Source organism: Streptomyces sp. NPDC051555, assembly GCF_044454405.1.
Classification (GTDB): Bacteria; Actinomycetota; Actinomycetes; order Streptomycetales; family Streptomycetaceae; genus Streptomyces.
The window spans coordinates 803,854-915,381 of sequence record NZ_JBITDP010000002.1 but is presented as its reverse complement, the minus strand read 5'-3'; the positions used below and the strand labels follow the sequence as shown (position 1 = coordinate 915,381).

At 73.4% G+C, this 111,528-nt stretch carries 88 protein-coding genes and 1 pseudogene; 33 read left to right on the top strand and 56 right to left on the bottom strand.

Annotation, left to right across the window (positions count from 1 at the left end):
* Nucleotides 1-181: 181 nt before the first annotated feature.
* From ACIBEA_RS08005 to ACIBEA_RS07990, 4 genes are all read right to left on the bottom strand, one after another.
* On the bottom strand, nucleotides 182-1,879 hold the full coding sequence (locus tag ACIBEA_RS08005) for a DUF885 domain-containing protein (RefSeq protein ID WP_399258956.1): 1,698 nt from the start codon (nucleotides 1,877-1,879) through the stop codon (nucleotides 182-184).
* A 250-nt stretch (nucleotides 1,880-2,129) separates the two neighbouring features.
* Nucleotides 2,130-3,623, bottom strand: a complete 1,494-nt coding sequence (locus ACIBEA_RS08000) for a GNAT family N-acetyltransferase (protein ID WP_399258955.1) — start codon at nucleotides 3,621-3,623, stop codon at nucleotides 2,130-2,132.
* 111 nt (nucleotides 3,624-3,734) lie between these two features.
* Nucleotides 3,735-5,297, bottom strand: a complete 1,563-nt coding sequence (locus ACIBEA_RS07995; protein WP_399258954.1) for an alkaline phosphatase D family protein — start codon at nucleotides 5,295-5,297, stop codon at nucleotides 3,735-3,737.
* A 105-nt stretch (nucleotides 5,298-5,402) separates the two neighbouring features.
* A complete protein-coding gene (locus ACIBEA_RS07990) occupies nucleotides 5,403-6,260 on the bottom strand; it encodes an alpha/beta fold hydrolase (RefSeq protein WP_399258953.1) in 858 nt (285 codons plus the stop codon).
* A 294-nt stretch (nucleotides 6,261-6,554) separates the two neighbouring features.
* Here ACIBEA_RS07990 and ACIBEA_RS07985 point away from each other — a divergent pair, with 294 nt between their 5' ends.
* A complete protein-coding gene (locus tag ACIBEA_RS07985; protein ID WP_399258951.1) occupies nucleotides 6,555-7,337 on the top strand; it encodes a GntR family transcriptional regulator in 783 nt (260 codons plus the stop codon).
* A gap of 94 nt (nucleotides 7,338-7,431) precedes the next feature.
* Here ACIBEA_RS07985 and ACIBEA_RS07980 read toward each other — a convergent pair whose 3' ends face one another.
* The 4 genes from ACIBEA_RS07980 to ACIBEA_RS07965 form a co-directional block, all read right to left on the bottom strand.
* Nucleotides 7,432-8,592 (bottom strand): ROK family transcriptional regulator, encoded by a 1,161-nt coding sequence (locus ACIBEA_RS07980; protein WP_399258950.1) that lies wholly within the window; start codon nucleotides 8,590-8,592, stop codon nucleotides 7,432-7,434.
* Between the two features lie 109 nt (nucleotides 8,593-8,701).
* Complete coding sequence (locus ACIBEA_RS07975; RefSeq protein WP_399258948.1) at nucleotides 8,702-9,352, bottom strand: response regulator; 651 nt, start codon at nucleotides 9,350-9,352, stop codon at nucleotides 8,702-8,704.
* Nucleotides 9,353-9,356: 4 nt separating this feature from the next.
* Nucleotides 9,357-10,529: a sensor histidine kinase gene (locus ACIBEA_RS07970; protein WP_399258947.1), complete on the bottom strand. Its 1,173-nt coding sequence runs from the start codon at nucleotides 10,527-10,529 to the stop codon at nucleotides 9,357-9,359.
* 128 nt (nucleotides 10,530-10,657) lie between these two features.
* Entirely contained in the window at nucleotides 10,658-10,882 is a 225-nt protein-coding gene (locus tag ACIBEA_RS07965) for a hypothetical protein (RefSeq protein WP_399258946.1), read from the bottom strand.
* Between the two features lie 98 nt (nucleotides 10,883-10,980).
* On the opposite strand from ACIBEA_RS07965, the pseudogene ACIBEA_RS07960 reads away from it, so the two are divergent.
* From ACIBEA_RS07960 to ACIBEA_RS07950, 3 genes and pseudogenes are all read left to right on the top strand, one after another.
* Nucleotides 10,981-11,890: pseudogene (locus ACIBEA_RS07960) on the top strand (ABC transporter ATP-binding protein).
* Nucleotides 11,891-12,265: 375 nt separating this feature from the next.
* Nucleotides 12,266-12,484, top strand: a complete 219-nt coding sequence (locus tag ACIBEA_RS07955; RefSeq protein ID WP_399258944.1) for a hypothetical protein — start codon at nucleotides 12,266-12,268, stop codon at nucleotides 12,482-12,484.
* A gap of 115 nt (nucleotides 12,485-12,599) precedes the next feature.
* Nucleotides 12,600-12,971, top strand: coding sequence for a hypothetical protein (locus ACIBEA_RS07950; protein ID WP_399258943.1), 372 nt, complete (start codon nucleotides 12,600-12,602; stop codon nucleotides 12,969-12,971).
* On the opposite strand, the gene ACIBEA_RS07945 is transcribed toward ACIBEA_RS07950, so the two are convergent.
* The 11 genes from ACIBEA_RS07945 to bioB all read right to left on the bottom strand — a co-directional run bounded on the left by ACIBEA_RS07945 (nucleotide 12,968) and on the right by bioB (nucleotide 23,804).
* A complete protein-coding gene (locus tag ACIBEA_RS07945; protein WP_399258942.1) occupies nucleotides 12,968-13,501 on the bottom strand; it encodes a hypothetical protein in 534 nt (177 codons plus the stop codon). The genes ACIBEA_RS07950 and ACIBEA_RS07945 overlap by 4 nt on opposite strands.
* 89 nt (nucleotides 13,502-13,590) lie before the next feature.
* Entirely contained in the window at nucleotides 13,591-14,133 is a 543-nt protein-coding gene (mug, locus tag ACIBEA_RS07940) for a G/U mismatch-specific DNA glycosylase (protein ID WP_399259071.1), read from the bottom strand.
* Nucleotides 14,130-15,563: an adenylosuccinate lyase gene (purB, locus tag ACIBEA_RS07935; RefSeq protein ID WP_399258941.1), complete on the bottom strand. Its 1,434-nt coding sequence runs from the start codon at nucleotides 15,561-15,563 to the stop codon at nucleotides 14,130-14,132. Before purB ends, mug begins: the two co-directional genes overlap by 4 nt.
* 71 nt (nucleotides 15,564-15,634) lie before the next feature.
* Nucleotides 15,635-16,426: an SGNH/GDSL hydrolase family protein gene (locus tag ACIBEA_RS07930; RefSeq protein WP_399258940.1), complete on the bottom strand. Its 792-nt coding sequence runs from the start codon at nucleotides 16,424-16,426 to the stop codon at nucleotides 15,635-15,637.
* 69 nt (nucleotides 16,427-16,495) lie between these two features.
* Complete coding sequence (locus ACIBEA_RS07925) at nucleotides 16,496-17,515, bottom strand: hemolysin family protein (RefSeq protein ID WP_399258939.1); 1,020 nt, start codon at nucleotides 17,513-17,515, stop codon at nucleotides 16,496-16,498.
* A complete protein-coding gene (locus ACIBEA_RS07920; protein ID WP_399258938.1) occupies nucleotides 17,512-18,900 on the bottom strand; it encodes a hemolysin family protein in 1,389 nt (462 codons plus the stop codon). Before ACIBEA_RS07920 ends, ACIBEA_RS07925 begins: the two co-directional genes overlap by 4 nt.
* Nucleotides 18,901-19,053: 153 nt before the next feature.
* Entirely contained in the window at nucleotides 19,054-19,482 is a 429-nt protein-coding gene (locus ACIBEA_RS07915) for a GNAT family N-acetyltransferase (RefSeq protein ID WP_399258937.1), read from the bottom strand.
* Between the two features lie 64 nt (nucleotides 19,483-19,546).
* Nucleotides 19,547-20,254 carry a methyltransferase domain-containing protein gene (locus ACIBEA_RS07910; RefSeq protein ID WP_399258936.1) on the bottom strand — a complete coding sequence of 236 codons (708 nt, stop codon included), beginning with the start codon at nucleotides 20,252-20,254 and terminating at the stop codon, nucleotides 19,547-19,549.
* A gap of 121 nt (nucleotides 20,255-20,375) precedes the next feature.
* A complete protein-coding gene (gene bioD / locus ACIBEA_RS07905) occupies nucleotides 20,376-21,107 on the bottom strand; it encodes a dethiobiotin synthase (RefSeq protein ID WP_399258935.1) in 732 nt (243 codons plus the stop codon).
* 74 nt (nucleotides 21,108-21,181) lie between these two features.
* Nucleotides 21,182-22,504: an adenosylmethionine--8-amino-7-oxononanoate transaminase gene (locus ACIBEA_RS07900; RefSeq protein WP_399258934.1), complete on the bottom strand. Its 1,323-nt coding sequence runs from the start codon at nucleotides 22,502-22,504 to the stop codon at nucleotides 21,182-21,184.
* Nucleotides 22,497-23,804: a biotin synthase BioB gene (gene bioB, locus ACIBEA_RS07895; RefSeq protein ID WP_399258933.1), complete on the bottom strand. Its 1,308-nt coding sequence runs from the start codon at nucleotides 23,802-23,804 to the stop codon at nucleotides 22,497-22,499. Before bioB ends, ACIBEA_RS07900 begins: the two co-directional genes overlap by 8 nt.
* Before the next feature lie 154 nt (nucleotides 23,805-23,958).
* Here bioB and ACIBEA_RS07890 point away from each other — a divergent pair, with 154 nt between their 5' ends.
* Complete coding sequence (locus tag ACIBEA_RS07890; protein ID WP_399258932.1) at nucleotides 23,959-25,128, top strand: 8-amino-7-oxononanoate synthase; 1,170 nt, start codon at nucleotides 23,959-23,961, stop codon at nucleotides 25,126-25,128.
* 19 nt (nucleotides 25,129-25,147) lie between these two features.
* Here the strand turns inward: ACIBEA_RS07890 and ACIBEA_RS07885 are convergent, their stop codons facing one another.
* Together ACIBEA_RS07885 and ACIBEA_RS07880 are read right to left on the bottom strand one after the other, a co-directional pair.
* Nucleotides 25,148-25,369 (bottom strand): DUF397 domain-containing protein, encoded by a 222-nt coding sequence (locus ACIBEA_RS07885; protein WP_385776993.1) that lies wholly within the window; start codon nucleotides 25,367-25,369, stop codon nucleotides 25,148-25,150.
* Nucleotides 25,370-25,381: 12 nt separating this feature from the next.
* Complete coding sequence (locus ACIBEA_RS07880) at nucleotides 25,382-26,257, bottom strand: helix-turn-helix domain-containing protein (protein WP_399258931.1); 876 nt, start codon at nucleotides 26,255-26,257, stop codon at nucleotides 25,382-25,384.
* Between the two features lie 195 nt (nucleotides 26,258-26,452).
* On the opposite strand from ACIBEA_RS07880, the gene ACIBEA_RS07875 reads away from it, so the two are divergent.
* Nucleotides 26,453-26,890, top strand: coding sequence for an ATP-binding protein (locus ACIBEA_RS07875; RefSeq protein ID WP_385776997.1), 438 nt, complete (start codon nucleotides 26,453-26,455; stop codon nucleotides 26,888-26,890).
* A gap of 24 nt (nucleotides 26,891-26,914) precedes the next feature.
* Here ACIBEA_RS07875 and ACIBEA_RS07870 read toward each other — a convergent pair whose 3' ends face one another.
* The gene (locus ACIBEA_RS07870) at nucleotides 26,915-27,304 is read right to left on the bottom strand and encodes a VOC family protein (protein ID WP_399258930.1); all 390 of its coding nucleotides are present in this window, start codon (nucleotides 27,302-27,304) and stop codon (nucleotides 26,915-26,917) included.
* 357 nt (nucleotides 27,305-27,661) lie between these two features.
* Here ACIBEA_RS07870 and ACIBEA_RS07865 point away from each other — a divergent pair, with 357 nt between their 5' ends.
* From ACIBEA_RS07865 to ACIBEA_RS07835, 7 genes are all read left to right on the top strand, one after another.
* Entirely contained in the window at nucleotides 27,662-27,964 is a 303-nt protein-coding gene (locus ACIBEA_RS07865; RefSeq protein WP_385777001.1) for an urease subunit gamma, read from the top strand.
* 12 nt (nucleotides 27,965-27,976) lie between these two features.
* Nucleotides 27,977-28,288: an urease subunit beta gene (locus tag ACIBEA_RS07860; RefSeq protein ID WP_399258929.1), complete on the top strand. Its 312-nt coding sequence runs from the start codon at nucleotides 27,977-27,979 to the stop codon at nucleotides 28,286-28,288.
* Entirely contained in the window at nucleotides 28,281-30,002 is a 1,722-nt protein-coding gene (locus tag ACIBEA_RS07855; protein WP_399258928.1) for an urease subunit alpha, read from the top strand. Before ACIBEA_RS07860 ends, ACIBEA_RS07855 begins: the two co-directional genes overlap by 8 nt.
* 28 nt (nucleotides 30,003-30,030) lie before the next feature.
* The gene (locus ACIBEA_RS07850; protein ID WP_399258927.1) at nucleotides 30,031-30,705 is read left to right on the top strand and encodes an urease accessory protein UreF; all 675 of its coding nucleotides are present in this window, start codon (nucleotides 30,031-30,033) and stop codon (nucleotides 30,703-30,705) included.
* Nucleotides 30,706-30,731: 26 nt separating this feature from the next.
* Nucleotides 30,732-31,418: an urease accessory protein UreG gene (ureG, locus tag ACIBEA_RS07845; protein WP_399258926.1), complete on the top strand. Its 687-nt coding sequence runs from the start codon at nucleotides 30,732-30,734 to the stop codon at nucleotides 31,416-31,418.
* Between the two features lie 74 nt (nucleotides 31,419-31,492).
* Nucleotides 31,493-32,242, top strand: coding sequence for an urease accessory protein UreD (locus ACIBEA_RS07840; RefSeq protein WP_399259070.1), 750 nt, complete (start codon nucleotides 31,493-31,495; stop codon nucleotides 32,240-32,242).
* Nucleotides 32,243-32,502: 260 nt separating this feature from the next.
* Nucleotides 32,503-34,095: an alpha/beta hydrolase gene (locus ACIBEA_RS07835; protein WP_399259069.1), complete on the top strand. Its 1,593-nt coding sequence runs from the start codon at nucleotides 32,503-32,505 to the stop codon at nucleotides 34,093-34,095.
* A 64-nt stretch (nucleotides 34,096-34,159) separates the two neighbouring features.
* Here the strand turns inward: ACIBEA_RS07835 and ACIBEA_RS07830 are convergent, their stop codons facing one another.
* From ACIBEA_RS07830 to ACIBEA_RS07805, 6 genes are all read right to left on the bottom strand, one after another.
* The gene (locus ACIBEA_RS07830) at nucleotides 34,160-34,870 is read right to left on the bottom strand and encodes a lysophospholipid acyltransferase family protein (protein ID WP_399258925.1); all 711 of its coding nucleotides are present in this window, start codon (nucleotides 34,868-34,870) and stop codon (nucleotides 34,160-34,162) included.
* A 100-nt stretch (nucleotides 34,871-34,970) separates the two neighbouring features.
* Entirely contained in the window at nucleotides 34,971-35,129 is a 159-nt protein-coding gene (locus ACIBEA_RS07825) for a hypothetical protein (RefSeq protein WP_385777015.1), read from the bottom strand.
* A gap of 32 nt (nucleotides 35,130-35,161) precedes the next feature.
* On the bottom strand, nucleotides 35,162-36,118 hold the full coding sequence (locus tag ACIBEA_RS07820) for a cytochrome c oxidase assembly protein (RefSeq protein WP_399258924.1): 957 nt from the start codon (nucleotides 36,116-36,118) through the stop codon (nucleotides 35,162-35,164).
* A 92-nt stretch (nucleotides 36,119-36,210) separates the two neighbouring features.
* Nucleotides 36,211-37,239 (bottom strand): 6-phosphofructokinase, encoded by a 1,029-nt coding sequence (locus ACIBEA_RS07815; protein WP_399258923.1) that lies wholly within the window; start codon nucleotides 37,237-37,239, stop codon nucleotides 36,211-36,213.
* A 201-nt stretch (nucleotides 37,240-37,440) separates the two neighbouring features.
* The gene (locus tag ACIBEA_RS07810) at nucleotides 37,441-38,169 is read right to left on the bottom strand and encodes a type 1 glutamine amidotransferase (protein ID WP_399258921.1); all 729 of its coding nucleotides are present in this window, start codon (nucleotides 38,167-38,169) and stop codon (nucleotides 37,441-37,443) included.
* A gap of 20 nt (nucleotides 38,170-38,189) precedes the next feature.
* A complete protein-coding gene (locus ACIBEA_RS07805; RefSeq protein ID WP_399258919.1) occupies nucleotides 38,190-39,428 on the bottom strand; it encodes a MurT ligase domain-containing protein in 1,239 nt (412 codons plus the stop codon).
* A 113-nt stretch (nucleotides 39,429-39,541) separates the two neighbouring features.
* Between ACIBEA_RS07805 and def the strand changes: the two genes are divergently transcribed.
* Nucleotides 39,542-40,090 (top strand): peptide deformylase, encoded by a 549-nt coding sequence (gene def / locus ACIBEA_RS07800; protein WP_399258917.1) that lies wholly within the window; start codon nucleotides 39,542-39,544, stop codon nucleotides 40,088-40,090.
* A gap of 47 nt (nucleotides 40,091-40,137) precedes the next feature.
* On the opposite strand, the gene ACIBEA_RS07795 is transcribed toward def, so the two are convergent.
* Nucleotides 40,138-40,794 (bottom strand): TetR family transcriptional regulator, encoded by a 657-nt coding sequence (locus ACIBEA_RS07795; protein ID WP_399258916.1) that lies wholly within the window; start codon nucleotides 40,792-40,794, stop codon nucleotides 40,138-40,140.
* 204 nt (nucleotides 40,795-40,998) lie between these two features.
* Here ACIBEA_RS07795 and ACIBEA_RS07790 point away from each other — a divergent pair, with 204 nt between their 5' ends.
* Complete coding sequence (locus tag ACIBEA_RS07790) at nucleotides 40,999-42,228, top strand: acyl-CoA dehydrogenase family protein (RefSeq protein ID WP_385777024.1); 1,230 nt, start codon at nucleotides 40,999-41,001, stop codon at nucleotides 42,226-42,228.
* On the opposite strand, the gene ACIBEA_RS07785 is transcribed toward ACIBEA_RS07790, so the two are convergent.
* Nucleotides 42,225-42,707: an SRPBCC family protein gene (locus ACIBEA_RS07785; RefSeq protein ID WP_399258915.1), complete on the bottom strand. Its 483-nt coding sequence runs from the start codon at nucleotides 42,705-42,707 to the stop codon at nucleotides 42,225-42,227. The two genes, ACIBEA_RS07790 and ACIBEA_RS07785, sit on opposite strands and share 4 nt — an antisense overlap.
* Before the next feature lie 155 nt (nucleotides 42,708-42,862).
* Here ACIBEA_RS07785 and ACIBEA_RS07780 point away from each other — a divergent pair, with 155 nt between their 5' ends.
* Entirely contained in the window at nucleotides 42,863-43,048 is a 186-nt protein-coding gene (locus ACIBEA_RS07780) for a DUF5999 family protein (protein WP_330329229.1), read from the top strand.
* Nucleotides 43,049-43,218: 170 nt separating this feature from the next.
* On the opposite strand, the gene ACIBEA_RS07775 is transcribed toward ACIBEA_RS07780, so the two are convergent.
* Both ACIBEA_RS07775 and ACIBEA_RS07770 read right to left on the bottom strand, forming a co-directional pair.
* A complete protein-coding gene (locus tag ACIBEA_RS07775) occupies nucleotides 43,219-45,243 on the bottom strand; it encodes an ATP-binding protein (RefSeq protein ID WP_399258914.1) in 2,025 nt (674 codons plus the stop codon).
* 172 nt (nucleotides 45,244-45,415) lie between these two features.
* Nucleotides 45,416-46,396, bottom strand: coding sequence for a fibronectin type III domain-containing protein (locus ACIBEA_RS07770; protein WP_399258913.1), 981 nt, complete (start codon nucleotides 46,394-46,396; stop codon nucleotides 45,416-45,418).
* A 288-nt stretch (nucleotides 46,397-46,684) separates the two neighbouring features.
* On the opposite strand from ACIBEA_RS07770, the gene ACIBEA_RS07765 reads away from it, so the two are divergent.
* Nucleotides 46,685-46,879, top strand: a complete 195-nt coding sequence (locus tag ACIBEA_RS07765) for a hypothetical protein (RefSeq protein ID WP_354381926.1) — start codon at nucleotides 46,685-46,687, stop codon at nucleotides 46,877-46,879.
* A 139-nt stretch (nucleotides 46,880-47,018) separates the two neighbouring features.
* Entirely contained in the window at nucleotides 47,019-48,587 is a 1,569-nt protein-coding gene (locus tag ACIBEA_RS07760) for a hypothetical protein (protein ID WP_399258912.1), read from the top strand.
* Between the two features lie 41 nt (nucleotides 48,588-48,628).
* On the opposite strand, the gene ACIBEA_RS07755 is transcribed toward ACIBEA_RS07760, so the two are convergent.
* Both ACIBEA_RS07755 and ACIBEA_RS07750 read right to left on the bottom strand, forming a co-directional pair.
* Entirely contained in the window at nucleotides 48,629-49,273 is a 645-nt protein-coding gene (locus ACIBEA_RS07755; RefSeq protein WP_399258911.1) for a cytochrome b/b6 domain-containing protein, read from the bottom strand.
* On the bottom strand, nucleotides 49,257-49,922 hold the full coding sequence (locus tag ACIBEA_RS07750) for a molybdopterin-dependent oxidoreductase (RefSeq protein ID WP_399259067.1): 666 nt from the start codon (nucleotides 49,920-49,922) through the stop codon (nucleotides 49,257-49,259). Before ACIBEA_RS07750 ends, ACIBEA_RS07755 begins: the two co-directional genes overlap by 17 nt.
* Before the next feature lie 534 nt (nucleotides 49,923-50,456).
* Here ACIBEA_RS07750 and ACIBEA_RS07745 point away from each other — a divergent pair.
* A complete protein-coding gene (locus ACIBEA_RS07745; RefSeq protein ID WP_399259066.1) occupies nucleotides 50,457-51,581 on the top strand; it encodes an MFS transporter in 1,125 nt (374 codons plus the stop codon).
* A 63-nt stretch (nucleotides 51,582-51,644) separates the two neighbouring features.
* On the opposite strand, the gene ACIBEA_RS07740 is transcribed toward ACIBEA_RS07745, so the two are convergent.
* Entirely contained in the window at nucleotides 51,645-52,250 is a 606-nt protein-coding gene (locus tag ACIBEA_RS07740; protein WP_399258910.1) for a disulfide bond formation protein DsbA, read from the bottom strand.
* 366 nt (nucleotides 52,251-52,616) lie between these two features.
* Between ACIBEA_RS07740 and ACIBEA_RS07735 the strand changes: the two genes are divergently transcribed.
* The 6 genes from ACIBEA_RS07735 to ACIBEA_RS07710 are packed head-to-tail and all read left to right on the top strand — an operon-like array spanning nucleotide 52,617 to nucleotide 58,085.
* Nucleotides 52,617-54,215 carry a sensor histidine kinase gene (locus ACIBEA_RS07735; protein WP_399258909.1) on the top strand — a complete coding sequence of 533 codons (1,599 nt, stop codon included), beginning with the start codon at nucleotides 52,617-52,619 and terminating at the stop codon, nucleotides 54,213-54,215.
* The gene (locus ACIBEA_RS07730) at nucleotides 54,212-54,613 is read left to right on the top strand and encodes a roadblock/LC7 domain-containing protein (protein WP_354381922.1); all 402 of its coding nucleotides are present in this window, start codon (nucleotides 54,212-54,214) and stop codon (nucleotides 54,611-54,613) included. The genes ACIBEA_RS07735 and ACIBEA_RS07730 overlap by 4 nt, the downstream gene beginning before the upstream one ends.
* Complete coding sequence (locus ACIBEA_RS07725; protein ID WP_399258908.1) at nucleotides 54,610-54,963, top strand: DUF742 domain-containing protein; 354 nt, start codon at nucleotides 54,610-54,612, stop codon at nucleotides 54,961-54,963. Before ACIBEA_RS07730 ends, ACIBEA_RS07725 begins: the two co-directional genes overlap by 4 nt.
* Complete coding sequence (locus tag ACIBEA_RS07720; RefSeq protein WP_399258907.1) at nucleotides 54,944-55,618, top strand: GTP-binding protein; 675 nt, start codon at nucleotides 54,944-54,946, stop codon at nucleotides 55,616-55,618. The genes ACIBEA_RS07725 and ACIBEA_RS07720 overlap by 20 nt, the downstream gene beginning before the upstream one ends.
* Nucleotides 55,615-56,844: a cytochrome P450 gene (locus ACIBEA_RS07715; protein ID WP_399258906.1), complete on the top strand. Its 1,230-nt coding sequence runs from the start codon at nucleotides 55,615-55,617 to the stop codon at nucleotides 56,842-56,844. Before ACIBEA_RS07720 ends, ACIBEA_RS07715 begins: the two co-directional genes overlap by 4 nt.
* On the top strand, nucleotides 56,841-58,085 hold the full coding sequence (locus ACIBEA_RS07710) for a cytochrome P450 (protein ID WP_399258905.1): 1,245 nt from the start codon (nucleotides 56,841-56,843) through the stop codon (nucleotides 58,083-58,085). The genes ACIBEA_RS07715 and ACIBEA_RS07710 overlap by 4 nt, the downstream gene beginning before the upstream one ends.
* 65 nt (nucleotides 58,086-58,150) lie before the next feature.
* Here the strand turns inward: ACIBEA_RS07710 and ACIBEA_RS07705 are convergent, their stop codons facing one another.
* Genes ACIBEA_RS07705 through ACIBEA_RS07695 form a run of 3 tightly spaced genes read right to left on the bottom strand, consistent with a single transcriptional unit; the run spans nucleotide 58,151 to nucleotide 61,916 of the window.
* On the bottom strand, nucleotides 58,151-59,347 hold the full coding sequence (locus ACIBEA_RS07705; protein ID WP_399258904.1) for an ATP-grasp domain-containing protein: 1,197 nt from the start codon (nucleotides 59,345-59,347) through the stop codon (nucleotides 58,151-58,153).
* Complete coding sequence (locus tag ACIBEA_RS07700) at nucleotides 59,344-60,627, bottom strand: MFS transporter (RefSeq protein WP_399258903.1); 1,284 nt, start codon at nucleotides 60,625-60,627, stop codon at nucleotides 59,344-59,346. The genes ACIBEA_RS07705 and ACIBEA_RS07700 overlap by 4 nt, the downstream gene beginning before the upstream one ends.
* A complete protein-coding gene (locus ACIBEA_RS07695; RefSeq protein WP_399258902.1) occupies nucleotides 60,627-61,916 on the bottom strand; it encodes an ATP-grasp domain-containing protein in 1,290 nt (429 codons plus the stop codon). Before ACIBEA_RS07695 ends, ACIBEA_RS07700 begins: the two co-directional genes overlap by 1 nt.
* Nucleotides 61,917-62,185: 269 nt before the next feature.
* Between ACIBEA_RS07695 and ACIBEA_RS07690 the strand changes: the two genes are divergently transcribed.
* Nucleotides 62,186-62,458 carry a GlsB/YeaQ/YmgE family stress response membrane protein gene (locus ACIBEA_RS07690; RefSeq protein ID WP_385777056.1) on the top strand — a complete coding sequence of 91 codons (273 nt, stop codon included), beginning with the start codon at nucleotides 62,186-62,188 and terminating at the stop codon, nucleotides 62,456-62,458.
* A 56-nt stretch (nucleotides 62,459-62,514) separates the two neighbouring features.
* Here ACIBEA_RS07690 and ACIBEA_RS07685 read toward each other — a convergent pair whose 3' ends face one another.
* The gene (locus tag ACIBEA_RS07685; protein WP_399258901.1) at nucleotides 62,515-62,922 is read right to left on the bottom strand and encodes a response regulator transcription factor; all 408 of its coding nucleotides are present in this window, start codon (nucleotides 62,920-62,922) and stop codon (nucleotides 62,515-62,517) included.
* The gene (locus tag ACIBEA_RS07680; RefSeq protein ID WP_399258900.1) at nucleotides 62,919-63,545 is read right to left on the bottom strand and encodes a LuxR C-terminal-related transcriptional regulator; all 627 of its coding nucleotides are present in this window, start codon (nucleotides 63,543-63,545) and stop codon (nucleotides 62,919-62,921) included. Before ACIBEA_RS07680 ends, ACIBEA_RS07685 begins: the two co-directional genes overlap by 4 nt.
* A gap of 353 nt (nucleotides 63,546-63,898) precedes the next feature.
* Between ACIBEA_RS07680 and ACIBEA_RS07675 the strand changes: the two genes are divergently transcribed.
* The 3 genes from ACIBEA_RS07675 (at nucleotide 63,899) to ACIBEA_RS07665 (ending at nucleotide 70,506) form a co-directional block, all read left to right on the top strand.
* Entirely contained in the window at nucleotides 63,899-67,168 is a 3,270-nt protein-coding gene (locus tag ACIBEA_RS07675; protein ID WP_399258899.1) for a type 2 lanthipeptide synthetase LanM family protein, read from the top strand.
* Nucleotides 67,169-67,288: 120 nt separating this feature from the next.
* Nucleotides 67,289-67,501: a hypothetical protein gene (locus ACIBEA_RS07670; protein WP_399258898.1), complete on the top strand. Its 213-nt coding sequence runs from the start codon at nucleotides 67,289-67,291 to the stop codon at nucleotides 67,499-67,501.
* A gap of 83 nt (nucleotides 67,502-67,584) precedes the next feature.
* On the top strand, nucleotides 67,585-70,506 hold the full coding sequence (locus ACIBEA_RS07665) for an AAA family ATPase (protein WP_399258897.1): 2,922 nt from the start codon (nucleotides 67,585-67,587) through the stop codon (nucleotides 70,504-70,506).
* On the opposite strand, the gene ACIBEA_RS07660 is transcribed toward ACIBEA_RS07665, so the two are convergent.
* From ACIBEA_RS07660 to ACIBEA_RS07615, 10 genes are all read right to left on the bottom strand, one after another.
* On the bottom strand, nucleotides 70,503-71,678 hold the full coding sequence (locus tag ACIBEA_RS07660; protein WP_399258896.1) for a hypothetical protein: 1,176 nt from the start codon (nucleotides 71,676-71,678) through the stop codon (nucleotides 70,503-70,505). The genes ACIBEA_RS07665 and ACIBEA_RS07660 overlap by 4 nt on opposite strands.
* A 131-nt stretch (nucleotides 71,679-71,809) precedes the next feature.
* Nucleotides 71,810-73,075, bottom strand: a complete 1,266-nt coding sequence (locus ACIBEA_RS07655) for an MFS transporter (protein ID WP_399258895.1) — start codon at nucleotides 73,073-73,075, stop codon at nucleotides 71,810-71,812.
* Nucleotides 73,076-73,178: 103 nt separating this feature from the next.
* Nucleotides 73,179-74,468: a cytochrome P450 gene (locus ACIBEA_RS07650; protein WP_399258894.1), complete on the bottom strand. Its 1,290-nt coding sequence runs from the start codon at nucleotides 74,466-74,468 to the stop codon at nucleotides 73,179-73,181.
* Nucleotides 74,465-81,808 carry an amino acid adenylation domain-containing protein gene (locus ACIBEA_RS07645; RefSeq protein WP_399258893.1) on the bottom strand — a complete coding sequence of 2,448 codons (7,344 nt, stop codon included), beginning with the start codon at nucleotides 81,806-81,808 and terminating at the stop codon, nucleotides 74,465-74,467. Before ACIBEA_RS07645 ends, ACIBEA_RS07650 begins: the two co-directional genes overlap by 4 nt.
* 22 nt (nucleotides 81,809-81,830) lie before the next feature.
* On the bottom strand, nucleotides 81,831-88,112 hold the full coding sequence (locus ACIBEA_RS07640; RefSeq protein WP_399258892.1) for an amino acid adenylation domain-containing protein: 6,282 nt from the start codon (nucleotides 88,110-88,112) through the stop codon (nucleotides 81,831-81,833).
* Nucleotides 88,113-88,318: 206 nt separating this feature from the next.
* Nucleotides 88,319-90,715, bottom strand: a complete 2,397-nt coding sequence (locus ACIBEA_RS07635) for a lantibiotic dehydratase (RefSeq protein WP_399258891.1) — start codon at nucleotides 90,713-90,715, stop codon at nucleotides 88,319-88,321.
* 10 nt (nucleotides 90,716-90,725) lie between these two features.
* Nucleotides 90,726-90,989: an acyl carrier protein gene (locus ACIBEA_RS07630; protein WP_399258890.1), complete on the bottom strand. Its 264-nt coding sequence runs from the start codon at nucleotides 90,987-90,989 to the stop codon at nucleotides 90,726-90,728.
* On the bottom strand, nucleotides 90,986-91,960 hold the full coding sequence (locus ACIBEA_RS07625) for a threonine/serine dehydratase (RefSeq protein WP_399258889.1): 975 nt from the start codon (nucleotides 91,958-91,960) through the stop codon (nucleotides 90,986-90,988). The genes ACIBEA_RS07630 and ACIBEA_RS07625 overlap by 4 nt, the downstream gene beginning before the upstream one ends.
* Nucleotides 91,957-93,462 (bottom strand): amino acid adenylation domain-containing protein, encoded by a 1,506-nt coding sequence (locus tag ACIBEA_RS07620; protein WP_399258888.1) that lies wholly within the window; start codon nucleotides 93,460-93,462, stop codon nucleotides 91,957-91,959. Before ACIBEA_RS07620 ends, ACIBEA_RS07625 begins: the two co-directional genes overlap by 4 nt.
* Nucleotides 93,462-95,804 carry a lantibiotic dehydratase gene (locus ACIBEA_RS07615; protein WP_399258887.1) on the bottom strand — a complete coding sequence of 781 codons (2,343 nt, stop codon included), beginning with the start codon at nucleotides 95,802-95,804 and terminating at the stop codon, nucleotides 93,462-93,464. Before ACIBEA_RS07615 ends, ACIBEA_RS07620 begins: the two co-directional genes overlap by 1 nt.
* Before the next feature lie 217 nt (nucleotides 95,805-96,021).
* On the opposite strand from ACIBEA_RS07615, the gene ACIBEA_RS07610 reads away from it, so the two are divergent.
* Nucleotides 96,022-96,240 (top strand): MbtH family protein, encoded by a 219-nt coding sequence (locus tag ACIBEA_RS07610; protein WP_399258886.1) that lies wholly within the window; start codon nucleotides 96,022-96,024, stop codon nucleotides 96,238-96,240.
* 134 nt (nucleotides 96,241-96,374) lie between these two features.
* Here the strand turns inward: ACIBEA_RS07610 and ACIBEA_RS07605 are convergent, their stop codons facing one another.
* Nucleotides 96,375-99,860, bottom strand: a complete 3,486-nt coding sequence (locus ACIBEA_RS07605; protein WP_399258885.1) for a M28 family peptidase — start codon at nucleotides 99,858-99,860, stop codon at nucleotides 96,375-96,377.
* Nucleotides 99,861-100,129: 269 nt separating this feature from the next.
* On the opposite strand from ACIBEA_RS07605, the gene ACIBEA_RS07600 reads away from it, so the two are divergent.
* Nucleotides 100,130-101,089 (top strand): LysR family transcriptional regulator, encoded by a 960-nt coding sequence (locus ACIBEA_RS07600; RefSeq protein ID WP_399258884.1) that lies wholly within the window; start codon nucleotides 100,130-100,132, stop codon nucleotides 101,087-101,089.
* Nucleotides 101,090-101,143: 54 nt separating this feature from the next.
* Here the strand turns inward: ACIBEA_RS07600 and ACIBEA_RS07595 are convergent, their stop codons facing one another.
* Both ACIBEA_RS07595 and ACIBEA_RS07590 read right to left on the bottom strand, forming a co-directional pair.
* Nucleotides 101,144-101,740, bottom strand: coding sequence for a TetR/AcrR family transcriptional regulator (locus tag ACIBEA_RS07595; protein WP_399258883.1), 597 nt, complete (start codon nucleotides 101,738-101,740; stop codon nucleotides 101,144-101,146).
* Between the two features lie 76 nt (nucleotides 101,741-101,816).
* Nucleotides 101,817-103,805: a discoidin domain-containing protein gene (locus ACIBEA_RS07590; RefSeq protein ID WP_399259065.1), complete on the bottom strand. Its 1,989-nt coding sequence runs from the start codon at nucleotides 103,803-103,805 to the stop codon at nucleotides 101,817-101,819.
* Nucleotides 103,806-104,244: 439 nt separating this feature from the next.
* Between ACIBEA_RS07590 and ACIBEA_RS07585 the strand changes: the two genes are divergently transcribed.
* On the top strand, nucleotides 104,245-105,378 hold the full coding sequence (locus ACIBEA_RS07585) for a mechanosensitive ion channel family protein (RefSeq protein WP_399258882.1): 1,134 nt from the start codon (nucleotides 104,245-104,247) through the stop codon (nucleotides 105,376-105,378).
* Nucleotides 105,379-105,422: 44 nt separating this feature from the next.
* On the opposite strand, the gene ACIBEA_RS07580 is transcribed toward ACIBEA_RS07585, so the two are convergent.
* The 3 genes from ACIBEA_RS07580 to dacB all read right to left on the bottom strand — a co-directional run bounded on the left by ACIBEA_RS07580 (nucleotide 105,423) and on the right by dacB (nucleotide 109,382).
* The gene (locus ACIBEA_RS07580) at nucleotides 105,423-106,475 is read right to left on the bottom strand and encodes a polyprenyl synthetase family protein (RefSeq protein WP_399258881.1); all 1,053 of its coding nucleotides are present in this window, start codon (nucleotides 106,473-106,475) and stop codon (nucleotides 105,423-105,425) included.
* 50 nt (nucleotides 106,476-106,525) lie between these two features.
* Nucleotides 106,526-107,593 (bottom strand): tetratricopeptide repeat protein, encoded by a 1,068-nt coding sequence (locus tag ACIBEA_RS07575; RefSeq protein WP_399258880.1) that lies wholly within the window; start codon nucleotides 107,591-107,593, stop codon nucleotides 106,526-106,528.
* A 202-nt stretch (nucleotides 107,594-107,795) separates the two neighbouring features.
* On the bottom strand, nucleotides 107,796-109,382 hold the full coding sequence (gene dacB / locus ACIBEA_RS07570) for a D-alanyl-D-alanine carboxypeptidase/D-alanyl-D-alanine-endopeptidase (RefSeq protein ID WP_399258879.1): 1,587 nt from the start codon (nucleotides 109,380-109,382) through the stop codon (nucleotides 107,796-107,798).
* 210 nt (nucleotides 109,383-109,592) lie between these two features.
* Between dacB and ACIBEA_RS07565 the strand changes: the two genes are divergently transcribed.
* Nucleotides 109,593-111,407 (top strand): ABC transporter ATP-binding protein, encoded by a 1,815-nt coding sequence (locus ACIBEA_RS07565; RefSeq protein WP_399258878.1) that lies wholly within the window; start codon nucleotides 109,593-109,595, stop codon nucleotides 111,405-111,407.
* The last annotated feature ends 121 nt before the right edge of the window (nucleotides 111,408-111,528 follow it).

Below are 111,528 nucleotides of genomic sequence, written 5' to 3'. Positions count from 1 at the left end.
CGGGCGCCGCGCCCGCCCCGCTCACCCCCCCCCCCCCCCCCCCCGCCGGCGGGCGCGCCCCCCCCCCCCGCGGCCCCCCCCCCCCGCGGGCCCGGCCCCCCCCCGCGGGGGCCCCCCGGCCCGTCGTCATAGGCCGACCGGAGTGCGGTCAGCGCGCGATCGACGTGCGATCGACGTGCGATCAGAGCTTCGACAGCTCGTCCACCAGGTCGTCCAGGCCCAGCGAACCCTGCGAGAGGGCCGCCATGTGCCAGGCCTTCAGGTCGAAGGACTCGCCGTGCGCGGCGCGGGCGTTGTCCCGGCCCAGCAGCCAGGCGCGCTCGCCCAGCTTGTAACCGATCGCCTGGCCCGGCATCGAGACGTAGCGGGTCAGCTCGCTCTCGATGAAGTCGGCCGGACGGCCGCTGTGCAGCCCGAAGAACTCCTGCGCCAGGTCCACGGTCCACGTCTCGCCCGGGTGGAACGGCGAGTCCGCCGGAATCTCCAGGCCCAGGTGCATGCCGATGTCCACGATGACCCGCGCGGCGCGCATCATCTGGCAGTCCAGGTAGCCCAGGCGCTGCTCGGCATCGGTGAGGTAGCCCAGCTCGTCCATCAGGCGCTCCGCGTACAGCGCCCAGCCCTCGGCGTTGGCGCTGACGATGCCCACGGTGGCCTGGTAGCGGGAGAGCTGGTCCGCCACGTGCGTCCACTGCGCGAGCTGGAGGTGGTGGCCCGGAACGCCTTCGTGGTACCAGGTCGAGACCAGGTCGTAGACGGGGAAGCGGGTCTGGCCCATGGTCGGCAGCCAGGTGCGGCCGGGGCGCGAGAAGTCCTCGGAGGGCGAGGTGTAGTACGGCGCCGCGGCGCCGCCCGCCGGGGCGATCCGGGACTCCACCTTGCGGACCCGCTCGGCGAGTTCGAAGTGGGTGCCGTCGAGGTTCTCGATCGCCTCGTCCATGATGCCCTGCAGCCATGCCTGGACCTCGTCGACGCCCTCGATGTGGGTGCCGTGCTCGTCGAGGTGGCGCAGCGCGTCCCAGGGACCGGCGCCGGGCAGGATCTTGGCCGCCTCGGTCTTCATCTCGGCGAGCAGCCGGTGGTACTCCGACCAGCCGTAGGCGTACGCCTCGTCCAGGTCGAGGTCCGTGCCGTTGAAGTAGCGCGACCAGCGGGCGTAGCGCTCGCGGCCCACCGGGTCCGGGGAGCCCTTGACCGCGGGGGCGTACACGTCGCGGATCCAGTCGCGCAGCGAGACGACGGCGGCGTTCGCACCCTCGACGGCCGTGTCGAGCTCGCTCCGCAGCGACGCGGGGCCGGCCGCGGCGAAGTCGGCGAAGAAGCCGGGGCCCTCGACGTCCTCGCCGACCCAGGTGCCGAGCTGGCCGATGAAGGTGGCGGTGGGGCGCGGGCTGCCGTACAGGCCGCGGTCGAGGCCGAGCTGGAGACACTCGCGGTATCCGGCGAAGGCGGCGGGAACTCCGCGCAGCCGCTCGGCGATCGCGGCCCAGTCCTCGTCCGTGTCGGCGGGGGTCAGCGTGAAGACCTCGCGGACGCTGTGCACCGGGGAGTGGATGTTGCTGACCGCGCGCAGGTCCTCGTCCGCTTCGTGCACGGCGAGTTCGGCGGTCAGGCGCTCGCGCAGCAGACGGGCGCAGCGGCGCTCGGCGTCGCTGTCGCCGCCGGGGAGCTGCTCGGCGGCGTCGAGCTTGGCGAGGGTGGTGCGGGCGAGTTCGGCGGAGGCCTCGCGACCGGCGGGGGAGAAGTCCGGGAGTTTGGCGGAACTCGCGGCGACACCGAGGTAGGTGCCGGTGATCGGGTCGAGTGCGATGAGGTCGTCGACGTACGCGTCCGCGACCTGGCGGGGCAGCTGGTTGCCGCTGTGGAGGGTGTCTGACATGCGGACATCTTCATACGGGAGACCCGTCCGCGTCACTACCGTTCGCTGTCAGCAGCCTGACGCGGGCCGGAACGGAGTGCCGCGTCCACCTCCATGAAAGGGCATCCGCGGCCGGCACGGGCGATTTCGCGCCACGGGGTGCGGTGTCGTGCCGGTGTCGTGCCGTGCCGCTCCGCACCGGTACGCCGCCGGCCCCGGGGGAGCGGATGCACCACCCGGGGCCGGGGGGGCCGGAAGTCCGGCGCGCGCGTCAGTTCTGGTGGCGCGGGCTCTCGTACGGCCGCTGCTCGGCCTGCTGCCGGTACGTCGACCCGGAGCCGACCGTGGCGGTGTCCAGGCGGGCCGTGATCACCAGGGTGCCCTCCTCGATCTGGTAGTCGAGCGGGAGCCCGAGACCGCGCATGGCCGCCACCATGCCGGTGTTCGAGGCCTGCGTGACGGCGTACACGCTGTCGCAGCGGGCCTCGACCGCCATCGAGACGAGCCTGCCGAGCAGCTCGGAGCCGATGCCGCGGCGCTGCCAGTCGTCCTCGATGAGCAGCGCCACCTCGGTCTCGTCCCCGTCCCACAGCAGGTGGCCGAGGGCGACCAGCTTGCCGGAGGCCGTGGTGGCGGCCAGGGTGCGGCCGAAGCGCGGGCTCAGCAGGTGGCCGAGGTAGCGGTCGGCGTCGGCGACCGGACCGTGGTAGCGCAGGCTCAGGGTCCGCTCGGAGCAGCGGTCGTGCATCGCGCGCGCGGCCGGCAGGTCGGAGCCGTCGGCGCGGCGCACGGTGATCTCGTTGCCCTCGGGCAGGGTCAGCACGTCCTGGCTGCGCGGGACGCGCGGGCCGAGCCGGGCGTCCAGCTCGACCAGGGCGCGGGCGCGGGCGAACTCGGTCGGGGTGAAGGGCAGGTGGGGGCGGTCGACGGTGATCGCTCCGCCCGAGGGGTCGCGCAGCCGCATCGTGGTGGACTCCAACACGCCCTCGACCGGGGCGTGGGCGGCCGCGTTGGGGCGGCCGGTGAGGGTGGTGGCCGGGATCGAGTGGATCGTGCAACGTCCGAGGAGCTGGCGCAGCGCGAGCGGCAGTTCGGCGGCGTCGAGGGCGGTCCGGGTGGCCAGCCCCAGTACCCGGGTCGGCGTGTCGACGAGGTCGTGGGCGTCCGCGCGCTCGATCCAGGTGCTGTGGCCGCCCGCCCGGGCGACGGCGCGGGTCAGCTCGGCGGAGGCCAGCTCCTGCGGGGCGCGCAGCAGGAATTCGTCGACCGTGCCGCCCTCGGGGAGCGGGTGCGTCTGGAGCGTCAGGATGTCGACGGCGTGGTGGGCCAGCGCGGTGCACAGCGCGGCGAGGCTGCCGGGTTCGTCCCGTACGGTCGTGCGCATCCGCCACAGCGCGGTGGAGCCGGCGGTCGTCGGGTCGGGCGCCGCGTCCGGCGCACCGGCGCCGGAACGCGCGGGCTCCGACGACGTGGCCCGGCCCCCGGTCGGGGCGCCGGTATCGGAGGGGGCCGCCTGGCCCGGGGGAGGCGCGTGGCTGTGGCGGCGGGCCCACCAGGTGTGGAACCCGGCGGTGACCAGGAGCGCGACCGCCGAGGCCACCAGCATCACGGGCCCGCTCGGACCGTGCACCACGAGATTGGCCAAGGCGTCGGCGACCGCCACGGCGCAGAACAGCGCGGCCAGCTCGACGAGGTCGTGGCGCCAGTGATGGGCGCGCTGGGGGCGGTGGGAAGTGTGGGCGGTGGCGGGGCTGCGGTCAGTCATGCACACCACTGTGACGCGGGGGTGTTGCGTGATCACGAACGGTTTGTGACCGACTGGTTAAGTGTCGATCCGATCGATTTCGCCCGGTTTTCCGGCTCGTCGCTCCCATGACTACTGGCCCACCGGACCCGGCTGGAGCGTTTTGGTGAAGAGTACGTCGCCGCCCTGGCGGCGCAGTCGAACGGTCAGCTCCCCGCTCGCCCCGTCGATCTCCACCTCTCCGTAGTACGGCGGGTTCTCGGCCGGCGACATGTTGGCCACCGGCGCCGACTGCACGAAGGCCGTCTCGGGGCCGAAGGTCGCGTCGAGCCGTCCGTGCGGGAAGCCGCCCGCGCCGACCGGTCCGGACACGAACTCCCAGAAGGGAGCGAAGTCGCGGAAGGCCGCCCGCTCGGGGGCGTAGTGGTTGGCCGCCGTGTAGTGGACGTCTGCGGTGAGCCACAGGGTGCCGGTGATGCGCTGGTGCTTGATGTGGCGCAGCAGTTCGGCGATCTGGAGTTCCCGGCCCAGCGGGGTAGCCGGATCACCCTGGGCGACCGCCTCGAAGTCGGTCGCGCCGTCGGCGACGACGATGCCGAGCGGCATGTCGGCTGCGATCACCTTCCAGGTGGCGCGGGACCGGGAGAGTTCCCGCTTCAGCCAGGCCAACTGCTCCGCGCCCAGGATGCCGACGGGGTCGGCGCCCTGTCGGTCCGGGGAGTTGGCGTTGCGGTAGGTGCGCATGTCGAGGACGAATACGTCGAGCAGCGGGCCCCGGCGCACGACCCGGTGCACCCGGCCCTCGGCGCGGGTGGAGGGGTCGATCGCGAGGCCCGGGAAGTACTCGCCGAAGGCCCGGCGGGCCCGCTCGGCCAGCACGTCGACCTGCTTGACCGTGTAGCGCGGGTCCTCCAGCAGCTGACCGGGGTACCAGTTGTTGCGCACCTCGTGGTCGTCCCACTGGGCGATCACCGGGACCCGGGCGTTGAAGGCGGTGAGGTGGCGATCGAGCAGGTTGTAGCGGAAGTTCCCGCGGAACTCCGCCAGGGTCTCGGCGACCTTCGACTTCTCCTCGGTGGTCACGTTGCGCCAGATCCGACCGTCCGGCAGCGTCACGCTCGGCTGGAGCGGGCCGTCCGCGTAGATGGTGTCCCCGCTGAAGAGGAAGAAGTCGGGGTCGCGCAGGCGCATCTCGTCGAAGACGCGGTAGCCGCCAAGGTCCGGATTGATGCCCCAGCCCTGGCCCGCGAGGTCACCGGACCACAGGAAGCGGACATCGGAGCGGCGCGAGAGGGGCGTCGTGCGCAGGCTGCCGTAGACGGGCTCGCCGCTGCGCCGCGGGTCGTCCGGATCGGCCACCACCACGCGGTAGTGGACCTCCGCGCCCGGCGGGAGGCCGCGCAGGGGGGTGGTGCCGGTGAAGTCCGTGGCCGGTCCGAGCAGCGGCCCCGGGTGCCGGCGCACCCCGCGGCGGAACGATTCGGTGGGCGAGGTCTCGACGTACATGCGCGCGGGGCGGTCGCTGCGGGTCCAGACGAGCGCGGACCCCTCCGTGACCTCACCGGACTGGGCGCCCCACGACGCGCTCGGTCGCCCGGACCGGGCGAAGGCCGGAGCCGCCGGGCCGAGCGGGAGGGCGAGCGCGGCGGAGGCCGCGAGCGAACCGGTGAGCAGGGTCCGGCGGGTGTGCGGCATCGGTGCGTCTCCAGGGTTCCGGTCGGGCTCGCACGGGCCGGACCAGTGTGCCGCCGGCACACCGGCCCGCCCGCGTCGCGCACGCGAACCGTGGATGAACAGCCGTCAGTCGACGGCCGGGACCGGGAGTCCGGCGCGGGCCGTGTCGAGGATGACCCGGGCGACGAGCGCGGGGTCGTCGTTCATCGGGACGTGACCGCAACCCGGCAGCCGGACCAGCCGTGCGCCGGGGATCGCGTGCTTGGCGCGTACGCCCTGACGACGCAGCAGCAGCCGGTCCCGGTCGCCCCAGGCGATGGTGACCGGCACCCCGGGCACGTCGTCGGTGAACCGTACGGACCCCCCGGCGGCCAGCGTGGAGTCGAAGCCGGTGGCTCCGCGCAGGGCGAGGGTCTCCGCGACCACGGCTTCGGGAGAGCGCCGGCCGGGGCGGGCGTAGATGGTACCGGTGAGCGCGGCGCGGCCCACGGCGCTGCGGGAGAGCCGCTCCACGGCGGGCAGCGGGAGGGCGTGGGCCCCGGCCCGCATCGCACGCAGCGCCCCGAAGGCGTATCGGCGCTCGGTGTCGCTCCAGAATCCGGCGGGGGAGAGGGCGGTCACGGAGCGGGCCAGTCCGACGCGCCCCATGGCCAGGGCGAGCAGTCCGCCGAGGGAGTTGCCCGCCACGTGCGGGCGCTCGATGCCGAGGGCCGAGCAGAGGGCGCCGAGGGCGGGGGCGACGGTGTCGAGGTCGTAGGGGACACCCTCCGGCAGCGGTGCGGAGGCGCCGAAGCCGGGCAGGTCGACCGCGATGACGTCGTGGTCGGCGGCCAGGATGTCGGTGACCGGGCGCCACGCCTGGAAGTGGTGGCCGATGCCGTGGAGCAGCAGGATCGGTTCGCCCGCTCCCTTGCGCTCGTAGGCGACGTTCGTCGTGCGGGGGCCGATCGGGGAATCGATGGTGAAGGAGGCGGTGCTGGTCATGCTGCTCCTCGGGTGCGGTGGTGGACCGGTGCGGCGGTGAGGGCTGTGAGACTCGCTGTCAGTAATGATTACCGCCCGGTAGCACCCGACTACAAGCCTCCGGGAGCGCCGAGAACATCCTGTGAACGGCTTGATACGAATACCCGTTATGCCCGGCATAGGGATGAGGATTGGTCTTGACCAAGTCCGGGAGCCGTCCTATCGTCGCAGGGATAGTGCAAGGACCTTTAATAAACAAAGGCGCGGAACTGCCGCTGGAACACGGCGATTGCAGCGATGGCAGGAGGAGTCAGGGTGGGGACCACGCAGCTCGAATCGGTGCCGGAGCCGAAGTACTGGCACCTCAAGACCGTGCTCAGCGAGGCGCTCGACCAGGACTTCGCCGTGGGCGAGGTGCTGCCGAACGAGCGTGACCTGGCCGCCCGCTTCGGCGTCGCCCGCGCGACCCTGCGCCAGGCCCTCGAACAGCTGGAACTCGAAGGCAGGCTCCAGCGTCGACGCGGTGTCGGCACCACCGTGGCCCCGCCCCGGGTGGGCGTCGCCGTCGGCACCACCCAGCACGCCTGGCCCGGCGAGGCCGTCGACGGGTGGCAGCTCGTGGACGCGGCCGAGACCCTGCCCAGCGCCGCCGTCGCCAAGCTCCTCGGCACGGCCTCCGCCGTCCCCTTCGGCACCGACCAGACCGTGCACACCGTGCGCCGGACCCGGTCCACCCAGGGCCAGGCCGTCGCGGCCGAGCTGCTGTACGTCCCCGGCTCCTCGGTGCCGGGTCTCTCCGGCATAGACGCTCCCGCCGGACCCGCCCGCGCCCGCGCCGTGCTGCGTGAGCTGCAGCGCCTGGCGCTGGAGGGTCAGGACCGGTCCGTGGAACTCGGCTCGGCCCGCGCCGACGACGCCAAGGAGCTCGACCGGCTGCCGGGGGCCCCGGTGCTGCTGGTCACCACCCACTACTTCACGGCCGAGGGCACTGCGGCCGTCTCCGTCGCGACCTACCGCGCGGACACCTGCCGGCTGACCTTCGGGGACTCGGGCGACGTCCGGATAAGCCACCACGCGGAGACGCTCGTCGCCTCCTGACCGGCGGGCACCCGCCCGCAGGTCCACCCCGCTCTCCGCACCACCCGAGGCGGTCCCTTCCGAGGGGCCGCCTCGCGGCGTACTCGGCGCGGTATCAGGCGCGGCCGCGCGGCGCGGCAGGCTTCTCCACCGCGAAGAGCTCTTCCTCCGCCTGGTCCAGCGCCAGCCGCAAGGCTCCGGTCGCCACCGCCGCCTCCCCGAGCAGGGACAGGGCCACGCGCGGCGGGCGCAGGCAGTACCGCTCCAGCTCCCGCCGCAGCGGATCCAGCACCCCGTCGAGCCCGGCGGCCCAGCCGCCGACCACGACCAGCTCCGGATCCATCGCCAGGACCAGCGCGGCGACGTCGTGCACCAACCGCTGGATGAACCGCTCCACCGCGGCCATCGCCCCCTCGTCACCCCGCTTGGCCATCGCGAACACGGCGGCGACGGCCTGCTCGTCCAGCGGGTGCAAAGGTTCCCCGTTGGTCGACAGCAACCTTTCCGGCGTCACGTCGCGGCCCAGCAGGTGCAGCGCGCCGATCTCGCCCGCCGCGCCGCCGAAGCCGCGGTGCAGCCGCCCGTTGATCAGCGAACCGGCACCCGGGCTGAGGCCCGCCATGACGAACACCAGGTCGTCCGTGTCCCGTCCCGTGCCCTTCCAGTGTTCGGCGACCGCCGCCGCATTGGCGTCGTTCTCCACCTGGACCGGGCAGCGGAAGGACCGCTGCAACCGCTCGCCGAGCGGGAGCCCGGTCCAGCCCGGAAGGGCGGTGCACAGACGGACCGTGCCGTCCGCCTCCACGATGCCCGGGCTACCGACACCGACCGCGCGCAAGGAGTCCCTCGGTACTCCGGCGCGCCGGAGCAGATCGGCGACCGTGGCCCGGACCCGGTCGAGCCGCTCGTCGGCCGAAGCCGACTCGTCGACCTCCTTGGTACCGGCCCCGATCACCCGTCCGTCCAGTCCGGAGAGCAGCGCCGCGACCCGGTGCGAGCCGATCTCGATCCCGAGCAGATGGCCGGCCTCCGCACGGAACCGGAACCGTCTGGCCGGCCGTCCTTGTCTGCGAGCGCCCTCCTCCGCCTCGGCCTCCATGACGAGCCCGGTGCCGATGAGTCCCTCGACGACTCCCTCGACCGTAGGTCGCGAGAGCCCCGTCAGTCGGGTGAGATCGGTGAGCGTCGGTGATTCGGCCGCGCGAAGCGCCCGCAGGACCACGGCGGAATTGATCCGCCGAAGCAGCGAGGGGTCCCCGCCGGTCAGCTGCCCCAACGTGTGTCCTCCCAGCTAGCGAGCTTGTCCAGCCGGATCGTACTGCGCACACTGGGTGACGGCGAGAAGCGGCCCCCCATCGGCCGGAATCGATTCCTCCTCTCCTCTCTCAGGCCGGGGCGACGAACCCCGATTCGTACGCCATGATCACTGCCTGGGTCCGGTCCCGCGCCCCCAGCTTCGCCAGCACCGCACTCACATGGGACTTCACGGTCTCCGTGCCGACGAACAGCTCCCCGGCGATCTCCGCGTTCGTCAGCCCCCGTGCCATCAGCCGCAACACGGACTCCTCCCGTTCGGTCAGCGCCGCCCGCTCCAGCGTGCTCCGAGCGGCCCGGTTCCCGTACTCGGCGGCCAGTGCGCGCACCGCCGCCGGGAAGAGCAGGGTCTCGCCCTCCGCCACGAGCCGCACCGCGTGGACGATCTCCGAGGGCCTGGCCCGCTTCAAGAGGAACCCGTCGGCCCCGGCGCGCAGGGCCCGGTAGACGTACTCGTCGTTCTCGAAGGTCGTGACCACAAGGATCTTCGGCGGGTCGTCGATGCTCTTGAGCACGGCCCGGGTGGCCTCGATCCCGTCGAGCAACGGCATCCTGACGTCCATCGCGACCACATCCGGCCGCAGCCGGCGGACCAGCGGGATCACGGCGGCCCCGTCGGCGGCCTCGCCGACGACCTCGATGTCGGGCTGGGCGTCCAGGACGGCGCGCAGTCCCGCACGCACCAGGGGTTCATCGTCGACGAGGAGCACGGTGACGGGCATCCCGTCAGCGTATTCGCTCCAGCGGGAGCCGGGCGCGCACCCTCCAAGTGCCCTCGTGCGGACCGGTTTCGGCCGCACCGCCCAGCAGCGCGGCCCGCTCCCGCATCCCGCGCAACCCGCTGCCGCTGCCCGACATCAGGGTCGGCCCCTTCGGGAGCGGGTTGGTCACCTCCAGGTCGAGCTGCCCGACAGCCACCTTCACCCGCACCCGGACCGGTACCGGCCCGCAGTGCCGCAGCACATTGGTCAGCGCTTCCTGCAGGATCCGGTACCCCTCACGAGTGACCGGCCCGGGCAGCTGGTCCAGAGGCCCGGTGACTTCGCTCTCCACCCTCGCCCCCGAGGCCCGGGCCGACTCCAGCAGCCGGTCCGCCTCCGCGAGCGTCGGCCGCTGCGAGGGCGGCTGCGCGGACTCCCGCAGCACCAACAGCACCCGCTCCAGATCTTCCAGCGCGGCCCGCCCGGTCTCCTCGATCGCGCACAAGGCCCGCTCCGTGAACTCCGGGCTGCCCGCCGCGCGAGCTGCCCCGGCCTGCATCACCGCGACGGTCAGCGCATGACCGATCGAGTCGTGCAGCTCGCGGGCCATCCGGTTGCGCTCCAGCAATCGCTCGGTCCGCTCCTCCAGCGCAGAGAGCCGCTCGGCGGCCGACGGCCCGAGCAGGCGGCCGGCGATCGATGTGATCATCTCGCCGAGGAGGACGACCGTCGAGGCGAGCAGGACCAGCGGCACCGGGGCGAGGACGGCTGACACCCAGCGCGGCACCTCCAGCGGCACCCACGGATCCGCCGAAGGGTGGCCGAAGGCGGCGCATCCCAGCTCGACCGAGGCCGACAGCAGGAACACGGTCGAGAACAGCGCCGCCGACGAGACCACCAGCCGTATTTCGAGCCACAGCACCGTCCGCCAGCGATCGCCCCAATGAGCCGAAGGGGACGCGCTGATCGTGCTGGCGAGACCTCCTTCGTCATGCGGAGCGAGCAAGAACCGTGCCTGGAGGCCCTCGGACAGGCGGACCCAGGGCACCAGGCCGAACGGCGCCACCAGGAGCAGGGGCATCAGCGGCGCGGCAGGGTAGATGAACATCCACGCGGCCACGACGAGAGTGGGCACGCACAGATGTAACCAGCGGGTATAGGTCACCGCCTTCAACGGTGCACGGAGCATTCGGTACATGCCGTCATCGTGGCAGCCGCCCGATCATGCCCGGCACCCCCGCACGGGGGAGACGGGCACCCCTGCACGGGGGAGACGGGGAGATGGGGGAGATGGGGGGAGAGATGGAGCGCCCCCCCCTGCGGGGTTCAGACGCGGTTGCGTGCGAACAGCTCGAGGTGGCCGCACTGCGGACACCGGAACGCGTCGATCTGCCACCGCTGCCGGCCCAGCCGCTTCGCCCCGCCGAAGACCCCGCGCTCCAACGCCCCGGCTATCCAGCGGGCGTACCCCCGTGAGCCCTCTCCGGAGTCCTCGACGAAGCCCTGCTCGAGCCCTACGACACCGCACTGGGTGCACTTGATGGTGTTCACGCGGTGAGTGTAGGCAGCGGGTCATCTCCCCCGCACGGGGGAGGGGTTCCCCCCTGACGGGGGAGGATCGGCCAGGGCCCGACGCCGAATCTTGAGACATGAAGAACATCGAGATCCGCGAACTGACCAAGGAGTACGGCGCTACTCGGGCCGTGGACCACCTCAGCTTCGAGGTGCGGCCCGGACGAGTCACCGGCTTCCTCGGACCCAACGGAGCAGGCAAGTCGACCACGATGCGGCTCCTGCTGGGCCTGGACCGGGCCACCTCCGGCACCGCCACCATCGGCGGCCGGCGTTTCACCGAATTCCACGACCCGTTGCACCACGTCGGGGTGCTTCTGGATCCTCAGGCGGCCCACGGCGGGCGGACGGCCCGTGACCATCTGCTCGCCCTTGCGGTCAGCAACGGCATCCCTGCCCGTCGGGTCGACGACGTCCTCGACGAGGTCGGGGTGGCCGCCGCGGCAGGGCGGCGGATCAAGGCCTTCTCCTTGGGGATGCGCCAGCGCCTGGGCATAGCCGCGGCGCTGTGGGGTGACCCCGGGGTGGTGCTCCTGGACGAGCCGACGAACGGGCTCGACCCCGAAGGCATCATCTGGATCTGGGAACTGCTCCGACAGCTCGCGGCGGAGGGGCGGACGGTCCTGCTCTCCAGCCATCTGATGTCGGAGAGCGAGACGTTCGTGGACCACTTGGTCGTCCTGGGCCAGGGCAGGCTGCTCGCCGACATGTCGATGAAGGCGTTCATCGACGCGCGGAGCGCCCCGAGAGTACGGCTGCGCACCTCGGAGCCTCGACGCATGCGAGAGGTCCTCGCCGCCGACGGACTCTCCATGGAGGAGGCCGAGGGGGGTCGATGGCGCGCAGGCCGAGCGGATCGGCGCTCTCGCGGCCCGCGAAGGCATACCCGTCCTGGAGCTGGCCGACGAGCGTGCCTCGTTGGAGCAGGCCTACCTCGATCTCACGGCGAACGCGACCCCTTTCGCCTCCCGCTCCGGTGGGCGCTGACCTGGAGCAACACCGCTGGCTCCAACTGCTTCAACTGCTCGAACTGCTCGAACTGCAGCAATGGCACCACCGGCACTGCCGCCGCCACCACTACTGCCCTGACTCCCCGAACCGCCGGACACGCGAATGCACCCGAACGACCGACTGGAGAACCGGCCATGACCGCCAGCGCCTTGCCCACCGTCCCCGTCCTGCACTCGGAATGGATCAAGATACGGTCGCTGCGCGGCACCCTCGGGGCGCTCGTCGCGATACTCGCCGCAACCGTCGGCATCCAAGTGCTCATGGCTGCGATGATCGGCCCGTCCGAGGTGGCGAGACCCGGGAGCGATCCGCTCCGGTTTGACCGCGGTACTGCGCAGCGGGACGGCTGTGTTGAGCCTGCTCATACCCTTCGTCCTGCTGGTCCCGTTCGTCGTCGGTGACCACGTGGGTGGCCTGGGGCAGTACCTGCCGGACCGTGCGGGGCAGCTCGTGCTGAGCACCCACCCGCAAGGAGACCTCGGCCCGTGGGTCGGGCTGGGCGTCACGGCCTTGTGGGCGGTGGCCGCCTTGGTGGCCGGTGGGATCGCCGTAAGCCGACGGGACGCGTGACGCCGGGCCACTTGTCAGTGGTCGTGGGGATACTGACGACATGACGACGGCAGCGCACCTCGAGGCAATCGACCGGCTCCGGACGCGCGGGTTCCCCGCGGCGCGGAGCAGATCGGTGACCGAGCGGAGCGGCCCGGGCTACCACCTCGTGGAGCTGGGGGAGAGCCGCTGGTACGGCGATGAGGACGCGGCCGACCGGATAGCCGGGGTCGAGCAGATCTCGGCCGAGTACGGAGCGCTCACCATGAGGTTGACGGAGCGCTGGGGGGAGGAGCAGGTGTTCCACCTGGGAAGCCTGCTGGCGAGGGTGGTCTCGGGAGAGGGAGAGGGGGAGGTCCCGGAGCCCTGGGGGGAGATGTGCGGTACGACCGATCACGTGCACGCGTGGCGGGTCGAGGAGCACTGGGTGGTCGTGTACGTCGCCGAGTGGGGAGCCGATCACTCACCACAGCTGATGGCCGCCGTCACGGTGATCGATCCTCCCTAGTGCTGTGGCCGGAAAGGTTTGCCGGGTCGCGAGGGGGTGGCGAGCCAGTCGGTCAGGGCGGCGTGGTCCGCGTCGGTCAGGCCGCGGCGGGGGTCTACCCGGTGGAGCAGGGCGGGGCCCGGGTGGTGCGCGGACACCCAGGTTCGGTCCGTGTCCGTGATCTCGTCATCGACCCAGATGAACGGCCCACCCGCTGCCCGGGACACCAGCCCGCGGGTCTTCCAGTGGAGGCCGAAGCGCTCGGCCCGCTCGTCCTGCTCGGTCGGTCCGTCCGTGGCGGACGGCTCCGGCCAGTGCATCACTTCCAGGGGCGGTAGGCCGAGCCGTGGTGCGATGTGGGTGTTGGCGTCGGTCATCCAGGTCGTGGCCCAGACCAGGGTGCACGGGAGGGCCGACAACCGGGGGCCGTGGCGCGGGTCGAGCCGGTGCAGGAGCGGGTGGGTGACGACCTCTCCCGAGGCTCCGGGCCATGCCGGGTGGGTCGGGTACGCGTGCGACGGTCCGCCGAACGGGATGAGCGGGCCGTCCACGTCGAGGAAGAGCAGCGGAGGGGCCGGGGCGGAGGCCGGGGTGGCCGCGGGGCTGGAGGCGGCCGTGTGGCTCGGGGCGTCGGGCGCGGTCAGTGGTCCGCCTCGGCGGCCAGGCGGAGGCGGGCGTACTCCTCTGCCATGGTGTCGGCGGTCCAGTGGGCGTTGAGACCGCTCGGGTTGGGCAGGGCCCAGATCCGGGTGGCGCCGATGGTCCGCTCCTGGGGTCCGATCCGGGCCCTTCGCTCCCCGAAGGCCGTGCGGTAGGCGGTGACGCCGACCACGGCCAGCCACTGGGGGCGCAGGAGTTCCACCTTGGCCGTCAGGAGGCGGCCGCCCTCGCGGAACTCCTCGGCGTCGAGCTCGTCGGCGCGGGCGGTGGCCCGGGCCACGACGTTGGTGATGCCCAACCGGTAGGTCAGCAACTCCTCCTGCTCCGCGGGTGCCAGGCGGCGCGGGGTGAAGCCCGACAGGTGCAGGACGGGCCAGAAGCGGTTTCCGGGGCGGGCGAAGTGGTGGCCCGTCGCGGCTGACAACAGGCCCGGGTTGATCCCGCAGAACAGCACGCGCAAACCGCCCGCGACCACATCCGGGAGGATGCGGTCGCGGGCGGCGGCCAGCTCTTCGGGCGTCAGAGGATCGACCCCGGGGTGTAGCCCGCGGCCTCCGGGTGCTGCTTGGTGATCTCCTCGATGCGGGAGACCACCACGGCGACCTGGTCGCCCGCCGCGCCGGTGAAGGACAGCTTGTCGGCCATCAGGGCATCGAGCTGCGCGCGGTCCAGCGGCATCCGCTCGTCCGCGGCCAGCTTGTCGAGCAGCTCGTTGCGCTCGGCGCCCTGCTCGCGCATCGCGAGGGCGGAGGCCACCGCGTGCTCCTTGATGACCTCGTGGGCGGCCTCGCGGCCGACGCCGGCGCGGACCGCGCCCATCAGGACCTTGGTGGTGGCCAGGAAGGGGAGGTAGCGGTCCAGCTCGCGGGCGACGACCGCGGGGAAGGCGCCGAACTCGTCCAGGACGGTCAGGAAGGTCTCCAGCAGACCGTCGAAGGCGAAGAAGGCGTCCGGCAGCGCGATCCGGCGGACCACGGAGCAGGAGACGTCGCCCTCGTTCCAGGTGTCGCCCGCGAGCTCGCCGGTCATCGAGGCGTAGCCGCGCAGGATGACCATCAGGCCGTTCACGCGCTCGCAGGAGCGGGTGTTCATCTTGTGCGGCATCGCGGAGGAGCCGACCTGGCCGGGCTTGAAGCCCTCGGTGACCAGCTCGTGCCCGGCCATCAGACGGATGGTCTTGGCGATCGAGGACGGGGCGGCGGCGAGCTGCACCAAGGCGGTGACCACGTCGTAGTCGAGCGAGCGGGGGTAGACCTGGCCCACCGAGGTGAAGGCGTGCGCGAAGCCGAGGTGGCCCGCGATGCGCTGCTCCAGGTCGGCCAGCTTGGCGGTGTCGCCGCCGAGCAGGTCGAGCATGTCCTGGGAGGTGCCGACCGGGCCCTTGATCCCGCGCAGCGGGTAGCGCTCCAGCAGGTCCTCCAGGCGGCCGTAGGCGACGAGCAGCTCGTCGGCGGCGGTCGCGAAGCGCTTGCCCAGGGTCGTGGCCTGCGCCGCGACGTTGTGGGAGCGCCCGGCCATGACCAGCTCGGCGTGCTCGGCGGACAGCTTGCCCAGGCGGGCCAGCACCGCGACCGTGCGGTCACGGGCCAGTTCCAGGGAGAGCCGGATCTGGAGCTGCTCGACGTTCTCGGTGAGGTCGCGGGAGGTCATGCCCTTGTGGACGTGCTCGTGACCGGCGAGGGCGTTGAACTCCTCGATCCGGGCCTTCACGTCGTGCCGGGTGACCTTCTCACGCTCGGCGATGGAGGCCAGGTCGACCTGGTCCAGGACGCGCTCGTAGTCGGCGAGGGCCGCGTCGGGCACCTCGATACCGAGGTCCTTCTGGGCGCGCAGCACGGCGAGCCACAGCCGCCGCTCCAGCGTCACCTTGTACTCGGGGGACCACAGGACGGCGAGCTCCGCGGAGGCGTAGCGGCCGGCCAGGACATTGGGGATGCGGGGCTTGGCAGTCACGTGTAGGGATTCTACTTGCGCTTCGGCTGTGCGTTTACGCAGGTGGGTGCCCCGCCTCTGGTTGTGGCTTGCTACGAGAGCCGCTCGCCCGTTCCGGTGGCGTACGGCAGCAGCTCCGGCCGCTTCGCCGGGCGGCCGTCCCCGGAGGAGCGGCCCGTCAGGCGGCGGCCGATCCACGGGAGCAGGTGTTCGCGGGCGAAGCGGGCGTCGTCGACGCGCCGGACGGCCCAGCCCGGCGGCCGGGCAGGGGACAGCGGCGCGCGCCAGTCCTCCTCCGCGGGTAGCCCCAGGGCCTGCCACACGGCCTCGGCGACCCGCCGGTGGCCCTCGTCGGTGAGGTGCAGCCGGTCGGCGTGCCAGAGGCGCTGATCGGCCAGCACGGGGGCGCCGTACAGGTCGACGACCAGTGCGCCGTGCCGCGCCGCCAGTTCCTCGATGAAGGCGAAGAGCTCTTCCATGCGCGGACGGAAACGCTCCATCACGGGCCCCTGGCGGCCGGGCGAGCGCATCAGCACGAGCTGTCCGCAGGCGGGTGCCAGCGTCTCCACGGCGGCCTCCAGGTGGCCGCGCACCCGTCCCATGTCGACCTTGGGGCGCAGGGTGTCGTTCAGGCCGCCGACCAGGGTGACCAGGTCCGCGCCCATGGAGGCGGCGAGGGGTGCCTGCTCGGTGGCGATCTGGCCGATCAGCTTCCCGCGCACCGCCAGGTTCGCGTAGCGGAACCCGGGCGCGCGGTCCGCGAGACGGGCGGCGAGCAGATCCGCCCAGCCCCGGTAGGACCCGTCCGGCAGCGCGTCGGACATGCCCTCGGTGAAGGAGTCGCCGACCGCGACCAGACTCGTGTAAGACGCATTCATCTCCATGGCGGAGCGATGTTACCGCGCGGTTCCCCGGTCCCGCGAGCGCGAGCGGTGCCGGGGAACCGCGCGTCCCTATGCGGCCGTCTGGTTGCCGAACAGTTCGCGCAGTACGTCCTCCATCGTGACCAGACCGGTCATGGACCCGTCCGCCGCGAGGACCGCCGCCAGGTGCGTACGGCTGCGCCGCATGGCGGTCAGCACGTCGTCCAGCGGGGTCTCGGCCCGGACCTGGGCGATCGGCCGCAGGGCGGAGACCGGGAAGGCCTCGTCGCGCGCGGTCACGTCGAGGGCGTCCTTGACGTGCAGGTAGCCCAGGATCTTCTGCTGGCCGTCGAGCACCGGGAACCGCGAGTACCGGGACGCGGCGGAGAGGCGCTCCAAGCCCTCGGGCGTGATGCCCTCGCCGGCGGAGACCACCCGGTCCACGGGCAGCGCCACGTCGATGACGGGCCTGCGGCCCAGCTCCAGGGCGTCGTGCAGGCGCTCGCTCGCCCGGCCGTCGATCAGGCCGGCCGCGCTGGAGTCCTTGACGATGCGCGCCAGCTCGTCGTCCGAGAAGGTCGCGGCGACCTCGTCCTTCACCTCGACCCGCAGCATCCGCAGCAGCGCGTTGGCGAAGGCGTTGATCGCGAAGATCACCGGCCTCAGCCCCCGCGTCAGCGCCACCAGCGGCGGTCCGAGCAGCAGCGCGGTACGGACCGGCTCGGCCAGCGCCACGTTCTTCGGCAGCATTTCACCGAAGAGCATGTGCAGGTACGTCGCCAGTGCCAGGGCCACCACGAAGGAGATGGCGTGGGTCACCCCGGCCGGTACTCCGACCAGGTCGAGGAGCGGGGTCAGCAGGTGGGCGATGGCGGGCTCGGCGACCACGCCGAGCACCAGGGTGCACAGGGTGATGCCCAGCTGGGCGGCCGCCATCAGGGCCGATACGTGCTCCAGGCCCCACAGCACGGCCCGGGCCCGTCGGTCGCCCTGTTCGGCGTACGGCTCGATCTGGCTGCGCCGGACCGAGATCAGCGCGAATTCCGCGCCGACGAAGAAGGCGTTGACGACCAGGGTCGCCAGGCCGATCAGCAACTGGATCGCGGTCATCGGCCCTCCTCCGGGTGCGTGTCGGCACTCTTCCTGCTCTGCTTGCGGCGCGCGCGGTCCCGCGGTGCGTCGGCGGGCGCCGCGACGGGGGCGTGCAGCAGGACGCGGGCGGCCCGCCGCCCGCTGTCGTCCACCACGTCCAGCTGCCAGCCGCCCAGCTCCAGGCTGTCGCCGACCACCGGTATGCGGCCCAGCTCCGTGGCCATCAGCCCGGCCAGGGTCTCGTACGGGCCGTCCGGCACCCGCAGCCCGATCCGCTCCAGCTGGTCGGTGCGGGCCGCGCCGTCCGCGGAGAAGAGCCCGCGGCCGGAGGCGTCCGTACCGGCCGGGGCCAGGTCCGCGGTCTCGTGCGGGTCGTGCTCGTCGCGCACCTCGCCCACGACCTCCTCGACGATGTCCTCCAGCGTGGCCACGCCGGCCGTGCCGCCGTACTCGTCGATGACCACGGCCATCGTCTGCCTGCCGGACAGCCGCTCCAGCAGCCGGTCCACGGTCAGCGACTCGGGGACGAGCAGCGGCTCGCGCAGCAGCTGCGAGACCGGGTGGCGGCGGCGGTCCGCGGCGGGCAGTGCCAGGACGTCCTTGATGTGGACGGTGCCGACGACGCTGTCGAGGCTGCCGCGGTAGACGGGGAAGCGCGACAGGCCGGTGGCCATGGTCGCGTTCGCCACGTCCTCCGCCGTCGCCTGCACGTCCAGGGCGGTGACCTGGACGCGCGGGGTCATGACGTTCTCCGCGGTCAGGTCGGCCAGGTTCAGGGTCCGCACGAAGAGTTCGGCGGTGTCCTTCTCCAGCGCGCCCGCCTTCGCGGAGTGCCGCGCCAGGGCCACCAGCTCCTGCGGGCTGCGCGCCGAGGCCAGCTCCTCGGCCGGCTCCAGGCCGAAGCGGCGGACCATGTGGTTGGCCGTGGTGTTCAAGTGGCCGATGAGCGGCTTGAAGGCCCGGCTGAACATCCGCTGCATGGTCGCCACCCGCTTGGCCACGGCCAGCGGGGAGGAGATCGCCCAGTTCTTGGGGACCAGCTCGCCGACGACCATCAGGACGACGGTCGACACGGCGGTGCCCAGGATCAGGGCGGTGGAGGAAGCGGCTCCGGCGGGCAGCCCCATGGCCTCGAACGGGCCCGTGAGTAGCGCGGAGATCGAGGGCTTGGAGATCATGCCGATGACCAGGCCGGTCACGGTGATGCCGAGCTGAGCGCCGGAGAGCTGGAACGTCAGGCTGCGGACGGCGGCCAGGGCGCTGTCGGCCCCGCGCTCGCCCCGCTCGGCTGCCTCTTCGAGCTCGCTGCGCTCGATGGTCGTCAGTGAGAACTCGGCCGCGACGAAGACCCCGCACGCGAGGCAGAGCAGCAGCGCGACGACGAGCAGAAGCACTTCGGTCATCGGTTCACCTCCGTCCCATGATCAGACAGGAGGAGGGGTATCGCGCGATGTCGGGTACTGGGAGGCTCGCCCATGGGCGGACGCTCACACCTTTCGATTCGAGGAGAACGGTTCTCCATAGGGTAAAGGATCGGCAAAGCGCCCGCATCCGCGTCACGCGGGGCCGAACGGCTTGACCCAGCGGCGCCAGTGGTCCTCGCGCACGTAGCCCGCCGCGGCCCACGCCCGCCGGCCCCGCTCGTTCTCCTCCAGCACCATGGCGTCCCCGCGGCGTCCGCCCACCGCCAGGAACCGCCGCTCGGCCGCGTCCAGCAGCGCCGTCCCGACGCCCTGCCGGCGGTGCGAGGGGAGCACCGCCAACCGGTAGAGCGAGCAGCGCCAACCGTCGTAGCCGGCGATGACGGTGCCCACCAGGAGCCCGTCGGACTCGGCCAGGATCAGGGCCTGCGGGTCGCGCCGGACGAGGCGGGTCACACCGTCCACGTCGTCCGTGATGGAGGTGCCCTCCGCCGCTTCCTTCCAGAAGGCGAGCACCTCCTCGGCGTCGGCCGGGTCGGCGGTCCGTATGCGCAGATCGATCATGGCGGTGAGCCAAACACGTGCCCTCGCCCGCGCGCAATGGTCCTCCGTACGAAAGCGGCGCCGGTCAGTCGTCGCTGCGCCGGGCCGATCCGATCACGCAGTACGAGGTCGGCAGCGCGGGCCCGCGCTCCGGTACGCGCACCCCGCGCTGCTCGACGATCCGGAACCCGGCGGCCTCGATCGCGGCCAGCGTGTCCCGCGCGGTGTGGCAGCCGCCGAACAACCGGGGCCACACGGTGCGGTCCAGCGCGCGCTGCACCCCGGCCATGATCGGTCCCGGCGCCAGCCCGTGCTCGAAGAAGCGCAGCTCACCGCCCGGCCGGATGACGCGGTGCAGCTCGGCGAGGGAGCGCGGCAGGTCCCGTACGGTGCACAGCACCAGGGAGGCCACGGCCGCGTCGAAGGCCTCGCTCTTGACCGGGAGGGCCTCGGCGGCGCCGGGTACGACGTCCACAGGGACCTCGGCCCGCCGCGCGGCGGCGGTGGCGAGGCGGCGCAGGGTGCGCTCCGGCTCGACCGCGACGACTTCGCAGACGGCGCGCGGGTAGTGGGCGAAGTTCAGCCCGTTGCCCGCGCCGATCTCGATGATCCGGCCGGAGAGGCCGTGCAGCAGTTCCCCGCGCAGCGCGGCGAGCCCGCCGTGGGCGTCGGCCTGGACGCTCATCCGGGCGTAGAAGCGGGCGAACACGGGGTGGTGGACGGCGTCCCGGGGCAGGGCCGGTCGGGGGCGCGGTGACATGACGGACCTCCCGGTGCGGGCGGACGTACGCATGTCTTCAGTCTCCCCGCGCCACGGGGCGTCACCCCTCCCGGCGCGGGGGTTCACCGGGACGCACGCGGCGAGGGGCCGGGCGGACCGGACCGGGCGGGCCGGATCCCGGGCCGCCCGGGCTTCAGGACCAGGCCCGCAGGAACGCGGTCGCGGACCACGCGCCGCCCAGGTCGGGGGCCAGCCAGCCGGGCGCGGCCGCACGGAAGGCCGCGGGCGCCAGGGCGCCCGATCCTTGCGGCACGGCCCCGAGCAGCGGCATCTCGGAGACCACCGGGAGGTCGGCCAGGTTGCAGCGCGAGGCCAGGTCGGGGGCGCCGGGCCAGCTGCCGACCACGATGCCCAGGCCCGTCAGCCCGCGGGCCCGCAGCGCCTCGCCCGTCAGCGCCGCCGAATTCAGGGTGCCGAGCCCGGCGGGAGCCACGATCAGTACCGGGGCCCGTAGCAGTCGGGCCGCGTCGGCGAGGGTGTGCCCGGCCTCGTCGAAGCGCACGAGCAGCCCGCCCGCGCCCTCGACGAGGACCAGGTCGTGCTCCGCGGCCAGTTCGGCCGCGGCCCCCGCCACCGCGTCGGGCCCGACCGTGGCCAGTCCGGAGCGCCGGGCCGCGGTGTCCGGAGCCAAGGGCTCCGGGTAGCGGGCCAGCTCCAGCGTGGTCACGCCGGCCCCCGCGAGCCGCCGCACCTCGGCGGCGTCACCGTCCTCGCCCGGGGCGACCCCGGTCTGCGCGGGCTTGAGCACCGCCACCGAACGCCCGGCGGCCAGGGCCGCGGCGGCGATCGCCGAGGTGACCACGGTCTTGCCGATCTCGGTGCCCGTACCGGACACCACCACCACGCCCGTCGGAAGGGAACTCACCGCGACCACACCCTCTGAACCACCAGCACTACCCACGCCACCAGCACCACCCATACCCGCACCCATCGAACCGCTCAGCCTTCCCGCGCCGCCGCGCACACCGCACGGCCGATCCGCGCGACATCGCCGTCACCCGTCACGAACGGCGGCATCGTGTAGATCAAGTCCCGGAACGGCCGCAGCCACACGCCCTCCCGGACGGCCGCCCGGGTCGCCGCGGCCATGTCGACGGGGTGGTCCAGCTGCACCACGCCGATCGCCCCGAGCACCCGTACGTCCTTGACCCCGGGCAGCTCGGCCGCCGGAGCCAGGCCCTCCAGCAGCCCGGCCTCGATCCGCTTGACCTCCCGCGCCCAGTCCTGGGACAGCAGCAGGTCGAGCGAGGCCAGCGCCACCGCGCAGGCCAGCGGATTGCCCATGAAGGTCGGCCCGTGGGCCAGCACCGGCACCTCGCCCCGGGAGATCCCGTCCGCCACCCGCGCCGTGCAGAGCGTCGCCGAGAGCGTCACGTACCCGCCGGTCAGCGCCTTGCCGAGGCACATCACGTCCGGGGTGATCCCTGCGTGGTCGGCGGCGAACAGGGCGCCGCTGCGCCCGAATCCGGTCGCGATCTCGTCCAGGATCAGGAGCACGTCGTACTCGTCGCACAGCTCGCGCAGCACCCGCAGGTAGCCCGGGGAGTGGAAGCGCATGCCGCCGGCGCCCTGCACCACCGGCTCCACGATCACCGCGGCCAGTTCGTCCGCGTGCGCGGAGACCAGGGAGCGCAGGTGGTCGACGTAGGCCGGGTCGACGGGGGCGTCGAAGCCGCCGGGCGGCTCCTGCGCGAAGAGCTGGCGCGGGAGCATGCCCTGCCACAGCTCGTGCATGCCGCCCTCGGGGTCGCACACGGCCATCGGCTGCCAGGTGTCCCCGTGGTAGCCGCCGCGCCAGGTGAGCAGGCGGTGCTTGCCCGGGCGGCCCACCGAGGTCCAGTACTGGAGGCACATCTTGACCGCGACCTCGACCGAGACCGAGCCGGAGTCGGCGAGGAAGACGTGCTCCAGGCCGGCCGGGGAGATCTCGACCAGCTTCGCGGCCAGCCGGACGGCGGGCTCGTGGGTGAGCCCGCCGAACATCACGTGTGACATCCGGCCGAGCTGGTCCCGCACGGCGTCGTTGAGCACCGGGTGGTTGTAGCCGTGGATGGCCGACCACCAGGACGACATGCCGTCGACCAGCTCGTCCCGACCCTCGGCGGGCCGGCCGAGCCGCAGTCGGACGCCCGAGGCGGAGGAGACGACCAGCGGCTCCTGCCGGCCGGGCATGGGTCCGTACGGGTGCCAGACGTGCTGCCGGTCCAGTGCGAGGAGCGCATCGGCCGGCAGCGGGTCGTGCGGGTGGTACCGGTCAGGCATTGGGCGCGAGTTCCGTTCCCGCGCCGCGGCGGCGCACGGCCACCAGGTCCGAGCGCACCTCGCCGGCCTCGGCCTGGCCCGAGGGGGCCGGTACCGAAGCCGCGGCCGGTACGGACGCCGCCGCTTCCCCGCCGTGGCCGGAGCAGCCGCCGCACGCCGAGCCGCAGCCCGCCGCACCCGCGTCGGCGGAGGACGCGGAGGACGCGGAGGACGCGGAGGACGCCGCCGATCCGCACACGGACGCACCCGCGGCCGCGCCCCCGCCGTGCGAGCCGCAGCCGCCGGCCAGCGCGTCGGAGCGGTGCGCGGGGAGGGTCGACGTACCGGCGCCCTCGACCTCGAATCCGGCGTCCGCGATCATGTCGAGGTCGGTCTGGCCGGCCTGGCCCTCACTGGTCAGGTAGTCGCCGAGGAAGATCGAGTTGACCAGGTGCAGCGCGAGCGGCTGCATCGAGCGCAGGTGCACCTCGCGGCCGCCGGCGAGGCGGACCTCGACGTCGGGGCAGACGAAGCGGACCATCGCGAGGATCCGCAGCGCGCGCTGCGGGGTGAGGTTCCACTCCTTGGCGAGCGGTGTGCCCTCGAACGGGATCAGGAAGTTGACCGGCACCGAGTCCGGGTCCAGCTCGCGCAGCGAGTAGACGACGTCGACGAGGTCCTCGTCGCTCTCGCCCATGCCCGCGATCAGGCCGGAGCAGGCGGAGAGGCCCGCCGCGTGCGCCTTCTGCACGGTGTCCACGCGGTCCGCGTAGGTGTGCGTCTTGGTGATCGCCCCGTACGTCGCCTCGGACGTGTTGAGGTTGTGGTTGTAGGCGTCGGCGCCCGCGTCGCGCAGCCGCTCCGCCTGACCGTCCGACAGCAGGCCCAGGCAGGCGCAGACCTCGACGCCCTCGTTCTGCTCCTTGATCGCGGCGATGGTCTTGCCGACCCGCTCCACGTCCCGGTCCGTCGGCCCGCGGCCGCTCGCCACCAGGCAGACCCGCTTCGCGCCGCCCGCGACCCCGGCCGCGGCGGCCTGCGAGGCCTCCTCCGGCTTCAGCCACGTGTACTTCAGGATCTCGGCCTTCGAACCCAGGCGCTGGGAACAGTAGGAGCAGTCCTCGGGGCACAGGCCCGACTTCAGGTTGACCAGGTAGTTCAGCTTGACCCGACGCCCGAACCACTGGCGGCGCACCTTGCCGGCAGCGGCCACCACGTCGAGCAGTTCGTCGTCAGAGGTCGCCAGTACGGCGAGCGCCTCTTCGCGGGTCGGCAGCTCGCGCCGCAGCCCCTTGTCCACCAGGGTGTTCAGCAGGTCCATGAGGCCGATCCTGGACCACACGACCACTCCCGGCCAAGGAGAGATCGCACAACATGGCCGGATCAGAGTGTGTGTATCGCCACACCTGGCGCTGGAGTCACGGCGGCTAGGGTCGGGCAGGTCTGTGGACTGCCGACAAAAACGAGGACCGCCGATGCCCCAGCACACCCCCGACCCCGCCGATGTCTTCGCCTGGACGGACGACGCGGAGCGGGCCCGGGAGCTGGCAGGACTGGTCCGCACGCTGCGCCCCCGCCCGGCCTCCTCGCCGCTCCTCGACCTGGCGAGCAACGACTACCTCGGGCTGACCCGGCACCCCGAGACCGTCGCGGGCGCGCGGGCGGCGGCCGAGCGCTGGGGCGCCGGGGCCACCGGGTCGCGACTGGTCACCGGGACCACCGAGCTGCACGCCGAGCTGGAACGGGAGCTGGCCGCCTTCTGCGGTTTCGAGGCCGCCCTCGTGCTGTCCTCCGGGTACGCCGCCAACCTCGCCGCCGTCACCGCGCTCAGCGACCGGGAGACCCTGGTCGTCTCGGACGCCGGGAACCACGCTTCGATCGTCGACGGCTGCCGCCTCTCGCGGGCTCGTACCGAGGTCGTCCCGCACGCGGATCCGGACACCGCGCGCAAGGCGCTGGCCGGGCACACGGGCAGGGCGCTGCTGGTCAGCGACTCGGTCTTCTCCGTGGACGGGGACGCCGCGCCGCTCGCCGCCTACGCGGCCGTGTGCCGGGAGTACGGCGCGGCCCTGGTCGTGGACGACGCGCACGGGCTCGGGGTGCTGGGCGAGGGCGGCCGCGGCGCGCTGCACGCCGCCGGGCTCGCGGGCGCTCCCGACGTGGTGGCGACGCTGACCCTCTCGAAGTCCCTGGGCAGCCAGGGCGGAGCGGTGCTCGGACCGGCCCGGGTGATCCGGCACCTGATCAACACCGCCCGGACCTTCATCTTCGACACCGGGCTGGCTCCGGCCGCCGCGGGCGCCGCCCTCGCGAGCCTGCGCCTGCTCCAGCGCGAACCGGAGCGCGCGGCCCGGGCCCGGGAGGTGGCCGACCGGCTGTACGGGCGGCTCACCGCGTCCGGCCTGACCGCGGCCCGGCCGGACGCGGCCGTGGTGTCGGTGCGGGCCCCGTCGGCCGCGGCGGCACTGCGTTGGGCCGCCGATTGCCGCGAGGCAGGTCTGTCCGTGGGGTGCTTCCGGCCGCCGTCCGTGCCGGACGGGATCTCCCGGCTGCGGCTGACCGCCCGGGGGGATCTCACGGGGGAGGAGATCACCCGGGCCGTGGACACGATCCTCGCGACCGCGCCGGCCGGAGCCACGGACTAGGTACGGGCACGGCCCCGGCCTACCGGGCGAGGTCCGCCCGTACCAGGGTCAGGAAACCGTCCCAGGCCGGCCCGGTGAAGAGCACGGCCGGGCCGTCCGCCCGCTTGGAGTCGCGGACGGCCAACAGGCCGCCGCTGAGGACGGCGGTCTCCACACAGTTGTTCATTCCGGTGCTGCGGCTGCTGCGCCGCCACCGCGCGCTGATCAGAAGTCCGCGGGTGGATAAGGGGGTTGCGGACACGGGGGTGCCTCCTTACGCGTCGTCAGCAAGTGCGCTGATCAGATCCGACGAGTCCTGGGGCGGGAGGGCGTGCGCCTGAATGGTGCGGAATGCGGCGCTGTACGCCTCGAGGTCTTCCTTCCGCTCCAGATAGAGGCTACTCGTCAAATGGTCGAGTACCACCACATCCAGATCGGCGATGTTCGGAAATGAGAAAATTACGAACGGTCCGGTCAGGCCGAGATGACCCCCCACGCTGAACGGCAGTACCTGGAGCCGCACTTGGGGCAGCCGGGCCACGTCCACCAGGGACCGCAGCTGCTCCGCCATCACCCCCGGGCCGCCGATCTGGCGCCGCAGCACCGCCTCGTCGAGCACCGCGCTCAGCTCCAGCGGCGGATCCGTGCGCAGCACCGACTGCCGGGCCAGCCGTACGTCGACCAGCGCGTCCACCTTCGGCTCCGGCAGCCCGCCCAGCGCGGCGCGGGTGACGGCGCGCGCGTACGCGGGGGTCTGCAAGAGGCCGGGGACCACCGACAGCTCCACCGTGCGCGCGGACCGGGCCCCCGCCTCCAGGCTGATGAAGTCCCGGTACTCCTGCGGCAGCAGGCCGCGGTAGTCGTGCCACCACTGGGGGCCCCGACCGGTCTCGGCCCCGGGGCCCGCGGCGGAGGCGGAGAGCGCCTCCAGCAGGGCGCGCTGCTGGGTGCCCACGCCACCGTAGGCGTCGAGGAGCAGCCGCACGTCCTCGGGCTTGACCCCGCTGCGGCCGGTCTCGATCCGGCTGATCTTCGATTGGTGCCACCCCACGATCCGGGCCGCCTCACCGCTGGTGAGTCCGGACCGGTCACGGAGCGCACGCAGTTCCTCGCCGAGCTTGCGCCGACGTACCGAGGGACCGTGCTGCACACCCGCCTCCTTCCACCGGCACAGCTCGCACCAGTCTGCCGTCCAAATACGGTCTTCCGTAGCAGAGTTCACCGCAACGAGGGACAGATATATGCAGATCTTGGGTGAACGGCAGCCGGGCCGGGACAATGAGTGGCACTCTGGCGCTCAGCACAGATCCGGGGCGTTGCGCTCCGGTGGGAAAGGGACCGCGCCATGGCAGATCACCAGGAAGCATCCGTCACCCTGCCGAGCGATCCCGCCTCGGTCTCCACCGCCCGGCGCTACGTGGCGGACGTGCTCAGCGGATGGGGACTGCCCGATGACGCGGATACCGCGGACACCGTCCGACTGATCGTCTCGGAACTCGCCACCAACGCGGTGCAACACACCTTCGGCCAGTCGCCCACCTTCACCGTGGACGTCCGCCTGGAGCGCGAGGAGGTGCTCCGGGTGGGCGTGACGGACAGTCACCCGCGGTGGCCCCAGCGGCTCCCGGCCGCGGTCCAGCAGGACAACGGCCGGGGCATGGTCATCATCCGCTGGCTGACCGCGGAATCGGGCGGCCGGCTCTCGGTCAGCCCCACCGAGGACGGCGGCAAGACGGTCTGGATCGCCCTGCCCTGGACCGTCCCGGCCGCGCGCCGCGGCTGAGCGCCGTCGGGCCCGTGAGCGCCGTCAGCCCTGCCCGCGCTCGGGGGCGCTGCGCTCTATGCAGAGTTCGTTGCCCTCGGGATCGGCCAGGACCACCCAGCCCCTGCCGTCCGGGCGACGCTGGTCGTCCAGGACGCGCGCGCCGAGGCCCACGAGGTGTTCGACCGTCTCGTCGCGGGTTCCGGTCGGCGGCGAAATGTCCAGGTGCACACGGTTCTTGACGCTCTTGGCGTCCGGCACCCGGACGAACAGCAGTCCCGGCACGCCGGGCTGGTCGGTGGTCAGCAGGATCTCCGAGTCGCCCTCGACGTCGTCCTCCTGCATGGTGTAGCCGGTCACCGACGCCCAGAACGCGGCCACCTTGTAGGGGTCGAGGGCGTCGAAGGTGATGTGGCGGACCGGGTTGTAGTACACGCGTCTCCCTCGTCGGGGGCGGGTCGCCCGGGCCCAACCTACCGCCGTATACGGCGCGGAGCCCGGACGGGGCGCGGTCGTCGAACGCGGTCCCCGGCGGAAACGTGGGTTAACACGACGGAAAAGCCCGCGCCCTAACGTGACGTCGGCCTGGCGCCGGACAGGGGGTCAGGTCTGGGCTCCAACGTCTGCATCCAGCCAAGACATGGCAAAGCCGCGGTGTGCGACCCGAAAAGTCTTGCCCCTCCTCGGGCAAGAACTGCTTGGGCCGCATATGGGCAGGTCAACAAAGTGTTGAAGGTGGATAAGGTCTCGCACGGCGCGCAGTCGAAGACGTCGAGAAACCGGGTGATAAGGGTGCAACTCACACCGCACGAGCAGGAAAGACTCCTGATCCACGTGGCAGCCGATGTGGCCGAGAAGCGAAGGGCGCGCGGGGTGCTCCTCAACCACCCCGAGGTGATCGCGCTGATCACCACCCACATCCTCGAAGGGGCCCGCGACGGCCGCACGGTGGCCGAACTGATGGCCTCGGGGCGGACCGTGCTGACCCGGGCGGAGGTCATGGAGGGCGTTCCCGAGATGATCCACGACGTCCAGGTCGAGGCGACCTTCCCCGACGGGACCAAGCTCGTCACCGTCCACGACCCCATAGTCTGAGAGGCACCCCCCATGATCCCCGGCGAAATCTGCTTCGGGGACGGTCCGGTGCGCCTCAACGAAGGCCGCGCCGTCACCCGTCTCACCGTGCTCAACGCTGCCGACCGGCCCGTCCAGGTCGGCTCCCACTACCACTTCGCCGAGGTCAACCCGGGCCTCGACTTCGACAGGGCGGCCGCCCACGGGCTCCGGCTGAACATCGCCGCCGGTACGGCCGTCCGCTTCGAGCCGGGCATCCCGGTCGCGGTGGAACTCGTACCGCTCGCCGGGCTGCGCGTCGTGCCGGGCCTGCGCGGGGAGACCGGGGGGCCGCTCGATGGCTGAGCTGACCCGGCAGCAGTACGCCGACCTCTTCGGGCCGACCACCGGTGACCGGATCCGGCTGGCCGACACCGACCTCTTCGTCGAGATCGAGGAGGACCTCAGCGGTGGCCCCGGACGCTCCGGCGACGAGGCGGTCTTCGGCGGCGGCAAGGTGATCCGCGAGTCGATGGGTCAGGCCCGCACCACGCGCGCCGAGGGCGCACCCGACACCGTGATCACCGGCGCGGTCGTGCTGGACCACTGGGGCGTCGTGAAGGCCGACATCGGCATCCGCGACGGCCGGATCTGCGGCATCGGCAAGGCGGGCAACCCCGACACCATGGACGGGGTGCACCCGGCCCTGGTCATCGGCCCGGAGACCGAGGTCATCGCGGGCAACGGGAAGATCGTCACCGCGGGCGGCATCGACACCCACGTCCACTTCATCTCACCGACGATCATCGACGAGGCCCTCGCCTCCGGGATCACCACTCTCGTCGGCGGCGGCACGGGCCCCGCCGAGGGCTCCAAGGCGACCACCGTCACCCCCGGACCCTGGCACCTCGCCCGGATGTTCGCGGCGCTGGAGGACTCCCCGGTCAACATCGGACTGCTGGGCAAGGGCACCACGATGTCCCGCGACGCCATGTACTCCCAACTGCGCGGCGGCGCCCTCGGGTTCAAGATCCACGAGGACTGGGGCGCCACCCCCGCCGTCATCGACGCCTGTCTGGGCGTCTGCGACGAGACGGGCGCGCAGGTCGCCATCCACACCGACACGCTCAACGAGGCCGGGTTCGTGGCCGACACCCTCGCGGCCATCGGCGGGCGGACCATCCACTCGTACCACACCGAGGGGGCGGGCGGCGGGCACGCGCCCGACATCATCACCGTGGTCTCCGAGTCGAACATCCTGCCCAGCTCGACCAATCCGACCCGGCCGCACACCGTCAACACCATCGAGGAACACCTCGACATGCTGATGGTCTGCCACCACCTCAACCCCGCGGTCCCCGAGGACCTCGCCTTCGCCGAGTCCCGGATCCGTCCCTCCACCATCGCCGCCGAGGACGTCCTGCACGACCTCGGAGCCATCTCGATCATCTCCTCCGACGCCCAGGCGATGGGCCGGATCGGCGAGGTCGTCATGCGGACCTGGCAGACCGCGCACGTGATGAAGAAGCGGCGCGGCTTCCTGCCGGGCGACGGGCCCGCCGACAACCACCGGGCCCGGCGCTACGTCGCCAAGTACACGATCAATCCGGCCGTCGCCCAGGGCCTCGCCCGCGAGATCGGCTCCGTGGAGACCGGCAAGCTCGCCGACCTGGTCATCTGGCGGCCCGCCTTCTTCGGGGTCAAGCCCGAAGTGGTGGTCAAGGGCGGGCAGATCGCCTACGCGCAGATGGGCGACGCCAACGGCTCCATCCCCACCCCGCAACCCGTTCTCCCCCGGCCGATGTTCGGCGCCACCGGTCGCTCCGCCGGCCACAACTCGCTCAACTTCACCTCCCGGCCCGCGCTCGACGACGGCCTGCCCGAACGCCTGGGCCTGACCAAGCCGTTCGTGGCGATCGAGAGCACCCGCAAGGTCACCAAGGAGGACATGCGCAACAACGACGCGCGCCCCCGCGTCGAGGTGGACGCGGACACCTTCACCGTGACCATCGACGGCGACGTCGTGGAGCCCGCCCCCGCCGCGGAACTCCCCATGGCGCAGCGCTACTTCCTCTTCTGATGGGGACCTTCGAGAGCGGACCGGTCCGATGAGCCGGGCCGCCCTGCTGGTCCTCGCGGACGGACGCTTCCCCGCCGGGGGCCATGCGCACTCCGGCGGGGCCGAGGCCGCCGTCAAGGCGGGCCGGATCCACGACGACCTCACCCTGGAGGCCTTCTGCCGGGGCCGGTTGCACACCGCCGGTCTGGTCGCGGCGGCCCTGGCCGCCGCGGCCGCCCTCGGCATGGATCCGGCCGTACTGGACGCCGCCGCCGACGCCCGGACGCCGTCACCCGCACTGCGGGCCGCCGCGCGCAGGCTCGGTCGGCAGCTGCTGCGGGCCGCCCGGGCCACCTGGCCCTCGGCGGAACTCGAAGCGGTGGCCGCCGCCTTCCCGCGCGGGGCGCACCAGCCCGTGGTGCTCGGCGTCACCGCGCGGGCGGCCGGGCTCGGGCCGCTCGATGCCGCGCACGTGGCGGCGTACGAGGCCGTCGGGGGTCCGGCCACCGCGACCGTGCGGCTCCTGGGCCTGGACCCCTTCGAGGCGAGCGGGGTGCTGGCCCGGCTGGCCCCGGCGATGGACGAGGTCGCCGACCGGGCGGCGGACGCCGCGCGCCTCGCGCTCTCGGCCGGGGCGGGGGCGCTGCCCGCCGCCTCCTCGCCCCTGCTGGACATCGCCGCCGAGGCGCACGCGGCCTGGCCCGTACGCCTCTTCGCCTCCTGAAAAACCACCCTCCCAAGGAGTCCTCCATGCACCTCGACCACGCCGGAACCTTCCCCCACCGGCACAGCCACAGCGCCGCTCCGCTGCGCGCCGACGGCTCGCGCCGGGCGCTGCGCATCGGACTGGGCGGTCCCGTCGGCTCCGGCAAGACCGCCACGGTCGCGGCGCTCTGCCGGGCGCTGCGCGCGGAGTTCTCGATGGCCGTCGTGACCAACGACATCTACACCCGCGAGGACGCCGAGTTCCTGCTCCGCGAGGCGGTGCTGCCGCCCGAGCGGATCGCCGCCGTCGAGACCGGCGCATGCCCGCACACCGCGATCCGCGACGACATCTCCGCCAACCTGGAGGCGGTGGAGGAGCTGGAGGAGGCGATCGGTCCGCTCGACCTGGTGCTCGTCGAGTCCGGCGGCGACAACCTCACCGCCACCTTCTCGCGCGGGCTGGTCGACGCGCAGATCTTCGTGATCGACGTGGCGGGCGGCGACGACATCCCGCGCAAGGGCGGCCCCGGCGTGACCACCGCCGACCTGCTCATCGTCAACAAGACCGACCTGGCCCCCTACGTCGGATCCGACCTGGACCGGATGGCGCGCGACGCCGCCGACCAGCGCGGTGAACTCCCGGTCGCCTTCCAGTCGCTGCGCGGGCCGCAAGGCGTGGGCCCGGTCGCCGCATGGGTGCGCGGGCACGTCGTGGCCTGGGCGGCCCGGTGAGCACAGCCACGGTCACGGTCACCGCCGCAGCCGCAGCCGCAGCCGGTGCCGCTCCGCCCGTACCGGCCTCGGGGCTGCGGGCCACCGCCCGCATCCGCGCCGAGGCCGACGGCCGTGGTGGCACCGCCCTGCCGTTGCTCCACGGGGAGGGCCCCTTCGCGCTGCGCCGGACCCGGGGGAGCGGCCCCGGGGAGGCGCGGGTCACCCTCGTCGGCGCGATGAGCGCGCCGCTGGGCGGCGACCACCTCATCGTCGAGGCGAGCGCTGGCCCCGGCGCCCGGCTCGCCTTCGGGTCGGCCGCGGCCACCCTGGCCCTGCCCGGCCGGGGCGGGGCGCCCGCGCTGTACGAGACCTCGCTGACGCTGGAGGAGGGCGCGGTCGTGCGCTGGCTGCCCGAGCAGCTGGTCTCGGTCGCGGGCAGTGACCTGTGGGTGCGCACCCGGGTCGAACTGGCGGCCACCGCCCGGCTGGTGCTGCGCGAGGAACAGGTGCTCGGACGCACCGGCGAGGCGCCGGGCCTGCTGCGCAGCAGGCTCACCGTCCACCGCTGCGGGCTGCCCCTGCTGGACCAGGAGCTCGCCTGCGGCCCCGGCGCCCCGGACGGCTGGGACGGCCCGGCCGGGCTCGCCGGCCACCGGGCGCTGGGCCAACTCCTGATCGTCGACCCGGCCTTCGCGGCGGACCCGCCCGCCGCCGCGATGCTCGGCGGGCTGGCCGCCGTCACCCCGCTGGCCGGCCCCGCGGTGCTGGTCACGGCCCTGGCGGCGGACGCGCTGGCGCTGCGCGGGGTGTTGGACGGGGCGCTGCGCACCTACGCCCCGTGAGCGCGGATCGCGTGCGTCGAAGCCGGGACGAACCGGGACCCCGCTCAGCGGTACACCTCAATCCGGATATCGGGTTGGCAAAGAACCCGACCGCGCTCTGTTGTCGCGTATAGGTCAGGCGCGAAGATCCCCCTGCACGTCGTCCGAAGTCGGCCGCCCACGGCGGCACCTGACGCAGGGGGAACAACCACGTGATACGCAACGCAGCGCTGGGGAGCGCTGCCGCTCTGATCGCCGGTACGCTCACGGCCGGCCTCGTCATGGCCACACCCGCCGCCGCCTCCGACAGCCGGTCCTACGGGGTCCCGGAGTCGGTGGGCGTCGAGATCGCCGCCGCCCGCGCGGCGCACGCCGGGATCGACTGGAAGGCCTGTCCGGCCGACTGGGGCTTCGAAGCCCCGATCCAGTGCGGCTACGTCAAGGTCCCGCTCGACTACGCCAAGCCGTTCGGCAAGACCATCGACCTCGCGGTCGACCGGATCGGCAGCACGGGCACCCCGCAGGAGCGCCAGGGCGCCCTGATCTACAACCCCGGTGGTCCCGGCGGCTCCGGCATGCGCTTCCCGCGCCGTGTCACGACCAAGAGCCCGCTGTGGGTCAACACCTCCAAGGCGTACGACTTCGTGGGCTTCGACCCCCGCGGCGTCGGCCACTCCGCGCCGATCTCCTGCATCGACCCGCAGGAGTTCGTCAAGGCCCCCAAGGCCGACCCGGTCCCCGACTCGGTCGCCGACAAGAACGCGCAGCGCAAGCTGGCCGCCGAGTACGCGGACGGCTGCAAGGCGCGCAGCGGCGAGATGCTGCCGCAGATGACCACGCCGAACACCGCGCGCGACCTCGACGTCATCCGCGCCGCCCTCGGCGAGAAGAAGCTGAACTACCTCGGCGTCTCCTACGGCACCTACCTGGGCGGGGTCTACGCGACCCTCTTCCCGACCCACGTGCGCCGCATGATCGTCGACTCCGTGGTCAACCCGGACCAGGACAACATCTGGTACGAGGCCAACCTCGGGCAGGACGTGGCCTTCCAGGGCCGCTGGAACGACTGGCAGGACTGGGTCGCGAAGAACGACGCGTCCTTCCACCTCGGTGACACCCGCGCCAAGGTCCAGGCCCAGTACGAGGCGCTGCGCGCCAAGGCCAAGGCCAACCCGATCGGTGGGGTCGTCGGTCCCGCGGAGCTGATCGGCTTCTTCCAGAGCGCCCCGTACTACGACTCCTCGTGGGTGCCGGTCGCGACGACCTTCGCGGCCTACGTCGCCGGTGACACGCAGGCGCTCGTCGACGCGATCGCCCCGGACATGTCCGACACCAAGGGCAACGCGACGGCGGAGAACGGCAACGCCGTCTACACCGCCGTCGAGTGCGCGGACGCCAAGTGGCCCACCAGCTGGGCCAAGTGGGACCGCGACAACAGCAAGCTGCACGAGAAGTACCCCTTCCTGACCTGGTCCAACGCGTGGATGAACCTCCCGTGCGCGACCTGGAAGGCCAAGCAGTCCACCCCGATCGAGGTCGGTGCCAAGCGCGGGCTGCCGCCGGTGCTGATCGTCCAGTCGGAGCGGGACGCGGCCACGCCGTACGAGGGTGCGGTCTCGCTGCACCGTCGGCTCGCCGGCTCGCGCCTGATCACCGAGCAGAACGCGGGCTCGCACGGTGTCACCAGCCTGGTGAACCCCTGCATCAACACCCGGGTGGACGCCTACCTGCTCACCGGCAAGGTCGACGCGAAGGACGTGAAGTGCGGTCCGCACGCCACTCCCGTCGCCCCGGCCCCGGCCGCCGCGAAGTCGCTCGCCAAGAGCGCGGCGTCCGACCTGCCGGCGCTGGAGGAGCTCCCGGCCGTCCGTTGAGGACGAGCGGTCCGTCCGGTCCGCCCCCGGGCTGATCGGACGGACCGCGATCGGTGGAGAAGGCTCAGCGCCCCGTGCGCCGGGCCTTCTTCCGCGCCTCCTCCGCCTCGGCCTTGACCTCGGCGGCGTACCGGTCGACGTACTCCTGACCGGACAGGCCGAGGACGGCGTACATGATCTCGTCGGTGACGGCGCGCAGCACGACGCGCTCGTTCTCCATCCCGGCGTACCGGCTGAACTCCAGCGGCGCGCCGAAGCGGATCGTCACCCGTCGGATCTTGGGGATCTTCTGTCCCGGCGGCTGGATCTCGAAGGTGCCGACCATCGCGCAGGGGACCACGGGCACCCCCGCGCCGAGCGCCATCGCGGCCACGCCCACCTTCCCCTTGTAGAGCCGCCCGTCGTGCGAACGGGTGCCCTCCGGGTAGATGCCCAGCAGCTCGCCCTTGGCCAGTACCCCCAGCCCCTCGCGCAGGGCCGCCTTGCCCGCGTCCTTGCCGGTGCGGTCGACCGGGATCTGGCCCGCGCTGCGGAAGAAGGCGGCGGTGAGCCGCCCCTTGAGGCCGGGGCCGGTGAAGTACTCGGCCTTCGCGAGGAAGGTGATCCGGCGCCCCAGGACGGCGGGCATCAGGAAGTGGTCCGAGAAGGACAGGTGGTTGCCCGCCACGATGGCGGCGCCCTCGGACGGAATGTGTTCCATGCCCTCGATCCGCGGCCGGAACAACAGGCGCAGCAGGGGTCCGAGGAGCACGTGCTTGAGCAGGTGGTAGAACATGCGGCCGCTCCCGTCGACGTCCTGCGGTGACCGCCATCCTACGGACAGTCAGCTGCCGGACGGCAGAGGCGGGTGCGCGGCAGCCCGCTGACGGGACGGCTCAGGTGTTGCGCGAGACGGCCATCGCGGCTGTGAGCAGTCCCAGCAGGACCCAGCCGAACCACAGCCACCCATTACTGCCGAGGGCCACCGAGTACCCCGCCACCGCCACCAGCGCGGCACAGGTCATGACGGCCATCGCCTTCACAGATCCGGTCATGCCCCATGGTGGCGCGCCCGGGGGCCCCGGCGCTACTGTCCACGCGCTTGGAGGGAGGCCAGATATGCGTTGTACGCCGCCAGCTCCTTGTCGCCGTCCCGGTCGGCCGCGCGGTCGGAGCGCTTCGCGGCCCGCTGCTCGGAGTGGTACCACTGGAAGACCAGCGCGATCAGGACCAGCACCGAGGGGATCTCGCTGAACGCCCAGGCGATGCCGCCGCCCCACTGCTGATCGAGCAGCGGGTCGATGCCGAGGCTCGCGGACGGGCTGGAGTACGTCTTGATCATCGGCTCGCTGGCCATCATCAGCGCGATGCCGAAGAAGGCGTGGAAGGGCATGCCGGCGAAGAGTTCCAGCATCCGCATCACGTATCCGGGGCGGTGCGGGCCCGGGTCCACGCCCATGATCGGCCAGAAGAAGATCAGACCGACGGCGAGGAAGTGCACCATCATCGCGATGTGCCCGGCCTTGGACTCCATCAGGAAGTCGAAGAGCGGGGTGAAGTACAGGCCGTAGAGGCTGGCGATGAACATGGGGATGGTGAAGACCGGGTGGGTGATCACCTTCATGTAGCGGCTGTGCAGGAGCATCAGCAGCAGCTCGCGCGGGCCCTTGTGGCCGCGGGCCGCGGGCGCCAGCGCGCGCAGGGCGAGCGTGACCGGCGCACCGAGCAGCAGCAGGATCGGGGTCAGCATGCTGATGACCATGTGCTGGACCATGTGCACGCTGAACATGACCATGCCGTAGTCGTTCAGCTTGGTGCACATCACCAGCATCACGGTGAGCACGCCGATGGTGAAGGCCACCGTCCGGCTCACGGGCCAGGCGTCGCCGCGCCCGCGCAGGCGCAACACGCCCCACAGGTAGAGGCCGAGCCCGATCAGCGAGCCGAACAGGAAGAACGCGTCGAACGAGAACTCCAGCCCGCGCCCGAGGGTGAACGGCGGCAGGCCACCCATATCCATGCCGTCGTGCGCGAGAAGGTTCATGCGTGTACTCCCTTGACCTGCGGTGCCCCACCACAGTAATGCCGCCCCCGGTCGCAGCTGCGTCCGGGGGCGGGGTCAGAAGGGGGGAAAGATCACAGAACGGTCTCCGCCTCCGCGTACCGCTCGGCCGGGACCGTCTTGAGCGTCTGGGTGGCCTCGCCCAGCGGGACCATCACGATGTCGGTGCCGCGCAGGGCCGTCAGCATGCCGAACTCGCCCCGGTGGGCGGCCTCCACCGCGTGCCAGCCGAAGCGGGTGGCGAGCACCCGGTCGTACGCCGTCGGCGTGCCGCCGCGCTGGACGTGGCCCAGGATCACCGGACGGGCCTCCTTGCCGAGGCGGTCCTCCAGCTCGACCGCGAGCCGGTTGCCGATCCCGGCGAAGCGCTCGTGGCCGTAGATGTCGGTGCCGCCCTGCTCGAAGGACATGGAGGAGCCCTCCGCGGGCTTGGCGCCCTCGGCGACCACGACGATCGCGAACCGCTTGCCCGCCGAGAACCGCTCGCCGACGATGGCCGTCAACTCGTCGATGTCGAAGGGCCGCTCCGGCACGACGATCGCGTGGGCGCCCGCGGCCATGCCGGAGTGCAGCGCGATCCAGCCGGTGTGCCGGCCCATGACCTCGACCACCATCACGCGCTGGTGCGATTCGGCGGTGGTCTTGAGCCGGTCGAGGGCCTCGGTGGCCACCCCCACGGCCGTGTCGAAGCCGAAGGTGACGTCGGTCGAGGAGATGTCGTTGTCGATGGTCTTCGGTACGCCGACGATCGGCAGCCCGGCCTCCGAGAGCAGGTGGGCCGCCTTCAGCGTGCCCTCGCCGCCGATCGGGATGATCGCGTCGAGTCCGAGGTCCGCGACGTGGCCGCGGGCCGTCTCGACCCCGCCGCGCAGGTGCGCGGGCTGGACCCGGGAGGAGCCGAGGATGGTGCCGCCGCGGGCCAGGATGCCGCTCACGGCGTCCAGGTCCAGCTTGCGGTAGTCGCCCTCCAGGAGGCCCTTCCAGCCGTCGAGGAAACCGATGACCTCGTCGCCGTGGTCGACGACGGCGCGGTGTACGACGGAGCGGATGACGGCATTCAGGCCGGGGCAGTCGCCTCCGGAAGTGAGCACACCAATACGCATGGCAGGCAGGACCTTTGCAACGTGGGCCGATGACCGGACCACGTCGTCCGGTTGGAACTACCGCCACCCTACAAGCGGATCCCGGCCGGACTGAACCATCCTCCACATGCTGGTCAGATCAGTCGTACGAACGCACGTCGGCCCGGATCCCCCAAGGGGAATCCGGGCCGGACGGGGTGGTGGCGCGCCGGGTCGGACGGCCTAGGCGGGCTGCGTCGCCGAGGCGATGCGCTCCGCGCGCAGCGCCTCGTACCACCGGTCGTCGACCGGCGGCAGCGCGTTCACGTCGAGGGCCAGCTTCAGCAGCAGGTCCGCGATCAGCGGGTTGCGGGCCATCACCGGGCCGTGCATGTAGGTGCCGAACACGGTGTCGTTGTACGCGCCCTCCGTGCCGTCGCCCGTGCCGTTGCCGCGGCCCATGGTGACGCGGGCGAACGGGCGGGCGGTCGGACCGAGGTGCGTGACGCCCTGGTGGTTCTCGAAGCCCGTCAGCTGCGGCAGGCCGAGCCGCGGGTCGATGTCGCCGAGGACGTCGCCCACGCAGCGCTCGCCCTCGCCGCGCACGGTGACCACGTCCAGCAGGCCGAGGCCCTGCTGGCGCTCGCCCATGTCGTTGACGAACTCCTGGCCGAGGATCTGGTAGCCGGCGCAGACGGAGAAGACGATCGCCCCGTTCGAGACGGCGCGCTCCAGACCGCCGTCGCGCACCAGCCGCTCGGCGGCCAGTCGCTGGGGCCGGTCCTCGCCGCCGCCGATGAGGTAGATGTCGCCCGAGGTCGGGATCGGCTGGTCGCTGCGGACGTCGACGCGCTGGACGTCCAGACCGCGCAGGCGCGCCCGGCGCTCCACGACCAGGGCGTTGCCCTGGTCTCCGTACGTGCTGAGCAGGTCGGGGTAGACCCACACCAGACGCAGGCTGTTGTCGCTCATGCTCTTGTCCTTTATGGGTACTAGTTGCCGACGCGGCGGCGCACGTCCTGGAAGGCGGTGTAGTTGGCGATCAGCTCGATCTGGCCGGGCGGCGCCAGCTGCACGGCCTCGTCGAGGGTCTCGCAGACGCGGAAGTCCAGACCCGCGACTTCCAGGCGGACCGCGAGGTCGAGCTTGCGGTCACCGATCACGAAGATCGGATGACCGGCGAGGCGCGGGTAGTCCACGTCCCACAGCCAGGAGGTGTCGGTGCCGTCGGCGCCGCGCGCGTTGACCGAAAGGATCACCGGCGTGGGCGGCGGGTCGATCAGGGAAAACGTTTCGAGCCAACCCGCGGGGTTCTTCGCGAGCAGCAGGCGCAGCTCGCGGCCCTGGAAGGAGACCACGTCGTAGCGGCCGGCCACGGCCTGCACCTGGTACATGCGCTCCAGGGCCACCTGCGGGGGAACCCCGAAGACGGCGGCGACGGCGGCCGAGGTGGCGGCGTTCGCCTTGTTGGCGCGGCCCGGCAGCTGGAGGTGGATCGGCCAGGCGCTGCCGTGCGGGTCGATCACGTGGTCGCCGCTGAGCACCCAGGTCGGGCTGGGGCGGCGGAAGCCGCACTCGCCGCAGAACCAGTCGTCGCCCGGGCGCTGCATGACGCCGCCGCAGGAGGGGCACGACCAGGCGTCGTCCTTCCACTCCTGGCCGGCCGCGACCCACACCACGTTCTGCGACGAGGAGGCGGACCAGACGATCAGGGGGTCGTCGCAGTTCGCGACGATGACCGCCTTGGAGCCCTGGAGCCCCTCGCGCCACTTCTCCGCGAGCATGCGGGTCTCCGCGGCGCGGTCCAGCTGGTCGCGGCTGAGGTTCAGGAGCGCGATCACCTTCGGCGTCACGTCCCGGGCCACGCCCGCGAGGTACTTCTCGTCGACCTCGATCACGCCGTACTTGGCGTCGCTGCCGCCGGCCAGCGCCGACGTGATGCCCGCGGGCATGTTGGCGCCCAGCGCGTTGGACACCACGGGCCCGCTGGCGCGCAGGGCCTCCGCGATCAGCCGGGTCGTCGTCGTCTTGCCGTTCGTTGCCGACACGAGGACGACATCGAGATGCTGTGCCAGCGCGCCGAGAAGATCGGGATCGAGCCTGAGCGCGACCTTGCCTCCGATCACCGATCCGCTTCCGCGTCCCGCGGCCCGCGACACCGCCGCCGCGGCCTTGCCCGCCGTCACGGCCAGCTTGGCCCGCGGCGAAAGCGGCTCTGTGTTGCCTGCCATCGTCCCTCGTCCTCCTTGCGTCGGTCGGCCCCAGCCTATCCAGAACCGGTGGGAGCCCTGACCGCGGCGCCCACTGAATCGCTCATATAGTCGCTCCGCGTACCCTTATCGCCATGCGACAGCGTCCGATCCCCGGCAATTCAGGCCTCGTCCGCACCATGAGCCTGCTCGGCGATCCGGTGCTCCACTCCGCCTGCGCGGAGGTCACCGACTTCGGTCCGGCCCTCGACCGGCTCATCGAGGACATGTTCGCCACGATGTACGCCGCGGAGGGCGTGGGCCTGGCCGCGAACCAGATCGGCGTGAACCTGCGGGTCTTCGTCTACGACTGCCCCGACGACGAGGACGTGCGCCACGTCGGCCACGTGGTGAACCCGCGCCTCGTCGAGGCCGACGGCCTGGAGCTGGTCGGCCCCGAGGGCTGCCTGTCGCTGCCCGGCCTGGAGGCCGGGACGGTCCGTTTCGACCACGCGGTGGTCGAGGGGGTCACCTCGGACGGCGCGCCGGTGCGGATCTCCGGCACCGGGTTCTTCGCCCGCTGCCTCCAGCACGAGTGCGACCACCTGGAGGGCGGCGTGTACGCGGACCGGGTGACCGGCCTGCGGCTGCGCCGCCTGCGCCGCGCGATCCGCCGGGCGCCCTGGTCCGCTCCCGCCTCCTGAGCGCCTGAGCGCCCGCCGGGGGTACGGGCCCCCGCGCCGCGGGTTCGTCAGAAGCCGGGGCCGTCCGGGCGGTTGCCCGCGGTCGCCAGCCGGCCCCAGAGCAGGTCGACCAGGTCGCTGACCAACTCGGCCCGGTTGCAGGGCCGCTCGCCGAGCCACCAGTCGCCGGCCGCGTGCATCATGCCGACGATCCCGTGGCCCCACACCCGCGCCAGCCGGTCCCCGCCGGGGCCCAGGTCCACCCGCTCCGCGATCACCTCGGCCAGCTCCTCGCCGAGGCGGCGCAGCAGCGGCGCCGAGTGCAGGCCGACGTCGAAACCGCGCTCGGCGTTCTGCGGGTCCTCGGCCGGGTGCATCAGGAACCGGTAGACCTGCGGGCGCGCCTCGATGGCGGCGAGGTAGGTGTCGAGGGTGGCCTCGACCCGGCGCCGGCGCTCGGCCGGTGCGTCCAGCGCGGCGCGCAGGGAGTCCAGGAGCGCGTCGGTGTGCCGGACGGCGAGGGCCTGGTAGAGGCCCGCCTTGTCGCCGAAGTGCCGGTAGAGGATGGGCTTGGTGATGCCCGCCTCGGCCGCGATGGCGTTCATGGAGGCCCGGGGACCGTCCCTCAGGACGACGCGGTCGGCCGCTTCGAGCAGCTCCCGCCGCCGGTGCTCGGACGATCCTTGTTGGCCGCCTGCCGGGCCGGCCTGCCGCGTGCTCTCCATGACGTGTTTCTCTCCCCGCCCTTGCGATGTGCTCGACGCCCACGCAACGTAACACCCCGCACACCCGATCGGCCGAATCGGCGGCGGTGGTGGACGGCGGCTCCCGGTTGACAGTGGCTACCCGTCAGTAACACACTGTGCTCACTGTTCGATGTTACCGCGAGTAACGTCATGGGCTCGACAAGCACAGCTGGAGGGGACGACATGGCGGAGTTCACCATGGATCTCAACGAGGACCAGAAGCAGGTGCGCGACTGGATCCACGGCTTCGCCGCCGACGTGATCCGGCCCGCCGCCGCGGAATGGGACGAGCGCGAAGAGACTCCCTGGCCCGTCATCCAGGAGGCCGCGAAGGTCGGCATCTACTCCCTCGACTTCTACGCACAGCAGTTCTTCGACCCGACCGGCCTCGGCATCCCGATGGCCATGGAGGAGCTGTTCTGGGGCGACGCGGGCATCGCCCTGTCGATCGTCGGCACCGGGCTCGCCGCCATCGGCGTCGTGGCCAACGGCACCGAGGAGCAGATCGGCACCTGGATACCCCAGATGTACGGCACCCCGGACGACGTGAAGGTCGCCGCCTTCTGCTCCTCCGAGCCGGACGCCGGCTCCGACGTCGGCTCCATGCGCACCCGGGCCGTCTACGACCAGGCCAAGGACGAGTGGGTGCTGAACGGCACCAAGACCTGGGCGACCAACGGCGGCATCGCCAACGTCCACATCGTCGTCGCCGTGGTCGACCCGGAGCTCGGTACCAAGGGGCACGCCTCCTTCATCGTGCCGCCGAACACCCCGGGCCTGTCCCAGGGCCAGAAGTTCAAGAAGCACGGCATCCGCGCCTCGCACACCGCCGAGGTGGTGCTGGAGGACGTCCGGATCCCCGGCTCCTGCCTGCTCGGCGGCAAGGAGAAGCTGGACGAGCGGCTCGCCCGGGCCCACGAGCGGGCCCGCAGCGGCGGCGGGGAGCGCGTGAAGAACGCGGCCATGGCCACCTTCGAGGCCTCCCGGCCCGCCGTCGGCGCGATGGCGGTCGGCACGGCGCGGGCGGCGTACGAGGTGGCCCTGGACTACGCGAAGACCCGTACCCAGTTCGGCCGCCCGATCATCGACAACCAGGGCGTGGCCTTCCAGCTCGCCGACATGCGCACCTCCATCGACGCGGCCCGGCTGCTGGTGTGGCGGGCGTCCTGGATGGCGGTCGCCGGCAAGCCCTTCACCTCGGCGGAGGGCTCGATGTCGAAGCTCTTCGCGAGCGAGGTCGCCAAGAAGGTCACCGCGCAGGCCGTGCAGATCCTCGGCGGCAACGGCTTCACCCGCGAGTACCCGGTGGAGCGGATGCACCGGGACAGCGCGATCTACACGATCTTCGAAGGCACGAGCGAGATCCAGCGCCTGGTGATCGCCCGGACCCTCTCGGACATGCCGATCCGCTAGGGCCCGTACTGCGCCGCAGACCCGTCGCCCCTGCTGCGGGACCCGTCCCGCAGCAGGGAATCGATCACGCGCCCGAAGAGGTGGCGGCCGGCCGCGGCGACCGCCGCGTCGAGCAGGCGGGGCGCGGCCCGCAGGCGCAGTTCCTCGTGCCAACGGACCTCCGCGCCGCCCGTCGGCAGCGGGCGGACCTCGATCTCCGCCCAGCCCCGCACCACGCCGCCCAGCTTCTCCAGTCGGACGGTGCCCGCGCCGCCCTCCGTCGGGGGCCGCCAGAGCGTCACTTCCATGGGGTCGTCGAATGTGACCCCGGCCACACCCGTGCGGGCCGTGAAGCGGGTTCCGACGCGCGTCGGCGGCGGCGTCGTGATCACGGTCCGGGTCAGCGGCACCCGCGCACCATGGCGTTCCCAGTCGGTGAGCCTGCGCCACGCCTCCGCGGCGGGCAGCGGCGTGCGGCGCAGGATCCGGATAACGGGCATGAGCGCATCGTAATCGGGCATACACATCCTGAACTGGACCTCGAATATGGGTTCCGTCCGGGGGCGGTGATCGGTAATACTCCTCGCCACCGTGGATCGCGGAATCGACCGGTTGACCATCGGCCCTCCCGCCCCACCCTGCGATGAGGTGCGCCATGTGCTCCCACCAGCCCCCCTGCCCGACCGCTGACAGCGCCGATCACGACGCCGCACGCACGGTCGCCTTCCACCCCGAACAGGGCTGGAGCCTGCTGTGCAATGGCGCCGTGGTCTTCGACGACACCGGTGAACTGCTCCCCGACGGCCGTACGGTGGCTCCCCGCCGACCGGCCCTGGTCTGAGCGAGGAGGCAGCATGCGCCAGCAGCTGATCCGCAAGCCCGTCCCGAAGCCCGCCCCCCGCGACCTCGACCTGCGCACCCCGTCCGGCCGGCCCCTGCCGTACTGACGCCCGCGCGATCCGCCCGCGCCCGCCGCCGGGCCGCCGATGCCCGCTCGGGGGGCGTCGGCGCTCAGCCGGTGGGCGCCGCCGCGCCGCCGCGGAAGGCGACCTCGTAGGCCTCGTCCCCGATCGCCGCCCGCGCGCGCCGTTCGCCCTCGTCCCGCAGGGCCAGCAGCGAGGGCGAGCCGCCCATCTGGGGGTGGCCGACCGTCCGCCACCACGCCTGGCCGGTGCCCAGCAGCCGCGCCGCCAGTTCCCCGTCGCCCAGCCCCGCCACCGCGGCCGCCAGCACGTCCAGGCCCAGCGCGATCCCCAGCCGGTCGCCCAGCAGCCGCTTGCCCGAGAGCATCGCCCGCACGTGCCGGGCCGCCTCCCCGTGGTGGCCGAGCCCGAGCGCCGCCACCGCCAGCACGTAGTCGGCGTAGGCGCGCAGCCAGCGGTCGCCCAGCTCCGCACAGGCCTCGCCCAGCCCCCGGGCCTCCTCGGCCGCCTCCTCGAACCTGCCCAGGTCGCACAGCGCGTACGAGGCCGACAGCCGGCACAGCAGCCAGCCCGGGCCGCTGGTGCGCCCGCCGTGCCCGGCCCGGGCCCGCGGACCGGCCAGCTCCAGCGCCCGCTGCGGATCCCCGGGCATCAGCAGGGACACCGAGAGCAGGTACGCGCCCCGCAGCTCCGGTTCGGGGTCCGCCAGGTGGACGGCCGCCTCGACGCACTGCGCGCCCAGCGCCCGGGCGGTGGGCATCTCCCCCTGGAGCATGGCGGTGAGCCCGAGCGCCCAGAGCGCCTGGAAGTGCGCCGTCCCGGCCCTCGGGGCCCCCTGGAGCGCCCGCTCCAGGAAGCCGCGGCCCTCGTGCGTGTGCCCGCAGGAGAACCAGAAGAACCACAGCGCCCCGGCCATCTCCAGGGCCGTCGTCCGGTCGGTGCCCAGCAGGTGCTCCAGGGCGGTGCGCAGCTGTGCGTGTTCGGCGGTCATCCTGCGGTACCAGTCGACCTGGCCCGGGCCGAGCCAGCCCGCGTCGGCGGCTCGGGCGAGGGCCGCGTACCAGTGGGCGTGCCGGTCGGCGAGCGTGCGCACCTCGTCGAGCTCGATCAGCCAGTCGTGCCCGTACTCGCGGATCGTGTCCAGCATCCGGTAGCGGGCCCCGCTGCCCCGCTCCTCGGTGCGCCGCACCACCGACTTCGCGACCAGTGCGTCCAGTACCCGCTCCACCCGGGCCGGCGGCAGCGGCCCGCCCGAGCACACCGCGCGGGCGGCCGTCAGGTCGAAGTCCCCGGCGAAGACCGACAGCCGTGCCCACAGCAGCCGCTCCACCGGCGCGCACAGCTCGTGGCTCCAGCCGATCGCCGTCCGCATGGTCCGGTGCCGCGGTGGGAGTGCGGTCAGGGGGTCGGACAGCACGTCGAACCGCGCGTCCAGGCGCTGGGCCATCTCCTCCAGGCTCCACAACCGCAGCCGGGCGCCGGCGAGTTCGAGGGCGAGCGGAATCCCGTCCAGGCGGCGGCAGACCTCGGCGGCGATGGCCGCGCGCCGGGGATCGGCGAAGGCGGCCGCGGTCTCCGGCGCGGCGGCCAGGGCGCGTTGGCGGAAGAGCGCGAGGGCGTCGCTGTCGGGTCCCTCGGCGGGCAGCGGGCGGACCTCGACCAGCATCTCGCCGGGGGAGCCCAGCGGTTCGCGGGAGGTGACCAGCACGGTGAGGCCCGGGGCGGACTGGAGGAGTTCGCCCACCAGGTGGCGGCAGGCGGCCACCAGGTGTTCGGCGGTGTCGAGGACCAGGAGCAGCTCCTTGTCCGCCATCCAGGCGCAGAGCTCCTCGTCGGGGGAGCGCGCGGAGTGGTCGGAGAGCCCCAGGGTGTGGGCGACGGTGGAGGTGAGCAGCTCCGGATCGCGCAGGGGCGACAGCTCCACCCACCAGACGCCGTCGCGGTGTCCCGGGGGCAGGGCGTGCAGGGCGCGCAGGGCCAGCCGGGACTTGCCGACACCTCCGACGCCGGTCAGGGTGGTCAACCGGTGCTCGCGCAACAGCGACTCCATGAGGTCGAGTTCGCGCTCCCGACCCACTAACGCCGCCGTCTCCGGCGGCAGGTTCCCCGGCACGGAGGCAGAGTCTGGCCGAGGGTCGCCGCCCGGCGGACCGGACTGACCGCTGTTGATCGAGTACTCACCGAACACGCAAGTATTGTGCGCGATCCGCGTTCGTGGCAGTGCCGTTCGGTGAAGATCGCGGAAGATCACGCGCGGCCGTGGGGGCCCGCGCGGCCGCGAGGGCTCAGGCGAGCGGGACCCGGCGCTCCGCCGAGAAGGACCCCCAGTTGCCGTCGGGCAGCCGTGCGCGCAGCTTCAGGGACCAGAGCGTACCGGCCGGTTCGGCGACGCTGAGCCGGTACTCGGCCCGTCCCGCGGGCACCGCGCCCGTACCGAACTGGATGATGGTCGTGGGCTGCTCGTTGACGTAGAGCTGGTACTCGGCGGTGGGCTGCCCGGTGTCGGGCGGGTTCCAGGACAGGGCGACGGAACCGGGCGAAGCGGTCGCGGTGAAGTCGGCGGGCGCCGTGCTCGGGCCCTTGCCCGTGGCGGTGGCGGTGGTGACGTCCACCGGCGGGCTGTCGGGCGAGGAGTTGTCGGCGCCGTCGCGGGCGCGCACGGTGAAGGTGTAGACGGTGTCCGGCTGTAGGCCCGTCAGGCGGGTGCTGGTCTCCGTGGCGCCGGCGGTGTGGATGCGCACCCCGCCCTGGTAGACGTCGTAGGCCGTCACGCCCGTGTCGTCGGTGGCGGGGGCCCAGGTCAGGACGGCGGCGCGGGCGCCGTCCGGGTGGCCGGACGCGCGCGTCGGGGTCGTCGGCGGCCGGTGGTCCTCGGCCTTGGCGGCTCCGGTGGTGACGGTGGCCGCGGCGCTGGGGGCGGAGAGGTTCCCGGCGGCGTCCCCGGCCCGCACGGTGAAGGAGTACGCCGTCCGCGGAGTCAGGCCGGTGAGGTCCACCATCGTCTTCTCGGCCGGGACCTCCCGGACCACGGCCCCTGCCTGGAGTATCTGATACCGCGTCACACCGTCCCGCGCGTCGGCGGATTGCCACATCACGTGCACGGAAGTGGCGCTCCCCGCCTGGGCGGTGAGCCCGGAGGGCGACGCGGGTGGCCGGGTGTCGGGGGAGCCGCAGGCGGTGAGGACGGTGAGGGCGGCGACGGCCAGACAGCGGGCGGCCGTTGCGGCGTGGGAGGTCGTTCCGGTGGGGGAGGCGGGGCGGCGCAAGGGGGCGTCCTCACGGGGTGTCGGTGCGGCGCCGTCCGGGTGGGGCCGGGGCGGGTGGGGGCCGCGATCGACGCCGCAAAGGTCTAGACATATATGGCACGCCCCCCGCCCCCGCGGCAAGACCCCGGGCACCGGAGCCGCTTGACGATCCGCGGATCCGGGCCGCAGGCACGCCGACCGCTGATCCACCGCTGTCACACACGGTCAACACCCGTATGGCGGACACCCGTTTCACCCGAAGGCGCCGCCCGCTGCGCCACCATGGCGCCGCGCACAAGGAGGTGCCCGATGGTGATTTCGCTTTCCGTGGTCGTCCTGCTCATCGTCCTCGCGTCGATCTTCGTACGCAGTGGCGGCCTCAAGTTCTCGCACGCGCTGGTCTGCGTCCTGCTCGGCTTCTACCTGGCGAGCAGCAGCATGGCCGCGACCATCCACAACGGCCTCGCGGCCACGGCGCAGGTGGTCGGCGACCTCAGGCCCTGACCGGCGTCGCGCGCGGGTGAATCATCCCGCCCGTGCATGGACTCCTCCGGTCGCCCGATCTACCGTCTGGCCGCGGCGTGATGTCAGGCACACCGTCGACACGACGGAAGAGAGACGCACGAGAGAGGAGGAAGCCCGGATGGTGCGAAGAGCGCTGAACTGCGCGGTGGTTCCGGCCGTCGCGGTTGTCGTGGCGATGTACGGGATCTCCCCGGCGCGGGCCGACGCGATACCCCAGGCACCCGGCCACCGGCTGGTCAGCCACTATGACGGCAGCCCCGCGACGGCCGAACCGGTGCCCGGCCAGGCCCCGCCCCAGCACCCCTTCCTCGCGCCCAACGGGCGCAGCGGGATGCACGCCGACGCGGCGGGCAGCGCCACCTATCCCTGGTCCGGTCCGCTCGGCAAGAACCCCAGGGTCACCAGCGAGAAGATCGCCGCGCTCGGCGGCGAGTGCGCCACCGCCACCTTCGACGCGGGCGGGCGCCTGGTCACGGTCTGCGGCACCTTCTCCGGCTTCAAGGTCAAACTGCTCGACCCCCGCTCGCTCGCCCCGCTCGCGGAGTACCCGCTCCCGCAGCGCTCCTCGACGGTCGAGGCGGTCACCTCGCTCGACTTCTCGAAGATATTCAAGGACACCTCGGGCGGCGCGTACTTCTACCTGGACGACCAGGACCGGGCGGTGCTGGCCGACTCCCGCCAGCACGTCCTGCGCCTCGCGCACGGCCAGAACCCCGACGGCAGCTGGAAGTTCACCGTCGCCGACGACTGGGACCTCACCGGGCAGGTCCCGCACGACTGCGTGAGCTGGACCAACCTGCGGCCCAGCGGCACCTGCGATCCGCTCACCTCGGTGATGCCCGACTGGCAGGGCCGCATCTGGTGGGTCACCCGGCAGGGCCGCGTCGGCACCCTCGACCCGGCGACCGGGGCCCTGCGCTCCGTCCGGCTGGAGGGGGAGGAGATCCAGAACTCCTTCTCCGTCGCCGAGGACGGCGTGTCGATCGTCTCCGACCACGCGCTCTACAGCTTCCGCGCCACGGCCGACGGCACCCCGCAGGTGCAGTGGCGCCAGACCTACGACCGCGGCACGGGCACCAAACCCGGTTCCGTGAACCAGGGTTCGGGCACCACCCCGGACCTCTTCGGCGACGGCTACGTCGCCATCACGGACAACGCCGACGACCGGATGAACATCCTCGTCTACCGGCGGGGCGCGGGCGTCCCGGCCGACCGGCGGCTCGTCTGCAAGGTCCCGGTCTTCCGCTCCGGCGCCTCCACCACCGACAACTCCCTGATCAGTTGGGGCAACAGCCTCGTCGTCGAGAACAACTACGGCTACGAGAACCTCACCACGCTCCTGCTCGGCAAGAGCGTCGTCGGCGGCGTCAGCCGGGTCGACGTCCGGCCCGACGGCAGCGGCTGCGACACCGTGTGGGAGAGCGGGATCCGCTCGCCCTCGACCGTGCCCAAGCTCTCCGCGGCCAACGGGCTGCTCTACTTCTACGAGAAGGAGCCCAACGCCTGGGGGATCGACGCCTGGTACCTCAGCGCCGTCGACTTCCGCACCGGCCAGCGCCGCTGGAGGCGACTGACCGGTACCGGACCGCTGTACGACAACAACTGGGCGCCCATCACCATCGGCCCCGACGGAACGGCGTACGTCGGCGTCTTCAACGGCATCGTGGCCGTCCGCGACGGCGGCTGAGCGGCCGAGGGGGCGGTCCGCGCGGGGCCGCCCCCTGCCGCTCAGTCCTCCCGGCCGTCCGGGATCCGCCACAGCGGGTGTTCCCGCCCGGCCCAGTCCCGGTCCACCGAGCCGGTCCGCATGCCGCGCCGGGCCTCCGGATCGGCCAGCGCCTTGCCCACGTGAGCGGCGAGCACCACGCCCAGGGCGAGCGCCAGCCAGTCGTGGACGAAGGTCGCCGCCGTCCGCCAGCGCAGCGGTGCGAAGCCGGTCACCCACATGAGCAGCCCGGTCCCCAGCATCACCAGGACCGCTCCGGCCAGCCAGCTCGCGTACACCTTCTGTCCGGCGTTGAACTTGCCGGCGGGCCGCGGGCTCCACCGGTCCCGGCGCAGCGCCGCCCGCAGCCACGCCCCGTCGTGCGGGCCGAAGCGGCCCAGCCGGCGCAGATCGCCGCGGAAGGCCCGCGAGGCCAGCCCCAGCAGGAAGGGCGCCGGGAGCAGCAGCCCGGACCACTCGTGCACGGTGACGACGAGGTGGCGGCGGCCGACCAGTTCGGCGAGCGGGGAGAGGTACAGGCAGGCGGCCGAGGCCACGCACAGGCCCATCAGGACGCCGGTGGCCCGGTGCACCAGGCGCTGGGAGCGGCCGAACCGGCGCACCCGCGGGGCGGCGGTCGCCGCGGCGGTCTCAGACGGTAGGGGCATCGTCGCGTCCGTTCGACTTTCCGACCCAGGCGTCGACGTCGTAGCCGAGGCGTTCCCAGTAACCCGGTTCCACGTCCCGGGTCACCGTGATGCCGGAGAGCCACTTCGCCGACTTGTAGAAGTACATGGGGGCGGCGTAGAGCCTGACCGGACCGCCGTGGGTGTGGCCGAGGGGCTGGTCCTGCATGCGCAGGGCCACCAGTACGTCGTCGCGCCGGGCCTGCGGCAGGGTCAGGCTCTCGGTGTACGCGCCGTCGAAGCAGGTGAAGCGGATGGCCCGGGCCTGCGGGCTGACGCCGGCCGCGTCCAGCAGCCGGTACAGCGGCACCCCTTCGAAGGGCGTGTTCGGGACCCGCCAGCCCGTCACGCACTGCACGTCGCGCACGACCCGGGTCTGCGGGAGCCGACCGAGGTCGTCCAGGGTGTACGTGGCCGGGCGCTCGACCATGCCGTCCACGGTGAGCCGGTAGTCCTGCGGGCCGCGCCGGGGGACGGAGGAGGCCACCGAGTAGTAGCGGAAGCCGCCGCCGTTGGGCAGCAGGGAGGTGATCCCGGTGGGGTCCTTGTCGGCGGTGGCCCCCAGGACCGATTCGAAGCCGCGCTGGAGGAAGGGGGCGGCGGCCAGGCCCACGGCCCCGAGGCCGACCATCCCCAGGACCACGCGGCGGCCGACGGGGGAGCCCTGGCCGTCCGGATCGGGGCCCTCGGGGTCGGGGCCCTCGGGGTCCGGGCGCTCGGGATCCCGTGCGTGCTGTTCAGTGCTCACCCGGCGATTCGACCACCGACGCCCGCCCGGCACCAGGGTCGGCGGCCGGCCGTCAGGATTCCGTCACACCTTGCGGGAGCTCCGGGACGGGGCCGCGGGGTCGGGTGCGCGAGGGGTGGTGTTGCGTCCCCCGATGCCAACACCACCGCTCACGCACTCCGCTCCCCGAGCCTAGGGAGGAACGGCCGCCGTGGTTGTGCACTGAGCGCGGAGATCGTTGACGATCCGCGCAGCGGGTGCGCAGCGGGTGCGCGGCGGAGGTGCACCGGATGTGCGGCGGGCGCGCGCCGGGGCGCGCGGAGCCGGGCCGGGCTCCCGGGCGGGGCGCGGGCCCGCTCGTACGATGCGGTGGTGATCACCGCCGCACCGCGCCGCAGACCCGGATACCTGGCCGCCGCGGCCGTCTTCGCGGTCGGCATGATGGGCACCACGCTGCCGACACCGCTCTACGGGCTCTACCGCGAGGAGATCGGCTTCTCCACCTTCGTGGTGACCGTCGTCTTCGCCGTCTACGCGGTCGGCGTGCTGGCCGTGCTGCTGCTCGCCGGGGACTACTCCGACCGGGCCGGGCGGCGGCCCGTCCTGCTGGCCGCGCTCGCGCTGTCGGCGGCGAGCGCCGTCTGCTTCCTGTCCGAGGACGGGCTGCCGCTGCTCTTCGCCGGGCGACTGCTGTCCGGCTTCGCGGCCGGGCTGCTCAGCGGCACCGCGACCGCCACCGTCATCGAGCTCGCCCCGCCCGAGGGTCGGGCCCGGGCCGCCTTCGCCGCCACCGCCGCCAACATGGGCGGCCTCGGCTGCGGACCGCTGGTGGCCGGGCTGCTCGCCGAGTACGCCCCGCACCCGCTCGCACTGCCCTTCCTGGTGCACCTCGCCCTGCTCGTGCCCGCGGCGGTGGTCGTGCTGCTGCTGCCGGAGACCGTGGAGCGGCCCGACCGGCGGGCCCGGCCGCATCCCCAGGGCCTGCGCGTACCACCCGGGGCCCGGGCGGCGTTCGCGCTCTGCGCGCCGGCCGCCTTCGCCGGCTTCGCCCTGCTCGGGCTGTTCACGGCGGTGGCGCCCACCTTCGTCGCGCAGACGCTCGACGTCACCAACCACGCGGTGGCGGGGGCCATCGTCTTCTCGGTCTTCCTGGCCTCCACCGTGGGCCAGTGGGCCGCGGGCCGGCTGGAGGCGGAGCGCGCGCTACCGCGCGGGCGGCTGCTGCTGGTGGCCGGCCTGGCGCTGGTCGCCGCCTCGCTGGCGGTGGAATCGCTGCCGCTGCTCGTGGTGGGCGGCGCCCTCGCCGGGGTCGGCCAGGGCATGGCCTTCCGCGCGGCGGTGGCGACCGTATCGGCCGCGGCCCCCGCGGAGCAGCGGGGCGCCACGATCTCCACGCTGTTCGTCGTCGCCTACTGCGGGATCTCCCTGCCCGTGGTGGGCGTCGGGGCGCTCACCCTGTGGCTGGGCCTGCGGGGCGCCGGCCTGGTCTTCACGGCCTGTGTCGCGCTCACGGCGGCGGCCGGCCGCCGCGGGGGCGACCGGCCGCGATCCGGCTCGCGGTGAACGCGGGGCTTCCCGGTCGGAGGTCCCACCCGACCGGAGGTCCGCCCCGGCCGCGGAGCGGCCTCAGCTGAAGTCGAGGCCGCCGGTCCGGGTGCGCTTGAGCTCGAAGAAGTCGGAGTACCCGGCGAGCAGTCGCACCCCGTCGAAGACCCGTACGGCGTCCTCGCCGCGCGGGATCGAGGTCAGGACCGGTCCGAAGAAGGCGGTGCCGTCGATGTGGATCGTCGGCGTGCCGACCTCCTCGCCGACCGGGTCCATGCCCTCGTGGTGGCTCTTGCGCAGGGCGTCGTCGTATTCGGTGCGCTCGGCGGCCTCGGCCAGCTCCACCGGCAGGCCGACCTCGGCCAGGGCTTCGCGGATCAGCTCGTCCGTGGCCGAGCGGTCCTGGTTGTGCAGCCGGGTGCCGAGGGCGGTGTACAGGTCGCGCAGTACGCCTTCGCCGTGCTCCTGGGCGGCGGCGATGCAGACCCGTACGGGGCCCCAGCCGGTCTCCAGCAGCCTGCGGTAGCGCTCGGGCAGGTCTTCCTTGCCCTCGTTGAGCACGGACAGGCTCATGACACGGAAATTGAGGTCCAGGTCGCGCTGCTTCTCCACCTCCAGGATCCAGCGGGAGGTGATCCAGGCGAAGGGGCAGATGGGATCGAAGTAGAAATCAACTTTGTTGGTCACCCGTCCGATCCTAGGAGGCCCATGTCCCGTCCAGAAGGGCCATTCTGCTGCCGTGGGAGTGGGCCATTGCCCCGCGGGGAGTCCGTCGGGGGAGCGGTCGGCCCTGATGCCAGGTCACATGATCTTGCTCCGGCCGTCGCGCGCGGGGTGTGCCGAGGGTGTGCCGAGGGTGTGCCGAGGGTGCGTGGCGGGGTGCTGGCACGTGAAAATGAGACGACAAAACGCCTCAGATCCCTACCAAATGACCGTGTCGCGATCCAATCTTCATCAAGGACTTTCTCAATCGATCAGCAACTCTCCTATAGTTGCCTCTCGTTGCCACAGGAACCCTCTCTTCCATTTCTGTCCGGTTTGAGGCTTTGATTGATGACGGCGTCGCCCTCCCCCTTTCGCCCCTCCGCGCTCGCCCTGCTGCTCACCGCAGCGGTCGGCGGAGCGCTCTGCACGGCGGCGGTGGCCGCGGCCCCGTCGACCGTCCAAACCCCGCTCGCCTGGTTCTCCGTGACCGGCGTCCTGCTGCTCGGGATCGCCGCCTTCGGGCTCACCTGGACGACGCGCACGGCCCAACTGCTGCGCCGACGCACCGCCGGCCTCGCCGCCGACGTGTCCGCCCGGGACGCCGAGATATCCCGGCTCACCGCCGCGGCCGCCCGTGACGCGGCCGCCCGCACCGCCGAGCGGCGGCAACTGACCAGTGATCACGCCGCTGAGCTGGACCGGCTCGTGCGCGCCGGAGCCGCCGAGGCGGACCGGCTGACGGCCTCCCATCTCAGCGCGCGCCAACACCTCGGGGACGAGCTGCGCCGCGCCGAATCCGGCCGGGCCGCCGCCATGGCCGCCGCCGCCAACGCGGCGGGCCGGATGCAGGCGCTGGCCACCGGCATGCTCGCCGACCTGCGGGAGATGGAACACCGGCACGCCGACGAGGACGTCCTCGGAGACCTGCTGCACCTCGACCACCGCACCGCCCAGGCGGGCCGGCTGGCCGACTCCATCGCGGTGCTCACCGGCGCCCGTTCGGGCCGCCGCTGGGCCAGGCCGATCGTCATGGAGTCCATCCTGCGCGGCGCGATGGGCCGGATCGGCAGCTACCAGCGGGTGCGGCTGCACTTCACCAGTGACGCGGCCATCGCCGGGCACGCCGCCGAGGGCGTCATGCACGCGCTCGCCGAACTGCTCGACAACGCGGCCAACTTCTCGCCGCCGACCGCCGAGGTCCACGTGTACGTGGAGGAGGTCCCGGCCGGGATCATCATCACCGTCGAGGACAGCGGCCTGGTGATGAGCGAGGTACAGCTGCGCCGCGCCCAGCAGGCCGTGGCCGCCGAATCGCTGGACCTGGCCGGGCTCTCCGGAACCCGCCTCGGCCTGGCCGTGGTCGGCCGCCTCGCCCGCAAACACGGACTGACCGTGTCCTTCCGCCCGTCGGCACGCGGTGGCACCGGCGCGCTGATGATGCTCCCTCAGGACCTGATCAGCCGGGGTCCCTCGGAGAACCCCGCCGCCGCGGGCGGTGTCCCCGTCCCCGTGGGTGCGGCCGACGCCCCGGCCGGCGCCGGACGTACGGATCCCCGCACCGCCGACATGGGCGCCGCGACGGCCGAACCCGCCGCGGACCACGGCGCCGCACGCACCGGCGCCGGTGCCGATGGCGCCGGCGACCCCGTGCGCCCCGCGACCCGTACCGACGGGGGCGCGGCCGGCGCGGCGGACGCCGAGGACACCGGCGAGCACCCCGCACTCGGCGAGAGCGGACTACCGCAGCGGCGCCGCGGCCGGACCCTGGCCGCCGCCCACCCCGAGGGGGCCGGCGACCCGTCGGCCGCGCGCCCGCCCGCGGACGCCTCCCGCTCCGCCGCCCGCTTCGGCAGCTTCCGCCAGGCCGTGCGCGGCGCCGCGGCCGCGCCGCCCACAGCGCCCCCGCACGCCTCGAACCCCCCGCACCCGGAAGGCAACACGCGATGACCGGCACCACCACCGACGAGACGCTCGGCTGGCTCCTGGAGAGCCTCCTGGAACGCACCCCCGGCGCCCGCCACGCCCTCGTGCTCTCCCGGGACGGCCTCAAGCTCTGTCGCACCCCGGAGCTGTCCGTCGACCAGGCCGACCAGCTCGCGGCGATCGCCGCCGGGATCCAGAGCCTCTCGCACGGGGCGTCCATCGAGTTCGGCGACGGCAGCGGCGGCGTCCGCTCCGCGATGGCCGAGTTCTACGGCGGGATCCTCTTCATCGTCGAGGCGGGCGAAGGCGCCCACCTGGCGCTGGTCGCCGCGGAGGACGCGGACGCGGGCCTCGTCGGCCACAACATGTCGGAACTGGTCGAACAGCTCGGTGAGCACCTGATCGCCAGGCCGCGGGGATGAGCCGGAGCAGGCCGGGCCGGGACGATACCCCGGACCGGCTCTACACCCTCACGGGCGGCCGCAGCCGCTCCGGCTCGGACGCCTTCGACCTCGTGACGCTGGTCGTCGCCGAATGCGATCCGGTCGTCGGCATGCAGTCGGAACACGCGGCCATCCTGCGGATGTGCCAGTACCCGACGGCGGTCGTCGAGATCGCCGCGGAGCTGGGCCTGCCGGTGTCGATCGTGCGGATCCTGCTCGCCGACCTGCTCGGCACCGGCAAGATCAGTGCCCGGCACCCGCGTTCGGCGTACCTCCTTCCCGACCCCGACATCCTGGAGCAGGTGCTCGTTGGACTCCGCAATCTCTGATCAGCCCGCTGACCAGCGCGAACCCCGCCCGGCCCGGCAGGCCCTCAGCAGCACCGCGGACAACGGTCTCAAGATCGTCGTCGTGGGCGGCTTCGGCGTCGGCAAGACCACCATGGTCCGCTCGGTCAGCGAGATCCGTCCGCTGAACACCGAGGAGACGATGACGAAGGCGGGCGAGGCGGTCGACGACACCACCACCGTCGCCACCAAGACCGCCACCACCGTCGCCTTCGACTTCGGCCGGATCACCCTCGACGCACACAACGTGCTCTACCTCTTCGGAGCCCCCGGCCAGGAGCGCTTCTGGTTCCTGTGGGACCGGCTGTTCTCCGGCACCCTCGGGGCGGTCGTCCTCGTCGACACCCGACGGCTCGCCGACTCCTGGTACGCCATCGACAGGCTCGAACACCACGGCACGCCCTTCGTGGTGGCCTGCAACGACTTCGGTGGTCCCGTGCACACCCCGGAACAGATCCGGGGCGCCCTGGACCTCCCGCCGCACGTCCCGCTGGTCTTCTGCGACGCCCGCTCGCGCGAGTCCAGCAAGCAGGTCCTCATCTCCCTCGTCCGGCACGTCCAACACGTCCGCCACGAACGGCACACCCAGCACGCCCAGACGGCCGACCGGCCGACGACCCCGGAGCCCACCCCGTGACCACCCCCGAGCACTGCCCCGTACCGCTGGGTGGCCCCCGGTTCCAGACCGACCCCGCCGAGCTGTACCGGGAGATGCGCCGCGACCACGGCGCCGTCGCCCCGGTCGTCCTCGACGGCGACGTACCGGCCTGGCTGGTCCTCGGCTACCGCGAACTGCACCAGGTCACCAGCGACCCGGTGCTCTTCTCCCGCGACTCCGACCTGTGGAACCAGTGGGACCGGATCCCCGCCGACTGGCCGCTGCTGCCGATGATCGGCCGCAAGCAGCCGTCGATCCTCTACACCGTCGGCGAGCGCCACCGCGACCGGGCGGCGGTGATCTCCGACGCGCTGGAGGCCATCGACCCCTTCGAACTCAAGGGCCACGCCGAGCGGTTCGCGGACGAGCTGATCGACGAACTCTGCGGCAGGGGCGAGTGCGACATCGTCGGCGAGTACGCCATGCTGCTGCCGCTGCGCGTCCTCGCCCGTATCTACGGCTTCGCGGACGAGGAGGGGCCCGGCCTCGTCACGGCCATGAACGACATGATCAACGGCCGTGAGGGCGCGCTGGCGGGACAGCAGCACCTCGGCGCCTCCATGTACGCGCTGCTCGCCGCCAAGTCGGCCGCGCCCGGCCCGGACGTGGCCTCGCGGATGCTCGCCAACCGGTCCGGCTTCACCCTGGACGAGGTCGCCCAGGACCTCATGGTCATGATGGCCGCCGGGCACCAGCCCACCGCCGACTGGATCGGCAACTCGCTGCGCCTCATGCTCACCGACGACCGCTTCGCGGCCTCCCTCGCGGGCGGCCGGCACAGCGTCGGCGAGGCCATGAACGAGGTCCTGTGGGAGGACACCCCCACCCAGAACGTGGCGGGCCGCTGGACCTCCCGCGACACCCACCTCGGCGGCCGCCGGATCGCCGGCGGCGACCTCGTCCTGCTGGGGCTGGCCGCCGCCAACTCCGACCCGCACGTGCGCACCGACGCCGGGGCGCTGACCGGTGGCAACAACGCCTTCTTCTCCTTCGGGCACGGCGAACACCGCTGCCCGTTCCCCGCGCAGGAGGTCGCCGAGGTCATCGCGCGGACCGGCATCGAGGTCCTCCTCGACCGGCTCCCCGACGTCGACCTGGCGGTCCCCGCCTCCGCGCTCGCCCGCCGCCCCTCGCCCTGGCTGCGCGGCCTGTCCGCACTGCCCGTGACCTACACCCCGACCCCCGCCCTTGGAGTCACCAGATGACGTGCCCGATCGACCACACCGGCTCCGCCGCCATCGCCCTGGACCCCTTCGTGGCCGACCTCGACGCCGAGAGCGCCGCCCTGCGTGCCGCCGGCCCGCTGGTCCGCGTCGTCCTGCCCGGCGGGGTCGCCTGTTACGCGGTCACCCACCACGCCGAGGCCCGCAAGCTGCTCACCGACCCCCGCATCGTCAAGGACATCAACGCCTGGGGCGCCTGGCAGCGCGGTGAGATACCCCTGGACTGGCCGCTGATCGGGCTCGTCAACCCCGGCCGCTCCATGCTGACCGTCGACGGCGACGAGCACCGCCGGCTGCGCACCCTGGTCGCGCAGGCGCTGACCGTGCGCCGGGTGGAGACGCTGCGCGCCGGCATCGAGGCGCTGACCACGGAGATGCTGGACCGGCTCGCCGAGCTGCCCGCGGGGGAGAACGTCGACCTCAAGGCACACTTCGCGTACCCGCTGCCGATGAACGTGGTCAGCCGGCTGATGGGCGTCGACGCCGCCGACCACCCCCGGATGAAGGAGCTGTTCGAGAAGTTCTTCTCGACGCAGACCCTGCCCGAGGAGGTCCCGCAGATGATGGCGGACCTCGGCGCGCTGTTCGGCCGGATCGTGGAGTCCAAGCGGCAGAACCCCGGCGACGACCTGACCAGTGCGCTGATCGCCGCCTCCGAGGACGGTGACCGCCTCACCACCGAGGAGATCACCAACACCCTCCAGCTGATGGTCGCGGCCGGCCACGAGACCACCATCAGCCTGATCGTCAACGCGGTCGTCGCCCTGGAGACCCACCCCGAACAGCGCGCCCTGGTCCTGAAGGGCGAGGCGTCCTGGGAGGACGTCATCGAGGAGACCCTGCGCTGGTCGACCCCGACCTCGCACGTCCTGATCCGCTTCGCCGCCGAGGACGTGGAGGTGGGCGGCGCGTTCCTGCCGAAGGGCGAGGGCCTGGTCGTCTCCTTCGGCGCCATCGGCCGCGACGAGGCCCAACACGGCGAGAGCGCCGGCTCGTTCGACATCACCCGCACCCCGAACCGGCACATCTCCTTCGGCCACGGCCCGCACGTCTGCCCCGGCGCCGCGCTCTCCCGGCTGGAAGCGGCGGTGGCCCTCCCGGCCCTGTACGCGCGCTTCCCCGAACTGAGCCTGGCGGTGGCCCGCGAGGAGCTGCGCAACAAGCCGATCGTGACCCAGAACGACCTGTTCGACCTGCCCGTCACCCTGACCCCGCGGCCCTGACCCCGCGGCCCTGACCGCGGCCGCCGCGGGGCGGGTCCTCCCCGCGGCGGCTCCGGCAGCGCGCCTCAGTCGGTCCGTACGGTGATCCGCAGCCGCTCCGCCAGGAACTTCAGGGCGTCCTCGCGGGCGGCGGGCGAGTCCGCCTTCACCAGGATGTGGCCGAGGCGCTGCGAGGAGGAGGTGAGCGGGCCCACCCGGTCGCCCACCCCCTTGCGCAGCCCGACCCGGACCACCGCCGGGTGCGCGGCGATCTCCGCGAGCCCGTCGACCTCCGTGATCGTGCCGGGCGCACAGGTGGGGAAGTACGTCGCCGCGTACGCCACCGGGCGGGTGCGCACCAGATCGCCGAGCGGCTCGCCGAGCGCGAGCCGCACCACCGCCTCGTGCAGGTCGAAGCCGTACGTCAGGCTCACCGCCTCGGCCAGGAAGTCCCCGGGGGTGCGGACCGCCACCTCCATCAGGACCGGACCGTCCAGCCCCACCCGGAACTCCAGGTGCACCAGCCCCGTCCGCATCCCCAGCCCCCGCAACACCCCCGCGGTCAGGGCGTCCACCTGCGCCGCCTGCGCCGGATCGGTGAACGCGTACCCGCAGCGGTGCGAGAGCTCCACGAAGTACGGCGGGGCGGTGGTCTCCTTCTCCGTCACGTTGGCGAAGAGCACCTCGCCCTCGTGGACGAGCGCCTCCCAGCTGTACTCCGGCCCCGCCACCGCGGCCTCGACCAGGATCTTCCCCTCGCCGCCGCGCCGCAGCACGATCTCCTCGGCCTCCGCGACGCTCGTGACCAGCTCGACGCCCTCGCTGCCGCCCAGGGACAGCGGCTTGACCACCACCGGCAGCCGCTCCTGCATCCACTCCCGGGCCGCGTGCAGGTCCGGGGCCAGCAGGAAGTCGGGCTGCGCCACTCCGTACGCCCCGAAGCCGGTGCGTTGCAGGGCCTTGTTGCGGGAGATCACCGCGGCGTGCAGGGACGGACCCGGCAGTCCGAGCCGCTCCTGCGCCAGCGCGCCCGCGGTCACGTTGGCCTCCGCGAAGGCGAGCACCCCGTCCGGGGCGCGGTCGGCGAGCGCCGCCGTCACCCCGGCGAACCAGGATTCGTCCAGGGATCCCGTCACCGGGTAGTAGGAGACGTCCTCCTCGGCCGGGCGGCCGCCCATGAGCGCCGCGTTCTCCACCGCGCGGACCCGGTGCCCGAGCCGCCTCGCCGCCTCCACGTACGGCCGCCCCATCGTGCCGACGCCGACCACCAGCAGATCCTTCACGCCACTGCCCCTTCGCTCGCTGCCTGCTTCTGTCCCTGCTCCTTGCGTTCCCGCTCCTGCGCCTGCTCCAGCTGTCGTTCCAGCGCCCGGGTCACCGGCGGTACGAGGACCGAGGCCAGGCAGAACACGACGCCCAGGGCGGCCCATCCGGCCGCTCCCGTCCCGATCACCACGCCCGTCACCAGCGCCGGACCCACGATCCGCTGCCCCGCGCTGCCGAGGCTGAAGACGGACAGGTAGGTCCCGCGACGGTCCTCCGGCGCGAACGCGTAGCTCAGGTCCCAACTGCCGACCGCGTGCCACATCTCCCCGAAGGTCAGCGCGACGCACGCGGCCAGCAGCAGCGCCCCCGCCAGGAGCGGCGCGAGCCCGTGCACCGCCGCCAGGGCGGCACAGCACGCGGCGAGTGCGAAGCCGCTCAGCCGCAGGGCGCGGGTCGCCCCGCCGGGCCGCTCCGCACCGCGCGACACCGGCACCTGGAGCGTGATCGAAAGCGCCGTGTTGACCAGGATCAGCACCGGCACGAAACCGGCCGGCACCCCCGTGGCCGTCATCGCCCACAGCGGCAGCCCCACCGACAGCAGCGTCGTGTGCAGGTTGAGCACGCCGCCCAGCCCGGCCAGCCCGAGGTAGCGCCAGTCGCGGAAGCCCCGGATCGCCGTCAGCGGACCCACCTTGCGCTGCGCCGCACTGGAGCGGACCAGCCGCAACCTGCTCAGCATGACCGCCGAGGCGACGAACGCCACCGCGTTGCCGAGCACGATGCCCCGGTACGCCCACATGCTGTCGGCGGCCAGCAGCGGCGCCGCCAGCAGCGCGCCCACCGAGAAGCCGATGTTGCGCACGGTCCGGACGATCGCCATCGTCCGCGTACGGTCGGACTCCTCGGTCGTGTCGGACGCCACCGCCTGCGTCATCGGCTGCGTCGCCCCCTCCGCGGCGGCGAGGCAGGAGGACACCACCAGGAAGCCGACGAAGCCGTGGACGTACGCCAGCGCCACGAACCACAGGGCCCGCCACACCTGGAGCGCGATCAGCGTCCGCCGGGCCCCGATCCGGTCGCTGAGCGCGCCGATCGGGACGGTGGCCAGGAAGCCCACGAAGCCGGAGACGGCCAGGCCGGCGCCGATCTGGGTGGGGGACAGGCCCACCGAGCGGATGAAGAAGATGGTGGAGCCCGCGAGGAACAGGCCGGTGCCGATCGCGTTGATCAGCGAGGTCAGGGCGAAGGTCCGGCCGGCCGCCGTGGCCGGCACGTAGTCCGAGAGCGAGATCCGCATCACCGCGCACCTCCCGCGGGCCCGGCCGTGCGCACCGAGACCAGCGCGGCGGCCTCCTCGGCATTGCGGGCCGCCGCCGCCGCGTCCGTACCGGTGGCGATGACATAGCCGGCCCGCTCCCACGAACTGGTGACGGCCAGGACGACGTCGCCGGGCGCCACCCCGACGTGCACCTCCTCCACCCCGAAGGCGCGCCGGGCGGCCTCGGCGCCCTCCACCGCCGCCACCGGGCCGACGGGCGCGATCAGGAACCGTACGGCCGCGCCCAGGACGGGCGGGCGCTGCGGCGCCGGAGCGCTGCCGTCCAGGACCCCGAGCAGCGCGGACAGGATGTCCGTCCCGTAGGCCAGGTCGATCAGGGCGGTGATCCCGCCGCCGGGCAGCCGGGCCGCGCACTCCACCAGGTGCGGGCGACCGTCGTCGAGGATCCACTCCGCGTGGAGCACGCCCGAACGGAAGCCCGTCGCCGACACCAGCACCGCCACCGCGCCGCGCAGCGCGTCGGCCTGCGCCGCCGGCAGCGCGGCGGGCACGGTGTGCCCGGTCTCGACGGGGTGGCGCGAGTCCTGGACCATCTTGGCGGTGATGTTGGTGAAGCCGACGATGCCCTCGTGCACCACCGCCTCGACACTCACCTCGGGTCCGTACAGGCGCTGTTCCACCAGATAGCGGGCGGAATCCGGGTAACCGGCGTGCAGGGACGGCTCGTCGGCGGTCGTGGTGTGTGCCCAGGCCGCGGCGCCGTCGTCGTCCGGTCCCAACAGTCGTACGCCGAGACTGGCCTGGCGGCCCGCGGGCTTGAGCACGCACGCCCCGCCGAAGCGGGCGCGGAAGGCGCTCACGTCCTCGGGGCCGCGGGCCCGCTGCCAGGCGGGCTGGTCCAGGTCCGTACCGTCCACCGCGGCCCGCAGCAGGACCTTGTCCCGCAGGATCCGCGCGGCCTTCGGGCCCGCGCCGGGCAGCCCCCACGCCTCGGCGAGGGCGGCGGCGGCCACCACGCCGTACTCCACGACCGGAACGACCGCGCGCACGGCCGGGGGCCGGGGCACCGCGGCGACGACCCGCTGCGGGTGCTCCTCGTCCTGGCTGGGCGCGGCGAGCACCGCCGCCACGCAGCGGTGCGCGGCGGCCAGGCGGTCGATGCGGCGCGCGGCGATGACGGCGGGCTCCTCCACGACCAGGACGGAGTTCTCGGGGAGCAGGACGTCCAGTTTGCCGAGCATCACCGGGCTGTACCCCACCAGCACGTGGGTGATGATCGCCGGACCGGACGGATCGGGCAGTGTCATGGAGGCCTCGCTGCGTGACGGAGGGCGCGGGACGGGGAGGGACCGGGGCGGGTGCGCTGCACCGTGCCCGGCCTGCCCGACGACTGTGCCTTTCCGGCCACTTGACGGCATAGCCCGCTCAAGGTTCGGGTCCGCGCACCTCCGTGACCTCCCCATGCGGACCGGCCGGATCCGCGCGTGAGAACCATTTCGGCCCCCGCGGCGTCCTTCCTGGTGAGCGCGCACACCGAGGGCGGGTGCGGGCAGGCAGGCTAGAGGAGTGAGTGGGTATGGGGTTCGTCAGCTGGATCATCCTGGGGCTGCTGGCCGGAGGCATCGCCAAGGTCCTGCTGCCCGGGCGCGACCCGGGGGGCTTGATCGGGACGACCCTGATCGGGGTCGCCGGCGCCTTCATCGGCGGGTGGCTCTCGGCCAAGTTCCTCGACCGGCCCATCCAGAACCAGTTCTTCGACCTGGCCACCTGGGGCGCCGCGATCGCGGGCTCGCTGGTGCTGCTGATCGCCTACCGGATCCTCTTCGGCAACTCGCGCTCGTCCAGGTAGCCGGGACGCACGCGCGCCGCGCGCGGACCGTGGGGGTCGTACGCCGCGGGCGCGCGTCAGATGAGGCTGTACTGCACCGCACAGGCCACCGCGTGCGAGCGGTTGCGGGCGTGCAGCCGGGACATCAGCTCGTAGATGACGTTCTTGACGGTGTGCTCCGAGCAGGACAGCGTGCGGGCGATCACGGCATTGCCGTGACCCTCCGCCATCAGCGCCAGCACCGAGGTCTGGCGTGCGGTCAAGTGCGGTGCGTCCGCGGCGATCGCGGGCTTGGCGGCGGGCTGCGCGGGGTGTCCGCAGAGCAGGCGCAGCAGATCGGGATAGGGCATCTCGACGGTGTCCGGGGCCGGTTCGGGGGCGGGCGCCAGGCCGGTGGCGACCTGGGCCAACATCCGGCTCAACCGGACCGCTTCGAGGCCGACTTCGCGGGTCGACGTGCGCGTCGGTGCGGCGACGGGGCTCACAGCATTCCCGCCCGGAGCGCGTAGGCCACGGCGTGGGCGCGGTTGCGCAGCCGGAAGCGCTGGGTGATGTCGTGCACGACGGTGGTCACGGTCCGCGGCGAGTAGCACAGCCGCTTGGCTATCTCGCTCGTCTCGTGGCCGTCCGCCACCATCCGCAGCACCGACCGCTCCCGATCGCTGAGCCCGGCCGCGTCCCAGGGCCCGGCCGCCACGTCGGCAGCCGCCCCCCGGGCGCCGGAGTGCTCCAACAGCAGGTCCAGCAGGTCCGGCGGCAGGGTGCAGTCACCGCGGGACGCGGCCCGTACGGCCCGGGCGAGACGGACCGGGTCCGCCTCGCGGCGGCGCAGCAGCCCCCGGGCCCCGGCGGCGATCGCATGCAGGGCGTCGGCGGGCTCCAGCTCGCCCGCCACCAGCACCACATCCGGACGGGACGGGGTGTCCCGGATCGAGCGCAGTACGTCGAGTTCCGTGCGGCCGACCCGGTCCACGGTCATGACCACGACGCGGGGTTCGCCGCCCGGAGCGCTCAGGGCCACCTCCGGACAGGCGAGCAGGGCGCTCTTGGTGCCGGCTTCGAGCACCGGATCGAGTGCGATGACGTTGACAGGGACGGGTTCTCCCACCGGGTCCTCCGAAAGTCATCCGCCTACCGGGTGTCGGACCGGCGGAAGGGGTGCTGGTTCCCAGACTGGGGGCGGCCGCCGGGAGCGGCATCGGGCCCCTGCCCCCACATTTGTGAAGGCGCGGTGCCACCAGCGGCGGATCGTGTGAAGGCCGCCGTCCCGGTCCTGCGGGAGGGCGGCCGGGGCGGTGCGTCCGAGGTCGGACCGGGGTGCGCGTCGGGTCCGCCGGGAGCGTGCGGGCAGGGGGCGCGGGGCGGGCGCGCCCTGCGGATGGGGGGCTCTGGGGGCCGCCGTTCGGAATATGGGGGACGTGCCCCCATGTGCGCGGCGCGCGGCTCTGCGAGTTTTCTCTCGTGACTGACACCGCCACCGCCGCAGGACCCGAGGTCGGCGGCCTGACCCACTCCTGGTGGGCACAGGCCCTGAACCTGCGGGAGCGGCTCGCCGCACCGGGTGCCCCCGCACCCGCGCGCACCGACGCCCCCCACGCCCGGCCCGCTTCCTGGGCCCTGGGGGACCCCGACGGTTTCGTGGCGCGGCTGGCGGGTCTGGGCGTGACCGAGGACACCGGGAACGCCCTCGCGGCGGAGCTGCCGTGGCGGCTCGCCGCCCGTGCCGAGAAGCCCGAGTGGGCCCGGTACGCCGAGCGGATCGTGGCGCAGGCCCCCGCCGAGCGCACGGACCAGGACGCCACGACCGCCTCGGGCACCGCAGCGGGGGCGTGCGGCCCCGAAGCGGCCGACGGCGCCGCGGTGTTCCTGCCCGCGCTGCGCCCCCTGACCGCGGTGGCCTGGGCGGACACGGCCGAGCGGATCGACCTGCCCGCGGCGGAACTGGCCGCGGTCCGCGCCGCCTTCGAGGGCTGGCTGGGCGACCGGCTGATCCGGCAGTCCGCCCGCACCCTGGTCAAGGAGCTGCACGCGGAGCGGAGCGCGGGGCGGCTGGCGGGGGAGACCCCGCGGGAGCGCTTCGCCGACTTCCTGGCCCGGCTCGGTACCCGGGAGGGCCTGGCCGCACTCTTCGCCGGCTACCCGGTGCTCGCCCGGATGCTGGCCCGGTCCTGCGCCCAGGCCACCGACGCCACGGCGGAGCTCGTCCGCCGCTACAGCGCCGACCGGGCCGCGTTCGTGCGGGGTCTGCTCGGCGGCGCCGACCCCGGACCGCTGGTACGGATCGACCTCGGCCGCGGTGACCTCCACCAGGGCAACCGCTCCGTCGCCCTGCTGCGCTTCGCCGACGGCGCCACCGTCGTGCTCAAGCCCCGCCCGCTCGACCAGCACGCCCTGCTCGACCGGGCCGTCGCCTGGACCAACGGCAAGGTGCCGGGCCTCGGCCTGCGCACCCCCCGCTCGGTGCGTCGGCCCGGGTACGGCTGGCTGGAGTTCATCGAGCACGGCTGGTGCACCTCGCCCACCGAGCTCGACCGCTTCTACCGCCGCCAGGGCGCGCTGCTGGCCCTGCTGTACGCGGTGGACGGCGTGGACATGCACTACGAGAACGTGATCGCCTGCGGCGACCAGCCGGTCCTGGTGGACGCCGAGACCCTGCTCCACTCGGGTCTGCCCGCCGCGGTGACCTGCGGGTCCGACCCCGCGGCGGCGGCCCTGTCGGCCTCGGTCCACCGCACCTGCCTGCTGCCGAGCCTGCTCATCGGCGAGAACGGCGCCATGGACATCTCCGCCCTCGGCGGCGGTCACGGCGGCTCCTACCCCAGCGACGGAATGAGCTGGGAGGCCGCCGGAACGGACGAGATGCGGGTGCGGCGCGGTCGCGTCGAGACGCCGGCCGGGCAGAACCGACCGGCCCCGCGGGACCCGGCCGCCGGGCACGGCGACCACCGGGCCGCACTCCTCGAAGGCTTCCGGGCCGGCTACGACGCGATCGCCGCGGGCCGCGCCGAACTCCTCGGCGAGGACGGCCTGCTGGGCCGCTGGGCCACCAGCCCGGGCCGGCTGATCGCCCGCGCCACCCGGCTCTACACGACCCTGCTGGAGGAGTCCACCCATCCCGACGTGCTGCGCGACGCGCTGACCCGGGACGCGCTCTTCGCCGTGCTGTGGGCGGAATCCGAGAACGACCCGGCCCGCCAGCGGCTGATCGAGGACGAGACCGCCGACCTGTGGGAGGGGGACGTGCCGCTCTTCTTCCACCACCCCGCGCACACCTCGGTGCGCACCTCGCGGGGCACCTCCATCGAGGGCGCTCTGCCCGCGCCCAGTCTGCGGGCGGCCCTCGACAAGATCGCCGGCATGGGTGAGGTGGACCGGCACGACCAGGAGTGGATCATCGCCGCGACGCTCGCGGTGACCGGCGCCAACCTCAGCGGCGGCGGCCCCCGTTCGGCACTGGCCGGGCACCTCGCCCCCGCCGTCGTGCCCGACCCCTCCCGGCTGCTGACCGCCGCGTGCGGGATCGCCGACGAGATCGCGGCCCGCGCCGTCCACGGCGACGGCCGGGTCAACTGGCTCGGCCTGGAGCAGGTCGCCGGTGAGCACTGGGCCGTCCTGCCGATGGGCGGCGGCCTGGCCCAGGGCTACTGCGGAGTGGCCCTCTTCCTGGCCCAGCTCGGCGCCCTGACCGGCGCGGGACGCTACACGACGCTCGCCCGACAGGCCGCGGCCCCGCTGCCGCAGCTGCTGGCCACACTCGCGGCCGACCCCGCGCTCAGCGCCGCCGTGGGGCCGGGCGCGCTGCACGGACTCAGCGGAATCGTCTACACCGTGGCCCGCCTGTCCGCCCTGTTCGACGGTGACGGCGACGGCGACTCCAACGGTGACTCCGACTCCGACGGAAACCCGCTGCGGGCCTGTCTGCCGGACGCGCTCACCGCCCTCGCCCTCGCCGTCGAAGCCGACCCCGACGGCCCGGCCGACCTGGCCGACGGCCTCGCCGGAGCACTGGCCGCCACCGTCGCCGTGCACCGCCTCACCGGGATGCCCGGCGCCGCCGTCCTCGCCGCCGCCTTCGCCGACCGGCTCGTCGCCCGGGCCGCACCGCGCCTCGCCGGCTCCGCCGGGCCGGACCCCGCCGCCGGATTCGCCCGGGGCGACGCGGGCATCGGCTGGGCCCTGCTGCGCTACGCGGCCGCCGAGACCGAGCGGGGACCGGCGGACACCGCGGCGGTCCGGGCCGAGGAGTACGCGCGTACCGGCGCCGCCCTGCTGCGCCCCGCCCTGGACGCGGCCCTGCGCCACCCCGCCGACCTCGGTTGGCACTCCGGGCTGGCGGGCACCGCGCTCGCCGCCGCCGATGCCTTCGCCCGGGCCGGTCAGCCGGTCCCGGAAGCCGAACTCACCTGGTGCGCGGCCCTGCTGAGCGACCCCGCCGAGGCGGGGGAGTCCACCGAGTCGGCCGAGTTCGGCGACCTCAGCCTGGGCAACGGCACCCTCGGCTCACTGGAACTGCTCAGCGTCCTCGCCGGGCAGGGCCACCCCCGGGCCGCCACCGCCCTCACCCACCGCGCCGGTCAGGTCCTCGGCCGCCTCGAACGCCACGGCCACCGCTGTGGCACCCCCGACCACGTCCCTTCACCCGGACTCCTCACCGGCCTCTCCGGCATCGGATACGCCCTGCTCAGGCTGGGCTTCCCGGAGACGGTCCCGTCCGTCCTGCTGCTCCAGTGACCGACTCCGGCCGGACCGACAGCCCCACAGCACGTCAGAGCCGCCGGCACCACAGCACCGACCGCACTGCAGCACCGAGCGCCACCTCCACCTCAGGTTCCGAGAAAGGTACTCACCACCATGCAGGAGTTCCAGGTCAACGCCACCGCCACCACCACCGACGCGGCCGCCGAGGTTCCCGCCGGGGACCCCGCGGGCGGCATCACGCTGTCGGGCCGCAACAAGGCGTGCGCGCGGGCCCGGGCGCTGGCCGGTCTCGTCCTCACCAGCGGACTCGTGGTCGCGCTCAGCCAGATCGACACCAGCGTCTCGGCGCCCGACGGCACCTGGTAGTGCCCGGTATCCGGATGCCGGTACGTGGAAAAGGCCGACTTTCGGTGCACTGCGGACCGTACGCATGAACTAGATTTGCGCTCATGCGTTCCCGTCCGCGGTACATCATCGGTCGTGACTCTCAACTCTTAGAGATCAAGCACGCGTTGACCGAGGCCAAGGGTGGGCGCGGCGGGGTCGTCTTCCTGGTGGGCGAGGCGGGGATCGGCAAGTCCCGGCTCGCCGCCGAGGCCGTGGGGATGGCCTTCAACGACGGGATGCGGGCACTGCGGGGCCGGAGCAGCACCACCGGCCCCACAGTGCCTTTCCGGCCATTGACGGAAGCGTTGATGGCGCTGTTCCGCGGCGGCCCGGCGGGCGGCCCGTCCCTGGACGACCTGCCGCTCGGCCCGTACCGGCCCGCGCTGGGCCGGATCATCCCGGACTGGAGCAGCGACACCCAGGACAACAGCTCGATGGTGATCCTCGGCGAGGCCGTGTTGCGGCTGCTCATCGCCACGGGCCGGGAGGACGGCCAGCTCCTCCTGCTGGAGGACCTGCACGACGCCGACCCCGAGACCCTCGCCGTCGTCGAGTACCTCGTGGACAACCTCGAATACACCAACGTGGTACTTCTGGCCACGATCCGCACCGAGTCCTGCGACGCCCTCGACATGGCCGAATCGGCCCGCCGCCGCGGCGTGGGAACCGTGTTACAACTGGCCCCGCTGACCCGGCCCGAGGTCCGCGCCGTGATCGCCGCGCAGCTGGACACCGAGGCCGACCTGGTCCCGGAAGCCGCCCTCGCGCGCCTGTGGGACGACAGCGCGGGCAGTCCCTTCCTCGTCGAGGAACTCCTCCAGGGCATGATCGGCAGCGGCGCGCTGGTCCGCGCCGAGGACGGCTGGCGGGTCGTGGGCGACCTGCGCAGCGACGTGTCCACCGCCCTCGCGCGCGGCATCCTGCGGCGCGTCGACCGCCTGGCGCCGCAGGGACTGACCCTGCTGTCCGCGGCCGCCGTGATCGGCCGCCGCTTCCCGCTGACCGTGCTCCAGCGGATGACCGGCATCGACGACCGCAGCCTGCTCAGCCACCTGCACGCGGGGGTCGCGGCGCAGCTCGTCGTCCACGACGAACCCGCCCCCGACTGGTACGCCTTCCGCCACTCGCTCACCGCCGAGGCCCTGCTGACCCAGCTCACTCCCACCAACCGGGCGGAGATGTCCGGCCGGGCCGCCGACGCGGTCCAGGACCTCTATCCGGAGCTGGAGGGCGAATGGTGCCCGCTCGTCGCGGAGTTGCGCTCCCAGGCCGGTGACGAAGCCGAAGCCGGCCGGCTGTTCACCGTGGCGGGGCTGCGGGCCCTGTCGGCCGGCGCCATCGGTTCGGCCGTCACCCTGCTGGCCCGGGCCGAGCGGCTGCTCGCGGCCAGCGGCGACGCGGCGGGCCGCACGGCGGCCCTGGAGGCCCTGCTGCCCGCGCTCGCCGAAGCCGGCGACTTCGCCCAGGCCTTCGGCTTCGCGGAGAACCTGCACACCCTCGGCGGGAGCGGCCTGAGCGCCGAGCGGATGGCCGCCCTGCACACCAGGCTGGCCAAGGTGGCTCACACCGCCGGGCGTTGGGAGGACGGCAACCGGCAGATAGCCCAGGCCAGAGCCCTTCTCGGGGTGCACCCCGACGAGCGCAGCACCGCCTCCATCGACGTCACAGCCGCCTACCTCGCCCTCGACACCCCCGGCCCGGACCGCACCCAACTCGCCGAGAAGCTCGCCTACTCGGCGCTCCAGGCCGCGGAACGGCACGGGCTGCCCACGGTGGTCTGCCAGGCCTGGGAGCTGCTCGCCACGCTGGCCCGCGAGCGGGACTTCGACGAGGCCACGGCCCTGCTGGAATCGGCCCTGCACACCGCCGAACAGCACCAGCTCCCGCTCCAGCGGATGTACGCCCTCACCCGCATCGGCGGGAACAACTGGCTGACCGAGGGCAACACGATCCCGCTGCTCGCGGCCCGCGGCGAAGCCCAGCGGCTCGGCTCCGCCACCATCGTGTACACCATCGACGGGATCATGATCCTCGACGCGGTGCTGCGCGCCGAGTTCGCCGCCGCCGCCCAGGCCGCCGAGGAGTGCCTGGCCGTCGTCCAGCGGCTGCGCCTGGCTCCGGCCACCCGCTACGTGCTGATGGCGCGGGCCACCCTCGCCGCGCACCAGGGCGACCGGGCGGACATGGAACGCGCGCTCACGGCCTTCGCCGAGTGGGACGGCAGCGGCTCCCAGGAGGAGCCGCTGACCCGGGGGCTGGCCCGTGCCTTCTGCGCGCTGATGGAGGAGGACCGGCCCGCCGCGGTCCGTGAACTGCACGCCGTGGCCGAGCTGGAGAGCACCAACCCCAGTACGTACTACCTCAGCGGCCGCTACGGCATCGGGCTGCTGCTGGACGTGCTCTCGGGCGAGGCCGGCCGCGGTCCGTACGAGGAGATCGCGGCCACCGCCCCCGGCCGGATGCGCTGGAACAGACAGTTCGTGCACTTCGCGGGCGCCGTCCTGGACGGCCGGGAGGGAAGACCCGACCTGGCGGCCGCCGCCGTCAACGAGGCCCTGCGCACCGCGGAGCCGTACGCCACCGCCCTCCACCTGGGTCTGCGGCTCATCGCCGAGGCGGCCCACGCGGACGGCTGGGGGGAGCCCGTGGCCTGGCTGCGCCGCGCCGAACTCCACTTCCACCAGCAGTCCGTCGCCCCCGTCGCGAACGCCTGCCGGGCCGCCCTGCGCCGGATGGGCGCCCCCGTCGCCCAGCGGCGAACCGGCTCGGGCAGCATCCCGGACGTGCTGCGCACCCAGGGGGTCACGGTGCGCGAGTACGAGGTGTTCCGGCTGCTCGCCGAGCGCCTCGGCAACAAGGACATCGCGGACCGCCTGTACATCTCGCCCCGCACGGTGGAGAAGCACATCGCCAGCCTCGGCAGCAAGACGGGCCGCTCCAACCGCGCGGCCCTGTGCGCCCTTTCCGCCTCCCTGCGTGATTAGGGGGCGCCGTCCAGGAGGGCGACCGCTTCGGCGAAGTCGGCGTGCGCGGGCTCGAAGGTGCGTGCGGCGACGAAGAACATCGACCGGTCGATGAGGGCGCGGGCGAGGCGTGCGCGGTCGTCGGGCGTGCGGCGGGCGAGCGTGACGCCCTCGTCGAAGTACGGCGTGAACCGCTCCTCGAACAGGTAGGGGTGGTCGCCGTCGCGGACGGCCGCGCGGATGCCGATCCTGCGCTGGACGTCGACCAGCTCGGGCAGCCGGTGTGCCCCGCGCAGCGCCGCCGCCTGCGCTTCGAGGCCCGCCAGCATGCCGAGGAACCCGTCCCGCACGTCGCGTGACCAGCCGTGATTCGCGCCGAACGGGGGCATCGGGGACTCGGGGCTCGCGGCGGGTTCGGCCGCCCGTCCCGACAGGACGAAGAGCGTCTTCCACCACCCGAGGATGCAACTCCAGTTCCTCGGCTCTCCCGTGCTCGCGAGCTCCTCCAGGACGCCCAGTGCCTCGCGCCGGGCGGCCGCGGCACCCGCCCCGTCGCCGACGGCGTCCCGCATCCGGGAGAAGTGGACCGACTCCCAGGTGAGTATGGACAGCGAGGTGTCCTGTTCGGCCGCCTTGCGCCGGGTCTCCGCCAGGATTTCGCGGAAGACGGCCGCCGCGGCGTCGTGTTGCCCGGCGCCCTCCAGGTTCGCCGCCCACTGCACCCTGTTCCAGAACACGTGGTCCGAGTCCCCGTCCCGGGCAGCCGCTTCGTCGAGCTCCGCCGCCTCCGCGAAGCGCCCCTCCTCGGCCAGGACCCTCGTCAAGGGATCGCTCAGGCCGGCCCCGGCCAGCTCCTCGCAGACCGCGCGCCCTTCCGCCCTGCGCCCGAGGGCGAAGAGCGACACCTGGTGGGCGTTCAAGGCCCGGTGCAACCGCTCGGTCCGTCTCGGCTCACCGACCTCGATCCCGCGAGCGGCCCGTGCGGCCTCGGCGGTCAGCGCGACGTCCACCTCCGGATTCCTGCTCTGGTAGTGGAGCGAGAGCAGGGCGTCCACCAACTTCGGCGCGTAGACCTTCGGGTTCACCTCGGCCAGCACCCGGTACGCGTCGACCAGCTCCGCGCGACTCCGCTGGCCGGACCCCAGCAGCAGCACGCGGGCCCGAAGTACCGCATCGTGATCGATCGTCACCATTCCCCCTGTCTCCGGATGACGCAAGAAGGAGATTCTGCGCGGCGGGGAACGGATGGGACAAGCGTTGCGAACTGTGCTTTCCGTCCTACGAAAAACGCTGCTGACCTGTCATGATGGACATGTCGTCGTCCTCAGCGCATGCCGCGCACCGCCTTCGAGCTCAGCACTCCCAGGGCCGTCAGGGCGAGGACCCCGGCCGATACCGCGAACATCGGGCCGCTGCCGTGGCGGGCCAGGGCCCCGCACAGGATCAGCGAGAGCGGGGCCGTGGCGTAGCCGAGGACCATGTCCAGGGAGATCACGCGGCTGAGCACCGAGGGATCGATGGTGCGCTGGATCCAGCTGAGGCCGAAGACCCCCTGGAAGCCGATGCCGAAGCCCATCGCGAGTACGGTCACGAACGCGGCCACGGTGCTGTCCACCAGCCCCAGCACCCCCATGCCCACCGCGAGCCACCCGGCCAGCGCGGCGATCAGCAGCCCGACCCGGGGGAGGCTGCTCAGCGCACCGCCGACCAGGGTCCCCAGCATCGCCCCGCCCGCCAGGGCGCCGTTGAGCAGGCCCAGAGTGGTGGAACCGCCCTGCAGGTCCACCTTGGCGAGCGTGGCGAAGCCGACCGTGAAGGTACCGGCGTAACAGAAGGTCATCGCCGTGTCGACCACCAGGATGGAGCGGATCCGCGGGTCCTCCAGGGCGTAGCGCAGCCCCGCCCGCATCCGGGTGAGCAGGGAGTCCCCGGCCTCCTTCGCCGTGCCCGCCGCGGCGTCGTCCCCGGCCTCCTCGGGTCCGCGGGGAAGGGTCCGGATCCGGGAGACGCACAGGCCGCAGAGCGCGAAGCACACGGCGTCCACGAGGAAGGCGACGGGGGCGTCCGAGAGGGCCACCACCATGCCGCCGACGGCCGGGCCGAGGATGGCGGACACCTTGGTGCCGACCGCCAGCAGGGCGTTGGCCGGGGCCAGCATCTCCTTGTCCACCACGGTGGGCAGGATCGAGGCCCGGGCCGGCTGGAAGAAGGCGTCGACGGCGCCGAAGGCGGCTGCGGCCCCGCACAGGATCGGCACCGTCAACGAGCCGGTCATCCCGATCAGCCCGACGCCGGCCATCAGCAGCGCCCGGGCCGCACTGGAGAGCGTCATCAGGGTCCGCGAGGACCACTTGTCGCTGAGCGAGCCGCCGACCAGGGTCAGCAGGGCCCGCGGCACCGCCTGGAAGGCGAGGACGTAGCCGAGGGCCAGCGTGGAATCGGTCAGGCTCAGCGTGATCCACGAGAAGGCGATGTAGCTGAAGCCGTCTCCGAGCAGGGACAGGGACTGCCCCAGCCACAGCAGCCGGAACGAGGGCAGTTTGGCGGGGGCGCGCAGGCGGGTGCCCGCGCTCGCCAGGGTGGAGGCCATGATCGGACCCTTCGTCGGGCCGCCGGGGGCGGCCGGGGCGTTTCAGGGGGGCGGCCGGGTCCGGGACCCGGCCGCCCGGGGTCGGTACCGGACGGCCCGTGTGTCAGTACCGGACGGGCAGGGCCGTCAGGGCGCGGTTGAGCAGGGACGGCTGCCAGGTGTGCCGGTCGGTGGTCAGCACCAGGTCCGGGTACTCGCGCACGAGGACGCCGACCACCGAGCAGGCCACCAGCCGCGCCAGCGCGGCTCCGATGCAGAAGTGCGCGCCGAAGCCGAAGCCGAGGTGCGAGGTGCTGCCCCGCGCGAAGCTGAACAGGTCGGGGTCGGCGAACCGCTCGGGGTCCCGGTTGGCGGCGGCGGTGACCAGGAACAGCCGGTCCCCGCCGCGCACCGCGCGGCCGTCGAGGTCGAAGTCGCGGGCGGCGCTGCGGATCGACATCTTCGAGGGGCCGTCGAAGCGCATCGCCTCCTCGACGGCGAGCGGCACCAGGTCCGGGTTCGCGCGGACCTCCGCCAACTGCTCGGGGTGGCGCAGCAGGGCGAGCATCGTGTTGGCGATCAGGTTGCTGGTGGTCTCCCCGCCCGCGAAGGCCATCTGGGTCAGCATCCCGACGAACTCCTCCTCGCTGACCGACTTCCCGATCTGGCCGCCCGCCAGCACGGAGCTGATCAGGTCGTCCTTCGGGTCGGCGCCGCGCTCGCGGACGAGACCGGCGAGGTAGTCGTCCAACTTCACCAGGGACTGGAGGGAGGTGCGGTACTCGCGCTCCTCCTGCGCCGCCCCGAGGACCAGGTCGCCCACCCGGGCGTTCCAGTACCAGAAGGAGGGGCTGTGCGCCTGGGGGACGCCCAGCCAGCGGGCGAAGACCAGCGAGGGCAGCGGCCGGGCGATGTCGGCGAGCAGGTCGCCGCCGTTGCCCGGCACCGAACGGCGGGTCAGCATGGCCCGGGTGGCCCGCTCGACGAACGTGCGGTAGCGGGCGATGCCGCGCGCCGAGAACTGCTCCTGGAACACCTGGCGCAGCCGCCGGTGCTGCGGGGGATCGTTGAAGACCATCCAGCGGGACAGGATGGAGAACGCCCGCTCGGTGTCCTCCCGGGCGCCCTCGGGGACGGCGTCCATCAGGGGGCCCACCCGCTCGGCGGAGACCGCCGGGTCGCGCAGGCAGTGCATCAACTGGCCGTGTCCCGTGACCAGCCAGGCCCGGTGCATGGCGCTCCAGTGGACCGGGTCGTGGTCGCGCAGTGCGTTGAGGTAGCCGTAGGGGTCGGCGTTGAGCTCGGGGTCGAGGAGGTAGCGCTCGGCGAAGGCGGGCCGCGGGGGCGCCGTCAGCAGGTTCGTGGGCGCGGTCAGCAGGGCGGCCGGGCCGCCCGCGGGAATCGTCGTGGTCATGCCCGGGTCTCCGTCCGGATGGCGTGCAGGAGGGAAGCGGTCCGGCCCAGCAGGGGCTCGGACATCAGCGACATGTGGTCGCCTTCGGTGACGTGCAGGGTCAGCCCGCCCAGGGCCTGCTCCCGCCAGCGTTCGACGTACGCGCGGAAGTCCACGTCGAGGCCCGGCATCGGCTCGCCGTCGGGCAGGGCCGCCGCGTGCGAGCCCACCACCAGGTGGACGTGGCCCGGGTAGGGCCGTACCTCGTAGTCGGCCAGGGCGGTGAGCAGCGAGTGCCACACCTCGATCGGCGCGTGCTCCACCAGGGCGGCCTCGCTCGGGCTCATGTCCGCGCTCAGCAGCAGGGCGGTCAGCTCGGCCGTCACCGCCTCGCGCGCCGCGCCGGGGGCCAGCGTGCGCAGCCGGTCGCGCAGCTCCTTGCCGGTGACCATCTTGGCGCTGACGGAGGCCAGTTGGCCGCGCGCGACCTCGCTGGGGAGGTAGGGCTCGATCAGGGTCAGCGGCGCGACCCGGTGGCCGGCCTCGTGCAGCTGGGTGGCCATCTCCATGGCCAGGTTGGCGCCCATGGACCAGCCCAGCAGGTCGTGCGGGCCGTCCCCGCCGTGCGCGGTCATCTCGGCGACGTAGTTGGCCGCGATGCCGGCCACCGTCGTCGGGTCCACCCCGCCGAGCAGGCCGCGCGCCTGGAAGGCGCGCACCGGTGTCCCCGCCGGCAGGGCCCGCGCCAGTCCCACGTACCAGGCGGCGCTGCCGCCCGTCGGGTGCACGCACCACAGCGGGTCGCCCGTTCCCTCGCGCAGCCGGACCTCGGAGGTCACGGCGACGGGCGCGGTGCTCGCCGCCGCCTCCTCGGCGCGGGCGGCGAGCTGGGCGATCGTCGGCAGCTCGATCAGGTCGCGCACGGAGACGCTCAGCCCGCGGGCCGCCGCCCGGGCGGCCACCCGGACGGTGGAGAGCGAACTCCCGCCGATCCGGAAGAAGTCGTCGTGGACGCCGACCTCCGCCGCGCCCAGTACGTCGCGCCACACCTCGGCGAGCACTTCCTCGGTCGGCGTGCGCGGGGGAGTGGACTCGGCGTCCACGTCCGAGCGTTCCAGCGGCAGCGGCAGGGCCCGCCGGTCCACCTTCTTGCTGCTGTTCAGGGGCAGTTCGTCGAGGAAGACGAAGCGCGCGGGCACCATGTAGGCCGGCATCCTGGCGCGCAGCGCCTGGCGGATCCCCTCCGCGTCCGGCGCGCACCTGGGCTCCGGGACGACGTAGGCGACCAGCGCCGGATCGCCCGGCAGGTCACGGCGCAACAGCACCACCGCCTTGTTCACCTCGGGCAGCTCCCGCAACGCGCATTCCAACTCGCCCAGTTCGATGCGGAACCCGCGCAGCTTGACCTGGTTGTCCCGACGCCCGAGGCACTCGATGCTTCCGTCGGCGTGGTAGCGGCCGAGGTCGCCGGTGCGGAAGAGCCGGCCACCGGGCACGCCGTAGGGGTCGGGCACGAAGGTGGTGGCCGTCAGCGCGGGGCGGTTCAGGTAGTACAGGCCGACGGCGTCACCGCCGAGGCAGATCTCGCCGGGCACCCCGACCGGCACCGGTTCGAGGTCCCGGTCCAGGACGTAGACCTGACTGTTGCGGATCGACGGACCGATCGGCGGCAGCCCGGTGCCGGCCACGCACACCTCGGCGCAGGACCACACCGACGTCTCGGTCAGCCCGTAGGAGTTGATGAACATCCGGCCCGGGGACCAGACGTCCGACATCTCGGCCGTGGGCGCCTCGCCGCCGGTGACGATGGTGTGCAGCAGCGGCAGCGGATCGCCCTGCTCCGCGAGCACCGCGAGGGTGCTCGGCGGCAGCGCGGCCGCGGTGACCCCGTACCGGTGCAGGGTCGCGACCAGGTCCGGGCCGGGCATCAGGGCCTCCTTCGGCGCGGTGCACAGCCGTGCCCCGTTGGCCAGGGCCCAGGTCAGCTCGCTGACGAACACGTCGAAGCTGAAGGAGGCGAACTGCAGCACCCGGTCCGAGGGTCGCGGGGCGAAGACGTCCCGCTGGCCGAGGATCAGGTTGCTCAGGCCCCGGTGCGGGACCGCCGCGCCCTTGGGGCGGCCCGTCGAACCCGAGGTGTAGAGCACGTAGGCGGTGTTGTCCGGGCCCGTACCGGCCACCGGGACGCCGCCGGAGCCCGCGCACTCGGCGGGTACGTCGACCCGCACGACGGGGCCTTCGAAGGGCACCCGGCCCACCAGCGCGGACTGGGTGAGCAGCACCCGCATCCCGCTGTCCCCGGCCACGAACTCCAGCCGCTCGGTGGGGTGCTGCGGATCCAGCGGGAGGAACGCGCCGCCCGCCTTGAGGACCGCCAGCACGGAGCGCACCATGTCCGGACCCCGGTCCGCGCAGATCCCGACGATCACCTCCGGGCCCACGCCCAGCTCCCGCAACCGGCCCGCCAACACCCCGGCCGCCGCGTCGAGTTCGCCGTAGCCGACCTCGCGGTCGGCATGGGTGACGGCGACCGCGTCCGGAGTGCGCAGCGCGTGCTCCGCGATCCACTCCTGGAACATCCGGGGGTCGTTGTCCACCACCGGACCGCGCGCCCACTCCACCAGCGCCCGCTCCCGGGCCGCGCCCCGCAGCACGGGCCGCACCACCGGCCCGTCGGGGTCCCCGACCATGGTCTCCAGCAGCGCGCACACCGCGTCGGCGAGCTGTTCGGCGGTGGCCGGGTCGACCCGGGTCGTATCGGCATCGACCGTGAAGCCCTGCACGCTCACATTGATGTTGAGCGGGAACATCGTCCGGGCGATCTCCTCCGACTCGTCCCAGGTGTCCCCGGAGAGCCGGTGGAAGTTGATGTAGTTGAAGAGCACGTCGACCAGACCGGGCTCGTCCGGCCGCAGTCGGCCCAGCCGGGCCAGCGGCACCCGGCGGTGCGGCATCAGGTCCTGCTCCGCGGTGAAGACCTCGCGCACCAGGTCCAGCCAGCTCTCCCCGGTCCGCCGGATCCCGAACGGCACGGTGTTGAGGAACAGCCCGCGCATCCGGTCCGCGCCGCTCTCCTCCGGGCGGCCGTTGGTGACCAGACCGATCGAGTGCCCGGCGGACCCGCCGTCGGTGTCCGCCTCGGCGTCCGTGAACAGGCCCATCGTGTGGTGGAAGGCCGCCAGCAGCACGGTCCGGCGCGGGACGCCCGCCCGCTTCGCGAGCTGCCCGATCGGCTCGGCCAGCGCCGCGTAGGAACGTCGGATCTCGATGATGGCGGCGTCGCCGTCGACCGGCCCGCCCGAGCGGCGGCCGAAGCGCACCGGCCGCAGGTCGTCCAGCTGGGCGCTCCAGAACTTCAGGCTCTCCTCGGAGTCCACCGCCGCCCGCTCCAGGGCGACGTACTCCGCGAACCGGGGCGAGGGCGGCAGGCTCGGCTCGCGCCGGCCCTGCGCCACCACCTGGCGGTGCAGGTCGAGGACGTCGGCGATGAGCGAGGTCAGGCTCCAGCCGTCCAGCACGATGTGGCAGTCGGTGACCGTGAACCGCAGCTCGTGGTCGCCGACGTGGTGCAGGTGCAGCCGGACCAGGGGCGCGGCCGCCAGGTCGAAGCGGCGGGCGAACTCCTCCCGCACGTACGCCTTGACCACGGCCCGCTGACGCGCCCGGTCCTGGCCGCGCAGGTCGACGTAGCCCACCCGCAGGTCGGCCGTCGGGTGCACCAGTTGGATCGGCTCGGAGAAGGACACCAGGTCGACGGAGGAGCGCAGGATGTCGTGGGCGCGCACCACCGCGTCCACGGCGCTCTGGAAGGCGGCCAGGTCGAAGCCCTCGGGCACGGTGATCTTGAGGTCGGTGACGTTGTGGTACGCCCCGCGCTCCGGGTCCGCCAGCATCTCGTGCAGCATGCCGGTCTGCAGGAAGGTGAGCGGATAGGCGTCGACGAGCCCGTCCGGCAGCCGCGCCGCGTCCGCCGGGTCCAGCTGCGAGAAGGGTGCGACCGGGGGCGGACCCGCCGGGTCCTCGGATTCCCGCGCCGCGGCGGCCAGGTCGGCCAGGGTCCGGGCCCGGAAGAGGTCCGCCACGCTCAGGCCCAGCCCGGCCGAGCGGGCCCGGCCGATCACCCGCAGGGCCAGGATGGAGTCCCCGCCGAGGTCGAAGAAGTTCGCGGTCCGGCTGATCCGCTCGGCGCCGAGCACCTCCGACCAGATGCCGGCCAGCGCCTCCTCGACCGCGCCCTCGGGAGCCGTGAAGTCGGCCGGGGCCGCGGCCCCCTCGGCCGCCACCGCGATCAGGGCCGCACGGTCCACCTTGCCGTTGGCGGTGATCGGCAGCTCGGCGTGCCGCACGAACAGGGCGGGGACCATGTACTCCGGCAGCGTCAGGCGCAGCCGGTCGCGCAGGTCCGCCGCGTCCAGCGGCCGCCCCTCGCTCAGCACCACGTGGGCCACCAGCCGGGCGCCGCCGTGTCCGTCGGGCCGGGCCACCACCGAGGCGTCCCGCACGCCGGGCAGCACCCGCAGCGCGGTCTCGATCTCGCCCGGCTCGATCCGGAAGCCGCGGATCTTCACCTGGTGGTCGGCGCGCCCCGCGTAGGCGAGCTGCCCGTCGGGGAGCACCCGCACCAGGTCACCCGTGCGGTACATCCGGGCCACGGCCCCGCCCGTGGCCGTGGCCGTGGTGGCGGGTGCGAAGGGGTCCGACGGGAAGCGTTCGGCGGTCAGCTCCGGCCGGTTGCGGTAGCCGCGGGCCACGCCGCCGCCGGCGATGTACAGCTCGCCGACCGTGCCCCGGGGCGCCAGCCGGCCCGTCCGGTCCAGGACGTACCCGTGCTGCCCGGCCAGCGGGCGGCCGATCGGGGAGTAGACCGCCGCGACCGTGTCCGCCTCGGTGATCAACCGGTAGGTGACGTGCACGGTGGTCTCGGTGATGCCGTACATGTTCACCAGCGCGGGCCGCCCGGCGGCCGGACCCGCGAACCAGTCCCGGTAGTCCCGGGCGTCGAAGGCGTCACCGCCGAAGACCACCGTGTGCAGCGCCAGTTCGGCGAAGTCGGCGCCCTGCTGTGCCAGGTGCGCCCGCAGCCCCTTGAAGGCCGCCGGGGTCTGGTTGAGCACGGTCACGCGCTCCGCGCGCAGTACGGCGTGCACCGCGGCCGGGTCGCGCACCTCGTCCTCGGTCAGCACCACCACCCGCCCGCCGGAGGTCAGCGGACCCCACAGCTCCCAGACGGAGAAATCGAAGGCGGGGGAGTGCAGCAGGGTCCAGACGTCGTCGGGGCCGAAGTCGAAGTGATGGTCGGCCGCGCCCAGCAACCAGGCCAGGTTGGCGTGGGTGACCTCGACGCCCTTGGGCTGGCCGGTGGAGCCCGAGGTGTAGATGACGTAGGCGAGCGAGTCGGGACCCGGGACCACGCGGGCGAGGTCGTCGGCCGCGCCGGGCGCGCCGGTCTCCGGGGTGGGGGCGACCGCGGGCTCGGACAGCGGGATCACCCCCACCGCCAGCCCCTCCACCGCCGCGAGCCCGGTGTCGTCGGTGACCACCCACTCCACCCCCGCGTCGGCGACGGTGAACTCCCGCCGGGCCCGCGGGTGCGCCGGATCCAGCGGCAGGTACGCAGCCCCCGCCCGCCACACCCCGAGCAGCGCCACGGGCAGGTCGACCGAGCGGCCCAGGCACACCCCGACCAGGGACTCCGGGCCGATCCCGGCGGCCCGCAGCCGCATGGCCAGCGCCCGGGAGGACGCGTCCAGTTCGGCGTAGGTCAGGGCGCGCCCGCCGCCCGAGACGGCCACGGCGTCGGGCGTGCGCCGGACGTGCTCCGCCAGCCGCTCCCCGGCGAGCCGGGGAGCCGCCTTCGCGGTCACTTCGACGTTCGCCGCGGGCCGGTTCGCCGGGCCCTCGGGGCCGAGCAGCTCCGCGAGCTCCGTGTCCGTGAGCAGCGTCGTGCGGCTCAGCGGGAGCGACGGCGTGCGGGTGAAGGCCCGCAGGACCGCCACCGTGTGCTCCGCCAGCCGGGCGATCGACTCCGCCGCGAACAGGTCGGGACGGTAGACCAGGCGCAGGCTCTGGCGGCCCGCGTCGTCCAGGACGTCCAGCGTCAGGTCGAACTTGGCGGTGGTCAGGTCGATCGGGAAGGCCGCTCCGGTGGCCCCGCCCAGCGCGTAGTCGCCCCGCTCGGCAGCGGTGTGCGTGAACAGCACCTGGAACAGCGGATTGCGCGACAGGTCCCGGTCGGGACTCAGCTCGTCCACCACCCGCTCGAAGGGCAGCGTCTGGTGCGAGAGGGCCCCCAGCACGCTCTCCCGGGTCCGGGCGAGCAGCTCGTCCCCGGTCGGGTCGCCCGCCAGGTCGGTCCGTACGACCAGGGTGTTCACGAAGAAGCCGACGAGCTGCTCGGTCTCCGGCCGCTCGCGGTTGGCGACGACCGTCCCGATCACGATGTCGTCCTGCCCGCTGTGGAAGCCCAGCGCGGCCTGGAACGCGGCCAGGGAGGTCATGTACGCGCTGGTGTCCGTCCGTCGGCCCACCTTCGCCAGCGCCCGCGTCAGCTCCGCGGGCAGCTCCACGGTGTGCACGGCGCCGGCGTAGGAACGGGTGGTCGGGCGCGGGTGGTCCAGGGGGAGTTCGAGCGGGGTCAGGCCCGCCAGGGCGGAGCGCCAGTAGGCGATGTCCGCGCTCTCGTCGCGGCCGCGCTGCCAGATCGCGTAGTCCGCGTAGGAGATCGGCGCCGGGTCGGCGGGCGGCGCGGTGCCCGCGGACCGGGCCGCGTGGAAGGAGCGCAGGTCCCGCATCAGCAGGTCGAGGGACCAGCCGTCCGCGACGATGTGGTGCAGGGCCAGGACCAGCACGTGCTCCTCGGCCGCGACCCGCACCAGCGTGGCGCGGAACCCCGGCTCGACGGCCAGGTCGAAGGGGCGCAGCGCCGCCGCGCGCACGGCCTCGGCCACGGCGGCGGCGTCCGCCCCCTCGGGCAGCTCCACCAGGTGCAGGCCGGCGCCGTCGGCGGGCAGCACCTCCTGGGCCGGTACGCCCTCCACGTCAGGGAAGACCACCCGCAACTGCTCGTGGCGCACGACCAGGTCGCCGACCGCGGCGTCCAGCGCGGGCACATCCAGGGGGCCGGTGAACCGCCAGGCGGCGGGCATCAGGTACTCGACGCCGCGGGGGTCGAGCCGGTGGAGGAAGTAGAGGCCCTGCTGGGCGGAGGACAGCGGGACGCGCTCCGGTCGGGGTGAGACCCGGGGGATGCCCGCCGCCGCGGCGGCGTCGGCCCGGCCGCGCAGTCTGCGTTCCAGCAGTTGCCGGGCCGCCGGGGAGAGCCCGCCCTGAGCGGTGGAGGGTTCGACCTGTGAAGTGGTCATGGGAATGCGGTCCTATCTCGTCTCAGAAGTCAGCCGTCAGGGACAGGTCGATCTCGTCGTCGCTCATCCCGGCGATCTCCTCGAACAGCCGCTGCTCCACCAGTGCGGCGAGCAGTTCGACCGTCGGGTGCTCGAACAGGTCACGGACCTGGACCGGGCAGTCGAAGGCGGCGCGGAGCCGGGAGGCCACCGCCACGGCGCGCAGCGAGTGTCCGCCGAGGGCGAAGAAGTCCTCGTGGACCCCGATGGCGGGCAGGTCCAGCACCTCGGCCCAGATCTGGGCCGTCACCTCTTCGGTGGGGGTCCGCGGTGCCACGGAGGCGGCGGGCGCGGGGAGTTCGGGGTCGGGCAGCGCCGCGGTGTCGGTCTTGCCCTGCACGGTCAGGGGCAGGGAGTCGAGGACCACGAAGGCGGCCGGGACCATGTAGCCGGGCAGCCGGGTGCGGCACCAGGCGGCCAACTCCGCGCCGTCCATGCCCGTTCCGGCCACGTAGGCGACCAGGGCGCGGTCCCCGCGCAGTTCGCGGACCAGGACGGCTGCTCCGCGCACGCCCTCGTACTGTTCGAGGACCGCCTCGATCTCGCCCGGCTCGATGCGGAAGCCGCGGATCTTGACCTGGTGGTCGGTCCGGCCGAGGAACTCCAGCTCCCCGTCCGGGAGTCGGCGCACCAGGTCGCCGGTGCGGTAGAGCCTGCCGCCGGTGGCGCCGTACGGGTCGGGGACGAAGCGCTGGGCGGTCAGGGCGCTCCGGCCGAGGTAGCCGCGGGCCAGTTCGGCGCCGCCGACCAGGAGTTCGCCCGGCACGCCGACCGGGACGAGCTCGTCGTGCGCGTCGACGACGTAGAGCCGCCGCTCGCCCCAGGCCCGGCCGATCGGCACCCGGCCCGCGACCGGTCCGGTGACCCGGTGGGACGTGGCCGAGATGACGGATTCGGTGGGGCCGTAGGTGTTCTCGACGGGCACGTCGGGCAGGTGGGCGAACCACCTTTCCAGCGGGGCCGAGGGCAGTGCCTCCCCGCCGGTCACCACCAGCCGCAGGCTCTTGAGGTCGCCGGCCACCGCGTCGAGGCGGGCGGCGATCTCCTCCCAGTAGGAAGGGGTGACCTCCATGACGGTCACTCCCTCCGCCCGGACCCGCTCGGCGAGTTCCTCCACCGTCCACACCTCGTCCGGCCGGATCACCACGGTGCCCCCGGCGGCGAGTGCGGGCAGGATCTGTTCGAGGGAGGCGTCGAAGGAGTGGGAGGCGAAGTTCAGCACCCGGTCCTCGGCGCTCACGCCGAACCGCTCGCCGGCGGCGCGGGCGTGCGCGGCCAGCGCGTGGTGCTCCACGCCGACCGCCTTGGGGCGGCCGGTGGAGCCGGACGTGAAGATGACGAAGGCCAGTTCGCGCGGGTCGGGCGCGTGCCGGGGCGCGTCCGGATCGGGCCGCACGTCCTCCACGCGGAGCACCGGGCGCCCCAGCGCCGCGGCCAGGTCGGCGGTCGGCCCGTCCGTCACGACGTACCCGACCCCGGCCTGCTCCACCATGAAGCGCAGCCGCTCCTCGGGCAGGTGCGGGTCCAGCGGTACGTACGTCCCGCCCGCCCGCCAGATCGCGGCCATCGCCGTCACCGACCAGGTGCTCCGGCGCAGGCACACCCCGATCGGTGTGTGCGGGGTCGCCCCGGCCGCGGCCAGGGCCCGGGCCAGGCCGCCGGTCAGGGCGTCCAGCTCGCCGTAGCGCACGCTGTCCTGCCCGCACACCAGGGCCACCACACCGGCCTCGCCCCGCACCGCGAAGGGCGGCGCGGTGGCGACCGTCGGCGAACCCGCGGCCCCTGCCGTGAGCTCGGCGCGCTCGGCGGCCGACAGGAGCTCCAGGCGTTCGACGGGCCGCCCGGGGTCGGCCACGACCGCGGCCAGCACCCGGCTCACGTGCCCGGCGAAGCGGGTCACCGTCCCGGGGTCGAAGAGGTCGCTCGCGTACTCCACGTTCAGCGCGAACCGGTCCGGATAGAGCAGGAAGGTGGCCGTCAGGTCGAACTTCGCCGAGCGCCAGGGCAGAACGAAGTGCTCCACCTCCAGCCCCGCGACCCGCGGCCCGCCGGTGGCGCTCTCCTGTACGTCGAACATCACCTGGAAGAGCGGGTTGCGCGACGGGTCCCGCTCCGGACGCAGCTGCTCCACCAGCCGCTCGAAGGGCACCTCCTGGTGGTCGAAGGCCCCGAGCACCGACTCCCGGACCCGACCCAGGAACTCCTCGAAGGTGGGTTCGCCCGACAGATCGGCCCGCAGCACCACCGTGTTCACCAGCAGCCCCACCAGCCGCTCCAGCTCCACCTGGCCGCGACCCGCCACCGGGGTGCCCACCGCGAGGTCCCGCTGCCCCGACCAGCGGGCCAACACGACCTGGGTCACCGCCAGCAGCACCATGAACCGGCTCACCCCGAACCGGCGGGTCAGCTCGCCCAGCCCGGCCGCCAGCTCCGCGGGCAGGTCCACCTCGACGGCGCCGCCCCGGCCCGACCAGAGCGCCGGACGCGGCCGGTCCGTCGCCAGCTCCAGCGCGGGCACCCCCGCGAGGTGGCGCTCCCAGTAGTCCAGCTGCCGCTCCAGCACCTCGCCGCTCAGCCGGTCGCGCTGCCAGACGGAGTAGTCCCCGTACTGCACCGGGACCGGCCCCAGCGCCGCCGGCTCCCCGGCCAGTCGGGCCCGGTAGCAGGCCGACAGCTCGCCGATGATGATGTCCTTGGACCAACCGTCGGTGGCCGCGTGGTGGAAGGAGAGGACCGCGACGTGGTCCTCGGGCCCCAGCTCCCACACCCCGGCCCGCAGCAGCGGCGGGTGCTCCAGCGCGAACCGCCGGGTTGCGAAGGCGAAGGCCTGCTCGCGCACCTCCCCGAGCCGTACGGACTCCTCGCCGGGCGCGGCCGCGCGCCACTCCAGCGGTACGCCGACCCCCTCCACCACCTGCTGCACGGGCCGCCCGTCCCGCTCGGTCAGCGACGTGCGCAGCGCCTCGTGCCGGGCGAGCACCTCGTCCAGGGCGCCCTGCCAGGCCGCCCGGTCCAGGCCGCCGCGCATCCGCCAGGAGAACCACAGCACGTACGCGTCACCGGCCTCCGACATCCGGTCCAGGAACCACATGCGCTCCTGGGCGAAGGACTGCGGCAGCGGCCCGGAGCGGTCCACCGGGACCACCGCGGCCGCCCCGGCCTGCCGGGCCGCCGCCACCAGCGGCCCGAAGGAGCGGATGCTGGGGTTCTCGAACAGGGTGCGCAGCTCCACCTCGCGGCCGAGCCGCTCGGCGATCCGCGAGACCGCCATGGTGGCCAGCAGGGAGTGCCCGCCCAGGTCGAAGAAGCCGTCGTCGATGCCGACCCGGTCCACGCCCAGCACCTCGGCCCAGATCCCGGCGACGACCCGCTCGCTCTCGTTGCGCGGGGCGATGAACTCGGCGCCGCTCGCGTCCCGGTCGCGGTCCGGGCGCAGGCCCGGCAGCGCACCGCGGTCGAGCTTGCCGGAGGCGTTCACCGGGAGCGCGTCGAGGGACACGAAGTCCGCGGGCACGGCGTAGTGCGGCAACCGCTCGGCGCAGAAGGCGCGCAGGACGGGGGCCGGGACCGGGCCGTCGGCGCCCACCACGTAGCCCGCCAGCGCCGTACCGCCCTGGGCGTCCGGGCCGGTGGCGACGGCTGCCGCCACCACCCCCGGGCACTCCCGCAGGACGGCCTCGACCTCGCCGAGCTCGATGCGGAAGCCGCGGATCTTGACCTGGTCGTCGGTCCGACCGAGGAACTCCAGCTCCCCGGTGGGCAGTCGGCGCACGAGGTCGCCCGTACGGTAGAGCCTCCCGCCGTCCCCGGCGAAGGCGTCGGGCACGAAGGCGCGCGCGGTGAGACCGGGCCGGCCGAGGTAGCCGCGGGCCAGCTCCGGACCGCCGATCAGCAGCTCGCCCGCCACCCCCTCGGGGACCAGCTCGTCCCGCTCGTCCACGACGTACGCCCGGCGCCCGCCCAACGGGCGGCCGATCGGCACCCGGGCCGCCGCCGCGTCGCCCGTCGCCGGGCCCGTGATGTCGTGGACGGTCGCGGTGACGGTGGTCTCGGTCGGGCCGTAGGCGTTGACCACCCGTACCCCCGGCACCCGGGCCCGCCAGGCGGCCAGCGCACCCGCCGGGACGGACTCCCCGCCCAGGATCAGCAGGCGCAGGGGGGCCAGTGTCGCGGCCGAGGCGTCGGTGAGGGAGAAGGCGAGCTCGGTCCAGTAGGTCGGCGGCAGGTTCACGACGGTGATCCCGTGCCGCTCGACGATCGCGGGCACCCGGTCGGGCAGCCACTGCTCGTCGGGCCGGACGATCAGGGTCGCCCCGCAGCCCAGCGCCGTCAGCAGCTGGTCCAGGGAGGCGTCGAAGGAGAAGGAGGAGAAGGCGAGCACCCGGTCGGCCGCGGTGATCCCGAACTCCGCCCGCGCCGCGCCGACATGGGCGGCCATCGCCCCGTGCTCCACGCCGACCGCCTTGGGGCGGCCGGTGGAGCCCGAGGTGAAGATGACGTACGCCAGCTCCCGCGGATCCGGTGCGTGCCGGGGTGCCGTGCCCGCCGCGCCCGATCCGGGCCGCACGTCCTCCACGACCAGCACCGGCGCGCCGAGCTCCCGCGCCGTCGGCCGGGTGGCGGCGTCGGTCAGCACACACCGGACGCCCGCCTCCTCGGTCATGAACCGCAGTCGCTCGGACGGGAGTTGACGGTCCATCGGGACGAAGACGCCGCCCGCGCGCCAGATCGCGACCATCGCGGCCACGGACGCGTTGCCGCGCCGCATGCACACCCCGACCGGGGTGCCGGGCCGGACCCCCGCCCCGGTCAGGGCCGCGGCCAGGTCACCGGTCAGCGCGTCCAGCGCGCCGTAGGTCAAGGACTCCGCGCCGCAGACCAGGGCCACCGCCTGCGGGGCTCCGGACACGGCGAACGGGGCCGCGGGCACGGTGGAACCGGCTCCCGGGCCGCCCGCCAGCGCCACCAGGCGCCGGGCCTCGCCGCCGGGCAGCGGTTCCAGCTGCCGGGCGAGCGCCTCGACCGCGGCCGTGGGCGCGGCCACCACCGCGCGCACCAGGGCGACGTACCCCTCGGCGAACCGTTCCATCGTCGCGTCGTCGAACAGGGTGGTGGAGTACTGGAGCATGGCCGCGACATCGCCGTTGGCGCGCAGGCTGAGGTCGAGGAAGACGTCGAGCCCGGTGCCGCCGAGCGGTGTGGGGAGGAGGGCGACGTCCAGGTCGCCCAGGCGCGCCGGGGCGGGGGCGTTGTTGAGGAGGGTGAAGGAGGCCTGCGCGAGCGGGTGCCGGGACAGGTCGCGTTCGGTGACCACCTCGCCGACCACGCGGTCGAAGGGGGCGTCGGCGTGCGAGAAGTCCTTCAGCGCCCCGGTCCGCACCCGCGCCAGCAGCTCCGCGAACGTCGGGTCCCCCGACAGGTCGGTGCGCAGCACGATGGTGTTCACGAAGGGGCCGATCAGGGCGGAGACCCCGGGTCGGCCGCGGTCGGCGAGCGTGGTGCACACCGCGATGTCCCGACGGCCCGAGTACCGGCCCAGCAGGGCCTGGTAGACGGAGAGCAGCAGCATGTAGCGGGTCGCGCGGTGCTCGCGGGCCACCCGGTCGACCTCGGCGACCAGCGCGGCCGGCAGCTCGAAGCGGACCACGTCCCCCGAGCCGTCCCAGAACGCGGGCCGCGGCCGGTCGGTGGGCAGCGCCAGCGGGGTCGACCCGGCGAGGCGCTCGCGCCAGTACCCCAGCAGCCGTTCCATGCGCGGTCCGGCGAGCCGCTCGGCCTCGGCGTCGGCGACGTCGGTGTACTGGAGGGCGGGCGCCGCCACGGGCTGTCCGCGGTAACCGGCGTCCAGTTCGCGCAGCAGCACGTCCCAGGACCAGCCGTCGACCGCGATGTGGTGGACCACGACGAGCAGCAGGTGCTCCCGCGGACCGAGCCGGGCGAGGGTGGCCCGCACCGGGTGCTCCGTGGCCAGGTCCAGGGGGCGGGACAGCTCCCGCTCGAAGACCTCGGCGGCGTCGGCGGCGTCGGTCGGCTCCAGGGTGATCGCCGGGGCCGGGTCCACCCGCGGTACGGGCTCCCCGTCCACCGCGGTGAAGCGGGTGCGCAGCACCTCGTGCCGCGCGACGACCCCCGTCAACGCCCGCTCCAGCGCGGGGACGTCGAGGTCGCCTCGGATCCGCAGTGCCAGGGGGAGCAAGGAGTCGGTGGAACCTCGGGTGAGCTGGTCGAGGAACCACAGCCTGCGCTGCGCGAACGATGCCTTCACTGCGGGCCTCCAAGCGGTGTTTTCCACAACACTGCTGTCTGGGAAGGCCGGTCAGTAGGGAAGAAGAAGCAGCCCCGCACGCAGCGGTGGGGGTAGAAAGCGCAACGGCGGCGCCGCCCGGACGCGTTCGCGCTCGGGCGGGCCGCCGCCGCGGGGGTGCGTGGTCCCGGGTCGGACACGGGGGAGCCCGGCCGGGACCACGCGGCTCAGGGGGTGTGGCTCCCGCCCGGGACGTGGGGCGCGCCGCCCTCGTCGACCGCCACGAAGCGCAGCTCCGAGGTGTAGGCGGCGCCCCGGTCGTCGGTCAGCCACGCCTGCTCGGGGCTGGGCAGCATCTCGGTGATCACGGCGCGGCCGTCCGGGTCGTTGCGGGCCAGCCGGCGCAGCGCCTTGGCCAGGATGTTGAGGTACACCGGGCTGTCGAAGTCGACGTAGAACGGCCGGGTCTCGGTGGGCAGGACCACGAACACGAACCGCGGCAGACCGTGCCGTTCGCGCCACTGGCGGGCCCGCACGAAGCGACGGGCCTCGTCCTTCTCGTCCGCGAAGTCGATCCCGTCCTGGGGCAGCCGCCAGGTCTCCCGGGCCACCACCAGCCGGTCGACGGTCACCCGCGGCGCGTGCTCCGCATCGTCCGGCAGGATCTGGAACAGGTCCATCGCCAGGGTGGTCAGGACGTGCGCGAACACGTCCACCGCGGCGAACGCGGCGCCGTCGGGCAGCACCACCCGCAGCTCGCCGTCCGCGCCGCGGGCCACCGTGACGTCGGCGCTCAGGACCGAACGCGCCCGGGCCGGATCGGCGGTGAAGTCGACCAGCGCGACCTGGTAGTCCTCGGGCCGTACCAGGGCGTGCCGGGTGCGCACCGACAGGCGCGAGCGGTGCTCCTTGGGCAGCAGGGGCATCAGCCGGGGGCCGGGGTGGTCGCGGTCGGTGAGCGCGAGCAGTTCGCCGGCATCGGGGTGCTGGTGGACGAAGAGCGAGGAACCCAGCGTGTTGGAGGCCAAGTGCAGCTCGCCCAGCACCAGTTCGAACTCACCGCGGGCCACCGCGTCCGTGTCGGTCGCCGCGATCATGATGTCGGGGCTCAGATAGCGGGCGGCCGTCCAGCCGCCCGGCACACCACCCGCCCGCACACCGCCCGCTCGGCCGCCCCCGACCGGGTCGGCGCCCTCGCCGAACCGCTCGGCCACCGGCCCCGCGATGTCGGCCAGCGTCAGCCGGACCCGGCGCGCGTCCGGCGGCGGCGAGAGGATCGCCGCCCAACGCGCCCGGAACTCCCTCTGCAGCTCCTGCGTCTCGGTGCGCGCCGCCCCGTGCAGGATCGGCATGCAGGCGAACCAGAAGGCAGCCAGGTCCACCGTCCCCCGCTCGGCGAGGCGCTCGTAGACCGGCGCCGCCCGGTCCATCACGGCCTCGGCCAGCCGGGCGGTGAGCCAGCCCGCACTGGTGAGCAGCGGCTCCAGCGGGGCGAGGGCCTCGTGCACGACCCGGCCCAGCCGGGCGCTCGCCGAGCGGCGGCAGTCGGAGTACACCAGGGCCCGGCACGGCGCCGTACCGGCCGATTTCTCGCGGACGGCGGCGGTCTCGGTCAGCGCGACGAACTCGCCCTCCAGGGCGGTCATCGCCTCGACCAGGGCCTCGGGGCCCGTGGCGCCCGCCACCGCGTCCCGGCCGCGCTCCAGCACGTCCAGGGCGGCCAGGGCGCGCCCGCGCGCCGCCTCGTCGCCGATCCGGTGCAGCCAGGAGCGCAGGAACCGCTCGGGGCGCGCGTCGGCGGGCACCTCCAGCTTCCACACCACCCACCTGCGGGCCACCAGGCCCGTCAGCTCGGCCACGACGTCCGTACCGGGCAGCGCGACCGCGATCTCCCGCGCGCTGCGCACGCCGTCGCACAGGGCCAGTACGGCCGCGGCGCCGTCCCCGGCGAGCTGCGGCGGGCGACCGGGGACCAACACCTCGGCGCCCGCGGCGCCCTCGACGTCCGCGAGGCGGACGAAGGGCACCCGGCGCGGAGCCACCCACTGGCGCAGCCCGGGGTCGGACCCGATCGTCGCCGCGAGCGCGTCGACGGCCCAACTGGCGAAGTACACCTGGGAGTCGGCGATCAGGCCGGTCCCGGGATCGACGGCGACGCCGTCCGGGCCCGCGTCCGCCAGGTCCCAGCGGCCCCAGCCGACGGGGCCGAAGAAGCCGATGGTGTCGTTCTTGACGCAGAACCGCTGCCAGTAGTGCGCGACGAGCTCCTCGCGCTGGCGGGGCATGCTGGTGCGGGAAGAGGCGGTCGGCGTCCAGTTCAGGAACGGCGCGATCCCGGAGCTCAGGACCGGCCGGTTCTGCCAGGCCACGGCCTCCCGGAAGGCGGGCAGCCGGGCGATGTCCTGCAGGGCCCGCGCGTTGTCCACCGCGGCTTCCGCGAACAGCGCGCCGAACTCGCTCCAGCCCTCCCCGGCCAGCTGCTCGCCCTCGGGGAACTTGTCGGCCGCCGCGGCCAGCCCGGCCGGGGCCAGCCGCAGCACGCCCCGGGCCGGGAAGCCCGGCCCGCGCAGCGCGAACTGCTCCCACAGCCGCCAGCGGCCGCCCGGCAGATAGGTCTCGCTCATGGTCTGCCCCTCACGCCTGGACGAGGTCGGCGTCGACGACGGACGCCAGGTCGGCGGGGGAGGGGTAGGCGAAGACCAGCGCGACCGGCACCTCGACGCCCACCGCCTCCTCGATCCGCGCGGTGATCCGGAACGCGGTCAGCGAGTCCCCGCCCCACTCGTAGAAGTCGCTGTCCTCGTCGAGGTCGGCCTCGCCCAGGGTGTCGCGGTAGATGTCGAGCACCAGCTCCGTGAGCGCGGCACCGGTCAGGGTCGGGTTCAGGGACGTGGTCATGAGATCTCCTCCGGATACGGTTCGGTGGTCGCGGCGGCGGTGAGCGCCGCGGTGGTGTTGCCGCCCGAGACGATGGCGACGGCGCGCCCGGCGCCGCGGCCCGCGCGCAGCGCCCCGGCCAGGGCGACGGCACCGCTGGGTTCCGCCTCGATCCCGCGCCGGCGCAAGAAGGCGGCGGCGGCCAGGATCTCGGCGTCGGACACGGCGATCAGGTCGTCGACCCGGTCCCGGATGACGGGGAAGGTCACCGCGCCCGGCTGCTGCGCGCGCAGCCCGTCGGCGACGGTCTCGCTCGGCGCCAGCCGGACGGGCCGGCCCGCCGCCAGCGAACGGGCGTACCGGGGCGTCGCGGCGGGCTCCACGCCCACCACCCGGACCCGGTGCCCGTGGGCGGAGAGGCAGACCCCGGCCAGCAGCCCGCCCCCGCCGGTCGGCACGTAGACGGTCTCGACGTCGGGCACTTCGGCCAGGATCTCCGCCCCGACCGTGCCCTGCCCGGCGATCACGAGCTCGTGGTCCGAGGAGGGCACGAAGACCGCGCCGCCCTCCCGGGCCAGCTCCAGCGCCCGCTGGTCCCGCTCGGCCACCCCGCCCGGCACGGACACGATCCGCCCGCCCAGCGCCCGGATCAGCGCGGCCTTGGCCGGGCTGGCCCCGGCCGCCATCACCACGGTGACCTCGACCCCGAGCGGGGCGGCGAGCCGGGCCAGCGCGATCCCGTGGTTCCCGGAGGACCCGGTGACGATCCGGTCCGCGCCGAGCGCCAGGACGGCGTTGGCCGCCCCGCGCACCTTGAACGAGCCGCTGTGCTGGAGGTGTTCGGCCTTCAGCAGCAGCGCGCATTCCGAGCGCCGCCGCCCCGCGGCGCCCAGCCCCGGCAGCAGCGGGGTGCGCCGCACGTGTCCCGCCAGGCGCTCGACGGCCGCGTCCACGTCCGCCGGGCCCAGGGTGTCGATGGTCGTCGCGCTCATGACCGGGTGCCTCCGCTTTCGGCCAGGGCACGCCGGTCGGCCTTGCCCCCGCGGGTGGTGGGTAGTTCGGCCAGCCGGACGAACCGGCGCGGCATCAGGTGCGGCGGCAAGGTGGTCCCCAGGTGCGCCCGCAAGGCCGTGTCGGGAACAGCGGCGTCCCCGGTGACGTGCGCGATCAGGAACACCCGCCCCTGCGCGTCGGTCGCGGAGGTGACCACGGCGCCCGTCACCGCGGCGTGGGCCAGCAGCGCGCCCTCCACCTCGGCCGGGTCCACGCGGTAGCCCCGGATCTTCACCTGCCGGTCGCCGCGCCCCAGGTAGGCCAGCCCCCCGGGGCCGCTGCGGGCCAGGTCGCCGGTCCGGTAGAGCCGGGCGCCCGGCGGCCCGAGCGGGTCCGGCACGAAGCACGCGGCGGTCCGGGCGGGCATTCCGCGGTAGCCCCGGGCCACCCCGGTCCCGCCGATGTACACCTCCCCGACGGAGCCCTCGGGCACCGGCGCGAGCGCCGCGTCCAGCAGCCGGACCACGACCCCGTCGATCGGGGTCCCGATCAGGTCGGCCGCGGTGTCGGGATCGGCCGGCACCGCGTACCGGGTCGAGGTCATCGTGCACTCGGTGGGCCCGTACTGGTTGACCAGGGCGCCCGGGACCAGCGCCCGGCCGCCCGCGGCCAGGAACGGCCGCAGCGACTCCCCGCTGGAGACCACCAGCCGCAGTCCGGCCAGCAGTCCGGCCGCGTCCGGCTGACCGGCCAGGAAGGACAGGAAGGACGGGGTCACGCTCAGCAGCGCGGTCACCCCTTCGGAGCGCACCACCTCCCCGAACTCCTGCGGCCGCAGCAACGCCGAGCGCGGTACGACGACGAGGCGCCCGCCCGCCAGCAGCGGCGCGAAGGTGTCCCGCACGGAGGCGTCGTAGCCCAGCGGCGCGACCTGGAGGGCGACCGTGTCCGGCCCGAGACCGTAGTCGCGGGCGACGAAGCGCAGGTACGAATCGAGACCCCTGTGCTCGACCAGCACCGCGCTCGGCTCCCCGGTGGTCCCGGAGGTGTGACTGACGTAGGCGAGGCCGCGCTCCTGCGGCTCCGCCCCGGCCGGGCCGTCGCCCGCCCCGACCGGACCCGGCCGGTCCAGCAGGACGGGCGCCCCCGCGATCGGCAGGTCGAGGCGCGCCGCCAGGTCCGACCGGGACAGCAGCATCCCGGCGCCGCCGCTGCGCACCAGCGCCGCCAGCCGCGGCGCGGGCTGCTCCGGGTCCAGGCCCAGGAAGGCGGCGCCGGAGCGCACCACGGCCGCCATCGCGACCACGGCGTCCACCCCGCGCTCCACGGCCACCGCGCACACCACCTCGGGGCCGGCGCCCCGGAAGCGCAGCACCGCGGCCAGCGCCTCGATCCGGGCGGCCAGCTCCGCGTACGTCAGCTCCCCGTCGGGGGTGGTGACCGCGATCCGGCCCGGGTGGTGGGCCGCGTGCGCCGCGATGTCATCGACGAAGGTGCGCATCACGCGTCCTCGTCCGCCGTGGAGGGCACGGCGCTCTGGTCCACGGCGCTCTGGTCGACGGCGACGAAGCGCAGCTCCGAGGTGAAGGCGTTGCCCTGGTCGTCGGTCAGCCAGGCCTGCTCCGGCGTCGGCAGCATCTCGCTGACCTTCAGCCGGGCCTCCGGGTCCTTGCGGGCGAGCCTGCGCGCCGCCTTGGCCAGGATGGTCAGGTACACCGGGCTCTCGAAGTCGACGTAGAACGGCCTGGGTTCGGTGGGGGAGACCACGAACACGAAGCGCGGCAGGTCGTGTTCCCGCTGCCAGTGGCGCGCCCGGACGTACCGCCTGGCCTCCGACTTCTCGTCCGCGAAGGTCAGTTCGCCGGCCGCGAAGGTCCACGTCTCGCGCGCCACGATCATCTTGTCGATGGTGATCCGCGGGGTGTGGTCCCCCTCGGGGCGGATCGTGAACCGGTCCATGATCCGCTGGGTGAGGGTGTTGGCGTAGACGTCCAGCAGGGGGAAGGCGGTCCCGTCCGGCAGCACCGCCGTCAAGGCCCCCTCCCGGTCCTCCACCGCGACGTCCGCGCTGAGCACCGTGCGCGGCCGGTGCGGGTCGCCCGTGTCGTCGACCAGCGAGACGTAGTAGTCCTGCGGCCGGTCCAGCGAGGGCCGGCTGCGCGTGGACCACTTCAGCGGCAGCTCCTTGGGGAGCATCGGGAGCAGTCGCGGATCGGGGAAGTCCCGCGTGGTCTCCGCGATCAACTGCTCCCGGTCGGGGTGCTGATGGACGAAGAGCGAGGCCCCCATGGTGTTGAGCGCACTGTGCATCTCGCCCAGCACGAGCGCGAAGTCGCCGCGGCCCACCGCCGCCGCGTCCTCGGCGAGGACCAGCACGTCGGGGCTGAAGTAGCGGGCCAGCGACCAGCCCGCACCCGGCTCCTCGAACTCGGCCCGCACCCGCTCGGCGATGTCCGCCGAGGACGCCCGCACGCTGCGCGCCCCCTCGGGCACCTCCAGGATGCGGGCCCACTTCGCCCGCATCTCCGCCTGGATGACGTCCAGATCGGCGTTCGCCTCGGCGTACGGCGACGGCAGGCAGGCCAGCCACATCGCGCCCAGGTCCACCGGGCCGCTCGCGTGCAGCCGCTCGTACACCTCGCGCAGCCGTACGCCGACCCGCTCGGTGAACCGGTTCGTCATCCAGCGCGCGGAGGTCAGGCACTGCGCCAGCGGCGTCAGTTCGTCGAGCAGCGCGGTGCCCAGTGTGGCCGTCGCCGAGCGCCGGCAGTCGGAGTAGACCAGCCCGCGGCAGGGCGCGGTCCGCGCCCCCTTGGCCCGCTGGCCGTCGGTGTCGGTCAACCGCGCGAAGTCCGCCTCCAGCGCGCCCATCGCCTCGCCCAGCGCCTCGGCGTCCAGGCCGGCCGCCTGGACCGCGTCCCGGCCGCGCTCCAGCACGTCCAGCCGCTCCAGGGCGGACTCCCGCAGCGCCCGGTCGCCGACGCGCTCCAGGATGGCCCGCAGTTCCCGCTCGGGATAGGTGCTGCTCGGCACCTCCAGGCGCCAGTGCACCCACCGCTTGGACTGGAGCCAGGCGACGGTGTCGGACGCCTCCGCCTCGGTGATCCCGGCGGCCCCGGCGATCGCGGCCAGCGGTCGCGTCCCGTCACACAGGTCGAGCACGGCCCGTGCGGCGTCGGTGATGGGCTGCGGCGGGCGGCCGGGCAGCCGCACGGTCCGGCCCTCGGCGCGGACGAAGGACACCCGGCGCGGCGGGATCCACGCCTTCATCGCCGGGTCCGCGCCCAGCGTCTTGGCGAGCGCGTCGATGGCCCAACTGGCGAAGTAGACCTGCGAGTCGGCGAGCAGACCCGTACCCGGGTCGACGGCGATGCCGTGGCTCGCGAGGTCCCAGCGGCCCCAGCCGACGGGGCCGAAGAAGCCGATGGTGTCGTTCTTGACGCAGAACCGCTGCCAGTAGTGCGCGACGAGCTCCTCGCGCTGGCGGGGCATGCTGGTGCGGGAAGCGGCGGTCGGCGTCCAGTTCAGGAACGGCGCGATGCCCGTGCGCAGCACGGTCCGGTTCTGCCAGGCCACCGCGGCGCGGAAGCGCGGGGCGGCGGCGATCTCCTGGAGCAGCTCGGCGGTGCGCACGGCGCCCGTGTCGAAGGTCTCGGTGAAGGCCTCCCACTCGGGCCCGGCCAGCAGGTCCCGAGGCCCGAACTTGTCGGCGGCCACGGCCAGCCCGGGAGGCGCCATGCGCAGCACCCCTTCGGCGGGGAAGCCGGGGCCGCGCAGGGCGAAATGTTCCCACAAGCGCCAGCCACCCGTGGGCAGGTGCACGTGTTCCGGGACGTCCGTCATGGCGGAGGCTCCTTCCAGGCGGTACTGACTCCGCGCCGGGTACCGTCTTCGGCGTCACCCTGGCTTCCTCGAACCCTGCCGCCGCGGGCCGGGCGCCACCAGGGAAGGACGGGCAGCACCGGACACCGCCGCGTCTGCGCGTTTGTCTCTATGGCGGCCCGCGGTTCCGGGGCAGGCTGGGCGCGTCGAGGCGATCGAACGCGGGAGGGCCCAAGCGATGAGTGCCAGCGGTGAGAGCGGCTACCAGGTCGTGCGCAACGAGGAAGAGCAGTACTCCGTCTGGCGGCTGGACCGCGAGCTGCCGCAGGGCTGGCGGGCCGAGGGCACGTCCGGGACGCAGCAGGAGTGCCTGGACCACATCGACGTGGTGTGGACCGACATGCGGCCGCTGAGCCTGCGCCGCCGGATGGCCGAGTCGGCCGCGGCCACCGCCTGAGCGGGCGGCGGGAGCACGCGCACCCGTGCCCGCACCCGTACACGCACGACGGCGCCTGACCGGGGAACCGCCCCCGGTCAGGCGCCTTCGCGTCGTACGGTCCCGCGGGGGACCTGGGGTGACTCGGGTGGGCGTCAGCTCACCTGGAGGGTGACGTCGTCCACCACGAAGGAGGTCTGGAGGGACTGGTCCTCGACCCCCTGGAACTGGAGGGTGACCGTCTGGCCCGCGAACTGCGAGACGTCGTAGGTCTTCAGGACGTAGCCCGACGTCGCGTTCACGTTGGACAGCGTCTCCAGGGTCTGGCCGCCCACCGACACCTTGAAGGTGTCGTAGACGACGTTCTCGGTCTCGTCGGTGTCGATGTGCAGGTAGAAGGAGAGCCGGCCGGTCGAGCAGCCCGTCGGCAGGGTCAGGGACTGCGCCGCGCTGTCGGTGCGCGGGCTGCCCCAGCCGTTCAGCCACGCCATGTAGGCGCCGCCGTGCGGGGCTTCGCCCGCCTGGTTGGTGATGACGCCCGAGGTGGAGGTCCAGGGGGCGCTACCGCTCTCGAAGCCGCCGTTGGCGACGACCTGGCGCGGGGTGCAGGTACCGCCGCCGCCCCCTACGGTCAGGGTGTAGGTGGTGGCGTGGCTGGTGGTGCCGGTGCCGGTGACGGTCAGGGTGTAGGGGCCCGGCGTGGTGCTCGCGCCGACCTGGACGGACAGGGTCGAGGAGCTGCCGGACTGCACGGAGGTCGGGTTGAGCGTGGCGGTGACGCCGGGGGGCGCGCCGGTGACCGTCAGGTTCAGGGTCTGCGGGCTGCCGCTCACGGTGGTGGTGTTCACGGTGGAGCTGACGCTGCCGCCGGGGTTCGCGCTGCCGGCCGCGGGCGAGGTGCTCAGCGAGAAGTCCTGGGCCGGGGTGTCGCCGCCGACGGCCTGCTTCCAGATGGTGTAGGCGACGCCGTCGGCGCTGCGGTCCAGGACCGTGGCGCTGATGTTGTTCGTGGTGTCGCAGGAGCTGTGGTAGCAGGAGTCGTAGGCGGCGTTCGCGGTGCCGCCCCACTTCGCGGCCTGGGCCGAGGTCTTGCGGGCGCTCGCGCCGGCCGCGTAGCCGGAGGTCGGGATGCCCGCCTGCTGGAAGGAGTAGTCGTCACTGCGGCCCTGGCCCTCGACGTTCTCCTCGGGGGCGAGGTTCAGGGAGGTCCAGTACGCCTTCATCGGCGCCGAGGTGGCGGAGTTGAGGTTGTTGATGAAGTAGCCGCCGTTGGTGGAGCCGACCATGTCGAAGTTGTAGTAGCCCTTGATGGCCGACTTCTGGGTGCTGCTGAGCTGGTTCACGTAGAACTTGGAGCCGTTGAGGCCCTGTTCCTCGTCGGTCCACCACGCGAAGCGCACGTGCTTGGTCATGGTCGGGTTCCGCTGGGCCAGGACGAGCGCGTTCTCCAGCAGGGTCGCGGAGCCGGAGCCGTTGTCGTTGATGCCCGGGCCCGCGGAGACGCTGTCGAGGTGCGAGCCGAACATGACGGTCTGGTCGGCGGGGCCGCCCGGCCAGTCGGCGATCAGGTTGTTCGACGGGTAGGTGCAGGAGGTGCAGCTCTGCTCGGTGACGGTGTAACCGGCGGCCTGGAGCTTGCCCTTGATGTAGGCGACCGACCCGGTGTAACCGCCGCTACCGGCGCGGCGGTTGCCGCCGTTCTGGGAGGCGATCTGGTTCAGCTGGCTCAGGTGCGCCTGGACGTTGGCGACGTCGATGTTCGGCTGGCCGGGATCGGGCGGCGTGGTGCCGCTGACGGTCAGCGCGTAGTCGACCGTGTGCGACAGGCCCGGTCCCTGGCCCTTGACCGTGACGGTGGAGGAACCCGGCGCCGCGGAGGAGGAGGCGCTCAGGGTCAGCACCGAGGACTGGCCGGACTGCACGGTGGCCGGGTTGAAGGAGGCGCTCACCCCGGCCGGCAGCCCGGTCGCGGTGAGGGTGACCTGCTGGGCCGATCCGGTCGTGGTGTTCGTGGCCACGTTGGTGGTGAGCGAGGCACCCTGCTGGACGGTGCCGGAGGCGGGGTTCAGGGCCATCGAGAAGTCGTCGTTCTGACCGCTCGGGACGCAGGTCGTGTCACCGCTCTGGGCGGGGACGCTGATCGCGTCCCAGGCGGCCTTGGTCCGGTTGAAGAGGTTGCAGGTGCTCGGGTCCAGGGACTTGGCCGCGCTGAGCGTGGCCGTGCGGTACTTCTTGTAGCTCATGCTGCTGGTCTTGAGCAGCATGCCGCCGTAGAAGATCTTGCCGGCGTTCTGCACGCCGACGCCCGTGAGCGTGCTGCTGTTGCAGGTGCTGCTGTTGGGCTTGCCGCCGCCGGGGTTGGTGCCCTCGGCCAGCAGGTAGAACCAGTGGTTCAGCGGGCCGGCCGCCGCGTGCACCTCGGTGCCGGGTATGGAGGAGCTGTAGCAGGCCGGGTCGTTGTTGACCGCCGGCGGGTTGTACATGTTCCGGATCGGCCCGCGGCCCTGGAGGTTGATCATCTCGCCGACGGTGTAGTCCGGGACGTCGTACGGCGACGGCTCGTTGATGTACGCCTCGGTCAGCGCGCCGAAGATGTCTCCGGTGCCCTCGCCCAGCCCGGCCTCCTGGCCGCTGGTGCCGCCCGGGGTGTTGGTGTCGATGGCGTGCCCGTACTCGTGGGCCACCACGTCCACGCCGGCGATCCACTCGTTGGCGCTGTTGTGCCCGATGGTGACCGAGCTGCCGTCCCAGTAGGCGTTCAGGTCGGACAGGCCCACCTTGCCGGGGAAGCTGCGGCCGTTGCCGCTGACCCCGTTGCGGCCGAGCCAGGAGCCCAGCATGTCCCACTGCTTCTGGGCGGCGAACATGAGGTCCGTACAGCCGGTCTCCTTCGACGTGGCGTTCCCGGTGCCCCAGGAGTCCGACGACTTGGAGAAGACGCTGCCGCTGCTGTAGTCCGCGCAGCTCAGCCCGGTGCGGTTCGGGTCGCGCAGGGAGTACGTGCCCCCGGACGCGGTGGTGTCGATGGTCAGCGGGTTCGGGCCGTTCCACTTGCTGGTGCCGCTGCCGGCCACCACCTCGTCGTAACGGTCGACCACCTTGCCGGTGCGGGCGTCGACGAAGACGTGCAGCTTGCTCGGCGCGGTCGCCGTCCGCCCGGACAGGACGGTCTCCCAGGCCAACACCGGCCGGTCGTCCTTGAGGCGGACCACGAGCCGACCGTCGAGGACCTTGTCGGTGGCGACCAGCTCCTTGCGGGAGGTGGCCTCGGCGGCCTTCGCCGTGACGGTGGGGGTCGTCGCCACGTCGATCGCGGTGGCGGACGCCGACTGGACGGCGCGGACCTTGCCCTCGCCGTCGGCGAGGACCACCGCGTCGCCGCCGACCACGGGCAGGCCGCGGTAGGTGCGCTCGTAGGCCACGGAGTACAGGTCCTGTACCCACGGCGTGACCATCCGCCGGTCGTACTGCTGCTGGGGGGAGTTGACCAGGGAGTCGAGGCCGCTCTTGACGGCCGCGTCGGCGGCCGCGACCGCGCGGGCCGCCGACTTCGCCTGTGGGGGCTGGACTTGCCGTGTCGATTGCTGCGCGGCCGATGCGGTACCGGCCAGCGCTCCGGCGAGACTCGTGGTCAGCGCCATCGCTGCCACGGTCGCCATCCATCTGGTGGGCTGCAAGAGTCCACTCCGATCGTGTGTGGGGGGTTCTTGGCGGGGAGCCGCCTGTCCAGGGCCTGTGCGCAGCCGTGGCAAAGGCTGTGCAGTACCTGTGCGTGGGCTGTGCCGGGGATGTGCGCAGGCGGGCGGTCCGCCGCCGAGTATGGGCGTGGGCATGGCGAGATTGGGACATCCCTGCACGCATAAGACCCGCGTTATGGTGCCGGCCGCGTCACGCTGCGTAAGCTGCCGCAATGCAGCTCGAGTTGAGGCACCTGCACACCGTCTGTCAGATAGCCGAAGCCGGCAGCCTGGGCGGCGCGGCCCGGCTCCTCGGCGTGTCCCAGCCCGCGCTCTCCGCCCAGCTCCGGCGGATCGAGGGGGTCACCGGCGGTGACCTCTTCGTCCGCGGCCGACACGGGGTGGAGCCCACCGCGCTGGGCCACTTCGTCCTGGCCAAGGCCCGTCGGGTGCTGCACGAGATGGACGCGCTCGGCGCCGAGGCGCGCGCGATCGCCGGGCACAGTCCGCTGCGCCTCGGCTGCATCATGCTCGTCCTGCTCGACGGCCTGCTCGCCCGCACCGACCTGGACCTGTACGGGCGGGAGATCACCGTCGACCTGGAGGACTCGGTGACCGCGCTGGTGCGGATGCTCGGCGCGGGCCGCTACGACGTCATCGTGTACGGCGAGGTCAACGAGCACGAAGTCCCGCTGCCCAGCGGCGTGTCGGGCCGCACCCTGGTCCCCAGGGAGCCCTTCTGCATCCGGATGTCCGACCGGCACCCGCTGGCCGGGCAGCCCCGCGTGGACCTGGCCGACCTGGCCGACGACCCCTGGATGACCCTGGTCGAGGACGACGACGGCGGGCCCGAGGCCCTGGTCGAGGCTTGTGAGAAGGCCGGGTTCACGCCCCTGCTGCGCTACCGGATCACCGACCGCATGATGCAGTACGACCTGATCGCGGCGGGCCGCGCGGTCTCGCTGTGCCAGCCCACCGCCCCGGCCGTGCCGGGGACGGTGATGTGCCCCCTGGTCGGAGAGCCGGTCGTGGGCCGGATCCGGCTCGCCTGGAACCGCGCGGCGGTCTCCGGCCTCCAGGCGGAGCTCTTCTACCGGGCGGCGGCGGGGGCGTACCTGGCCAACGTGGACAACAACCCCTTCCACCGGGCCTGGTGGGACGCGCACCCGGAGGTGCATCCCGTACTGGGGTGAGGGCGGCGGCCCTGTGCCCGACGGCCTTGTGTCCGGCGGCCCTGTGTCCGGCGGTCAGCGCTCGCGGATCAGCCCGGCGACGTGATCGGTGATCATGTCGAGGATGTCGGCCGCGGCGGCCGCGTCGCCCAGGACCAGGAAGTTCAAGGTCACCCCGTCCGTCATGGCGGCCAGGTAGCGGGCCAACATCGGCACGGGCACGAGGAGTTCGAAGTCGATCCGCTGGCCCAGCTCTTCGAGGAGCTGGGCGTAGGTGTCGCAGTACAAGGCGTACTGCCGTCGGGCCAGGTGCTCGAAGCCGGGCTCGCGCAGCGCGTACTGGGTGAGCTCGTAGGTGAGCATGTGCTCGCCCGGGTGCGCCGCCACGTGGTCCCAGTAGGCCCGGAAGCCGGCCCGGACGGTCTCGTGGAGGGTGGCGCGCGGCCGGATCGCCTCGCGCACGACGGTGATGTAGTCGTCGCTGATGGTGGTGAGGACGGCTTCGAGCAGGGCCTGCTTGGAGTCGAAGCAGTAGTGGAAGACGCTCAGCGACACGCCCGCCTCGGCGGCGATGGACCGGGTGGTCGTCCGGGAGACCCCGTCGCGGGTCATCGCGCGGATGGCGGCCGCGGTCAGCTGCCGGCGGCGCTCGGCCAGCGGCATCCGTGCCATGGCGGTCTCCTTCGTTCGGGTGCCACGGCGGACGCCCGCCCCCGGCGTGCCGGGAGCGGGCGTCCACGTGATCGCGTCAGCTGCTGTATACGCCGACTTCGTGCAGGGAGTAACCCCATTGGGTGCCGCGTCCCACCCCGTGGACGCGGACGTAGCGGGCGGAGACCCCGCTGAACAGGGCGGTGTCCAGGCCCCCGTCACCCGTGGTCGTGGACCACGCGGTCTGCCAGTTCGAGCCGTCCGTGGAGACCTCGATCCGGTAGGCCCTGCCGTAGGCGCGCTCCCAGTCCAGCGTGACCCGCTTGATCAGGTTCGCGGAGCCGAGGTCGATCTGGAGCCACTGGTCGTCGCTCCAGTCGCTGGCCCAGCGGGTGCCGGTGCTGCCGTCCACGGCCTGGCCGGGCGCGTAGCTGTAGAAGGGGTTCCACTCCGACGAACTGGCCGAGGCGGCCGCCCCGGAGGCGAGGTTGACCCCCGCCCGGTGCCGCTCCGACGCGCCCCAGGTGCGCAGGTAGGACTCGGCGCCCCGGAAGAGGTCGTCCACCACGTCCTGGCCGCCGACGTGCCGGATGTCCTCCACCCAGTCCGGGACCATGCCGTAGTGCGCGCCGCCGTCGGTGTTGAAGTCCCAGGTGCGCTGGCCGCTGGTCAGCTTGTCGATGACCGAGCCGCCGTCGACGCTGCGGTAGGGGTACGTCACCGGGTTCGCCGCGCCCGCACCGCGCGGGGCGGGCCAGCCGCCGACCCCGTTCATGTCGGTGCCGTAGCCGAGCCCGACCTGGTACTTGTCGCGCAGCGCGTCCTTGCTCTTGGCCTCGGCGCTGAATCCCTCGGATCCGCTCATGTACTGGGCGGCGAACCCGCCGAGCTTGTAGAGCCGCTCGGTCCAGTCGCTGTCCATCCAGCTGTGCGAGGAGATGACGCCCGGGTACGAGGCGGACTCCAGGATGTCGAAGGCCCGGCCCGCGGCCTTGACGCCCATGTGGTCCACCTCCAGCATCATCTTGCGCTTCATCATGCCGCGCACGGCGTACTCGCCCAGATCGGTCAGCCCCCGGGAGTTGCACTGCGCGTCGGCGGCGTAGGAGGGCACCGCCACGCCGGCCGGCAGCTCCTTCTGCGCGTTGACCGCGGGGGCCAGCCCGATCGGGTTGTCGTGCTGCGGCCCGGTGCACTTCTCGGTCTGCCAGAAGGTGCCCGTCGACAGGAACTGGCCCACGTTGATCGCGGTGCCGAGCGCGCCCTGGTCGAAGCGGACCCCGCACAGGGCGTTGTCGAACTTGTGGCACAGGAACATGCTGCGGACGCCGAGTGCGTGCAGCTCGTCCAGCCCCTTGTCGATGTCGGCCTTGCTGCACTGCGAGATGTCCAGGATCTGCTTGCAGCCGAAGGGCTCGGAGGTCTCGACCCCCAGCACGACGGCCAGCTTGCCCTGCTGGACGACCTCGCGGGCCTGGGCCGAGTCGGTGACGATGCGGAACCAGCCCTTGCCCGGGCCGCCGTACATCTTGTCGATGTACGCCTGCATGTCGTAGGTCTTCTGCGCCTCCAGGCGGATGGCGGTCATCTCGTCGCAGCTGCGGTCCTTGAAGAAGTAGACCGAGCAGATCACGCCGTTGGTGACCAGGTCGTTGACGAGCACCCGCTGGCCGCCGCGCCAGGCGCGCTCGACCCAGGCGTAGTAGTTCTGCTGGTGGGTGAGCGAGTCGTGGGCGGGCCAGTCCTTGAAGGTCGGCCAGCCCACCGGGTCGTGCTTGCCGTCGCCGCCCTTGGTGATGTAGTCGAAGATCGCGAGGGAACCGTCCGGGTAGTGCTCCGGACAGTCCTTGAGCGCGTCGGCCACGCCCAGGTCGGAGAAGGCCTTGCCGCAGATGAGCCGGCCGCCGAAGCCCTCGTTGGCCATGATGTGGTCGTGGGCGTCGACGAAGCCGCGGACGTTGCCCTGGGCGTCGGTGCCCTTGAAGGGCTCGCCGGTGACGTTGATCCCGGAGTCCGGCGCGGGCCGCGCGGTCGGGTTCCACCAGCCGGGGTCGGCGGCGGCGCTGGAGGCCGGGCTCAGCGCCATCGCCAGCAGGGCGATCAGTAACGACAGGACCAGGGCCGGCCTGCGCCGGGTGTGCGATTGTCGAGTCAAGGTCATCACTCACGTCTTCGGTCGGCGGCCGGTGGTCTTCGGTCGGCGGGCGGGGTGCGCGGCGCCTGTTGTCATGTTCCGCGCAAACAATGCGACGAGGGTCCCGGCTGCCGGGTGGAGAGTCAAGGGTCCGGGACAAGTGACCTGATGGAGAGCTGACGGACCGTCGGACAGGTGGCCCGGCCACGAAGTGCGCCACGGTCATGGGGCAGGATGGCAGCCCGTTCGGAATGCGTACATCCGCATCCCAACGGGACTGCCTCCACGACGAACTGACAGGTGACAAGGTGACGACACCCCCGCCCCCCGCGATACCCCGACCGACGGCGCCCGCCACCGCCCGGGCCCAGCACGTCGCCGAGGCCCGCCGGTGACCCGGGACCTCGTCCTGCACGACTGGCTGATCGCGGGGATCGCGCTGGCCGCGGGCGCCGTCGGCGGGCTGCTCGTCCGGGCCCTCCTGCGATGGCTGCGAAAGCATGCGGAGCGCACCCGTTGGAGCGGCGACGACCTGATCGTCGACGCGCTGCGCACCTTCGCGCCGGGTGCGGCCCTCATCGCGGGCGCCGCGGTGGCCGCCTCGACCCTCCCGCTGACCACGCGGATCTCGGGATTCGTGAACCACTCCCTGACCGCCCTGCTCATCCTGCTGGCCACGCTCGGCACGGCCCGGGTGATCGCGGGTCTCGTCCAGTCGCTGGCCCAGTCGCGCACGGGCGTCGCCGGATCGGCCACGATCTTCGTCAACATCACGCGGGTCGTGGTCCTCGCGATGGGCGCCCTGGTCGCCCTCGAAACCATGGGCGTCTCCATCGCCCCGCTGCTCACCGCCCTCGGCGTGGGCGGCCTGGCCGTCGCCCTGGCGCTCCAGGACACCCTCGCCAACCTCTTCGCGGGCGTGCACATCCTCGCCTCGAAGACGGTGCAGCCGGGCGACTACATCCGGCTCAGCGGGGGTGAGGAGGGCTACGTCGTCGACATCAACTGGCGCAACACGGTGGTGCGCAACCTGTCGAACAACCTGGTCATCATCCCGAACGCGCGGCTCGCCCGCACGAACATGACCAACTACACGCAGCCCGAGCAGAAGCTGTCCCTGCTGGTCCAGGTGGGGGTGGGGTACGAGAGCGACCTGGAACACGTGGAACGGGTCACCCTGGAGGTGGTCGACAGCGTGATGGCCGACATCAACGGGGCGGTGCTCGACCACGAAGCGGCCGTGCGCTTCCACACCTTCGCGGACTCGCGGATCAACTTCACGGTGATCCTGGGCGTCGGTGAGTTCAGCGACCAGTACCGGATCAAGCACGAGTTCATCAAGCGCCTGCACCAGCGGTACCGGACCGAGGGCATCTCGATCCCCGCCCCGACCCGGACGGTCTCCCTCCAGGGGGACGCCCCGCAGCAGCCGGTGCCGGTGCCGGTGGCCGTGCCCGTGCCGGTACCCGTGCCGGTCCCGCACCCGCGCGAGGCCCCGCGCCCGGCGGTCACCAGTACGCCCTGAGCAGTCGGCCCCGAGCCGCCGGCCCCCGGTGGCCCGGGGGCCGGCTACCCGGCGTGGCGCAGCAGGGCCTCCGACAGCGCGACGAGCTCGTCCACGGCGGCGGGGGCGAGCGGGGCCGCGTACAGCTCCGCGCGCGCCGCGTCCAGCAGCCGGCGCGCCTCCTGGAGCGCGTACTCCCGCCCGCCCGCCTCCTCGACCAGCTCCGCCGCGCGCCGCGCACCGTCCTCCCCGGCCGGTCCCTCCTCGCCCAGCAGGCCGGCCAGCCGGGGGCCGACGGCCGGGTCCAGGGATATCGCGGCGAGGACCGGGAGGGTCTTCTTGCGGCGCAGCAGATCGCTGTGGACCGGCTTCCCGGTGGTCCGCGGGTCGCCCCAGACGCCCAGCAGGTCGTCCAGCCCCTGGAACGCGACGCCCCACTGACGCATCGCCCGGGACAGGGCGGCCACCGCCTCCGGCGACGCTCCGGCGAGCACCGCCCCCAAGGTCATGGCGGACGCGAGCAGGGAACCGGTCTTGCGGTCCGCCATCGCCCGGTACTCGGCGAGGTCCACGGCCCCCGGCCCGGTCCAGGGCCGGGTCTCGAACAGCAGGTCGTCGGCCTGCCCGTGCACCAGCTCGCCCAGGGTCACCGTGAGCTGCCGCAGTGCCTCCCCGCCCCGCTCGCCCGGGACCTCGGCCAGGGTGCGCACGGCGAGGGCGAAGAGCGCGTCGCCCGCCAGTACGGCGGGCCCGGTGCCGAAGGCCTTCCACGAGCTGGCGCGGTGCCGCCGCCGCTCGTCCCCGTCCATGATGTCGTCGTGCACCAGCGAGAAGGTGTGCACCAGCTCGATCGCCACGGCGGCCGGCACGGCCACCTCCCCGGCGGCGCCCACCGCCTCCGCACCCAGGACGGCGAGCGCCTGCCGTATCCCCTTGCTGCCCGGATCGTCGGTCGGGGTGCCGTCCTCGTCGCACCAGCCGAAGGCGTGGGAGGCGATCAGGCCGGGCGTCGGGTGCAGCTCCTGCACGGCCTTGCGGAGCGCGGGCTCGACCAGGCGCCGGGAGCGGAGCAGGGTCGCGGGGAGCGTGGGGGCGGGCGGACCGTTCTGCGCGGACATGGGCGGTGCTCCTGTCGTGGGCCGTGCGGGAGGGGCGGGCGGGCTCGGGTTCAGCGGACCGGGGCGGTGTCGGCGGCGCTCGTTCCCGGCCCCCCGGAGGCGATGCCCAGCTCCGCACGCGCCCGCTCGATCATGGCACGGGCGTGCTGGAGCCCGATGCCGACCAGCGCGACCTCCAGCTCGTCGAGGTCGGCCGCGGTCCGCTCCGCCGCACGCCCCTGCCGGGCCCGGGCCTTGGTCAGACCCAGCCCGGACAGGGCCTTCCCCCGCGGTTCGTCCATCTCGCGGAACTCCCGCAACGCCTCGGTGTAGCACTCCTCGGCCTCCGGATAGCGCCCGGCCCGGTAGAGGACGTTGCCGCGCATCTTCAGGTTGTAGGCCAGCGCGCTCACCAGCTGGATCTCCCGGCAGATCCGCTCCGCCTCGGACAGCAGGGCCAGGGCGGAGTCGGTCTCGCCCCGCGCGGAGCGGACGTCGGCTATCCCCCGCAGCGCCCAGGCCCGCCCCCGGTCGTCGCCCGCCGTCCCCGCGATCTCGGCCGCCTCCTCGAAGAGGGCCAGCGCGGTGTCGAAGGAGCCGGTGCCCCGGTGCATCTGCGCGATGCCCTCCAGCGCCCACACCGTGTGTCGTGCCTCACCCCGGCGGCGCGCCTCGGCCAGCAGCTTCTCGTGGAGCGCGGCGACGGCCGGGTAGTCGCCCTGGATCCGACCCGTCTCGGCGAGTCCGGCCAGCGAGTAGCCGCGGGCCACGACGTCCCCGCCGCGCTCGGCGAGTTCGGCGGCGAGCGCGAGCCTGCGCCGGGCCAGCGGGAGCGCGCCGCGCTGGCGGGCCAGGGTGCCGCCGCTCCACACGGCCCAGGCCATCGCGCCCTGGTCACCGGCTCCGCGGGCCGCCCGGTAGCTGTCCTTCCACGCCTGTTCGGCCTCCTCGACCCGGCCGAGGCGCCTGCTGGCCTCGGCGACGGCGAGCCCGGCGTGCGCCGATGCGGCGCCGCCCCCGCCCGCGTCGGCCCGCCGGCGCTCCTCCAGCGCCTTCTCCAGCACCTCCTCCAGTGAGGTGTTGACGGAGAGCTCCCCTAAGGAGCCCTGGTACTCGGGCGCGAATGCCTTGCCGTACATGGTCGTCTCGCTTCTCGATCGCCGAAGCGGAGCAGTGAACTCCAGGGAACGGTGCACCCCGTGGAGCGGTGAACTCCGCATTGATCAAGAAGGTAGGAGACGGGCCGGCCGGTGGAGTCCCCCTCTGAGCCGATGTGTCCGTACATCTGTAGCCGCACGAGGAGCGGCGGCCTCTACCCAAAGGACCATGCCGGCGGGTACGTCACCCCTCCTGGAGGTAGGCGGCGACGAGGGCGAGGTCGTTGGCGATGGACAGGATGCCGCTCGGGTCGGTCGTCGGTGTCGAGGCGCCGGTGACACCGGCGTAGAAGACCTCGAAGCGGCCGCCGCCCCGGTCCAGGTACCCCGCGATCGTGATCGCGCCGACGCCCAGCCGGTCGTTGAGCGCGTCGAACCCGACGGCGGCGCCCGTCTTGGCGAAGACCTTGCCGCGCGCGGGGCAGTCGCGGCAGTTGTCGGCCAGCAGGCCGTCGACGCCGAGGACGGGCAGCGCCTCCCGGAAGAGCCGCGCCTCGGGCGTGCGCGTCCAGTACGTCAGCATCTGCACCTCGGCCCGCGGCGTGGACCGGTCGACGGGGTTGCCGCCCCGACCGTCCAGGAGCTGGATCTGCCTCCGGTCGACCCCCGCCGCGTCCAGGAAGCGGGCCAGGACGGGGAACCCGTCGGCGCAGGCGCGGCTGCCCGTCGTGACCGCCATCAGGCAGATGCCCAGGTTGGCGCCCAGGTTGTGGCTGACCTTGAGGATGAGCTTGGCGTAATCCGCGTACGGCGGTGAGGTGTACACCGCCACGCGCGCCCGGCCGGCGTAGTCGGCGGGCAGGGCGGCGACCGGGTTGGGGCCCGTCGGTGTCGCGTCGACCTGGACCCCGGCCCGTTCGAGGGCCTCGATCAGCGCGGTCCGGCCGAAGGCCGCCGGGTCGGTGACGGGGGACACCCGGAGCACCGGGGCCGCGCCCAGCGCGACGGTGCCGGACAGCTGGATGCGGGTGCCGTTGTCGGAGGTCGTCACGGTGACGGCGGACTGCTTCCCGGCAGCCACCGTCCGCACCGTCGAGGTGACCCGGTACGGGGCCACCTTCGGCCGCCAGTCGAGCCGCGCGGGAGCGCCGGCGCGGTCCCCCGGAGCGGTGGTCAGGTCGATGAGGTTGTCGTTGATGATCAGCGGCGTCGGGGTGGGCACCAGCACCGGATCGGCGGCGAACAGCCGGTCGTCCACGATCACGTCGCCGCTCACGCGGGTGATGCCCGAGCGGCGCACCTGCCGGGCGATCAGGTCGATCCCCGCGAGCGGGTCCTGCGGGGTGAGCGTGGCGCCGGGGACGTCGTCGGCGTAGGTGTGGTCCAGGGAGGTGAAGGCGACCGTGCCGTCCGCGGTGGTCCGCCCGCCCATGGTGAGGTCGCCCTGGGCCACCAGGTCGAGGTCACCGTCCAGGGTCGCGCCGCGCCGCTCGCCGACCGCGTAGACCGGGGTCTCGAAGCGGTGGTCGGAGCCGAGGGTCCGCCAGGGCCCGGACACGCTGAACAGCTTGGCCGTGGACCCGGGGATGAAGAACTGTTCCGGGAAGGCGCTGCGGACCACCCGTCCGGTACCGGGGTCGCTCTGGAGCAGGCCCCACTGCGCGTTGCGGTACTCCGGCTTCCGCATGATCTCCGTGATCCGCGGGTCGAGCGGGGCGCCGCCGTCGTCGTCGGCTGCCACCGGGCCCGAAGCCAGCGCGACCAGCAGCAGGGCGGCGCATCCGGCTCCCGCACGGCCCCGCAAGGACGCCGCGCCCAGTCTTCGCACCACGGCATGCCCCGTTCGTCTCGGCGGACTCCGGCGCGACGCGCCCGGTCGACGCGGACCCGGCACTGCGTCCAGCGTGGCACGGCCCCGTCCGCCGCGCACGTCGCCCGCCCGTGCGGGACCGTCACCCACACGGGAAAAGGTTTGGACGGCCCGGGCGCACGCGCGGGAGACTGCGGTTCCGCGACCGCCGCACGATGACGCAGGGGGGCCATGGACACGTCCGCAGCACGAGGCGACCCACCCGCGAAGGGGCCGGTGCTCCTCGCACTCCGTTACTACGGGCGGGAGTTGGCGCGACGCCGGTGGCTGACCGCCCCCAGCATGCTGCTGCCCGCCGTCGGCAACATCGGCATCAACTACATCGCCCCGCTGATCGTCGCGAAGCTCGTGGGCCGCATCGCGGGGGACGACGTGCCCGGCCTCGCGGCGCTGCTCCCGTACGTCCTCGGCTTCGCTGGGGTGCTCCTGCTCTCCGAAACGATGTGGCGCATCGGGCTGCACTGCCTGAACCGGCTCGACGCGAGCGGCATCGAGAACCTGTACCTGATCGGCATGGACGAACTCTTCGCGAAGGACGCGGCCTTCTTCCACGACAACTTCGCCGGATCACTGACCAAGCGCGTGCTGAGCTTCGCCTCGCGATTCGAGGAACTGGTCGACACGCTGACCTTCGCGGTCGTGGGCCGGTTCGTGCCGCTGCTCTTCGGGTCGGTGGTGCTCTGGCACTACGATCCGCTGCTGGTCGTGGCCCTCCTGTCCATGATCACGCTGACCGGGGCCTGCGTCATTCCGCTCGTCCGCCGCCGCCAAGCGCTCGTCCGTCGGCGTGAGGAGGCGATCGCCAGGGTGTCGGGGCACGTCTCCGACACCCTCATGAACATGGACACGATCCACGCCTTCGCGGCGCAGGAGGGCGAGGCCGCCGAGCACCGCTCGCGGGTGGCCGAGTCGCGGGGCCACATGCTCCGGTCGTGGGACTACGGCAACCTGCGCATCGACACCGTCGTCGCGCCGCTGTCGGTGCTCACCAACGCCCTGGGCCTGCTGCTCGCGGTCGGGATCGCGGCGCGCGGGCACGGCGTGGAAGCGGTCGTGGTGGCCTTCACCTACTACTCCAACGCCACCCGGATCATGTTCGAATTCAACCAGGTCTACCGCCGCGTGGAGAGTTCGATGACGGAGGCCGCGCAGTTCACCGAACTGTTGCTGCAACCGCCCACCGTCGTCGATCCGCAGGTGCCGCAGCCGCCGCCGACCCGGTCCGCGGACATCCGGTTCGAGCGGGTGGACTTCGCCCACGCGGGCTCGGCCCCGCTCTTCGAGGGGCTCGACCTGGCGGTGCCCAGCGGGGCGAAGATCGGCTTCGTGGGGCGGTCCGGCGGGGGCAAGACCACCCTCACCCGGTTGCTGCTGCGGATGACGGACCTCGATGCCGGCCGGATCCTGGTCGGCGGGCAGGACATCAGCCGGATGCGGCAGCGGGACCTGCGCGGCCTGATGGCCTACGTGCCGCAGGACCCGGCCATGTTCCACCGCACGCTGCGGGAGAACATCACCTTCGCCCGCCCGGACGCCACCGAGGCCGAGGTCCGCCGCGCCGCCGACGCGGCGCACGTCTCGGAGTTCGCGGACGCCCTGCCCCTCGGCCTGGACACCATGGTCGGCGAGCGCGGCGTCAAGCTCTCCGGCGGACAGCGCCAACGCGTCGCGCTCGCCCGGGCGATCCTGCGCGACGCGCCGATCCTGCTGCTGGACGAGGCGACCAGCGCCCTGGACTCGGAGAGCGAGATCCTGGTCCAGGAAGCCCTGTGGCGCCTGATGGAGGGGCGGACGGCTCTCGTGGTCGCGCACCGCCTCAGCACGGTGGCCCACATGGACCGGCTCGTCGTCCTCGACCGGGGCAGGATCGTCGAGCAGGGCACGCACCAGGAGCTGCTCGGCTGCGACGGTGCCTACGCGAAGCTGTGGCAGCACCAGTCGGGCGGCTTCCTCGACGACAGCCCCGCCCGGTCAGACCTGCGCTGACCTGTGCTGAGGTGGGGGGGGCCCCCCCCCCCCGCCGGGGGGGGCCGCCCCCCCCGGGGCCCGGGCCGGGGGGGGGCGGCGGGGCGCGCCCCCGCGGGGCCGCCCCCGCCCCCCCCGCCGG

Coding starts and splice junctions, on each gene's coding strand:
- ACIBEA_RS08005 (WP_399258956.1), bottom strand. CDS start 1,879: ATGTCAGACACCCTCCACAGCGGCAACCAGCTGCCCCGCCAGGTCGCG.
- ACIBEA_RS08000 (WP_399258955.1), bottom strand. CDS start 3,623: ATGACTGACCGCAGCCCCGCCACCGCCCACACTTCCCACCGCCCCCAG.
- ACIBEA_RS07995 (WP_399258954.1), bottom strand. CDS start 5,297: ATGCCGCACACCCGCCGGACCCTGCTCACCGGTTCGCTCGCGGCCTCC.
- ACIBEA_RS07990 (WP_399258953.1), bottom strand. CDS start 6,260: ATGACCAGCACCGCCTCCTTCACCATCGATTCCCCGATCGGCCCCCGC.
- ACIBEA_RS07975 (WP_399258948.1), bottom strand. CDS start 9,352: ATGCCCGTCACCGTGCTCCTCGTCGACGATGAACCCCTGGTGCGTGCG.
- ACIBEA_RS07970 (WP_399258947.1), bottom strand. CDS start 10,529: ATGTACCGAATGCTCCGTGCACCGTTGAAGGCGGTGACCTATACCCGC.
- ACIBEA_RS07930 (WP_399258940.1), bottom strand. CDS start 16,426: ATGGAGATGAATGCGTCTTACACGAGTCTGGTCGCGGTCGGCGACTCC.
- ACIBEA_RS07925 (WP_399258939.1), bottom strand. CDS start 17,515: ATGACCGCGATCCAGTTGCTGATCGGCCTGGCGACCCTGGTCGTCAAC.
- ACIBEA_RS07920 (WP_399258938.1), bottom strand. CDS start 18,900: ATGACCGAAGTGCTTCTGCTCGTCGTCGCGCTGCTGCTCTGCCTCGCG.
- ACIBEA_RS07915 (WP_399258937.1), bottom strand. CDS start 19,482: ATGATCGATCTGCGCATACGGACCGCCGACCCGGCCGACGCCGAGGAG.
- ACIBEA_RS07910 (WP_399258936.1), bottom strand. CDS start 20,254: ATGCGTACGTCCGCCCGCACCGGGAGGTCCGTCATGTCACCGCGCCCC.
- ACIBEA_RS07900 (WP_399258934.1), bottom strand. CDS start 22,504: ATGCCTGACCGGTACCACCCGCACGACCCGCTGCCGGCCGATGCGCTC.
- bioB (WP_399258933.1), bottom strand. CDS start 23,804: ATGGACCTGCTGAACACCCTGGTGGACAAGGGGCTGCGGCGCGAGCTG.
- ACIBEA_RS07890 (WP_399258932.1), top strand. CDS start 23,959: ATGCCCCAGCACACCCCCGACCCCGCCGATGTCTTCGCCTGGACGGAC.
- ACIBEA_RS07875 (WP_385776997.1), top strand. CDS start 26,453: ATGGCAGATCACCAGGAAGCATCCGTCACCCTGCCGAGCGATCCCGCC.
- ACIBEA_RS07860 (WP_399258929.1), top strand. CDS start 27,977: ATGATCCCCGGCGAAATCTGCTTCGGGGACGGTCCGGTGCGCCTCAAC.
- ACIBEA_RS07855 (WP_399258928.1), top strand. CDS start 28,281: ATGGCTGAGCTGACCCGGCAGCAGTACGCCGACCTCTTCGGGCCGACC.
- ACIBEA_RS07850 (WP_399258927.1), top strand. CDS start 30,031: ATGAGCCGGGCCGCCCTGCTGGTCCTCGCGGACGGACGCTTCCCCGCC.
- ureG (WP_399258926.1), top strand. CDS start 30,732: ATGCACCTCGACCACGCCGGAACCTTCCCCCACCGGCACAGCCACAGC.
- ACIBEA_RS07835 (WP_399259069.1), top strand. CDS start 32,503: ATGGCCACACCCGCCGCCGCCTCCGACAGCCGGTCCTACGGGGTCCCG.
- ACIBEA_RS07830 (WP_399258925.1), bottom strand. CDS start 34,870: ATGTTCTACCACCTGCTCAAGCACGTGCTCCTCGGACCCCTGCTGCGC.
- ACIBEA_RS07825 (WP_385777015.1), bottom strand. CDS start 35,129: ATGACCGGATCTGTGAAGGCGATGGCCGTCATGACCTGTGCCGCGCTG.
- ACIBEA_RS07820 (WP_399258924.1), bottom strand. CDS start 36,118: ATGAACCTTCTCGCGCACGACGGCATGGATATGGGTGGCCTGCCGCCG.
- ACIBEA_RS07815 (WP_399258923.1), bottom strand. CDS start 37,239: ATGCGTATTGGTGTGCTCACTTCCGGAGGCGACTGCCCCGGCCTGAAT.
- ACIBEA_RS07810 (WP_399258921.1), bottom strand. CDS start 38,169: ATGAGCGACAACAGCCTGCGTCTGGTGTGGGTCTACCCCGACCTGCTC.
- ACIBEA_RS07805 (WP_399258919.1), bottom strand. CDS start 39,428: ATGGCAGGCAACACAGAGCCGCTTTCGCCGCGGGCCAAGCTGGCCGTG.
- def (WP_399258917.1), top strand. CDS start 39,542: ATGCGACAGCGTCCGATCCCCGGCAATTCAGGCCTCGTCCGCACCATG.
- ACIBEA_RS07795 (WP_399258916.1), bottom strand. CDS start 40,794: ATGGAGAGCACGCGGCAGGCCGGCCCGGCAGGCGGCCAACAAGGATCG.
- ACIBEA_RS07790 (WP_385777024.1), top strand. CDS start 40,999: ATGGCGGAGTTCACCATGGATCTCAACGAGGACCAGAAGCAGGTGCGC.
- ACIBEA_RS07785 (WP_399258915.1), bottom strand. CDS start 42,707: ATGCCCGTTATCCGGATCCTGCGCCGCACGCCGCTGCCCGCCGCGGAG.
- ACIBEA_RS07780 (WP_330329229.1), top strand. CDS start 42,863: ATGTGCTCCCACCAGCCCCCCTGCCCGACCGCTGACAGCGCCGATCAC.
- ACIBEA_RS07765 (WP_354381926.1), top strand. CDS start 46,685: ATGGTGATTTCGCTTTCCGTGGTCGTCCTGCTCATCGTCCTCGCGTCG.
- ACIBEA_RS07760 (WP_399258912.1), top strand. CDS start 47,019: ATGGTGCGAAGAGCGCTGAACTGCGCGGTGGTTCCGGCCGTCGCGGTT.
- ACIBEA_RS07755 (WP_399258911.1), bottom strand. CDS start 49,273: ATGCCCCTACCGTCTGAGACCGCCGCGGCGACCGCCGCCCCGCGGGTG.
- ACIBEA_RS07750 (WP_399259067.1), bottom strand. CDS start 49,922: ATGGTCGGCCTCGGGGCCGTGGGCCTGGCCGCCGCCCCCTTCCTCCAG.
- ACIBEA_RS07745 (WP_399259066.1), top strand. CDS start 50,457: ATGATGGGCACCACGCTGCCGACACCGCTCTACGGGCTCTACCGCGAG.
- ACIBEA_RS07735 (WP_399258909.1), top strand. CDS start 52,617: ATGACGGCGTCGCCCTCCCCCTTTCGCCCCTCCGCGCTCGCCCTGCTG.
- ACIBEA_RS07730 (WP_354381922.1), top strand. CDS start 54,212: ATGACCGGCACCACCACCGACGAGACGCTCGGCTGGCTCCTGGAGAGC.
- ACIBEA_RS07725 (WP_399258908.1), top strand. CDS start 54,610: ATGAGCCGGAGCAGGCCGGGCCGGGACGATACCCCGGACCGGCTCTAC.
- ACIBEA_RS07710 (WP_399258905.1), top strand. CDS start 56,841: ATGACGTGCCCGATCGACCACACCGGCTCCGCCGCCATCGCCCTGGAC.
- ACIBEA_RS07700 (WP_399258903.1), bottom strand. CDS start 60,627: ATGCGGATCTCGCTCTCGGACTACGTGCCGGCCACGGCGGCCGGCCGG.
- ACIBEA_RS07695 (WP_399258902.1), bottom strand. CDS start 61,916: ATGACACTGCCCGATCCGTCCGGTCCGGCGATCATCACCCACGTGCTG.
- ACIBEA_RS07690 (WP_385777056.1), top strand. CDS start 62,186: ATGGGGTTCGTCAGCTGGATCATCCTGGGGCTGCTGGCCGGAGGCATC.
- ACIBEA_RS07670 (WP_399258898.1), top strand. CDS start 67,289: ATGCAGGAGTTCCAGGTCAACGCCACCGCCACCACCACCGACGCGGCC.
- ACIBEA_RS07665 (WP_399258897.1), top strand. CDS start 67,585: ATGCGTTCCCGTCCGCGGTACATCATCGGTCGTGACTCTCAACTCTTA.
- ACIBEA_RS07660 (WP_399258896.1), bottom strand. CDS start 71,678: ATGGTGACGATCGATCACGATGCGGTACTTCGGGCCCGCGTGCTGCTG.
- ACIBEA_RS07655 (WP_399258895.1), bottom strand. CDS start 73,075: ATGGCCTCCACCCTGGCGAGCGCGGGCACCCGCCTGCGCGCCCCCGCC.
- ACIBEA_RS07650 (WP_399258894.1), bottom strand. CDS start 74,468: ATGACCACGACGATTCCCGCGGGCGGCCCGGCCGCCCTGCTGACCGCG.
- ACIBEA_RS07645 (WP_399258893.1), bottom strand. CDS start 81,808: ATGACCACTTCACAGGTCGAACCCTCCACCGCTCAGGGCGGGCTCTCC.
- ACIBEA_RS07635 (WP_399258891.1), bottom strand. CDS start 90,715: ATGAGCGAGACCTATCTGCCGGGCGGCCGCTGGCGGCTGTGGGAGCAG.
- ACIBEA_RS07630 (WP_399258890.1), bottom strand. CDS start 90,989: ATGACCACGTCCCTGAACCCGACCCTGACCGGTGCCGCGCTCACGGAG.
- ACIBEA_RS07625 (WP_399258889.1), bottom strand. CDS start 91,960: ATGAGCGCGACGACCATCGACACCCTGGGCCCGGCGGACGTGGACGCG.
- ACIBEA_RS07620 (WP_399258888.1), bottom strand. CDS start 93,462: ATGCGCACCTTCGTCGATGACATCGCGGCGCACGCGGCCCACCACCCG.
- ACIBEA_RS07615 (WP_399258887.1), bottom strand. CDS start 95,804: ATGACGGACGTCCCGGAACACGTGCACCTGCCCACGGGTGGCTGGCGC.
- ACIBEA_RS07610 (WP_399258886.1), top strand. CDS start 96,022: ATGAGTGCCAGCGGTGAGAGCGGCTACCAGGTCGTGCGCAACGAGGAA.
- ACIBEA_RS07605 (WP_399258885.1), bottom strand. CDS start 99,860: ATGGCGCTGACCACGAGTCTCGCCGGAGCGCTGGCCGGTACCGCATCG.
- ACIBEA_RS07600 (WP_399258884.1), top strand. CDS start 100,130: ATGCAGCTCGAGTTGAGGCACCTGCACACCGTCTGTCAGATAGCCGAA.
- ACIBEA_RS07595 (WP_399258883.1), bottom strand. CDS start 101,740: ATGGCACGGATGCCGCTGGCCGAGCGCCGCCGGCAGCTGACCGCGGCC.
- ACIBEA_RS07590 (WP_399259065.1), bottom strand. CDS start 103,805: ATGGCGCTGAGCCCGGCCTCCAGCGCCGCCGCCGACCCCGGCTGGTGG.
- ACIBEA_RS07580 (WP_399258881.1), bottom strand. CDS start 106,475: ATGTCCGCGCAGAACGGTCCGCCCGCCCCCACGCTCCCCGCGACCCTG.
- ACIBEA_RS07575 (WP_399258880.1), bottom strand. CDS start 107,593: ATGTACGGCAAGGCATTCGCGCCCGAGTACCAGGGCTCCTTAGGGGAG.
- ACIBEA_RS07565 (WP_399258878.1), top strand. CDS start 109,593: ATGGACACGTCCGCAGCACGAGGCGACCCACCCGCGAAGGGGCCGGTG.